This is a genomic window from Desulfatiglans parachlorophenolica, from assembly GCF_055394735.1.
The window spans coordinates 5,549,011-5,664,353 of the sequence record NZ_AP042460.1 but is presented as its reverse complement, the minus strand read 5'-3'; the positions used below and the strand labels follow the sequence as shown (position 1 = coordinate 5,664,353).

Sequence of the window (115,343 nt, the reverse complement as noted above, 5' to 3'; positions counted from 1 at the left end):
CATTGAATCATATCGGCTGAACGGCCAGAACTGCAACGCCAGGAAACAGAAGAGAAAAGCCAGACTACACAAGATAAAAGCAAGGAGAGACTCCCACGCTACAGGGCCCATGGGTGCCATATCGGCAAAGCCCTCCAACGGCCCCGCCGCAGCATAAAACGGCACCGTGAAAACCGGTGATTCGATCACTCCCCTGGCATGCGTCAAATACCCGAAATTCCCCGCCATGCTCACCAGCCAACCCAGGATATAAGCTGCGATCAGCGTCAGAAACCCTTTGCCGGGTAGAGACAGTCCGTTGAACGGCCACGTACCGAACGCCAGAATGAGATAGAACGTTACACAAACCGTTATAATCGCCTGCACGTGTATGAACGGTGTGGCGGCGCCTCCCGCCATGAAGCCGACCAACCCGGCACCGACCAGAACACCGAAAAGCACCACAAAAGCGGTCAGGAGGAAACCCTTCCAGGGCTGGGGCAACCCTTCGGTCGAGGGATAACGGCCTTGCCATCCGGCCCCGATCATCGCCAAGACAGGCACATTGGACATGATGATCGTCGTAAACAGCCCCAAATACCCCTTTACATCGAAAAGAGAGGTGATGATCATCATAGATCCCAGTGTAACCACCAGCCCAAACAATCCTCGCCAGGGCTGCATCGTGGTCCAGCGGGCCGAAGGTATCATTTCATCCATGGTACACCTCCATGCAAACGTCCATCGGATCCCGAAAATCCCGACGGCGGAATTTTTGAACCCGAAGGGTCGATTTCGGTTTTCCGCCCCCCTCCGGCCGCATCCGCACCGCCAAAGCGCCGTCGGCGTCCTGCGGGGATGTGCGGCGGGCTTCGCTCCAATCATTCTTTGATCGAGTCGCGCACCCGAATACCCATCACGCCCGCTTGACGATGGTCACCTTGCCGGTGCTCCCATCCACGCGGATGATATCCCCGGTCTTGATCACAGAAGTCGCGACCCCGGTCCCGGTCACGGATGGCAGACCGTATTCCCGTGACACGATGGCGGCATGGGACGTCAGCCCGCCGATATCGGTCACGGCGGCCTTGATCTTGGTGAACACAGGGGCCCACGACGGGTTGGTCGTCGGGGCGACCATGATCTCGCCGGGCTCCAGCTTGGCGACATCCGAAAGCAGTTTGAGAACCCGGGCCGGCCCTTCCGCCACGCCGGCCGAGGCGGGGAATCCCGACATCTCGTCCAGGTGCTCCACTTCGACACCCGTTCCCTTGAGCCACTCCTGCACGGTGTCCGTCGTCACACCCCAGAGCATCAGGGTAAAAGGTTCGGCGATCTCCTCCGGCGGTATCCCTATGGCCGGAGGCGGGTTCCATTTCAGTGCCGCCTCGAGGATCCTTTTTCGCTTCCCGGCCTTTTCGATCCAGAAAGGCCCCCGGGTCGGGACGCCATGTCCGAGGGCCCACGCGGTGGCAAGGTCTTCGAGGAGCATCGGGACTTCGAAGCGGTTGAAGAGATAGATGTCGTCGGGATTGCTCAAGACGCCGTGCCTGGTGAGGATTCTGCCGAACTGGGCGATCTTTTCGAACCAGATGGTGTGCAGCCAGTGTTCGACCCAGAAGAGATGGTCCTCGGTGTATCGGTAAATGGATTTGACGACCCTATAGGCATCATCGAAGGTTTTCCGGTCGGCCTCGGAGCGGATGAGCGATTGATACTCCGATACGATCCGGTTGCTCTCCTCGGTGATGCCCTCGAGTTTACGCTCGATCCGCTCGCCCTGCCCGAGCCGTTCGACATAGCTCTGTATATAGCTGAAAGGGAGATCCATCGTATTGATCCAACTCCCCTCGTAATGAAACCACCCGCTTCCGTTCGAGACGTAGAACCAGGGGTTCTTGATCTTGTCCATCTCCTCGAGCCAGGCCCGCCCCTGCGGTGTGCCGCTGAGGCTGCTCATCTTCTCTTCGGCCGAGCCTTTCCTTTTCAGGACCTCTGCGACAGCGCCATGGTTCATGGCGAGCCGACTCAACCGACAGAGTTCCTCATCGGGACGAAACATAGACACATCCGCGCCCGCAACCATCTTTCCCATCGTGCCGTCCTTGATCCCGGGAAAGAGCTTCTTCGCCGTGTCCACGAACATCAGATAGGCCAGGTAGGCCAGGTTGAGATACTGGAAGTGATACTGCCAGCCCCTGAAGATGAGGTTGATGATATCGTTGAAGTTTTCCATCAGCAGGTTGGCTTCGGTATACCCCTTGGGCGTCGGAATGACGTCCTCCTCGGGCACGAAGGTGTACAGCTCCTCCGGGATTTGAATGGACTCCATGTCATGGCCCAGTTTCTGGAATTTCCTGAGCCACTCGTCCCATTGACTCGAATAATGCTCGAAGGTGTAAGGGACCCTCTGCCCGAAGAGTTCGCCCTTTTTCTCGATGACGTTTGCAGGAGGCGGCTCGACGGCACCGATGTACATGTAGCAGCCCAAGATCCGTTGGGCGACTCCCTGCGCCGGAGGGATGCAAAAAACCCGTGTGGTGTACTGCGAAAGCGCGATCTGCCAGGCCTCCTGGAAGATGTCGTCCAGCGGGTAGAGCGGATCGGCGGCGTGGATCTTGTCGTGATACCAGAAGTGCCGCTTCTCCCAATCCTCCCGGTCCTTGCTGAAGAGGCGCTGGGGTGCATACATCTTTTCCCATCCCTTCATTTCGGCCGGCAATTGAATCTCTTCTGCAAACGGAAATTGGGCTGCCATGAGGTCCTCCCCTTTTCTGGATGAATGGTGCTGTTTCCTTCTCGATCCGCCGCCATGGCTCAAAGGCGCGGATCCGCCCCTGGTTTTTCCCCCGGCCTCTTCAAGGCCGGAAAAACCTCCCCGGCATGAGCGGTGGCTAATCTGCGCACCGCCCTACGGTTTCCCGGACCTTTGCCGAACCGCGGCCCTCCGCCGACGGATGCGTCCGGTCGGACCCATCCGCAGAAGACAACCTCCTCGTACGCGGGTCGAGAAACCTGCTCCCGCCGAAACATTCCTTCCAGACAAAAACCGGATACACTTCTCAGGCGTTACCGAATCCCGAACCCGGGAACGCTCCCGGCCTTCGGCCGCCGCAATGTTCCTCTTGGTCATAGACAACACTGCAAGCCCTGCGTGCAACGAGCGCCCGCACGTAAGGGTAAATCAAAGCTGCATTGGAATAGGGTGTGCCGGGGCCAGGAAGCTCCCGGCTTTGCGCGGAAAAAACCGTCAGGTCGCCCAAAGGGCGGCCCCGCGGCCTGGCGCGGAGATGGGCTGGAAATTCCGCTTCGGGACAATCATCCGCCGGGTGGCAGGGTTTGATTCCCTTATCGGCTAAATTTGAGAGAAAAATAGTCAGGCAGGGTTCAGCGCTCTTTCCGGCGGTATGCCGTGGGAGATCTGCGCTGCAGACGACACCGGTAGCACTCGAAACGGCTACGGCGATGTCATTCTTCATGGCAACCCCTCCAATCCCTCCTGTGCAAAGAGGGTCCTGGTTCTGGTTGCTGAACAGGCATCCCGATTTTGAAGCCGTAATGGCGATCCAGCCTCAAGCGCGGGGTTTTTCTTCAAAGAACACGTTGAATCTACAACTCAATCGCTTATATTCTCCAAGCGAAACGCCTCTTTCCTCCATGATAAAGCTGACCGTTTTTGCTCATGGCGCATTTACGCTGCCTATCGCTGCATCTTATCCCGTTTGAAACAACCTTAAGAAAAAGGATTTGACAAGGCAAACTAAAAATAGTTAGCTGATGTGAACCTATTGTTCATACCATCAACACATCCGGCCCATCTCCAATTGCACGCCGCCTTTCTGGTCCGATTCGGGGTCACCACCATGATTTTGAACATGAACCAGCTGAGGGCCTTTTATACAGCAGCCAAGCAGAACAGCATCACCAAGGCTGCCGAAGTCCTGATGGTCACGCCTCCCGCCATCTCCAAGCAGGTCCGACAACTCGAAGAGACCATCGGGATGAAACTCCTCTATCGCAGCGGCAACACCATCGAGTTGACCGACATCGGCCGGGATGTCTTCCGCGAGAGCGAGGCGGTTTTCGAGAAGATTACGGACATGGAGAACTATCTCGAAGACATCTCGATCGGCAAGCTCGGAGAACTGCGGATCGGGTGCCCCCAGACGCCCGCCAAGTACATCATGCCCCGGCTGATCGCCCGGTTCAAGGAGACCCACCCGGGCATCCGGATCATCGTGGACCAAGGCACGAACATGGAGATGGTCCGGAACCTCCTCACCAGTCGGAACGAACTCGCCCTCATTCGTAACCGGCCTGACGACCGGCGGCTGAAGATGAAGGTGCTGAGGAACGAAGAGATCCTCCTCCTGGCCGCTCCGCACAGCCGCCACCTGCCCGGACGCGAGATCTCCGTCACGCTCCTCGACCGGCTCCCCCTCATCCTGCCGAAGGAGGGTTCCGCCGTAAGGGACGTGACCCTCGAATACCTCCAGCGCTACAAGATCTCGCCGAACGTCGTCATGGAGTCGGGCAGCATCGGCCTCGTGAAGGAGCTCATCCGCCAGGACACGGGGCTGTGCTTCCTCGAGCGCTATGCGGTAGCGGAGGATCTCGCCCGGGAGCGGTTGACCGCCGTCACCATCCTCGAGGGCTCCCCCAAGGTGGAGTTCGGCATCGGGTACTTCCACAAAAAGCACCTGTCCCCCGCCGCATGGGCCTTTCTGCGGCTCCTCGACAAACTCGACGACATCGTACCCACTGTTTCCTTTTGAGTATCACGCGAACCTTGCTTCGTTTCCGGATGGAAACATCCTCATTTCCGGATGGGAACCTGGTTTATACCGGGAAGTCATTTCCGGATGGATACTGTTGGCCGCCACCCCCTCTTTGTCCCTCAGGCCTGGTGTGAGGATCTGCCGCTGCCGTCAGAAAAGAGCGACAGGCTTCACCGGCCGGCAATAAACCGCAAAACCGTCCGTGCCCCATGCCCCCCATACCAATCTTGCATCGGCCCTCCTCCAGACCTCCACTGAGGCCACCTTATATCACTTCCGACTTATATCAAATATGATATAACATATTGAATTGCTTAGAAAACTTTTCGTTTTTCGCTTGACAGCCCACCTCTAATCGTCTACCATAGCATACAAGTGTTCGCTATATAGAACGATTCTCAGGAGCATCAAAATATGACAAAGAGCTTCAAGAAGGTGCCGGCCCTCGAAAAGGCCTTCAAGATCCTGCACCTCCTCTCCAAATCCGAGGGGCCAATGGGCATCAGCGAGATATCGAGAGCGCTCGGATACAACAAGAGCACGGTTTCGAGCATCGCCTACACGCTCTGCGCCCTCCAGATCCTTGAAAACACGCCGGACGGAAAATTCCGGTTCGGCACGGAACTCTACCTGCTCGGCCGCGCGGCGGGCAAGAGTTCGGAGCTGATTCAGACCGTGCACCCCTTTCTGCAGGAGATCCAACAGAAAACCGACCTATCGCTCTTCCTGGGGATCCGTTCCGGCGACCGCGCCGTCATCGTCGACAAGGTGGATAGCACCTCCGACCTGCGCGTCGCCTCAGAAGTCGGCATGCGGCTGCCGCTTTCCGCCGGGGCCGGAGGAAAGGCGCTTCTCTCCCAGCTCGACGATGACGACATCGACGCCTTCCTGGCAGAACACGATCTGAAGCGGTTCACTCCGAGCACCTGTATGGACAAGGAGGCATTCAAACAAACCGTGCTGAAGGTTCGTGAAACCGGTGCCGCATACGACATGGAAGAATACATCGAAGGGATCGTGGCCATAGCCGTTCCCATCGAGACCTTCCGGCGGTCGGTACAAGCGGCCATCTGGGCCATCGGTCTGAAGCGGCAGATCCCTGACAATCGCCTGGAGGCTTATGCGAGCCTGCTCAAGGAGGCGGCAAACCGGATCAGTCTGCGGCTTTCCATGGAATAACTTTCCATGGAATAAAGGGGTTATCTCATCCTGGGGATTCCGACGCAGTCCGACCATCGGGGTGAAGCCCATACCGGGGTCGATCCCCCGAACCCCGGGAGTCCGGCAACGTCTGCCAGGGACAAGGCAGTCAAGGCGAGGCCCTGCAGCGTGAAGGATCGCTGCACCATGCAGCAAGCGGCGTCTGAAATGACACGCGAAAACCCTGGCCCCGAACCGCTGCCTTTGGGGAAGGGCATCCCGTTCGTTAGTTTCCATCCGGAAATGGTCTTTTTGGCCAATCTCGGCATCGATCTGCACGTTTGCTTGTGCGGCGACCTGCAGGTCGCCTCCGCGTAAACGCTTGATTTCCTTGATATTGGCCAAACCGGAACCCGCCGCGAAGCGGTGGGACTGAGCACCCGAAGGGTGTGAAGAAAAATCCTCATTTCCGGATTGGAAACTGGGTTCTACCGGGAAATCATTTCCGGATGGATACTCGTTTAGAGGAACGGGCGGCGCATCCCGGGTTTCACCCAGGCCCTGCGGTTCGGGAGCCCGGATATCGGCGAAGGAGACAACCAACTTTAGCATCGAGGAGGTTTACCATGGGAGAGGTCACAAAGATCCGCACGGCTTGCCGGCAGTGCCATGGGGGCTGCGGGGTCATCGCCCACGTCAAGGACGGCAAGGTCATCAAGGTGGAGGGGGACCCCGATTCCCCCATCAGCCACGGCACCATGTGCAGCAAGGGGTTGGCGGTGACGCAGCTCGCCTATCACCCGGATAGGATCCTTCATCCGATGAAGAAGACCGCGAACGGTTGGCAGCGCATCTCCTGGGACGAGGCCCTGGACACCATCAAGGACAAGTTCCAGGCGGTGATCGACCAGTTCGGGCCGGAGCATATCGTCGTCGGCCAGGGGACCGGGCGCGATTACGAGAGCCACCTCTACCGCTTCGCCAACCAGCTGGGGACGCCGAATGTCCTCACCGCCGGGCACATGTGCTATGTCTCCCGGGTCGCCTCCACCCTGATCACGGTGGGAAACCTCCCCATCTGCGACTACGCCGGGGGGCCCAAGTGCATCGTGATGTGGGCCTGCAACCCGCAGTGGACGAACCCCGACGAGTACAAGGGAACGACCTTCTGGAAGGCCCTCAGAAACGGCGCCAAACTGATCTGCATCGACCCGCGCAAGGGGTTCGTCGCCAACAAGGCCGACTTGTGGCTCCAGCTTCGGCCGGGGACGGATGCGGCGCTCGGCATGGGGTTCCACAGCGTCATCATCGAGGAGGAGCTCTACGACAAGGATTTCGTCGAGCACTACATCCACGGCTGGGATGCCTTCAAGGACCGGGTCAAGGACTATCCCCTCGACAAGGTGCAGGACATCACCTGGGTGGACAAGGAACTCATCCGCAAGGCGGCCCGGATGTATGCCAAAACCAAGCCGGCCTGTATCCACTGGGGGGTTCCCACCGAGCAGACCAACAACTGCGCCGACTGCACCCGCATCCTGACGGGCCTGATGGCGGCGACCGGCAACCTGGACGCCCCGGGAGGGAACGTCCTCTTCGTCAATCCGCCGACCCGCACCGTCGCCGAATTCTCGCGCCACAAGGACCTCTCCCCCGAGCAGCGCGCCAAACGCCTCGGGGGCGACCAGTACAAGCTCGGCGCCCGCGTGGCCTTCATCACCCCGAAGGTGGCCTGGGAATCCATCCTCACGGGAAAACCCTATCAGCTCAAGGCTGGGCTTCTGTGCGGGACCAATCCGGTCATTACGCGGGCCAACGCAAGGGAGGCCTACGAAGCGCTCAAGCAACTGGAGTTCCTCGCCGTGATCGACTTCTTCATGACGCCGACCGCCGATCTGGCCGACATCTTCCTGCCCGCTGCAACCTGGATCGAGCAGAACCACGTCGCCGACAACTGGAAACGGCACGGCTTCGTACTCGCGCGCCAGAAATGCGTGGAGATCGGCGAGGCCTGGCAGGACCACAAGATCTTCATGGAACTTGGCAAACGCATGGGACAGGAGTGGTGGGACACCGTCGAAAACGCCCTGGACTACCTCCTCGAACCCTCGGGTCTAAACTGGGAGCAGTTCAAGGAAAAGGGCTACCTGCAAGGGGAGATGGTCTACTACAAATACAAAGAGCGCGGCTTTTCCACCAAGACCGGGAAGGTGGAACTCTACTCCGACACCCTGGATAAATGGGGATTCGATCCCATTCCCAAATACACCGAACTCCCCGAGAGCCCGGTCTCCACGCCCGAACTGCTGGACAAATTCCCCTTCATCCTGAATGCGGGGCTCCGCACCCCCACCTTCTTCCACTCCGCCAACCGCCAGATGCCCTGGCTGCGGGAGGTCCGCCCGGATCCGATCGTGGAGATCCACCCGGAGACAGCCAAGAAGATCGGCGTCGAAGCCGGCGACTGGGTCTGGATCGAATCCCCCAGGGGCCGGGTCATGGAGCGGACCAAGATCAACGACGGGATCCACCCGCAGGTGATCGTGGCCGAGCACGGCTGGTGGTTTCCCGAGATCAAAGAGGTTGGGCACGGCTGGGAGATCTCGAACATCAACCTCCTCACGGACAACTCCCACGCGAGCATGGACCCCGCAATCGGGTCCACGAACCTCAGAAACTGTCTGTGCAACGTCTATCCGGTCAAGGAGGGGGAAGCACGCATCCCCCAGTGGAATGGATGACGGCAGGTCGAGGGCCCGAATGGAACCGGAACACCTTCACACCAAAACCGAAGAGGGCGCGCCCGTGTGGCGGGATCCGCTGACGGGCCTCGAATGGCAGTGCCGCTCGCCCGGCGAGATGGACTGGGCCTCAGCGCAGCGCTACGCTGAAACGCTTATCCTCGATGGAAAGAACGACTGGCGCCTGCCTACGGCCAGGGAGTTCGAGACGCTGCTCGACCGGACGCGGTATCGGCCGGTCATGCGGGAGGAAGTCCCCTTTCGGGACGATCGGTCCTACTGGTCCGCGACCACCTTCGGGGCAGACACAAAGAACGCCTGGATCGTGATGTTCGACGGCGCCTACGTGCTGAGCTACTCAAAGGAGAACGCCTACCATATCCGGTGCGTCCGGCGGCAGGCGGCGGCCGGGCCCAATGATGACGCAGAAAACCCTTTCCAAAGGGCAACGAAATAGGAGGCAAAGATGAACAAGGTCTCGTTGATGTTTGTGAAAAAGGACTGCATAGGCTGCCATGCCTGTGAAATCGCCTGCAAACAGGAGCACGGCCTCGGTGTAGGGCCGCGGCTCGTGCGGGTGGTCGAAAACGCCCCCGTTTTCACTCCGATCTATTGTCATCACTGCACCAAGGCCCCGTGCGTCGAGGCCTGCCCTGTGGAGGCCATCTCCCGCAACGCCCAGGGCATCGTACAGATCGACAAAGAGGCCTGCATCGGCTGCCGGGAGTGTCTGCAGGCCTGCCCATTCGGCGCCATGCAGTTCGACGTCGAACATGAAACAGCCGTCAAGTGCGACCTGTGCATCGAGAAACTTTCACGCAACGAGGCGCCCGCCTGCAGTTCGGTTTGCCCCACGGGCTGCATCATCTGGGGAAACACGGCCAAACGCCTCTCGGAGCGCGCCGCAGTGATGCCTTAACCGCCCGGGCGGCCCCTGTAAAAGAGGAAATCGCCATGGCATCGAGCGAAAGGTGGTTCCGCCCTCGCGTCCCATCGCTTTTGCCGGACGTCGAACGAACATCGAACGGCAGGCTGCCCGATGCTCCAAGCCGGCAGGATCTTTCCAGGGGCCCTTTACCGCATCGACCATGAGGCCCGGGAGATTCAGGGGCTTTCCGCTGAATGCCCTCTCAAACATTAGCTGCGGACCCCACAATCTCCATAAGGATCCCCAAGGCCTTCGGATGCCAGAAAAATATCTGAAGGTAAACATACGAGGAATCTCCTCGCATCTTTATGGTGGATATTTTACCATCGTGTGGTAAAATATCCACCATGTTTACGCGAAACATCACCACAAAAATCCTGGAAGCCCTCTCCGATACGCCTGTCGTTTTCCTGCGCGGAGCGCGTCAAGCTGGAAAGAGCACCCTCGTCAAACGCCTTGCCGAAGGCCCCCGCCCTGCGCGCTACGTAACGCTCGACAACGCCGGGGTCTTCTCCGCCGCAAGCAGCGATCCGGTCGGATTCATCGCCGGTCTGGACAAACCCGTCGTCATCGACGAGGCCCAAAGAGTTCCTGATCTCTTTCGGGCCATAAAGGAAGACGTGGACCGCGAACGCGTTCCCGGCCGCTATCTGCTGACCGGTTCCGCCGACGTCTTGACCCTGCCGCAGGCGGCCGACTCACTGGTCGGCAGGATGGAGGTCCTGACCCTTTGGCCGCTGTCCACAGGAGAACTGAAGAGTCGTGGTCCATCCAGCAGCATAACGGCCTCTTTTCAGGGAGACCTTTTTACCTCTCTCATCCCGGATCCCCATTTCGATCTGGCGGCTATTCTGGTTCGCGGCGGTTTCCCCGAGCCTGTGCAGAGGGCCGCTCCCCATCGTCGAAGGGCCTGGTTCGAATCCTACATCACCACGATCCTGGATCGAGACATCCGGGATCTGTCCCAGATTCAGGACCTCGCGGTCGTCCCGAAGCTCATCCGGTTCCTTGCCGGACGAACGGCCTCCTTGCACAATCAGTCCGAGGTATCACGAAGCTGCGGAATTCCGAACGCCACCCTATCCCGCTACCTGGCTTTGCTCGAGATGACCTTTTTAGTTCACTTCCTCCCTGCGTGGTCCCCCAACCTCGGAAAACGTCTCGTCAAGACCCCCAAGATTTTCATGGTAGACAGCGGTCTTTTGTGCCATTTACTCGGTATGGACGAAGACGGGCTCCGGCGGGGAAGCGAGGCAGTTGGCAGGATCTTCGAAAACTTTGTTGTCCTGGAACTGCTCAAACAGACATCCTGGGCCGGGGAGGCCCTGCGGCTCTACCATTTCCGCTCCCACGCCGGGCAAGAAGTGGATGTCGTCATCGAAAACGGCAGGGGAGAGGTTGTAGGTGTAGAGATCAAACTTTCTGCAACCCCCTCGCCAAAGGATTTTTCGGGGCTCAAGATGCTGCGCGAACTCCTCGGACCCAAATTTATCCGCGGCCTCCTGATCTACACAGGGAAGGAGATTGTGCCGTTCGGGAAAGACTTGCACGCCATCCCCGTCTCGGTCCTGTGATGTCCAATTATCCGGGCACTCTGTCTAGAGGGTATGGTGATGATCATTTTTATTCAGTGCCCGCTGATTAAATTTATTCAATGAGAATCTGTAGAAAAGTCAAATGGTTGAAAAAATAAGACAGGACGTGCACACCCGCCCTCTGAACATCACGCGGATTGTCCTTTTCCACGGCAGTGGATGCCTCGAGCCGCCCATTTCGGCCGTTTTTCCACCGGCTATATTTGTCCATCTTTTGACCGGCGTTCATAGAACCCGGTTTTCAATCCGGAAATGAGAATATTTCTTCACACCCTTCGGGTGCTCAGTCCCACCGCTTCGCGGCGGGTCCCGGTTTCTTCACACCCTTCGGGTGCTCAGTCCCACCGCTTCGCGGCGGGTCCCGGTTTGACCAATATCAAGGGAATCAAGCGCTTGCGCTCAGGCGACCTGCAGGTCGCAGCACAAGCAAACGTGCAGATTGACGCCGATATTGGCCAAAAAGACCCTTTCCGGATGGGAACCAAATAATTGATTGACCCCCCGCCCCCGCTGAGATACATTCTAATTTGCCAGAAAATGGACTTTGGTTTCACATTGCGAAACATGGCGTCCATAACCGGACGCTCCCCGATCCCACCCAGACATAAGAGGAATCCCCCATGGCATCGCTCGAAAGACTGTTCCGCCCGCGCTCCATCGCCGTTGTCGGGGCGTCGAACGACCCCTACAAGGCCGGCTACCAGATGGTTTACGCCCTCAGGAACTTCCCCGGGGCGCTCTACCCCATCAATCCCAAGATCGAGGAAACCCAGGGGTTTCGCGTCTATCCCGATTTCAAGTCGATCGGGGAGCCGGTCGACCTGGTGATCCTGACCATCCCCGCCAAGGGGAGCGCCGCGGCCCTGCGGGAGGCCGGGGAGGCGGGTGCAGGCGCGGCGATGATCATCAGCGGCGGGTTCGCGGAATCGGGCGCACCCGGCAAGGCGGCGCAGGAAGAGCTTCTTTCAGTCTGCCGGACCTACGGCATCCGGCTGCTCGGCCCCAACGTAGCCGGTTTCGCCAACCCGCGCGCTGGCGTCCCGGCCAATTTCACCCCGTGGATCAGCGGGATGAGGCCCGGGGACGTAGGGGTCGTCTCCCAGAGCGGGGCCATGAACCTCATCCTGTGCTCCGTCGTCCACGCCCAGGGGCTCGGCATCAGCGTTGCGACCGGGATCGGTAATGGCCCCGACGTCTCGGCCGCCGATGTGGTCGACTACCTCGCCGACGACCCCGACACCCACGTCATCGCCATGGCGCTCGAAGGGGTGAGCAACGGCCGGCGGCTCTTCGAGGCCGTCTCCCGCGCCACCGCGAAAAAACCCGTCGTGGCCTTTGCCGTCGGCCGTGCGGACATCGGTGAGTTCGCCGCCTCCCACACGGGCAACCTGATCGGCTCCTACGCCCTCAAGTGCACGGCGCTCCGTCAGGCCGGCGCCGTGCTGACGGATTCGAGCAACGACCTGATCGACGCCGCCAACCTGCTTTCCAATGTGCGGCTGGCCCCCAAGGCCGACCCCGGCGTGGGACTCCTGAGCGGGCAGGCCGGGCCGGCCATGATCATCGCCGACGAACTCCGGAGCCATTCCGTGAACCTCCCCCGGCTGGCGCCCGAGACCGTGCAAAAGATCGCGGGCCTGATCCCCCCAATGACCTTCATCCAGAACCCGGTCGACACCGGGCGGCCAAGCCCCACCTTCAAGGGCGTGCTGAAGGCCATGTCGGACGACCCCTCCGTCGACGTCCTCGTCGTCTTCGCGATCCACGAGCCCGCCGTCATCGACCCGGTGGCCCTCTTCAAGGCGACGAAGGACGCCCTCCCCCAGCCGGTGATCTTCGGCACGGCGGGCTTCCCGGAGGACCTGGCCCCGGCGCTCCATGACCTGAAGGCCCTCGCCATACCCGCCTTCGTCTCCCCGGACCGCACCGCGCGGGCCGTCCGGGCGCTCGTCGAGGATGCCAGGCGCGCCCATCGCAGGCGAACCCTCAGTGCCGCCCCGGCCATTCCATCGGTGACCCCCTTCGGCGACGCCCCGGACGAGGCCGAGATCAAGGCCGCGCTGGACCGGATCGGCATACCGACCCCGCACCGCGCGGTCTGCAAGACCCGAGACGAGGCCCGGATCGCCTTTGCCCGCCTCCAGAAACCCTGCGTCGTCAAGGTCCTCTCCCCATCCATCCTCCACAAGACCGAGGTGGGGGGCGTGCATCTCGACATCCGCACCGACGACCAGCTCCGCGCAGCCCTCGACCGGATCGACCGCATCGAGGCCGCGGGTGAAAAGCGGTACCTGATCGAGGAAATGGCCCCGGAGGGCCTCGAACTCATCATCGGCGGCACCCGCGACGCGAGCTTCGGCCCCACGGTCCTCCTGGGCCTCGGCGGGACGGCGGCGGAGGCCCTGGGCGATGCCGCCATGCGCCTGGCCCCCATCGCAGCGGCGGAGGCCCTCGACATGCTCGGCGACCTAAAGGGCCGCGCCCTCCTCGACCGCTGGCGCGGCGGCCCCCGGTACGACCAGCAGGCCGTGGCCGATGCCGCAGCCAAGATCTCGCAGTTCCTCGTTCAGCACCCCGAGATCAAGGAACTCGACCTCAATCCGGTCCGGGTCATGGAGCACGGGCTGCTGGTCCTGGACGCCGCGTTGGTCGTGGAAAGGTGATCCCCAGACCGGTGATCGAAGGAAAAGGGAGGCTTTTTCAAGAAAATAAGTCCATGTTCACCGATGCGAGGAAAATGAAGGGAACCCGCTATTACGCGCTTCCATCTTGCCCATATAATTGTTAAAGTACATTTGAACGCTTTTTCCCACGAATCACAGAAAGGGAAGAAATATGGACTGGCACTGCCATATACATTCCGATCCAAATGTAATGGTTGGCAAACCAATCGTTCGCGGCACCAGACTTTCGGTCGATTTTATCCTGAATCTTTTTGCTCAAGGATGGACAGAGCAGCAGATCCTGGATAACTACCCTACCCTCAATCACGAATCTTTGCGCGCTGTTTTTTCGTTTGCAGCAGAATGCACGCGTGATGAAAAATTATTTTCAATTCCCTTTAATTCCTGATAATGCGCTTTCTCACTGACGAAAATTTCCCCTTGGGAAGCATTAAATTTCTACGCAAGTCAGGGCATGACGTAGCCGCCGTCATCGAAGATTCTCCCGGCGCGAAAGATCATGAAGTTCTAACACGCGCTTCGCGCGAGCAGCGCGTTATTCTGACTTTCGATAGAGATTATGGTGAACTTATCTACCGTCGAAACCATTCAATAACTGCCGGTATTATCTATCTGCGCTTTATTCCCGAGACACCGCTGGAGCCAGCCGACTTCATCATTAAACTGATGCAAATACCAGATTTATACCTTGAGGGGCGCTTTACGATTGTCGAACGAACCCGAATCCGTCAGCGACCTCTATTACTCTCGATCCCGCCAAAAAACTAGTTTCACAGCATTCTGATCTACACAAGGAAAAAGCTTGGCCTTTCGCGAAAGACGTTCAGTCCATCTCCGTCTCGGTGCTTTGACAACACCTCAAAGCCCATTTGCCGGGCTGGTTCGCTGCAGCAATGCAAGTGCGGAAGGAGGGCTTTCCAAAATCTTGTCTTTGCCTGCCGGTTCAGCTATGATTCAACGATGCGGACACTTCAAGCCATAGGATTCGACCTGTTCAACACGCTGATCACAGTGGAGCCGAACGCCCTCCAGGTCGCTGTCGGGCGTCTGGCCGGGAGCCTCACCGAGAACGGGTTCCCGATAGACGAAGCGAGATTCAACGAGGCCCACCGCGAAGCGGCCATCCGCTTCATCGCCGAAACCCGTGTGACCGGGCGCGAAACGCACAACCGCTTCTGGATCAGCGCCGCCCTCCAGGCCGTGGGGTTCGAGGTCGATCCAGACGACTCCCGCATCGCGCAGGCCATCAACGCCTATTTCTCTGCCTTTCACGAATCGGCCCGACTGATCCCCGGCACAGCCGAGATGCTCTCCGAACTCCGCCGCCGCTACCGCCTGGGGCTTCTTTCCAACTTCACCCACGGGCCAGCCGCCTGGAAGATCATCGATTCCCTCGGCCTTACCGAGCACTTCGACACCATCCTCATATCCGGAGAACTGGGCTACCGCAAACCGCATCCGCTCGTCTTCGAACGTCTGATGGAGGAGCTCGAGGTGGAGGCCCAGGACCTGATCTACATCGGCGACGACCCCGAGCCCGATATCGAAGGCGCCTGCCAGGTCGGCATCCAGCCGGTCTGGACCACCTACGTCTGGGACCGCAACATCCCCTTCGCCCCGGGAATAGCCACCATCAAAAACTACCAGCCCAAGCGCGAGGTGCCCCGCATCTCCGAGTGGAAAGACCTCCTCGTTCTCCTCCAAACCGACGGCACCCCCGACTCCTGCCCGCAGCCAGATCGGGAATGATGCCATCGATCGTCTGCGAACCAAAAGGATGAAAAGCGGGTTGGCCCCTCACCAGCCCATGATCCCCGAACCTGCTGGCATCATGGCGTTTCGGCAGCCGGCCGGGGCCGAATCACGTCCTCCGTCTTCCGAGGAGGAATTGCACGCCTACGAGCAGCATCAAAAACCCCAAGGTTGAGACACCCCACCAGGACAACGCCGGAACCTTCAGGGACTCTTCGAAAGGCGCCGGAACAAGGATCCAGCCGTCCCCTCCTGAATCCCATCCGTCGCCCCAACCCGACGGGTCCGGTGAGCCCAGCGCATCGCCCCCGGGAACGTGTTCGCCTATCCCCCAACCCGCACCCGGCTCACCGTAATCGCTCATGAATGGAGGGCCACCACCGCCTTCCGGAAGCCAGAGGATCCAGCCGCCGCGGCTGATCGCCATCCGACCGAGGGCCCCATGGTATTCGAGCCGGATGAGATATTCGGTGCCAGGCACCAGCCACGTGCTCTGGTCCGCGGGGTCGTCCGCCTCGAGGAAAAGCGATCCCTTTTCCGGATCGATCCGCCATCCCCAACCGGAGAGGGCAGCCGGCAGTTGGACCGAGTAGTGCCGGGGATCGAGATCCCTGAAACCGGTCAATTCGATCTGGGAGCATCCATAGGTGGCGGCCGGGTAGGTTGGATCCAGGGCGATGCAACGCCCGTTGGGGATGAGGAGATATTCGATGCCCCAGCCGTCCGGGAGGAGTCTGCTCGCCATGACGGCGCTGCTCCGGCCGTGCGCGATGACGAAAACCACGACCGAATTGCCGGCGTCCATATCGTCCGCGGCTTCTCTGAGGGCGCTCAGCAGATTGCTCTTGGTTCCCGCCCCTGTCAGCCAGGGAGCCGTCTCCCCCGGAGGGGCATTCCCATCCGAGAAGAGGGTCGTAACGGCCTCCCCTGGCCAGCCGTAACCCTGCATGAGCAGGCTGCGGCCGGCGGCGATGGTATAATACCAACTGCTGCGGTAATAAGGATTGTCGGTTGGCATTCCGCTGAAAAGGATCGCCCGGTCCCCCGCCTTGTAGCGCAGGTCGCCGCCGCCGGCTCCACCCGTGGAGGCGAACTGCGGGAACTCGACGCCTCCCCAGGACCATGCCTGCCCCTCGGTCACCCGGACCGTATCCTTTGCCAGAGCAAATGCCTTTTCAAAGGTGGGCGGCGATCCTGTCCCGTCCCAGTCGAAGGCATCGAGGTAGTCATCATGAAAGGCCCCCTCGTCCGAAACACCTGTCAGAAAATCGCACATCGAAAGACCGAACCCATGCCAGAGATTGGCCGTTACCACAACGGCGCGGTCCAGTTGCACCAGGTCGTCGATGAATCCTCCCGAAAAACAGCTGCCGGTCGAAAACATCAACACGCCCTTCAACCCCGCCACCGCGGCATGGACCTCGCTGTCCCAGATCATGACCTGCTGGTAATCGCGGAAAGCGCTGGGCTGATTCACACTGTAATCGTTGTACATAGCCGACGCGTCTGTCCCTAATGCCGAAAATAGACCCGCCACCGCCAATGACCACACCACCCGCCCTCTCCTCATGCGCTCCCTCCCATTATCGGCCCTTTCCAATTCAGGGCCGTCCCTTCCCGGACCGGCCTCCAAAGAAAGAGCGCCATCATCGCACCTGTAAATACTTCAATTCATTTCCATCCGGAAATAATTTCCCGGTAGAACCCAGTTTCCAATCCGGGAATGAGGATTTTTCTTCACACGCTGCGCGTGCTCAGTCCCACGCCTGCGGGGCGGGTCCCAGTTTGGCCAATATTTAGGAAATCAAGCGTTTGCGTGGAGGCGACCTGGTGGTCGCCGCACAAGCAAACGTGCAGATTGACACCGAGATTGGCCAAAAAGACCATTTCCGGGTGGAAACCAATAAAAATCTGATCCTGTAGCCATTCGTCAAACGGATTGGGGTCATCGTCCAGATACGTTCTCGAATGCGGAAACCTGATCTACATCTTCAGCGTACTCATAGTAAAAAGAGGGAAGAAAAGGAAGCACGAAAGATTCTGTAGGGGTATTAAGCGACGCGCTGAGTAGCCTTCAGCAATATCACGGGGCAGGGTTGCCTGCGCGAACCGGTGTCGATCGATGGTTGTGAAACGGGAGTTACGGATGTCATCTAGAATGGGAAGCTTTTACCGGACCTGACCGATGAGTGCTCGGATGGGGCTGCCGGGCGGTCGACTCGAGTCTCTACGGCCCGTAATAAAACAGGAATCGACCGCCCTGTAGATTCATGAACGGGGAAAGGTAAAAGGCGTCTCCAACTCCTCGCCGGAGCGCCCGCGGGCAATCCTGCTGATGGTGGAAGGATGGACGCATGCATGCTTCGCGATTTCTTTCAGGCTGTAGCCGAATTCCCAGCGAGCCCGGGCAATGGCCTTGTTCCGGCGCTCTTTGTCTACCGGACCCTGCGGGGTAAAGAGTGCCTCAAGACTCGGCCGCCTGCCCGAACCGCTGAACTTAACGGCCCGTTTCAGCCCGACTCCACTCCTCAACATCCGTCTCACAGCGCTGACGAAATGCTCGCAGCCCAGGATGCAGCGGTCTTTCAGGTCTTCGGAGGGAAAGCGGGCCCCGATGCCGCTCTGAACGTAAAGCGCATAGCGGCACATTGCCTCCCGATCGTCGCCCCCGAAATGGAGCAGGACCCAGTCCATATCACAAAACTTTGGCGCAGGACCATCCCCGCCTTCCACCATGAAACTGCTCCAGGGGTATTCCCCGGGCCTTTCCACGAACCCTCTCCTTACCGGACTCAACACAACATACCGGCAGAGTTCGAGAAGATACCTCTTCTTCTCGATCAGAATCGATTGGTAGCGACGATGAAACAAAGGGCCTTTTCGCCCGTGTCGGCGGTTGAATTGCTGGGTATACACGCCGTTCAGCTGGCGCATGCCCCGTGAGAGGTTCCCTTTGGGCGTTTCGGCAACTATCTGGTATTGATCGTCCATCAAAGACCAAGCATAGCACTTCCACCGGTACATCAACACGACGTCTTTGAGGATCAGGAGGAAGGTTTCGAAATCGCCATCTTCCTTAAAAATACTCTGCCGTCCTCCTGCTCTCGAGCAGATATAGTAGCAAGCACCAGGATACTCTATTCTCGAGGCCCGTCCCATCACCCCTCGAAACCGACCGCGGGCAAGACTCAGGACTCCCGGTAAAATTTACGCGCGAGACTGTTCACAATCTGCTGCGACATGGCGCTGATACCCGAAAGGCTGTAGCTGCCGGTCCTCGATTCGGCGCTGATGATCACGCCGCTCTCCACTTCTATAATCCGCGCGTCCAGACTGATTTCGTTGTTCATCAGGGCCGCGCTTCCCACAATGATGGCATCCGCATTGTAAATCTTTCCGATCTCGATGGCCTTCGAGGTATCGATGATCCCCGTCTGGCCGAGTTCGAGTTCGCTCACCACTTTGGTCAATTGCTCGCGCTCGATGGTCTTGAAGGCATCGGAATTCACCAGAGCGGTGGTGATCTTTTCACAAATCATTTTCCCGAGGTTGACTTCAGCAGCCTCGGGCGTCGTGTTGGAAAAATCCAGCACCGCAATCGAGATCTTCTCCCCTTTCACCTCCGGCAGGTCCACAGTAACCGCTGCCGGCACAGTAACCGTCGTTTCCTGCCCCTCCACCTGGACAAGCGGACCATACATCCAGCCCTTGGATCCATCGGGCAGTTCGAGGTAGTACCATCGATCCTTCTTTCCGAGCAGCCTCAGTCTGTCGCCGGGCGAGGCCTGCGAGAGCTTCGCGCAGCTGGTACTTGCGCCGCTCCGCACATTTACAACCTTTTTCACCCGCCCGAACCCCTTGATCTCTTCGTCGGGAATATCCGAGCAGAAACGCTCCGAAGAGCCCGTTTTTCCTGCGGCGGCAGCCTGTGGAGGAGGGATGTAGACAGCAGCCGGTTTATTCTGTTCGACCTGCAAGGTGCAGAGTTTATTGACCTCGTTATCGACGAGGTAGGTGACCTTCACGTAATCCCCTGTACGGGGCAGTTCATCGCCGAGAAATTTCGTGAGGGGGTCCGATTCGAACCGCTTCGTCCCGCTTCCGTCTGCGGAGCGGATCTCTACATACCCGGTGTTGAACAGTTTTTCGATCTGATAGGATGTAACCCGTCCTTCAAAGGAATGGGCCCCCTGCCGGGCAATCAGCTTGTTCGCAACGCAGCCGCAAGCAACCGATAGAAGTGCCGTGAACACCACGATGAAAAGCGATGCCGCCACAGGCCGGCCTTTGCGCGCCTGCCACTCCCGGCAGCCTCCGGCCTCTCCGCTTTGAAACGCCATAATTTCCTCTTTCCCTTCCGCAAATGCTTTACAAATCCATCAACGCCTTCCCGGCATCCGGGTTGGCCTGCACCACCTTTTCCTTCAATTCCTCACTCTTGACGACCTCACGCAAACGCTCGGGCGGAGCATCCGCCACGAGCTGCAGGGGAGCCCCTTCTTCAAGAACCTCCTCGAACGGTTGCCGCAGACTCGAGGAATCGAACGCTATCCGAAGGATATCTCCATGTTCCTCGGTGATATGAAAGGCCCCCTTGCCGAACTTCCGGTTCAAGGGCCCAAGAACCGCATCCTCCACAATGTTTGAAAAATGCTCCCTGCTGCCCGCAAATTCCACATCGAAGACGGTTTCGCCTCCCGCCAGAAACTCCTTGAAATTCACGTTCAGCACGGCCCGCACCCCGATCAGCTCCTTTTTCAGCATCTTCGCAAGGCTTCGGTCTTCAAAGCCGCTCACGATCATGAGGATCTCATGCGAAGGCCGCATGATGTGGCTCTTGAAAAGGTCCTTTGAAAAGATCTCCCCTATCTGCTTTCCCACCTTCAGGACAGCCTCGTCCTCGTTGTTGTACATGACCCCCCGCGGGGGCTGAAAATTTTGGGCGAAGATAATCTGCGAGGTGTGGTTGTCGACCGCCTCGAGGGACCAGGCGGTCAAGAGCGTAGTCTGCACATCGATTCCAGCGATGTTGATTTTGGGAGATTTTCTGAGGTTCACCATACCCGTAACGGAGATATCGCTCGCCTTGCGGATGAATGTCGAGGCCAGCTGGCCGGGATATCCCTGAGAGACCATCATCTTGATGCGAGCGTCCTTTTCTTCGAGCGCCTTCTTCTCCGAGATCACCCGGTATCCGAAGCGCATCAGCGCACCGGTGATCTCGGTGTTGCACGTATGGCATTCCTGCCGTTCGCCGCTCTCCGGAGACTCCACCAGGATGCCGACGCTGACCACCGGGTTGCCCCTCTCCTTGATCAGAAAGGAGCGCTCCTCCCCGGACAACTGATTCACACTTTCGCTCAACGGCTTCGCAAATATCTCCGCCTTGATCCAGACATGGTAAAATCCGTCCGCCTGAACGCCCCCGTTCACCACTTTGAGAACGGATTTGATCAAGCCGTCGCTCTTGGAGATCAGACGATCCGAGACCAATGCATAGTTTTCGACAACCGTACGGCTGCTGACAAAACACCCGACAGCCTTTTCCACGGCCTGCCCCTTGGCGTCACGAAGCGCCTCATCGTAGGCAATGCTCTGATCGCGATAGAAGTTTGGATCCGCAAGGCCTTCGGCGGAAACCACGATCGTGGGGACGGGGTCCGCACCAGCTTGGGCAGGGCAGGCTAAAAGAAGGGTAACCGCACTCAATACGCTAAAGATCTTCCAGACTCGATGCATCCCGGACCTTTTCTCCTCCGCCCGGCACGAGGGTCGAGGGCGGCGTGTCAACCCCTTCGCCGCGCAGGCCGACCGTAGGCGAGGGGCCTCCCAGACCCTTCAGAATGCGGCCGCAGAAATCCTTTCTCACTTTTCCGGCAATCTCCTCCGATCGTTTTTCCAGGTACAGGATCACCGTTGATCCCTCATCCAACCCGGCCGTCCGGTCCGTCAGTCTGAAGACTGAAAGAACGGCCCCGGAATCCCTCGCAACCATCCGGCACGACACCCCGACAGAGACACTCCGGAGATTGGTCTTGAGATGACTGACCGCCCTGGAATTCACCCCGACCTTCACCATCATCAGCAGGTCCGCATCCAACGCATCGGCAGCCTGCAGCGCAGCCACCTTGTCACCGGAAAAAAGTAGCTGCCGTTGCGCGTCGCTGATGGCGCTCTGCACAACGTTTCTGTCAATGATCCCAAAGCCGATTTCATAAAGGATATCTTCGATCAACCCCTGAACCTGGCTCTCCAAATCGCTACCGGAATCGGCCTCGACCAAGACGGCTACCTTGGACGCCTGTGCGGCGGTCGAGCACGCCTCGGTCCAGGGGATCTCCTCCGACGCACCGCCGACGCGGAGTGAAACGACCAAGAGGCAAATCATGCAGCCGCACAATCGGGAAAGAAGAAGCAGCCGTGATCTCAGCATACCTTGTTGCACCCTTACCAATCTGAACACCATGCTCCGCCGGGACTTCTCGGATCCAGCAGGCGCATCCCGCCGCAAACGCCTGCCGGTAAGGGTTTATCTGCTCGCTCCCCCTTCGAGTTTTTCAGGGGGGGGAGGCGGCGCCACGGGTTCACCGACCTTCTGGCCGCCGACCGGAACAGGCAGCGCCTGGAGTGTGGTCCGTGGGGTAGCCGGCGCGGCAACCATCTCTCCGCTTTCGCCCTGCTCAGGTCGAGCCAACTCGTCTGTCTGGGCTCCCCTGCCTTCGACCTCCATGATGTTCGGCCCCTCGTATACGATCCGCTGCCCAAGGATGTCCTTGACCTTGCGCAGATCCAGCTGAAGCTTCACAAAGGCATTCCCGCCTTCGTCCCACCCCCAGCCCCTGTCCTTGTCATCGATACCGGGATTCGGGATGCTTGCCCCATAGACGGCTGCACAGACCTCGGAGTGGTTGATATCCTTGGTAAGGATAAAATTCTCCATCTCGCTGTAACTGGAGATCTTTTCCCCAACCAGAGTCTCCGCCATCTCGTCATAGGCATTCAGAAGCGCAGCGCGCAGCGCCATGAGGGGGGGCCGCGATTCAGGGGTCATCGTCCCGAAGCCCATGCCTTGAACCACAACATTGTCATAACGTTTCATGTCGCCCACAATCGTTTTGACATCCCCGAGCTTGACCGATCCGAATGCGAAAGCGACATCCTTCTGAGGATCGTAGATCACCTTCTCGACCACAATCCCTTTCACCAAGGCATCCGCCCTTTCCTTCACCTGGTATTTCGCTTCCTCGGTAAGCCCCATCTGGCTCTTGCTCATGACCTTATACCCTACCACGGACTCCATCAGATTCCGCTTCAGGTCTTCTTTGGCCATCTTCTCGCTCATGAGCTGCCTGTTTCCAGCCGAGGCGGACGTCCACAAGAAAACAGAAAACATCGTCACGCAAGCAAAAACGAAGATCCCTCTAGCCCCATTCCTTGTCATAATTCTCCTCCAAGAATGCTTCAGTCGTTGCCGTTATCAGCCCCCTGTCGTTCCACGCCCCAGAGCGACCGCAAACCGCTCCTAAAACTTGCTCGGATCGATCGCGGCTCCACCGCCCTGAAACGTCTTTTCCTTTTTCGGAAGAGGCACCTGGGGCTTCCTGTATTTTCTGTTGCAGTCATCCGTGGCAAGTTTGAGACCGTCCTTCGCAGCCACATAGGCTGAATCCAGTTGCAGCGCACGCTGGTATTCCGCCATCGCTCCCTTGCAATCCCCGTCCGTTCTCAAGATCTCACCCAAGCAGAAATACACCTTGGGCAGGATACTCCCCAGGCTCTTCGCGGCCTCCAACTGCTCCCGCGCCTGTGAATATTTCTGGAGGTCGTAATACAGCACGCCCAAAGCTTCCCGCGCCTTCAGATATTGGCTGTCGAGCTTGATGCATTCCTTGTAGGCGGATATCGCATCGTCCCAAGCCTGTTTTTTCTCGTAGCACTGCCCCAGATAGAAGTAGGCGTCTATATAAGAGGGATTCTCGGCGGTCGCCATTCCGAATTCCCTTATGGCGTAATCATAGTTTGCAGCCTTGAAATACCGCATCCCCTGGTTGAAATAATCCTCGGCCGTAGGCGCAGGCGCCGGCGGGGGCGCGCTCTGACACGCACACAATAACAACAAGGCCACAACCACAACCAAAGACAGACCCACCTTCTTTTTGTCATTTGCCCTCATCTGACGACCTCCTTGCTCGTATGATCCCTTTCGTTCATAAACAACGGCCGCAAACTATAAGCCAACGAAAAACCACAAAAAACTACCCACCAAGGTCCGTTCGAACCGCTTGCAGACGGACCCTTTCAAGATGGAAACACCTAATTCGTTTCCATCCGGAAATGGTCTTTTTTGCCAATCTCGGCGTCAATCTGCACGTTTGCTTGTGCGGCGACCACCAGGTCGCCTCCGCGCAAACGCTTGATTTCCTTGATATTGGCCAAAAATCTTCATTTCCGGAATGGAAACCGGGTTCTATAGGGAAATCATTTCCGGATGGACACTAGTTGACATACTTTCTATATGCGCGTGAAGATCATATAGATCAGCGAATATGTGTTTGAATCGTTCAGGTTTTGGACGATAGGATCAAGAAAGATCTATGTCAAGCAAAAAAAATCCACTTACCAGACCATGCAGTGCCATGTTTTGCATTGTGATACCTACAAACCATGTTATTGACTTGAAAATATCTCATTGATCCATTCCAGGAGATAGAAAATACCTACCTCTTTAATGGAGCAGTTATCGTCCGAAGAGATCTATGAGTGCCGGGTCTTGCATCATGCTATCCTTCTTTCTTCGCCTCTCACAGCCTTCATGTGCCTATTAGCCCGGCTTCGACTGCCCCCCTTTTTCAAGTCGAGTATCCGCCTCAAGGCGATCGGCCAGGTGGTACGCATCAAGACCATCGAGCTCGCGTGGCGGCTGCCGTATCCAAAATCGCATAGAAATCTGTTCAGCACCGCAAGATCAGAGAACCGGACCTCGCGCCCTCCGGCTCATCGGGTGCCACTAATGGCTCTGGATGATGTGATGGTGGGAAACAGAGAATACAGGGTTGCCCATCCGAATGATTAAATAGATGAGTCTTTTGAGTGTGGGAAATTTCTCTTGCACTCCTCGCGCAGGGAAAGGGGGCGGTGCCTCTTGGGAAAAAGCTTTTAAATCCTCGGCTCAGCCGATATCGTCTCCAAGCTTCGTCGCCGCTACGTCCTTCGAAGCCTATCGAGTTTCACCATTCTCCTCCAAACCGACAGCACCTCCGACTCCTGCCCCCCCTTGGAAGGCGAATAGCCCGCTGAACCAAATCGGAATGGCCTCCCGCAGGCCGATGCCCCAATGGCAGCAGTCGAAGAGGACATTCCACAGCACGCCCGCATCCGACACCGTGTACGAACGCCCCCACTCTGTCAAAGCGGCCAAACCCAAAGGAGCATCGGCACGCCGATGCAGACCACCAGGATATCCGTCGGCAGCCCCATCCGCCAGTAATCCCCGAAGCCAAAACCCCCCGGGCCCAGAATCAACGTGTTGTTCTGATGTCCGACGGGCGTCAGGAACGCGCAGGACGCCCCGATGGCGACTGCCATCAGGAAGCTGTCGGCGTTCACCCCGAGCTGGACCGCCGTGCCGATCGCTATCGGGCACATGACGGCCGCCGTTGCGGCATTGTTCATGAAATCCGTCAGAATCATGGTCCCCATCAGGATAACGGCCAAACCAGCTACCGCATCCCCTTGCACGACATACTCGAGAAGGAAGCGCGCGATCATATCAGCCGCCCCCGTTGACTTCATGGCATCCGCCACCGGCAGCATCGCCCCGAGAAGGACGACCACGGGCCAATCCACCGCATCATAAATGGAGCGGACCGGAATCACCCCGATCACGACGAAGGCCAACGCCCCGGCCGCGAAGGACACCGCCGCAGGGAGCACCCCGAGAGCGGCAACCCCGATCGCAGCCGCCATAACGAGGGTGGCTGTCAGGGCCTGCCCCTTCTTGGGCACTCGGATGTCCCGCACAGCGAGCGGCAAACACCCGAATTCGGCGGCAAATCCCGACAAAGCCGGCGGCGTCCCCTGCATGAGAAGCACATCCCCGGCCTGGACCGCAGTGGACCGCAGGCGTTTGACCGAGCGCCTGCCATGGCGCGAGACAGCCAGCAGATTGATCCCATATCGGCTCCGGAGATCGATGTCGGTCGCCGAGCGTCCGACCAGGACCCCTTGTGGCATGGCAACCAGTTCCCGGATGACGATCTCGCCGGATTCCGACTTCCGCCCCTTGCTCTCCTCCGCAGATCCTTCTTCCCCCTCCTTCCCGTTCTCCTCCCGGTCCGCCCCTTCCCCCAGCGCCTTGTCCTTCCGGTCCACCGGCACCTCTTCTTCGAGCTTGAGACCCAGGCTCGAAAGGGCCGAAGCGAGCGATTCGGGCTCAGCCTCGATGATGAGGATATCATCCGCCCGCAGGATGCGCCCGGGATTCGGTGCGGACAGATGGAGGTCATGCCGCACCATCCCGACGATCTGAGCATCGGCCTCGTCAAGGTCATGTTCCACCTCACGCAGGGTCTTCCCGACGGCCTTGCTGTCTTCGAGGATGCGGACCTCGCTCAGATATGTGCCGGTTTCGAACCCTTCGGCATCCGACTGTTTTCTCATGGGAACCAGCCGCCACCCGATCAGCCCCACGAAAAGAACCCCTACGACGGTAATCACCAATCCCACCGGGGTGAAATCGAACATGGCGAACCCCCCCGCCCCCGACTCCGCCCGGAACCCCGAGACGATCAAATTGGGCGGCGTGCCGATCAGGGTCGTCGTCCCCCCCAGAATCGATCCGAAGGCAAGCGGCATCAGGAACTTTCCCGGCGGCATGCCCTGCCTCCCCGACATCTGAATCGCCACCGGCATCAGGAGCGCCAACGCCCCGACGTTGTTCATAAAACCGGACAATACAGCCGCAAGGCCCGTCAGCGCCACGATGCTCAACGTCGGACCGCCCGCTTCGGGAGGATCCTTTGCGCCAGCGCATCGACCGCTCCCGTGGCCTGGAGCCCGTAGCTTAAAATCAACACACAGGCCACCGTGATCACAGCCGGATGCCCGAACCCGCAAAAGACCGCCTGAGGCTCCACCAGCCCCAAGACCACGCAGGCGATCAAGGCGCCCAGGGCAACCATATCGTGCCGCCACCGCCCCCACAGAAACATCGCCATCGTCGCACCTATGAGCCCAACGATCACAACCTGATCCTGTGTCATCATCCCTCCCGCAGACGGGGTGAACCGATCGAATCTCTTTATCTATTCGTCGGGAATATCCGAAAAGAGCCCCTCCGAAGAACCCGTTTTCGCGGCGGCGGCAGTGTGATGAGTCTTTTGGCTTGACGTTCATTTATCCGGCCGATCCGGCCCCATTCCATTCCCGCGCCTTGAACCGTTCCGCCCCTGTGATGCGCTCCGCACAAAAATGGGCGCAGATTCGACTCTGCGCCCGTTTTTCACCAAATGGCCCCAATGTCTCTTTCGCTTCAGTCGAGCAGCCGCTTCTTGCGCCGCGCCGCCTGGCACTCCAACTGCGGGACTTGGCTGTACCCTTCAAACTTCAACGAGGCCCGCAGCCGTTTCATCAGCTCGGACCTTGCAAGATTGCCCTGCGTATCGCGCACGTGCTTGCAGAAATAATACGTAAACGCCCCGTTATAGGACCCCCCTATGTAGGCGTCGGCCGATGTCTGATTGTCCCGGCATCCAGCAAACAGGGCATGGTTTACAGGGTTCGTCGCCTTCAACAATCGCTTGACCTTGAGGTCTTCTTCCTCATCCATCTGACGGCACAGGATGTCGATCGGCGGCGGCAGGAACCGTGGCCGGAACACCCGCTCCTCGGGAAGCGCCGCCATCGCAAAGGCCTCCCGCGTGCCCGTCCCGGAATGGCAGCAATCCAGCAAGACATCCAACCGCACCCCCGTCGGCACCTTCCCGAAAAAGGTCTTGAGTTCGTCGTCGATGATGTAGGTGCCGTCCCAGTCCATGTCATGGGGGCAAAGAATCTCGTCCAGCCGGTCCTTCAGCTCGTCTCCGCTTCGATCCCGGATCTGCGACCCGTGCCCCGAGAAGTGAAAAAGCAGCCGGTCCCCCTCTTTGGCCCCCTTGACCAGCCATTCAAGCCGTTTGAAGATCGCCGCCTTGGTCGCCCGTGCGTCCACCAGCACGCGGATCTGCTTCACCGTGAAGCCGAAGTACTTGAGCAGGACATCCCGCACATTCGTCACATCGTTGACGCACCCCTGAAGATCCGCACCGGGAAGCCTGTACTGATTCACACCAACGAGAAGCGCTTTATTGGCCATTGGTCACCCCCTTCAAGAAGCTACCGGAAAAAAACTTCACCATCCGCCGCCCTACCGCACTGGAAAGTCAAAATATAGATCCGGATACGGTTCGTTGTCGAGCGTATAGTGACACCATTCTTCCTCCAAATTCTTGAAGCCGCGCTTTTCCATCAACGATTTCAAAAAAAGCCGGCTCCGCTGCTGCTCCTCTGAGATCTCACCGTTGATCGTGTGCGACAAGGTTCCAAAAAAATCGTAGGGAGACCCCATATCCCATTCCGCCCCGCCGGCTCCGAGATCGATGATCGTCACATCGACGGTGCTCCCCCTCGTATGGCTGGACTTCGCCGCAATGTATCCATCCCTGAAAAGGGTCTCCTTCTCCACCCCCGGATAATGCGTCGCCTTCATCTTCTGATCCGCCGGATCCGCGGCCCACCTCACAAAATGATCCACCGCCCGCTGCGGCCGATAGCAGTCCCAGGCCTTCAGAGAAAGGCCCCTTTCGAGCAGTTCTTCCTGCACCTCCTTCAAGGCATCCGCCGCCGCCCGGGTCAGGAAGCACTTCGGCGCTTCATAGCCGTCGATTCTTTCCCCGACGAAGTTATTCTCCGTGTAGTACCGGATATCCAAAGCCATCGAAGGAATGTAGGCCCCGACATCCACAAAATCCTCCGGCATCGATCCGGAATCCCCAACCGCCGGCATCACCCACGCGAAAAACAAAACCGCAACGACAAAGGCCAGGACTCCTTTCGAACCTACCTCTCTTAACCCCCTCATGCACCCTCCTTTCATTCCGCATTTCAATTTTCTTCCCCCTCTCACCCTGCTGCAAAAACTCCACCGCGCCTCTAACCCACCCCGGAAACCTTTTAAACTTGACATTTCCGCCCTGTCCATGGCAGTAAATTCTCGTCATGAACAAATACCTCCCGGGCGCCTATGAGCAAGAAATTCACCTGCGGCTGCTTCGGATCATCGCCGAGGCCGACCGCAGTTTGACCCAACGGGAGATGGCGCGGCTGGCTGGCATTAGTATAGGCAAGACGAACTACTGCGTCAGGGCGTTGATTCAAAAGGGCATGGTAAAAGCCCAGCGTTTCAAAAACGCCAAGGCCAAAGCAGCCTATATCTATAAACTGACCTCGGCCGGCCTCGAAGAAAAGCTGCGCCTCGCCGCAACCTTTTTGAAACGCAAGCTGCGCGAGTACGAAGCCCTTAGAAGGGAGATCGAGTCCTTGCAAAAGGAAGTCCACCCTTCCAAAGAGCAACAAGACAGCTGACCCAATCGGCTGTAAATATAATTTTATCGGTAAGTTATATCACATTAACGGATGTAACTTACCCGGCGGAGCTGTAATCACCGCCCTTTGCTAGCTGCCAATCCGTCCCTTTTTTGGCTAGATTCCGACCAAGACCTGCACATCAATCTACAATAGATAACGGATAAGCGCACGACTAACAAGAAACCGAACCTATCTTCCAGGGATCCGGCAAAGTCAAAGCTGCACCCCTAGGAAGCGCAAGACCCCGAGGCCTATGCGGCTACAGTATCGCAACGCCGGGGCGATATAGCGGGCGCCGGCCATACGCAACAAGGATATTGACAGATTACGGAGCGAGGCCATAACCTGCGCGCCATTGCCTTTTCGAATACGGCAACGGTCTTCATCATAGGTGACGTCGCGCACCCAGTGCAAACGGTTTTCGATGGACCAATGGCCACGAACCAGAGACAGAATTTGCTTTGGACTGGCCTTGGCATGGCTAAGTGAGGTGAGCCCGTAGACGGTTTCATTGCGGGTTTTACCGGTGGAGATCTCCTCGGTGTTACGCTCTATGCAGAAGACTTGCCCGACATGGGGGAAGTCAAGATAGTCGTTTAGTTCGGCGCTGACCCGTATCCGGCGGGTTTCCAGGCGGCCATGCGCCTTGTCGATTTGGCAATGCTGAGGGGGGAAAAGCGTTGAGGTTGAGGTCAACGATGTCCTGGCGGAGGGTTGGCTGGTTGTCTTTGGCAATGAAGAGATACTCCGCCCCCTTTTCTTCTACCAGGAAACGCGCGGTGTCCTTTTGGGTATGGAGGGCATCGGCGGTAACGACGGCGCCATCGAGGGGCAGTGGCTGGAGCAGTTCTTTAAGTTTTGGGATTTCGTTGGTTTTTTCCTCTACAGCGAGCTGTCCGACAACAACCGCTTCCTGGTGGAGAATAGCGCTGAGCAGGTGCGGAGGGCGTTGGCCGACATCATGGGCGCGACGCAGTGTTTTTCCGTCCACGGCGAGCGCTTTTCCTGCCAGAGGGAACTTGTCGACAATCCAGTCGCCGATTTGAGCATCGAAGGTTGCGGAGTCGATTTGTTGAAGCACACGGCGAATGGTTGATTCCGAGGGTGGTTTGGGTCGCTTGGAACCCATTCGGCGAAGAGCGTCAATGCTCAGCGATTGCGCCCATTCGTCAATGGCGGTGAAGCTGCGGGCTCCGGAGAGTGCGGCGCAGACGGCTATGGCAACAACCGTAGCGACCGAATGGCGGACCCCTCGCGGTTTGCGCGGATCGGTTATGTTATTAAGGAGTTGCATGAGTCCTCCTTGCTCTTCCAGGGGCAAGCGGTTGACATCGATCATAGGCTCAGCCTCCTTCGGGTTAAGCGCCACCGGCGGGAGAAATGGGGCGCAGAGGTGAGATACGGCGTTGGCAACCAAGGGACGGACAAAGATGAGCTTTGGAGAGCCGTTGTGCCAGTACCCGCGGTTTCGCTTGGAATAGCCGAGGGTCTGGCCGAGTTCTTTCCATCCAGCAGCCCGGTAGCAGGTGCCACGGAAACGAGTGGAGTCAACAAAGGTTTCAGCAAGCAGGATGGGGTGGCCATGAAATCGGAGCCAGTCGCGGCTAAGCTGCTTGAGGTTCATGGCGAGCAGGCGTGAGGCCAGATTCGGCTGGTGGCAATCGGGAAGAATGAGAAATCGGACATTGTTGGCGACAAGGTGCAGACGCCGGTAGTGAAGATGAGGGTCCCAACCGATGTAATGATCTCGGGGAGCACATTTCAAGGCGGCGGAGCCCCAACCGAGGAGTGCGACCCATTGGTCGCCAATGGTGGCGACATAGTGGAGGGCGCTGCCGACAATACGCTCGAACCCGAGATAGTGATGCCGGCGCATCAAGTCGCGCCATTTCGGCAACTCATCGCGCCGAGCAAGGCGCACCCGCAAGGGGTTGTCTGAGAAAAAGTTTTGGATTGCTACGCTGGCCATAACCTCAGCATAGCAAATGAAAAAACAAAAAGCCAGCGCTATTTCTTTAGGGCCGGCTCACTTGACGTTGGCTGACTTTGACGGAGCCCTGACCTATCTTCAAGTTCTAGCCGCCCCCAAAACCATTGCAATGCACAAAAATCCTCTCTGCGATATCCCCCATTACCTGCGCGTCTACCAGACGTATCTAGGTGCACGTATCTACCTGGTGTTCGGGCTGACCTTGGTCGGGGCGCTGGCCGAGGGTGTGGGCATTCTCATGCTGCTGCCCCTCTTGCAAGGGTTCGACGGCAAGAGCGGGGGGGCCGTCGCAGAGCCCATTACGGGAATCAACAAACTGCTCCACGACTTGCTCACCAGCTTCGGTTGGGCTCAATCCACTGCAGCCTTGGTCATACTTATCACCCTTGCTTTCATCGCAAAAGGCGCCCTGGTCTTCGGCGCTCAAGCCTTTAACGCCACACTCCGCGCTCGATTGCTGCGCGAACTCAAAGCACGGCTGTTCGATGACTACAGACGCATGAGTTACCTTTACTATGCCGAGCGAGACACTGGCCACTTCATCAACGTCATCAACGAACAGATCACGCAGATGTTGAATTCTTTTCATTTCCTGATGCTATTCGGCTCCCAATTGATTTCCGCTGCGGTCTACATCGGCCTCGCCTTCGCCGTGACCTGGCGCTTCGGGCTCATGGCCCTGCTCATTGGCATCCTTCTTATGCTGCTTTTCCGCTGGCTCAACATTTATGTGCGGAAGCTTTCGCGAAAAAGCGCAACCGAAAACGGCCACCTATCCAAACTGTTGATCCAATTTCTCCACGCCTTTAAATACCTCACCGCTACCGGCCAATCCGGCCCCATACGCACCAATATCATGGCATCCATACGTCGCCTCACCGGCCAGGAGATGCGCCGCGGCATCGCTCAGGCTTTTACCACCGCAGTTCGGGAGCCTGTCACCGTTGTCTTCATCATGCTCATCGTGTTGGTGCAAATTGTCCTCCTGCAACAGCCCCTGACACCGATCCTGGTATCCATCGTCCTATTTTACCGAGGCCTGAATGCCATCCTGAGCACACAGATTTCATGGCTTAATACACTCAATCAGATCGGAAGTTTGGAGTTGGTCCGGGATGAATTCGACGCTCAGCACCAACACCGTGAACCTGACGCAGCTCAGCCCGTGCCCCCCCTTGCCCAAGGGATCAGCCTTCGCAACGTCTATTTCAGTTACTCAGCTGAAATCGGAGACGTGTTGAAGGACGTCAGCCTCGACATCCCCTTGTGCACATCCATCGCGCTAATCGGGGAATCCGGCGCTGGCAAATCTACAATCGGCGACATTCTCACTCTTATGCTCAAACCTCAGAAAGGACAGCTGTTCATCGACGGTATACCGGCTGACAAAATCCACATCGCAGATTGGCGCAAGCAGATCGGCTATGTTTCACAAGAGACGGTTGTCTTTGACGATACCATCGCGAACAACATCTGCATGTGGGAAGGCGACATTACTAAAGATCATCTTCTAGAGGAACGCGTCCGCGAAGCTGCCCAGCAAGCGCACATCGCGCAGTTCATTGAAACGCTACCGAATAGATACCAAACCCTGGTCGGTGACCGTGGCATCCGCCTTTCAGGTGGACAGAGACAGCGTTTATTCATTGCACGCGAATTATTCCGTAAACCGAGCTTGTTGATCCTCGATGAAGCTACCAGTTCCCTAGACACTGAATCTGAAACCTTCATCCAACAGAGTATCGATGCACTGAAAGGGCGCATAACTGTTGTCATCATTGCGCACCGCCTATCCACCATTCGAAACGTTGATCACGTGTATATTTTCGACAACGGGCGCTTGGTAGAGCACGGACCCTATCAACAACTTCGTGATGCAGGTGACTCACGATTCGGTAAATTGGTAGCTATGCAAACCCTGTAACGGTAATATAACCCGCTTAACTCGAGGAAAACCAGCAGCGGAATGAACAGAATTTATAAATTGTGTGACAAAGATTTTACTCTTTATGAGCAGACTTTTAAAGATTTTTAGAGCGGTGAAGCAGGAACAGGTCGTATATTTTGACTTTTGGTTTGGTTTTGATCCAAATTGTTTTTTAATTCATCGATTCCTGTGTGATTTGAGAAAACAAATAAAAGTCATTGGGCCGTTTTCAAAAGGCTGGAGTTCTTTTTCGGTTAGAGTAATATCGCAACTTACGCAGTCCAAAGCAGACTTTTTCATTACTGGAGAAAACAGGGAGCCAGAGTTTAAAAGAGCTCAAAAACAAATTGGTTTCTGGCGCGGTTATCCGGGTCGCAAGGATGTCCTGCGTTTCCCCTATTGGATGTGGCATCTGGACTGGCCAGACCTAGAAAATCAGCCTGCGTACCGGCGTTATGGTAGGCGTCTGTCCATTGATCGCCTGATGAAGCCGATTTCAGAGAGTTATAGCAAGGCACAGCTAGCGTCTCGCTTGAATCGCACAGTGCTGTTCTCCAAGCATTTGAATGAACCGCGACGTCGGCTGTTTCAACTGACAAATGAGGTGCTGGGCTGCGATGGGTTCGGCGGCGCTTTCGGTTCGGACAATCGCCAGCAGCCAAAAATGCCCGTGATGGAGGGGTACCGATTTTCCTTGTGTCCAGAAAATGCCATTGGTGACGGTTACATTACCGAAAAAATCCCCGAAGCTTTTCACTCTGGCTGCGTCCCGATCTCATGGTGCCGTCCTGATGACTTGGCGGAGGATTTCAACCCGAAGGCGGTTGTAAACCTGTATGGACTGGATGATCTCCAATGTCGGGAAGTTTTCGCGGAACTTGCGGGGGCAGGGGAGTACCTTCAGGCGTTGCTGACTGTTCCTCTGCTGCGAACTCGACCAAGACTCGAGCCACTGATCGAATTTATCCAGGGAGCCTAAAATGCCCATTAATTTCAGCCTTGAACCATTCGCTCGGATATCGGATGTGTTCTGTGAGACTGGGACTTACCACGGCAACGCGGTTATCAAGGCACTGGAAGCAGGATTCAAAAAAATCGCGACTGTAGAAATCTCTAGGATCAACCTAGACATAGCTAAAAAGCGCATTGCAGAGCACCCTTTGTCAAAAGAGGCACACATTGATTACGTACTGGGAGACGCTGAGAAGAATATCGGTCGCCTTGTGGATTTTGCGAAATTGAATGAGGTGATGTACCCGATCTTCTGGTTAGACGCTCATACCCATGTTTTCAAAGATGGAACCCTAACGGATGGTAATCCATGCCCGCTCGTTTTCGAGATCGCCGCTATCAACCTGGCATTCAATGGCAAAGCTGTCCTGTTGATCGACGATATGAGGATCGTTGGCGCTAAAGGCGCCCCTCCCCATGGTGTCGTGGGGCGTGTTCAGGCCGCGCGAAACGCGCTGTTCGATCCTAATGCACTGATTTCGATGATTAAGCCTGGTTGGGGTAAGTTTGTGGATCTATTGACGATCCTAAAACTGGCGATGGAAGTCCCTGACGTGTCGTTCCGCTTGCTTGAGGGAATTGAACCGCTGGATGTGCTGTGCGTGTACCCGAATGAGCTGCATGAATCTCTGTTCGGTCAAAATGACGAGTGATCCCGAGGATCGAAATTTCCTCTAGAGGAAGCAATGTGCGCAATCCATTGATTAAAAAAATGGCGCGAAAAATCCGTGGCGATCTCTCGTCACGGCATGCTGACGAATATTCCCAAATTCCAAGCGCATTGCGGCAAAGCAACACGATTTTTGTTCACGTGCCAAAGGCAGCAGGTTCGACGATCAATTTATGTCTATTCGGATATCGTAATGGTCATCGATCCATCGAGTCGTTCTGGAAGTCCAATCCGATTTTTACGGAACAGGCATTTAAGTTTATCTTCGTCAGGCATCCCTATTTTCGATTTGTGTCTACTTATCATTACCTTCTCGCTGGTGGTATGTCGAGTCGAGATGCGGATTATCAACAACGTTTTCCGGAAGCTTTTGCTTCGCCGCGAGCCTTCGCTGAAACTTGCGAGGATCCGGGTTTCCGAAACGCCATTATTCACTTGAAACAACAGTCTGAGTTTCTGAGCCTGCCGGCCACGGGACATTACAAAATCTTTATGGATTATGTCGGCAAGACGGAGTTCCTTAACGATCACATCGAGCTACTGAAAACCCTAATGCCGGACAATCTGGGGCGGCGCCTCGAATTCGCCAAGGAGTCAAGGATGAACGCTGCGAAGCGGCAGGGCGTGGAGATCGATCGAGAGGTATTTCAGAGTATCCGCAGAACTTACCAGAATGATTTCGAGTTCTTCGGATACGACGAATGGGGAACACCAGAGAAAGCAGTGTCATTGCACGCGGGCTTGACGCCGTGATCGGGTCTGGAGAACAAGTGCAGTTGGCAGAATTGCCGACGGTTGCCGTCGTAATCCCCGCCTATAATGTGGAGAACTACGTACGGGAGGCGCTCGAATCTGTGCGCCAACAGACGGTCGCGCCCGACGAGGTCATTGTCGTTGACGACGGGAGCACGGACGGGACGTCGGAGGTGCTGGCCGACTACGCCAAACTCCCGGGGTTTCGAATCGTCAGGACCAAGAACAATGGCACCGGCCCCGCTCGCAATCTGGGGCGTGCACTCGCTCAAAGCCAGTACGTCTACTTCTTTGACTCCGATGATCTGATCAAGGAAGATTTCATCGAGCGAGTCCGGGAAATCATTTTGGAGAACACCAACCCGGATATCATCCTCTTCGCTGGCGAAACCTTTCGCGACCACGATTGTTACCACCCCTTCTCTCCGGTCTATCGGCGGAGTGTTCGAGGTCGGTTTTCTCGACATAGCGGCTTGCTGATGGAACTTGTCCGGCGCGGAGAGATATCGGCCTTGGCCGGTCTTTATGTAACCAAAACGTCACTGTGGTCCGAGCATCGGCTCGCTTTTGCGCCGATCATCCACGAGGACGAGGCGGTTTTTTTCCCCTTGCTGGCGTTGAGCGACACGACGGTGGTTGTGCCGGAGGCCTATTTCAGACGACGCATCCGAGCGGGATCGATCATGACCAGCGGCGTAGATGCGCGAAACGTTTCCGGCGTGCTCCGTACTCTTCATGAGACGCTCGAGTTCATGGCCCGTGAGCCCGGCTTGGTGGCGGCTGACTTGCCCGCTTGGCGTTTTCGGGTCAGACAATTCGGCTTGCGGTATGTCCGTATCTGTCGCGCGACGGGGCAGGACATTGCCTGGGGTTCGATTCTGTCGTCGATTGTGACAGTCCGAGAGTTCGCTTACCTGCTTCGTCTCGGACGCGCCGGGCTGCCGGAGCGGATGAAACCGTTTCTGCGACTGATCAAGCGGATCATTCATCGTTGAGGCGGCGGAATGTGTCAATGAAAATGAGACACGCCATGCGATAAATTACTGTACCCCGGAACCACTCGCCGTCGGTTTGTTGATCCATGCGCCAACGGGTAAGGGGGTAGGTTTTGGTACGATGCCCTTGAACCTATTGGGAAAGCGCTGGAAGGCCTCAAAGAGGACTTCTTGGCGTTGTTTCTGAATGGTCTGGGCATGTCTGTAGTGAAGGTTTTCCGGTGTCATCATGGCGATACCAGAATGGTGGTGGTGCTTATTGTACCAGTTAAAGAGGGAGCATTACGCGTTTCTAAAAAAACCCTTGCGTTCCGAGATGGGTCTTGCTACCTCCCTAGCAGAAAGAAGGCAAGACCATGGGTACGGATCTCGTCATTCGCGACAGACAGATCGGATCGAAAGAACTGGATCAGATCCGATCGGTTATCGCCCGACAATGGACTCAGGGCCGTGTGGCCATTTCCAGGGAGCTTTGCCGCCTGTGGGACTGGCGGCAGGAAAACGGCCACCTCAAAGGGCAGGTATGCAGGATTTTGCTGAGGAAGCTCGAAAGCAAAGACCTCATCACCTTGCCGCCGTCGAAAAGGGGCCTTGCGAACCCGCCAAACCGGCGCTATTACGTTCCGCCGCCTGAACCGCCGGAAGTCGATGATACCCCTATGGAAACGGCGATCGAAGACCTGCCCCCCATCAGACTGGCAATGGTCAGGCGGACACCCCATGAGGGATTGTGGAACTATCTGGTCTATCGCTATCATTACGAAGGCTTCCGAATCATCGTCGGATCCCATCTGAAGTACATCGCCTGGTCCGCCGACCGGCCGGTTGCGTGTCTGTCGTGGAGTTCGAGCGTATTCCGGATCGCCGCCCGGGACCGTTTCATCGGCTGGGACCCTCAGGCCCGAAACAGAAACATCCGCCATGTGGTGAACAACAACCGCTTTCTCCTGCTTCCCTGGGTCCGCTGCAAGAATCTAGCGTCACATCTGCTCGGTCTTTCGGCTCGGATCATCGGCAGGGACTGGCACGCCTTTTACGGCTATCCGGCCTTTCTGCTCGAAACCTTTGTCGACCAGGCTCGGTTTCGCGGAACCTGCTACAAGGCTGCCAACTGGACCCTGGCAGGGGAAACCGCCGGCTATGCCAAGAAGGACAACCGGTTTTATGAACACGGCCGGAAAAAAGATGTGCTCCTTTTCCCGCTTGTCCGTGATTTCCGCAAGCGGTTGCAGTATCTTGGCGAAGGAGGCGTCCGATGATGAACGCCGCCCTCGATCTGGCCTCTGTGGAGGACCGGATCCAGCAAAGACTGCTTGCGAGGTACCGTGAGATGATGCACAAAGCCATCGATGACTTTGTCGATGCCTTGGCCGAAGACCTGGTTTCGGAGAAGAAAATGACCCTGATGGACATCACCCAGGCCATCAGCAAGGCTAAACCCGAGTTGCTGGCCGCTATCCTGCAGGAATCCATCCAGACGAAACACGGGGGCATCCTTTCACAGGATCTGGCCGAGTGTCCCATATGCAAGAAGAAGATCAGGAGAAGCGTTCACGCCCCCCGCACGATCGAGACCGTGCTCGGGCCGGCGACCGTAACTCGGCCCTATTTTTACTGCGCCTCGTGCAAGCATGGCTTTTCGCCCGCCGATGAGGTGCTCGGGCTCTCTTCCCGCAAAAAACAGCACGACCTGCAGAAACTGGGCCTGGAATTTCTGGCCGATCTGCCCTTTGAGCGGGCAAGCGAGCTGTTTTTCAAATCCACCGGCCTTTCCTTCAGCGATCATCAGATGCACGATCTGTTTGCGCAATTTGCAGAAGAGACCACGGCCGAAGCCGTCATCCCCTCAGCGGCCGAGATCGAGCGGCGCATCGATACGGTAAAGGGCAAGGGAAGACGGCGTCCGGTCCTCGTAGCGGCTACCGACGGGGCGCATACGCCCACCCGCCCCCGCGGCGAGGGCCGCGATGAAAAATGGGGCCCGGGTGAATACAAAGAAGCCAAAGGTTTCAGGCTCTATCTCATCGATGATGACCGTATCGTGCATATCGCCAGTTGGCACCAGGTTGGAAGTGCCGAGGAACTGACGGAGGCCCTTTCGTTGGCGGCCTCCCGGATCCCGCAGAAAAAGGTCCGCCCCTGCCTGGTGGGCGACGGGGCGCCGTGACTCTGGAGTGCCATGCAGCAGGCCTTCCCCGGCGCCCGCGAGGTTCTGGATTTCTAGCACCTAAAGGGGATGGTAAACGCTCATTAGCCGCTAAACACGTGCAGAATTCCAGTGAAGGCGACCTTCTTCTTCTGGACGGGGATACCCCGCATACTGGCTTTTTGCCCTGATCCTGAGCCGGGGTTCTCAATTCCTTTGTAGGATGAAAAAGGATTCAGATCTTGACAGGGAATTCCTCCGGTTCACATTGAAAAACAGGGTAAAGGTCGTTCTCTTTACTTCCCTCCTACACAAGCGCCAATTTCCTTTGGCTGAGTTCAAAGAGCTGTACACCAAGCGCTGGTCTGTGGAGACCGCCTACAGCCATTTCAAATGCCGCATCGAAATCGAGAACTTCTCGGGAAAATCTTCCCTCGCTGTCCTCCAAGATTTCCACGCCAGAGTTTTGACAGCCTACCTGACTGCCATGATCGTTCATCCAGTTCAAGATCTTATTGAGCAGCAGGCCAAAAACCATCCCGAACGACTCAGGTACTAGGTCAACTTCACCTATGCGCTTTCGTCTATGAAAAACAATATGCTGCTCCTCTTTGCCCGGCGACACATCACCAAAATCCTTCGGAGCCTCCTCTCGCTCCTCGGTAAGTCTTTATCGATTATCCGACCAGGCCGGAAGAATCCAAGAAAAAGGGGGCCGAAACTGAAAATTGCCGCTATGGCCTACAAGCCCATAGCTTAAGTCAATGACATTGATACTACATAGCAAAGCAATATCATAACAACCAAGCGGTTTTACTACAGATCTATTCGATTTTTTAGATGCCAAATTTTGCCTTTTCCATACAGATCTGACTTTATAGACTAAGGGGCCTTATTGCATCGGCATTCAGAGATGAAGGGTAGACATAATAATGAATAATTTTGAGATTATACCGCCTGAAAGTAGGCCTAATCTCTTTGTAGTCGGTGTCGGCAAATCAGGTACATATTTTCTATATAATCATCTTAGTAAACATCCAGACATTTTCATGTCACCAATAAAGGAGCCCACTTATTTTGGAAATGACCTTTGTTTTCAGAATACACGTATTTCAAAAGAAAAATATTTGGGTTTATTTATAAATACTTCATCTTTCAAGTACAGAGGTGAAGCCTCGGTAAGCTATCTCTTATCAGAGACTGCCGCTTCGGAAATAAGTACTTTCTCACCAAATGCTAAAATTATAATATTAATTCGCAATCCAATTGACGTTATTTATGCAAGATACTACCAAAATAGAAAATATGCATATGAACCCTGTAAAACATTTCGGGAAGCCTTAGAAATGGAGAAATTAAGAAGGATGGATATTGCTATCCCAAAACATACACCTGTTAAAGAGTGGTTGTTTTATAGTGAATGGGTTTGCTACAGCAAACAAATACAACGCTATTTCAATTACTTTCCTAAAGAAAATGTTTTTATTGGTATTTATGATGATTTAAACCAAAATCCATCTTCATTTCTATATAATTTGGGTTTATTCCTGCAAATTGATGGTTTAGAGAAAATACCAATTAAAAAAATAAATAAAAATACAATTGCCCGGAGTACTGTTCTAACTCGGTTGAATCGAGGACACTTCACATTTCTTAATTACCTGGTTTGTTTAATTCTTCCAAGCCGACTTGTACGTAGCAAATTAAAACAATATATTGACAATTATAATTATAGAACAGCTCCAAGACCCGCACTCGAAATATCATTAGCTGAACAGCTTAAAAAGCAATTGGAAAATGAAATTAAAAATACGGAAAATTTACTTAATATAGATTTGTCACATTGGAAAAATTTATGAATGAGCTATTATACTCGAGTTTACAAATAAGAAAGTGAAAAAAGAAGCAAGCCTTTGTTGTCGCAGTAAAAAGTAGCTACTGCTTTTGTAGGACCATACCGTCCTGGATCACAAAACCGAGAGCATCCAGAACAGCTATTTGCTGAGATGTAGGGTCTTCCAACCTCCGTCCGGGTTTCTTCGCGCCGGGAAGCCAGAAGAGGGCCATCCGCAAATCACGGAGATGGCGCACCGCCTCTGCGGCGGACATCTTGAGTCCATGGGCGCGAAGCGAGCGCTCCAGAAGCGTGAGATAGACCAGAGCGACAATACAAACAAAGGCGTGGATCCGTATCTTCGAATCGGTCGAATGGTATTCGGGCATAAATGCGATTTGAAAAGGATGTTTTGTCTTCCGGAACTGATTCTGGATGAGATGCCGATCTCTGTAGGCCGAGTATATCTCCTGGGGGGTCCACGTATGGTGGTCCGTGATCAGGATGCTTTTTGCCATTCTTTTGATCGTGGCGTCCATCTGGTAACGGTTGAGTTCAAAGCCCATGGCAGGAAGAGAAGCCTCCGTGAAGAAGCTCAGGTTGAACAGTGCCGGGCTCAGGTGCAGTGATGGGTACGTTTTTTCGTACCGTTCCCTGATTGCCTCCAGGAAGCGGGAGTGGGGATGCCCCTCTCTATAAGCCCGGCGCAGCGTGAAAAGGTCTTCGCGAAGTCGGTTGAGTTTCTCCTTCAGATCATCACTCTTGTCCAAATTAGGAATTGCGGCTGTTTAGGGCGGAGGTAAGGCGCAAGCCGGAGTCGGGAAGGTGATCGAGGTTTCTGGGTATAGCCTCTTTAATGTATAAGGATTTTGGGAAAAACAAACACACCAAGAGGAGTCTGATACCCATGAACAGGTTCGGTAGTATATTTAACCAGCTGCTGCAACTTTTTCCGCGGACGGAATTTGAGGCGGCGGTGAAAGAGACTCGGGCGGAACGGCATGCCAGAGGCTTTACATGCTGGGGACAAATTGTGGCGATGCTTTTCTGCCAATTGGGGCGTGCGCATAGCCTGCGCGAAATCTGCGGCGGTCTTGCAACCTGCGAAGGAAAGCTGGTCCATCTGGGAATTCGCGCGCCGAGTCGCTCCAGCCTGGCTTATGCCAATGAGCACCGTCCTTGGGAGCTTTACCAGAGGGTGTTTTTCAACCTGTTGGAGAAGTGCCGGGTCCAAACAGCCGGATTCAAGCGAAAATTTCGGTTCAAAAATAAGCTGATGAGCCTTGATTCCACGACCATCGACCTGTGCGTAAAGGTTTTTGATTGGACCAAGTTTCGGCGGACGAAAGGAGCGGTGAAACTGCACCTGGTTTTGGATCACGACGGATATCTCCCTTCATTTGGGGTGATTATCAATGGAAACGTCTCCGATGTGAAGATGGCGCATCAAATCCGGTTTGATCCGGGGACTATCGTTGTGGACGACCGGGGCTACAAAACGACTATCGGTTGTGGGGCAAGTGGTGCCAGCAAGGAGTTTTCTTCGTTACCAGGGCCAAGAAGAACGCCCAGTTCGAGGTTTGCGAGCGCAGACCCTGTCCGAAAGATACCCGTGTCCTAGCCGATGACATCATTCATCTTCTCAGCAAGAAGGCTGAGGAAGCCTGTCCTGAATATTTCCGCAGGATCCTATGGCATGACGAGGAACGGAGCAAAACCTTCGAGTTCGTCACGAACAACATGCGGCTTTCGCCGGTCACCATCGCCGCCATTTACAAGGACAGATGGCACATAGGGATCTTTTTCAAGCTGTTGCCACAGAACCTGAAGATCAAAACATTTGTCGGAACCTCTTCCAACGCTCTGAAGACCCAGATTTGGACAGCACTGATCGCCATGCTGATTCTGAAATATCTTCAATTACGAACCACCTTCGCCTGGTCCATTTCGAACCTGGTAGCGCTGCTCAGGATGAACCTTTTTACCTATCGAGATCTTTGGAGGTGGCTGAACGAGCCGTGGGCAATACCTCCCCTCGGCCTAGACCACGAACAGCTGGCTTTCCCGTTTTCATAATCGGGACAGCATCCATGTCGAAAGTATAACCTGATTTCCAAATCCGCCAAATCCGGTTTAAAATTTCAATGTTTTCAGGGGGTGGAGTTTGACTCCCCGCCCAATTTGGACAGCAGTGAAATCAGGATTTTTAACTCAGTGAATAATCAGAGAACAGCCTCGTATACGGTTTTGCGAAAAGATGTGATCGGATTGATTTCATCTCGTCCGATTAATGTGCTTGATGTTGGCTGTAGTAATGGCATAGTTCTTGAGTATATAAGAAGTGAACTAGGAGCCGATTTCACTGTAGGGTTGGAGTTAGATGAAAATTTTTCCCGGGCAGCCGCTAAACGGGTTGATCAATTGTTTGCAGTTGATTTGGACCGATTGGATTTTGGTTTGTTTAATGGTATAAAATTTGATTTGATAATTCTCGCTGATGTACTGGAGCACACCAAGAACCCTGTCCGTCTCTTGACCGAAGTTCTAAAGGCAGCCGATGATGATGCGGAAATCATCATATCTCTGCCTAATGTTCAACACTGGACGGCGATAAAAAATTTGCTGATTGGTGTTTGGCCTCAACGGGATCGAGGCTTGTTTGACAAAACCCACCTCCATTTTTTTACTCTAAGATCAATTCGTGAGCTAGCGACGGACTCGGGACTCGTCATTGAAGATATTGTTTGCAACCTTCGGATAGTTGACAAGCCGGATGCGAGAATTAATCGTTTATCTTCGTTTTTTTGTTTTTGGCCGTTAAAGCCCTACTTTGTTTATCAATATGTCGTACGACTGAAGCTGCGTTAACTGGAATGTGTTAGAATTGACCTCATGAACATTTCTATCGCCATGGCGACCTACAATGGCGCCGAGCACCTCCAGGCCCAACTCGACAGTTTCGTCTCCCAACCCCGCCTACCCGAGGAACTGATCGTCACCGACGACTGCTCAACCGACAACACCGTTCAGATCCTCGAAAATTTCGCCAAGATTGCGCCCTTCAAGGTTATCATCCACCGCAACGACCGCAACTACGGCTATTGCGGAAACTTCAACCAAGCCCTACTAAGAACCACGGGCGATCTGGTCTTTTTAAGCGATCAGGACGATGTCTGGTTCTCCGAGAAGATCGAGCGCATGGCTGCGGTCGCGGGGGAAGATACGCAGGCTTTAATTGTGATGAACGACGCGGCGCTGACGTATGCGGATCTCGTCGACACGGGCCTGACCAAGCTCGGCCAGATCCGCTCAGCGGGCTTCAAGGAGTCCCGTTTCGTCATGGGTTGCTGCGCGGCGGTCAAGCGCGATCTGTTGGATTTGTGTCTCCCTATTCCCGAAGAATTTCCTGCGCATGATGATTGCCTCGTGCGTATCGCTTACGGCATGGGGCGCCGCCGTATCGTGCCGGAAGTGCTACAATATTACCGGCGCCATGGCAAGAACGAGTCGCAGTGGATCGTGAACCGTACCACGCGCGTGACGCGCTGGCACGTCCGGGCCGAGCATTGGAAGGGGCGAGTCAAGAGACTGATCGGCCGGGGTTCAGGCACCTCCACGCCTTGCCGCTCGGTTGGGGCTTCGCAGTTGCTGGTGCGGCGTTGCGCCGAAGCGGCGCTGGGGCGTGCGCCTGAGCCTTATGCAACTGATCTAAGGCGCTATCTGGATCGGTTGGATCAGCAGGCACGGGCGCAGGCGCAACGCGCAGATATTCGACAGCAACAGCTTCCCGCGCGTTTGGGTTCGGTGCTTAGCTTTTGGCGGGTAGGGGGCTATGCCGGATTTTCCGGAGTGAAGAGTGCGGTTCGGGATTTGGTGGGGAGATGATGTAACGAATGTCCAAGATCACCCTCTACGTCGCCTCCACCTCTTGCCACTAGTTCATCCTCGACAACGGCAGAGCCCTGCTGGTTGACTGCGGCCTGCTCCAGAGCAGCGAGCACTTGCCCAACCACGCTGACACGAATTGCCTAGCGATCGGCTTCGATATCCCGGCTATCCAGACGCTAACCGTCAAGCATGTGCACATCGATCAATTCGGCCTCCTGCTCGATCCGCTGACAGTCGGCTACCGCGGATGCATCCTCTGAGCTTAGCTTCGGCGCAGCTGTTGCCGCTGCTGCTCGAGGATGCGCTCAAGGTCAGGCTTTGCGCGACCGGCAGCTGGCTGATCGGCTATTGTCGATGCTACTACAACGGATCCGCGTGGTACTTTCCGGACAGTGGCACGCACTTGATCGCGCGCGGCGGGTGGTGTTCTTCCGCGACCTCGGTGCTCCAGAAACGCCGCTGCTTTCAGCGCCGGAGTCGAGGTGCAAACCCGGACAAAATTTCGCCCCCTAAGGCCAGCCAGACCTGGGCAGAAACCCCGATCGAACGGCCCCTCGCCAGTTCCCCGCGGATCCCGCGGCCCATGAAGGCCGAGAAAAATCCCCCAGCCCGGCACCGAGCGTGAGGAACACCAGCCAATCCATCAGCGGGGAGCGCCCCGAGGCCAGGTACTTCGAAAGTTATACGGAAGGAAAATCAATTTGAAGACAATAATTCATATCGGTCAACATAAGACTGGAACAACATCTATACAGCGCTTCTTGCAAGATAACGGTAAAGATCTTGCTTACCAAGGTTTGTATGTACCATCAAGGATTGCTGGTTATAGCAACCCATCTCACTTCATATTGAGTGTTTATGCTCTTGCAGAAGGACGCTTTTCCCCGAAGAAGGAAGAAATCATTAAAAATAAAGGCGTGGAATATTTAAGCAACCTTGGAATAGAGTTAGGTGAAGACATAGAAAGAATCTATAATGAAGCTCGCAAAAAGAATTGCGACCGAGTAATCTGGTCAAATGAGGGGCTGTATCTGTTAAAAACAGAAACAGAGTATAAACGATTAATCGACCTTTTTTCAAAGCATTCTACAAAAATAGAAGTTGTTTGCTGTTTTCGTGATGTTAAATCCTACAGAGAATCATACAAGAAACAGTTAAGAAAACAGAAAATATCGTTATCATATAATCCAGATTCATATCGTTATTTAGAACCTGATTCTTGGATTTTTGATTATAAACGGAAAAAAGAATTGCTATCGGAAGTTTTTGATCAGTGCACATATTTCTCGTATGAACCAAAAGATAATGTAACAAAATTCATGGAAACCATACACATCAATAAGCTTGCCACAGGCAACTACAGGCTAAATGTAACAGAAGACGGGCATAACAGTTTGCTGGAACGGATAAAAAGACGCTTCGTTTTTCTCCGCTGAGCAAGGCGATAGGGCTTGCCCTGCACACGCTCCGGCGCCACCGAGGAGTGCACCCCGCCCGTCTCGATGCGCTTATAAGGACGCCGGGGATGTGAGACCCGCCTCATGGTATAGAACGTGACGAGTAGGACGAGACCGAGCAGAAACCCCATCACGTAAGCCCGCCCTCAACAGTTGTAGAAAATGCAGATCAAAAAGCAAATTACGGCCGATTTCGAAGGCGGTCAGATCACCCCGACGGTAGGGCTTGGCTCATCCGGAAGGTGGATGAGAAGTAGGCCGTGACCGAGCAAGCTGCAAAAGCTTTTTCGTAAGCGTCCGAGGTACCGACCTGCCCCGGGTGTTTGATTCGATATAGGATTCGATCAGAACGGGAAATCGGGGCGTTGATGTTCTTTGAAATTTAAGGCTGTCGGCAGAGAGCCGGATGGGTGGTTATACCTCTGTGCAAGCACCCTGACTGGCATCCGTTTTGTGCAACGGATGCCACTGATTCGCGAGAAGTTCTCGGAGCCGGTTGACCGGGTGGCGCATGATGCGGCGGAGCATATCGTCGAAGTATTCTCAGGGATTAATATCACGGGCCTTGCAGGACTGGATGATGCTCAAGAACAGGGCCGTAGTATGAGCCCCGCGCTGTCGTCTTTCACAATAATCTGACGTTTTTTTTGATTATCTTGGACGATTGGTCTGTAAGCGTCAGAGTTACCTACATGGCGCAGGATTGCACATGGGTGTAAGATCGGGTGCATCGGCAGTAACGGGTTATGGAAACGTCCCATTTTGATAGCATGGCCGCGACGGCGCAGGTCTTCGACTGCAGAAATTTTTTCACAGGAACGGTAAGCAGATCATTTTGCTGGGCGTGAGAGCAGGCAGTCCCACGGAAAACCGGGCGGCAGGGATGAAGTTTTGCCGCCAGGCTCCGTGAAACGGGGGTTGCCCACATGAAGACCAGGAGTTTACGAACCGGAGGGAAAGATTAAGATTTTATCCGTAAATAATGCCCACTTTTCGGTAGGCGATGATAGCAGCAGCCATATGCAGTAAAGCCATGTAAGTATCGCTGAGCTACTCATAGCGAACCAGGATTTTACGGAAGTGATTGAACCATGAATGACTCACTTCAACCGCCCATCTTCTGGCTTTCCATGCGGGATTGCGCTTTTTTTTCCTGGCGCTCCTCCCCCCGTGTTTTCACGTGGGGAATATAACCGTGGGCAACGATGGTCTCCAATGCCGGTTTGCCATCATAAGCTTTATCCGCGCACAGATTCTGCTGGATATCGGTGGGACGGTCGATGACAATTTTTTCCAGCACCAGTTCCAATTGGGTCACATCATGCCGGTTTGCTCCGGTTATGACGAGAGATAGCGGGACACCACGGCCGTCCACCAGCAGATGGCGTTTGGTTCCAATTTTTTTCCCTGTCGGTCGGATTCCGAACAACCGGTTCCAGCGCCAGGGGAGCCTTGACCATCGCCCCGTCGATGCTTTGCCAACTCCAGGCGATGCCCTCCATTTCATCGTATTCGGCAAGCCCGGCTCTCCACAAGGAGACAAAAAAGCCTGTGCGCATCCAACGCATGAAATGGGTGCGGATCGCGCTGGAACTTCCGAAACGTTCCTTGGGAAGCGCTTTCCAGTGACAGCCGGTTCTGAGCACGGATATGATGGCTTCAAAAATCTGCCGGGGGGCATCGGCTTTCTTCCCCCGCCGATTTTGCGCTTGTAAGATTTTTGTGGATCCCGCTTGTGCGCCGGCACAAGGGGTTTAACCCTTTCCCAAAAGGCATGGGATATTTCCCACGACTGAATTTTTGTCATAGGGCCTTCATCGCAACGGTTCAAGATGGCTGCCAGGATAGCAAAAGTCGTGAGAAAAGTAAATTTTATTTACGGATAAGCACTTAGCATCAAGTAACGCTTAAAATTGCGGATATAAGCGTTTCAACGCCCGCGGTAGGGGTCATCCTTTCGGATGGCCCCCCACATATCCCAGCGTGCGGAACTGCCGCACTGGGCTCCTACCTCGGGTGCTTGGCGTCAAAGCGCACGTTTGGATGTGGATGTACCAGCATGGGTACTTGAATCTGGAAGTGGCCACACGACCCTGGGTCCATTGTCCGGGCATAACCGATCGGATCTGATGCAGTTTTTTCGATCCGATCTGGTCTGCCACGAATGACGAGATCTGTACCCATGGTCTTGCCTCCTTCCTGACAGGAAGGGTAGAAGACCAATTTTCTAACCTAGTTTCCATCCGGAAATGGTCTTTTTGGCCAATCTCGGCGTCAATCTGCGCATTTGCTTGTGCGGTGACCTACAGGTCGCCTCCGCGCAAACGCTTGATTTCCTTGATATTGGCCAAAAATCTTCATTTCGGATTGGAAACTGGGTTCTACCGGGAATTCATTTCCGGATGGAAACAACCTAAGGTGTTTTTTGGGAACTCGTAATGCTTTCTCTTGTAAAGCTCTGTCCCCGGAATAACCACGAATCTAACAAAAGGCTACAATTTGCCGCTTAAACATGCCCCGTTTGCAAAAACTGAAGTTTCCTGAAAATGCTCACGCCGCCATGCGCCGCAGGGCATCCACAAGGGAATTTAGCCTGGATTTACACGGCACCGAGAAAAGTGAACCGAGATTATCATCCGCCGCGGCTTGAGCAACCGATCTTCGCACACCGGAGAAGGCGAAATGCTTGGGGCCCTCCACAATGTGTCGCCGGGCCGGGGTCTTCTCCATTCGGCTCGCGTAGACCCAAGCCACGCAAGCGGCCATCATGCAAAAGTGCAGATGGTTGCTGACAGCATCCGGATGCCGGGTTTGCGTCTCGGCACTTCCGATATCGCGCTCGAGCTCTTTGAAAGCAGCTTCGATTTTCCACCTGGCGCCATAGTACTCGATGATCTGTTGGAGGCAAAGGCTTGTGTCGGTTGAAAACAGGGCCACGTAGTGGTTGCCCCGATAGACCCATACCACCTTGACCGCGCATTTGATCGTTTTGAGCATCCCTTGGCGCTCATAGGCGATAACGGTTCGCACCCGCCCGTACAGGTTGACCTCGTAGGGGCGGGCAAGCGCTTTGAACTTGCCGGCCAGCATCGATGCCGCGCCCAGCTTTGTGCCATACTTGGCCGGTCTGCCGCGCATCTTGTGCTGACGCTGAGCGGGCTGCGCGAAGAGATTGCTGTTGGAGCGCAGTCGCGATATCAGGCTCAAGCGCGGGCCGAGACTTTTGTGCAGCGGCCGGTAGAGGCCGTTATTGCCGAACCATGAGTCGGCAACCACCGTAACGGGAGCGTGACTGAACACTGTGGCGATTTGTCCGATCATGGATACGGCCTGGCCGAGTTTGGTCTCAAATTCGATCCTGACCCGGTTTTGCGCACGGTTGATCTTCTCGATGTTCTTTTTCATATGATAGAACCGCCAGCTCAGCGGCAGACAAGCCCAGCGCCCCTTTATGATCTTCAACAGGCCGACGGCCACAACGTTCTGTGCCCAGGGGTATTTGGTCTGGTTCTGTTTGGCGGCATGGTCAAAGGTCTTGGCGCACGCGAAAATCTTGCGCCCTGTTTTCGGGTTTATGTAGTCGTCGAGGGCCAGCAGCAACCGGCCTTCGGTTAACGGCTCGGGGATGATGTTCCAGAGTGCTCTGGCCACAGCCGCTGCCACGGGATCTTCGGTGAGGCCATGAAGGTGTAGAAGCGTTTCTTGGCAATGAGTCCGAAGCCGAAAAGGGTTGTGAGGCATCGGCGAATATGGGATGTTTTCGAGCCGGTAAACGGGATGATGATCGCCACGATGGTGTAGACGAACCAGATGCCGCGTTCGTCGGCTTTTCGGGAATCGGCGAATTGATCTTTGAGCTTTGCGAGGATGTCGTGTAGGATAAACATGCGAGGTTCCTTTCGTGGTACCGTTGTTTTTGGTCGAACAAACATACCACGATTGGACCTCGCGTTCAAGTTTAAAGCACCGTAAACATTGATAAAAACAGCTTTTCAGCAAAAACGGCACCTCGATATATTCAATAATTTCAATAGCTTACGGACCCGTCGATTTTTTCTAACTGCCTGTTTTTACACTGTTTTTTATTTACGCCGAGTTATGACTCAGGGCGTCCGGCGGCGCCGGTCAGCTGCCCGCCCGAAAAAAACTGGGAAACTTCAGTGCAAAAATATTTCACACCTGAAATCCAAATTTTCTTCAACGTGCTGTTAGCACATTATTCAAAATCTATAATCGATTTCACTTAAATCAATGCTTACAAATACAATTACTGCCATAATTCCATGCCGTAACCGTGTTAGTTTATTAGTACGCGCTCTTGAAAGTATATATGCTCAAAGCTATCACGTTCATGAAATAATAGTTATTGATGACTTTTCAAAATTTCAGATAAAAAATTATATACCAGGCAGATTGCAAGAAAGAACCGTATTCATCCGTAATAATGAACAAAAAAATGCGGCATTTTGCAGAAACCAAGGAATTAAAATTTCTAATGGTGATATCCTTGCTTTTCTGGACTCAGATGATTACTGGCATACTGAACATATAAAGCTTAGTCTAATAGAGATGGGAAAACAGCAAGTTTCTTTCCTTTTTGGAAAATTTTATAGCATTGCTTCTGACACAAAAGTAGCGACACTACCTAAAAATACTCCCAAAAATCAATTCGAGATAGCTAAGTATTTGTTCATTGAAAATGGTTTAATTCGTACATCTACGTTTGTTGGAAGCAAAACATTTATTCGCTCTATCATGTTTGATAATCATCTTGAAAAGCATCAAGACTGGGACTTTATCATTAGAGCTAGCCTCCGTTCAGCTATTGGATTTCTAGATACCCCAACGGCATATCTTGATGAATCTGGAACTGACCGTATGGGCAATACATCAAATATAAATGCCAGTCTTTATTTTATTAGCAAACATCAAAAATTTTTCGATAAAGAAATTACAGAACGGGCTTGTAAACGCATCATTAAGGATGCTCGCAATATTCCTGAATTTCGAGCAGTAATTACGTTTTACAACACCTGGAAAAAGAATCTTTCGCTTGGATACTTCATCTCTACTATACTACATACGTCTATTATCGCTATATTATCCCCTTTCCCACACATTATGAAAGTAATCAAACGGATTAAAACTCATTTTAGATCCTTCGTTCACCTAAAGCTTCCTTCTTCTTAGCTCAAATTTTCCATAACATAATAATATATTCTGGTTATGCACTCTACTGTACCGAAACAGCTGAGCGATATCCGTCAAGCTGCCTCTACCGGTGATTTGGCCATACATCATCACCACGAACTGTCCCCAACGGTCAAAATGGCAGTATCTGCGCTGCGGGCCGAAGCCTTCTTTCTCAATACGCGAAAAGTCTTGTCTGTCGATAAGGTGAAGCAGTTGATTAAGGATTGTGTTATGATATGTTAAGGTCTGAATTTCCTTTCCTTTAAGTGTTTATGGCGAAGCTTACTCATGACATACAATGGATGATTCGGGCCCATTTCGTTTGGTCCAAATGGGCAAATTCACAGTTTTCCGAATTTGAATGTTTTCGGCGACTCCATCGACATCCAAGGGTCACAAATACTTGGGAAAATCAATTTTCGATAGACCTTAACCGGACACTACTGACCTGATTTCAATATCCAGATACCTGAGAGCGCCTACAGGTGGCAACCTTAAGAAGTCTTTTTTAAATTTCTTACAACCTCTGTTCTGAATTTAGAAAATTTAAATTCGCAACCTTGGGAAAAAATCTTTGAAACCAATTTTTGATGCCGTATATACGTGGGTCAACGGAAATGATCCAAAACACGTTGAAAAACGGCTACAACATTACAGAGAGCTCAAGATACCAGGCACGTTACCTCAGGCCGCCTCTGACACGCGCTATAGCGATTGTGGAGAACTTTGGTATTCGATCAACTTGGCGCGAAAACACGCCCCATGGCTAGGCACTATCTTTCTACTCACGGATGATCAGAAACCTTCCTGGTTAGATGATCCTACACAAGGAAAACTGGGAATCACACTTATAGATCACCGTGAGATCTTTCGAGGTTATGAAGAATATTTACCAACTTTCAACAGCAACTCAATCGAGGCGATGCTTCACCGCATTCCCAATCTTTCTCCATCATTCATTTATTTCAATGATGATTGTTTCATCATTCGCCCAGTGGAGCCGCATGACTATTTCCTTAATGGAATGAACATGGCGCGGGGCTTCTGGACATGGAAAAATCGCTATTTCGCTTACCTCGAGCGCAAGATGCGAATTTATCTCTTTCACACACAAGGATTGCACGCGCTTGTCGGCAAAAGGGCTGAAAGCATTTTACTGCCCCATTATCGCTACTTCCGACTAGCCCACACGCCTCATTCCTTACAAGTGCAAAAGTTTATAAAATGTTTTCAGGACGACAATCTTCTACGAAATGCCATTCAGTACCGTTTTCGTAACGACCGGCAGATCTGGCCCATCGGATATATTCTCAATCTCGCATTAAGGTCGGGTCAAGCCATACAACATCCTCCAGATTGGGAATATCTCTCTCCGCATTTGTCGTTCGACAGATTGACTTCAGTATTTGATGCAATAAAGAAAAATTTTCATATCAAGCATCTCTGTATTCAATCTCTAGACAAATTCACACCCAATGCATACGAATTATGTATCGATTTTTTATCCTCCTTATTATAACCATTCGATTTTTCATATGCAGACAGGAGTTTCAGGGTTCGCTAGTGTCACCATGTTATTGACAGATAACTGGATGCGTAGACAACTAACTCCAAAAACGACCATGGATCGTCCGTTACGTTTCCCACCATGGCCAGGGTATCGGGGCGGAATATCCGGTCCTTACCTCAGCTAAGCGTTCCGTACGACAGACAATATCCTGGTCGAGAGTCTATGGCGCTCGCCGAAGTATGAGAATATTTACATCAGGGAATACGAGACGGTAGCGGACCTGATCGACGGTCTTAGGGACTACTTCGAGTTCTACAACAACCGCCGGCCGCACCAGGGGCTGAACGGCCGGATCCCGGCAGAGGTCTACTATCAAACACCGCTGTTCAGGATGGCAACGTGATGGGCTGGGGTACAGTAAGCCGCAGCCGGGCTTGGCCACGCCTCGCCTGAGCTCCGCAAGGCTCCGCGAGGCGAGGCCAAGCCCCAACTAACCAACAGTCGGAGTGAAATTGGGGTTCTTACACCTTAAATCTCGAAGAAAATGGTCCCGTACTTGGGGTCCACCTCACTTCTCCGTTCGAATGGTTTCGGTCGCACAGTGAAAATCACAGCCCCTTCCTGGTATTTTGTTCTGACGTAGTCATAGCCTTTGACGTTGCACACATGCTACAAAAGACTCGTGGACATGATCGGCTTCCTCCTTCTTCGCGAATTGCCGTTCACCAGAAAGGAAACTGTCTTCGTCCACTTTTTCCAACCCTCAAATACGCAAAAACCGGATGGACCAATGATCTGCCCCTCTTTCAGCAGATCACCGACAACGGCAAGTCTGCTCTATTGTGTAAGACGAAAGATGTAAGTGATTTAGTCCAAAATATCCAATACTTGATAGACCATTCTGAAAAATGAAAGCGATTGGGTGAGGCCGCCATGAAATGGGGTATAGAGAATTTCTCGATTCAAAGACATATTGAGCAATTACAAACAATATACGAATAGGTTTTGACCATAAGATGATTCTTGAGAAATCTTTCATTGATATTTAATTTGCTTTCAGGTAGCTCAATAAACACATGATGACGATGACCTTTATGAAACTGAGGATATTCATTTTGAGAGTGCTCAGAAAATTGGGCCTCCTGAGCAGATTGAATTTGGTTCTGTGTGCCGATTTCGGGAGAAGGGGGGGCAAAATTCGGCTTCCCATAATTGAGGGGTTCGGCATACAAAACCTGATCGAAAAGGAAACCTGGCTGGACACGTTGATGTCGTGCTGTTTGCCCTGCGATTCAGGCTTCTTTGTAGACGTGGGGGTAAATATCGGGCAGACCTTGATAAAATATGTCAAACTGAAGGCAGATAACGGCTATATCGGCTTCGATCCAAATCCAGATGCAATTGCATTCGCTGAACGGATTATTTGGTTGAACCGGATCCAAAATGCATACCTTGTTTCCTCTGGCTTGGCTCAAAGTTGCGGGGTTGGAAGGCTATGGATCAAAACAAATTATGGATCGGCAGCAACCATTTTGGAAGATTTCCGGAGCGAGGAATTCCATGACCGTGTAAAATGTGTCTCGCTATTGAACGGTGATAAGGTCTTTGAAGACCTGGCAATTGATTCCATTTCAATGGTCAAGATAGACGTAGAGGGCAGTGAGTTGGACGTCCTCCTGGGGTTGCGTGACACGCTAGCTAAAACGAGACCCTTCATTGTCGTCGAAATACTGCCCATCTATGACATCTCCGTAGCCCGGAATATCATCCGAAAGACAAAATCAGACCAGATCGTATCTCTTATGAAAGCAATGAACTATCGGATGTACCGCATCCTGTCGGGTCCCTCCGTCAGATTGTCAAGAGTCGACGATATTGAAATCCATTCAGATCTGAATCTGTGCAATTATTTCTGTGCGCCGGATGCGTTGGATAAAGACATGAGGCAAAGACTCGCATGCAATGGCGTTCTGATCAGAGAATAAGGAGAGTTCGGTTGAAACAGTAGGCAAAATGATCAGTAAAAAAAGCACGAACGGCCTGCTTCCCAACTTTACTAATCCTTATAATCCGCTTGATCCTATTAATCCTGTTAAAAACGGTAATATGAAACTCGAAAATTTAACACCCAAAGTGATCCACTGCGCATACGCGGTTTACAACACGTTTAGATTTGGCTTTTTTGAGAATATGTACCACAAAGCCATGAGTATTGATCTAGCTAAGGCAAATCTGAGTGCATAATCAGAGAAACATCTATACAGAGCGTCCTAAATAATTGCCTATAGACGCCAAAGCGTTTGGTTAGTTTCCATCCGGAAATGGTCTTTTTGGCCAATCTCGGCGTCAATCTGCACGTTTGCTTGTGCGGCGACCACCAGGTCGCCTCCGCGCAAACGCTTGATTTCCTTGATATTGGCCAAAAATCCTCATTTCCGGAATGGAAACCGGGTTCTATAGGAAAATCATTTCCGGATGGACACTGGTTAGGATCATACCAGTGGCAGAATTGCTGAAATACCGATTTGGCCAACTCTTCCAAGGCTGCAAAATACCGGTTATGGGTTTTCAGGCGGCGGGTCAATTTCCAGACCCTTTCAATATGGTTAAGCTACGGGCTATAGGGCACAAGATAGTCAAGGCGAGGCCGGGTGATCCCGGGCCGTTTCCGACCCGGGATTCCCACAGATCCGGACATACACGACTGACGCATCCGGCTCCGCAGGTCATGGTTTTGCTACGCGACCTCAGCACTGGTGGGTGACGGTGGATTTAGGAAGCGGAAACCGCTTCGCTAATTCGTTGAACCAATCCCATTTCCGTTTAGCCTTATGGGATCGTCGACCAAGCCACTTGTGCCAGATCTCTCGGGCCAGGAAGATAAACCTGCTGAGAGCAGGTGTATTGCCCTTGATCCCGAAGTACTGAATGTGCCCGCGCATCTTTGAGTTCAGCATTTTATGCTGCTCTGCTATAGGCCAGTGGCGCACCCTGCGCAGCCAGACAGATAAGCGTTTAAGGGACCTTGCCAACCTGTCTTTTGCTGTCTTTCGCTTGATGATCCAAAAGCCCCGCCGGGATTTTGCCCAGAAGTGTGTAAACCCAAGAAAGTTAAATGTCTCCTTTTTCCCTACGCCGTCTCCATCATGTGGCCGCCGGAAATTCAATGTTCGGGTCTTTTCCGGGTGGAGCTTCAGCCTATACTTGCCGAATCTTTTCGGAAGTACCGCCATCACGCGTTCCGCATCCTCCTGGCATTCGAATACCAGCAGGGCATCATCCGCGAACCACACCATGAAGGCTTTCCCTCTCATGCGGGGCTTCACCGTTGTCTCGAACCATTTATCCAGCACTTCGTGAAGGTAGACGTTGCTGAGACACGGGGAGATCACTCCTCCCTGTGGAACCCCACTTTCTGGATACGTGATCTGATGCTGCTCCATCACGCCGGCATTCAGCCACTTTCCGATGAGACGCACAAACACTCCATCGCGTACCCGTCGGCGAAAAATCTCCTGCAACTGACTATGATCGATGGCGTCGAAGTACTTGCGGATATCCAAATCTAATGATATACCCGCCTCCCATCTCCATCAGGCCTCCCCTGATTGTCTTTATGGCCTGGTGAGCAGACCGACCCGGTCTGAATCCATAGGAGCAGTCCAGGAAGTCCTGCTCATAGACTGGTTCGAGAGCCATCGCCACCGCCCTTTGAAGCACCTTATCTTCAAAAGTCGGGATCCCGATCGGGCGTGTTTCTTTGCCCTTTGCATCCTTCGGGATGTGTACCCGCTTGACAGCCGGCGCCCGGTACCTGCCAGACTTCGCTCAGTCCATCAGACTCCGGAGATTCTCTTCCAGACTTTCTTCATAGTCCTTTGCTGTCTGTCCATCTATTCCGAGGGCACCATCCTTGCGGGTCTTGCGGTACGCTTCCATGAACCACTCCAGATCCATATAGTGGGAAAGGTTCATTGCCATATCCGGAGCCTCTTTCGCCATTTCCTCTGTGTCAATGTGGGTGAGACACGCCCAAGACTCGCCTTGCGGCCTGCTGGCTAGGCTTTGGCCGTGTGGGGCTTTCACCCACTGGGTTTCGTTCTCAAGTTTCAAGAAGGCATCGGATTCCTCCGTTCCTCTCGATCCAGGCTTGTCTGCTGATTTCTTTGTCTATCGCCATTTTCTTCTCATGCAGATCAGTTGTATTTGATCACAGGGGGTGCATTTTTCCCTGGCGTCCGAGGCTAAATTTTGCTAGGGTGCCTTCCCAGGAGGGAACAGCACCTTGGCAGAGACCCTGTATCAAGTTCGCGGCCGTCAGATCAGAGAGGAAGACCTCTCGTTTATCCGCGATACCATCTCCCGGTATTGGGAACGCGGTCGAACCGCCATTTCCCGAGTGCTGTGTGAGCACTGGGACTGGCGGCAGCCGAACGGGCAGATCAAAGGGATGGCCTGCCGTGCGCTGCTGCTCAAGCTCCAAGAAAAAAAGCTCGTCAACCTCCCCCCGTCTTTGTCCACAACGAATCATCGGAAGCCCCGCAAGGCTGTTCGACGCAGCTATAGCTACGACACCTCGGAGATTCACGGAACGGTCTCCGAGTTTGGCTCTTTGAAAATCGAGATGGTCCGGCGCACCCCGAATGAAGGCCTGTGGGATCACCTGGTCGACAAATACCATTACCTGGGGCGCCCCCGAATCGTCGGTGCATACTTGAAGTACCTGGCCTACCTGGATGGACACCTGGTGGCTTGCCTCGGTTGGGGCTCAGCGTCCTGGAAGGTGGAGTGCCGCGACCGGTTCATCGGTTGGGAGCCTCCTACCAGGGAAGCGAACCTCTACAAGGTCGTCAATAACGTCCGGTTCCTGATTCCGGGCTGGGTTTCGGTGGAACACTTGGCCTCGAAGCTTCTGAGCGCCAACATCCGGATGCTTCCCGGGGACTGGCAGGCGTTTTACCGCCATCCCGTTGCCTTGCTCGAAACCTTCGTGGACACCACCCGGTTCCAGGGCACCTGCTACCGGGCGGCCAACTGGGTCTATGCAGGACTGACCAAGGGGCGTGGACGCTACGACCGCTATAACCGCTGCATGGAACCGGTCAAGGCGGTCTACCTCTACCCGCTTGGCAAGCGTTTCCGCGAGGCGCTCCATGGCTGAAACGCCTCTTTTTCCCGAAGGCATCGCCTTGACCGAAGAGGGGCTGCAGGATGTCCCGCGCTCCGTGCTCATCCAGATCATCCTCGCCCTTGCGGAGGAAAAAAGCGAGTTCCGAAAACGGATCGAACACCTCGAAGCGCGTCTGAACAAGGATTCCTCCAACTCGGATCGGCCGCCGTCCTCGGATCCGCCCTTCAAAAAGAAAAAATCCGGGAAGAAAAAGAAAGACACCGATCGACGGAAACTGAGCCATCCGGGGCACCGGCAGGAGATGCTCCCGCCGAAGGAAACCCGAGTCATCCTTCCGGAAATCTGCACCTGCGGCAACCGCGAGTTCCCCGAAACCGAATCGTATTATACGCACCAAGTCATCGAACTGCCCCCGATCGAGCTCGAGGTCATGCACTTCGAACTGCACCGAGGCAGGTGCCCGGTCTGCGGCAAGATGCAAAAGGCCACCGTCCCCAAAGAACATCGGACAGGCTACGGTCCCAGGCTTTCAGCCATGATCGCCGAGATGGCGGGCACCGGAGGCAGACAGCCGCTCAACGATTCAAACCTTCTGCGCTTCGGTGCTTGGGTTCCATATCAGCCTGAGCGCCATCCAGAAGATCATCGATCGGGCCTCGGCCGCGATCCAACTCCACTATGAAACGATCGGCCAAGCAGCCAGGCAGGCGCCGGTCAACCACATCGACGAGACCAGCCACCGCCTCAACGGCTTCCTGCAATGGCTGTGGGTCATGGCGGGGCCAGCAGTGGCTTTCTTCATGATCCATTCCAACCGTTCGAAGGAAGCCTTCGAAGCCCTGATCAAGGACTGGACCGGCATCCTGGTCTCGGACGGATACGGCGTGTACCGCAAATGGGTCGGACTGCGGCAGACCTGCCTTGCTCATCTGATCCGCAAGGCCAAGGAACTCTCCGAAAGGAAAGACCCGGACATAAAATGTTTCGGTCTGTGGGCAACCCATGAACTCCAACGACTATGCCATATGGCCAACGCTCCCCCCTCCGTCGGAGAGTGGCAGGCCTTTTATGCTCGTTTGATCCGCTTGATCACCCTTCATGAGAAGCGCAAGGATGATGCCGGCAGATTTGCACGCCGTCTTCGCAGGGAGATCGAAAGCCTTTGGACGTTCCTCTCGGAGCAGGGGGTGGATCCCACGAACAATCATGCCGAGCGGATGCTTCGATTCGCCGTGCTGTGGCGTAAATCCAGCCAGGGTACGTCCAGTGAAAAAGGCAACCGCTGGGTGGAGCGTATCCTCTCACTCAGGCAGACATGCCGCCTGCAGAAAAAAACAACCTTCCCCGTCCTTGTCGATGCCCTGCGCGCCTACTTCCGGGGTCAGGAACCCGACCTCGCCTGGATCGCTCAATCCACCGCCTGATCCAGATCCTGTGATCGCTTACAAAATATTGGCAAACCGTGAAAAGAGAAGGCGATCACGCTACAGAGTATAGTCTTATGAATGGTACAAATTGCCTTGCTACTATTATTTTAAGTGCGCACAACGAAGAGAAATATCTTGGTGACTCCTTAAATTCCCTCATCAAGCAATCCGAAAAACGTTGGAAATTATGGCTAATTATTGATAAGTCCACAGATAATACATTAGAAATCGCGCGAAGATTCTCTTTGCATGACTTCCGGATTAAAGTGTTTGAATCTAATCATGGAAACTTAGGTGCTGTTCTTTCCGAATATGGTGCCAAGGTCATCTCGCCATATCTGATCCGGATGGATGGAGATGACATTGCGTATACTCATCGCATTGAAAGGCAACTAGCCTTTATGAATATGCATCCTGAAATTGTCGTCAGCGGTACCCAAGTGAGATTCATCGATGAAAGCGGGCAACCATTTGCAGTCTCTAGCAATCATATTAATCATGATGATATTTACAATGAGCTGCTCACAGGTCGGGGTGGGTCTATTTTTCATCCAACAGTTATAATTCGCACAGAAGCTCTTCATTTAGTTGGCGGTTATCGGGATAAATATAAATTTGGTGAGGATTTAGATCTCTACTTAAGGTTATCTGAAGTTGGCAAATTGGGGAATATTAACGAAATTTTGTTAAATTTTCGTAAGCATAGCAAGAGTTCGACTCACGGCGAAGACATTTCTGAAGCGATGTTAAGGCGAATCGACACAATCAATGAGCATGTAGCACGGGTTGGAAATCGCGTGCAATTACCACCTGTCACACGATTAGTTAGTCAAAGTTATTCAGATCTGTTGATTTCTCGGTTTTACTCATCGATCAATTTTGGCTATTACAAAACCGCAATCATATACTTTGCTAAAATTTTGTCTGATTTTGATATTTTCAAAAAACTTACTAAAGGTTTTCCCAGCAAATTTGCTAACAGATTTACCTTCGTTTACTTTAAAAACCGAATAAAATATAAGATTTAAGGACTTTGATAATAAAAAGCACACTAAAAAGGATCCCGTTTTTTCTGAGTTTGCGTCGGCTCCTGCTGCAAGTCATTCATGAGGTACACGAGTTTCTTCTAATTACACGATTTAAGTTGCCTTATTATCCTATCGTAAATCGACCTATTGCAAGAAATGTGATCGTAAGTCTTACAAGTTTTCCTGCTCGCATTAAATATGCTTGGATCCCGATAGAAAGCATTCTTCGTCAGAGTCTAAAGGCTGATATGCTTGTACTTGTTTTAGCAGAAGAACAGTTTCCCGATCGTAAGCTACCGAAAAAAATAATAAAGCAAACTGCAAGGGGGCTTTCTATCCTGTGGATTCGTGATGATTTGCGTAGCTATAAAAAATTAATTCCAGTTCGGAGCAAATTCCCTGACTATGCGATTATAACGATCGACGATGATGTAGTTTATAAAAGAAATTTTTTGAAGCGATTGTTAATGGAGGCCAATAGCTTTCCGCAAACGGTTATCGGCACCACGGGTAGGGAAATTTTGTCAAATGGTTCTGAACTGATCCCCTATGTTAAATGGGTCAGACCGACCTCGTGTACTCCTGGAACAAAAACACTTTTAACCGGTGTGGGCGGAATATACTACCCTGCTAACTTGATACCTACTGATGATTTATGCGATGCTGAAAAGGCATTGAAGATTTGTCCCACGTGTGATGATATTTGGTTTTGGGCTGTATCACGAAATTTAGGCGTACCACACCGTTGCATCGGAGGTGCCTGGTTTTGGCCGATTCGATGTATGAATCAAACCCCGGCATTGAGTACGGTAAACTGGAGGCAGAATGGCAATGATCGACAAATAAACGCAGCAATGGAGTACTTTGATATAAAAAAAAATATCTTGGCTGAAACGCGCGAAATAACATCGGCTGGCGATTAGCATCATTTGGCGAAAATATTTATCCGATTTCCCTAGTACTAAGTAACGCTTCAAATTGCGCATATAAGCGTTTCAACGGTTTCGGTGGCGGTGGGTCTCAAGGCGATTCATCTTTATCTCGTGTAGGCTGAGTGCGCCGTGAGGTAATATTTGCGCTGACGTTTTACTCAGATTATCTGTCTGCATATTGCCGGCGAGCATCTTGGGTAATGCAACTATATATGACGATATAAATCTTTTCGCATAATGGAAACCGGGTTATGGATTCGATAGGTAAAATCTCGACAGTCAAAGCACCCATTAAACAGCTACATCTATTTGTAAATTGCCATACGAATATAGGTGTTGACCATATCATACTGTTCTTTGACGACCCTGAAGATGTTGGTTTAAACTCGTTTTCACAATACCATCAAGTTATAACAGTACGATGTTCTAAAAAATATGGGTGCGGCTCTTTTGGAACCACGCTAAAAAATAACAATCATAGCGAGTTAGGCACTGTGCAAGCCTAGGCATTGGTTGTTTGTGGATGAAATAGCATATCGGGGAGACGATATACCCTTTTTTCTAGATCTCCCAAGGGCAATAGCTCGGGACAACGATGAAAGCACTTTTTTGCGGAGATGATCATTTTTTGCTGGACTTTGCCCCATTTCTTTGTTATGGAAAAATGGTAAAGGAGGACTGGGATGATCACCGCAATAGACAATCAGCGATTCTGTGGTCGGGAGTTTACGCGCGAAGAGCTTTTTTTGATGCAAGAAGTGGTCGAGACCTGTGCAGGAATCAGCCGAACCGAACTCTCGCATACAGTGTGCGAGTTGCTGGAGTGGCGCCGAGCCAATGGCGGACTGAAAGCTTGCGAATGTTTGGACTTTTTGGAACGGCTGGAAGGCCAGGGGTTTTTGAAACTTCCGGAAGCTCGGCAGATTGGACCGAAGAAAGGCACGAGGCGGCACATTGCGCCCCAGACAGGCGAGCAACCATGGTCTGGACTGGCGGGGAGTGTGGAGTCGTTTTTGCCCTTGGATGTGGAGGCGGTGAAGAGCCAGAAACAGCGCAGTCTTTTCAAGGATCTTGTGAGCCGGCACCACTACCTGGGATATGCCATGCCGTTCGGGGCGAGGCTTCAATACCTGGTCTACGTGATGAAGCCAGGACGGCAAGTGGTCGGATGCGTACAGTTTTCCAGCCCGGCCTGGCGGATGAGGGTCAGGGATCGATGGATCGGCTGGGACGATGCGGCACGGGAGCGAAGTCTTCAACAGATTGTGAACAACAGCCGGCTGTTGGTGCTGCCAAGAATACGCAATCTGGCCAGTGCGTTGCTCTCCTGCGTGCTTCGGCGACTGCGAAAGGACTGGCGGGATCATTATGGGATCGATCCCTGGCTGGTGGAAACGCTGGTGGACCGGGAACGGTTTCACGGAGGGTGTTACCGGGCCGCCAACTTTATCGTTCTGGGGGAAACCAGTGGTCGAGGCCGGATGGACCGCGCCCATCAGCGTCATGGAGCGGAAGTGAAAACCGTGATGGTCTACCCACTTGTCAAGGATGCAGCGATAAGGCTCCGAGACGGCTTCGGAGGGTAAGGGACGATGAATGCATTGGCCATATTGTCGTCCCGGGAGCGCTTTTATGAGCAGTCGAGGCAGGGGTTTGAAGAAATGGTTGGGCGCCTGGATTCCGAGGAGGTTCGCTCGATGACCCATAGTGAGATTGAACGGGAGCTCGAGAAGATGGGTCGGGAACGGATGCGCAAACTCTTGCAGGAGCATTTGGAATCCCGGGGTCCTGGAGAAAGTGCACAACCCGTTCAGGGCTCCGATGGCGTCAAGCGGCCGCGGGCGAGGCTTCAGAAGCGAGAGTTCGAGACGATTTTCGGCACGGTCTCGATAAAACGCGCGGGCTACGGCCAGGAGGGGAACCGTAGTCTGCATCCGCTGGATGCCGAGCTCAATTTGCCCGACAAAAAGTATTCCCTTGAACTGAGCCGCCGTGTGGCAGAAGAAGCTGCAAGGAGTTCCTTCGACGAGACCTTCGAGAGCATCGGTAAAATCACTGGAGGTCATGTCCCGAAGCGTCAGATCGAGGAACTGGTCAGGCTTGCAGCCCAGGACTTCGATGCTTTTTACGAGACCCGTCAAGCACAATCGGCAGTGGTTGAAGAAAATGACTCGATTATGGTGATAAGCGTCGATGGCAAAGGGGTAGTGATGCGGACGGAGGATCTTCGAGAGCAAACCCGTAAGGCCGCCAAGGCGCGTAAGCACAAGATGGGCGCGAGGCTTTCCAAGGGGGAGAAGAAAAACGCCAAGCGCATGGCTACTGTGGCCGCCGTTTACACGATTGCGCCCTTTGTGCGTAAACCGGAGGACCTGGTTCCCGAAACCGACTCTGAACGTGTCGAGCTGCCTCGCCCCCGGCCTGAGAGAAAACGGGTTTGGGCGAGTCTGGAGAAGACCCCGGAAGAGGTGATCGAAAAAGCGTTCGAGGAGGCAGCTTGTCGCGATCCCGGGCATCGAAAGAAGTGGGTGGCACTGGTTGACGGCAATAAGACCCAGATTCGCCTCCTGCGCCGCATAGCCAAAGAGAGAGGTATCGATCTGACCATCATTCTCGATTTCGTTCATGTAACAGAGTATCTTTGGAGTGCGAGCAGGGCGTTTCACTCCGAGTCCGGTGAAAAGCTGGAAAATTGGGTTCGCGTGCGGCTTCTTGAAATCCTGCGGGGAAAGGCCGGGTATGTTGCAGGAGGCATACGCCGCAGCGCCACATTGCGAGACTTTACCCCGCCAGAACGCAAACCCGTCGATGTCTGCGCCAATTACCTGCTCACCTATGGACTCTATCTGAAATACAACGATTACCTTGCTCAAGGATTTCCCATTGCTACGGGAGTCATTGAAGGCGCTTGTCGTCATCTGGTCAAAGATCGCATGGAAGTGACTGGCGCCCGATGGAGCTTGAACGGGGCCGAGGCCGTGTTGCGTCTCCGTGCATTGCGCTCCAGCCACGATTTTGATGAGTACTGGGAATTTCATGAAGTACAGGAGTATGAAAGAAACCATCGAAGCCTTTACGCCGGTGGCATCGTCCCCCCCACAATCAAGCCAACACACGCTCCAGAACGTAGTCGTAGTCATCTGAAGATCATTAAATAAGGGAAATCTTTCTGTTCAAATGTTTGATAACATACGATGAAAAATGCTGCTCAAAGTCGTTCTAAAAGAGCCGCACCCAATTTCTTTTGAGGCTTTTCTTGATCTAAATCAGAAACTGCTCTCTTTACTTTTATCGCTCCTTTCCTGTTCGCCGTTGGATGAGATTTCGTCTGCTGGCTGTCGACGGATCTACCTTGCGTGTCCCTGCAAACGAACAGACCAGAAAGTTCTTTGGCGTTTGGCATCCCGCCAAAACCCGACCTGCCCATTCGACAGCGTTTCGTTGCTCCACGACGTCTTGAATCGCATCACCGTTCATGCACTCATTGTTCCTAAAGCGGAAGGTGAACGCTCATTAGCCGCTAAACACGTGCAGAATACCGGTGAAGGCGACCTTCTTCTTCTGGACCGGGGACACCCCGCATACTGGTTTTTTTGCCCTGATCCTCAACCCGGGTTCTCAATTCCTTTGTCGGATGAAAAAGGATTCAGATCTTGTCAGGGAATTCCTCTGCTCCGGAAAGCGCGAGGCTATCGTTACCCTTAAACCGTCTCCCGCCGCCATAAAATTCTGCCAAGAGAAGAATTTGAGTACCAGCCCCCTGAAAGTTCGCGTCCTCCGGTTCACATTGAAAAACAGGGTAAAGGACGTTCTGTTGACTTCCCTCCTCGACAGGCGCCAATTTCCTTTCGCTGAGCTCAAAGAGCTGTACACCTGTACACCAAAAGCGCTGGTCTGTGGAAACCGCCTACAGCCATTTCAAATGCCGCATCCAAATCCAGAACTTTTCGGGAAAATCTTCCCTCGCTGTCCTCCAAGATTTCCACGCCAGAGTCTTGACAGCCAACCTGACTGCCATGATCGTTCATCCAGTTCGAGATCTTATTTAGGAGCAGGCCAAAAACCATTCCGAACGGCTCAGGTAGCAGGTCAACTTCACCTATCTGCTTTCCTACTATGAAAAACAATGTCGTGCTCCTCTTTACCCGGCGACACATCACCAAAATCCTTCGAAGCCTCCTCTCCCTCCTCGGTATGTCATTATCGAGTATTCGACCAAGCCGGAAAAATCCCAAAATGAGGGGGCCGAAACTGAAAATTGCCGCTATGGCCTACAAGCCCATAGCTTAAGTCAATGACATTGCCTTGACACCCACCGATAACTTCCCAGCCACGCGTGTTAATTCCCCTCGCCCGAAGGGCACAAATGCTCATTTTAAATAGAAATTTTAAAAGAAATTTTTTCACATCGAATTTGTGTTATGTCTATGTAACAGCATTAATATACCTATTTGCTTCCTTCATCATCTACATAAGACCGATTTCAGGCGCAATTACTAAAATTTTTCTCATAAGCGTCTATTTGAATCTAACAATATCATTAATCATTTTCTCGCAAACAAAATTAAAAGTCCCTCATATCACATTTGCATTAATACTAACCTGGCTTTTTGCTTTAATTTGGTCATTTCTAGTTACTTTTTTAAAATCCCAACCCATAGAACCAATATTTTACTTCTTCTCTCTTGCAATACTTTACAATATACTAATATTAGTTTATCCTCTTCCATCTATTTTTATAAATGCTCTGTCTAGAATAACGCGCTATTCAATTATTCCAATAATAATTACAGTAATTATTTTTAGTCAAGAAATACGTTCATCAGAATTTATAAGCCCGAACAATGCAGGCGTTATTTTAGTCATAATATTTATCAGCACGCAACTGTTCTTTCAATATAAAAAATGGCAATATTTAATAATCATTTCAATGCTCTTTTTAGCACTTTATAAAATTAGTTCTCGCAGCGCATTACTACAGTTAATTTCGTATTTGACACTGTATTTACTTTACCCCAAGGCATCCAAATTCAAGTACAAATTTTATTTTTGCATTTTTTTCGGAATTTTACTTTCCCCATATATTATACCGCAAATTACATTCCGTTTATACGAATCAAACTGTGGCTTATTGATAAACAACCTCTCACTGGAACACTTCGGAGAAAATTTTTTTTCTGGACGTGAGCGTCTTTGGATGGACTTTTATACAACACATGCTGACAAATATTTTATCGGCGAGGGAATTAAAAGGGTACAGTTTTCTACTTTATCTAATTTGAGTTTACATAATGGATGGCTTACTTTATACTATCAAACAGGTATTTCAGGATTAATCATTTTTTCAGCCGCATTTATATTAGTATGGAAAATTCTTACTGAGCACAAATATAATTATCTAGCGCATATAGGGTGTGCATTTTTTGGAAGTTACTTAGTTCAGCAAAACTTTGAAACAGGATTTTTTCAAAATAATATGAGTATTTCTCTTTTAACTTGGACTATAGTATCATATACAATGACTGCTAAATCTAACTTAAAGCGAGTAGTATACCGTGATAAATTTTCGCGTAGCCTATCATCGCTTTGCAAACCTACTAAAGTCTTCCCTGAAAGCGACGGATTTTCTCCCATTCCACAAAGAAAATTTAAAAAACGTCTTTACTGTACGCGCGTTAATTTTATAAGAAATGGTCACCTCCCATGGCAAAAATAGTCTTTTATACTCATCTTAAAAGGAAGAGTCTACTTAAAAGCATCGAATTCTATCGGCAAGATATTGATGCGCTTTCCGATCTAGGTCATGAAGTAGTTATTTGTACAAAATATCGTGAAATCCCTAAAAAGTTTGATATTTTGTTTATTTGGTGGTGGACTTACGCCCTAATACCAATAATAATATCTAAAGTGCTTAACCGTCCTTCTATTATAACTGGAACTTTTAATTTTCATATTCCGAGTACTTATGCTAAGCGTGACTATTTCACTCGACCATCATGGCAAAAATTGCTTATCAAGCTTGCCTTAAAATTATGTTCAGCGAATTTATTTGTAAGTTATCATGAATTTATTGATTGTTGCAAGTATTTTAAACTTGCCAATGCATTTTATTTCCCTCACATTGTAGACAATGCTTATCTGCAGGGACCTTCAAAAGATCGAAAAATTGCTATTTGTAATATATCTTTGTCTTCAAAAGGAAACCTCATTCGAAAAGGCATTCCGGAATTGCTTGAGGCTATTAAATTGCTTAAAACGCAAAGCATCAATATCCACGCTAAATTAGCTGGTCACTCTGGTGATGGTATTGAGTATTTAACAAGCATGATCCGCAAGTTTGATATTGCTGACAACATTTGTTATTTAGGTGAAATTGAAAAGAAAGAAAAAATCGATTTGCTTAGGAGCTGCGAAGTATACGTCCAGCCTTCACACTATGAGGGTTTCGGACTTGCTATAGCTGAAGCTATGGGTTGCGGTGCATGTATTATTACATGTGATGTTGGCGAAATTAGGAATGTAGTCGGAAATGCTGGTTTATATGTTAAGCCCGGATCACCATTTGCAATTGCGGAAGCTATTAAATTAGTACTATATGATAATCATGTCAGACATAGGTTTCAAAAACTTGCCTATGATAGAGCATTAAAACATTTTTCATACTCCACTAAACTATCTAGGCTAAGTGCAATCCTATCACAATTAGTATAAATTGAGTTTAATGTCATTTAACTTATTGACCGAAGTGGACTTCTTAGATGTGATCACAGATTAAGATATCTGATGTCGTGCCGTGCCTCCGTATTCCGATTAGATGTTGGAAACACCATATGCTCAGGCTGTGACAGATACGGTGAAATTACCCGCAGGTTTTGCCTATTAGAGCAAAGTGCCATACCTTTCATTTATTTTAATTATCATGAAACAAATACTTCAAAACCTCCGTTCGCGCGAAACCAAACTGTCCGACCAGCCGTCTCCGATCTGCACAAAGAACACTATTAAAGTCCGCACCACTCATTCCCTGATCTCCGCCGGCACGGAACGGATGCTGGTGGAGTTTTCCAAGGGTGGGTTTCTTGCCAAGGCCCACCCGGACAAGGTCAAACAGGTGCTGGACAAGATCAGAACCGAAGGTTTGATGCCAACGGTTGAGACCGTGTTCAAGCGGCTGGATGAGCCGCTGCCCCTTGGGTACTGCAATGTCGGGCGGGTTGTCGAGGTGGGGTCGGCGGTGACCGGCTTCAAGGTCGGGGATGTGGTGGCGTCCAACGGGTCGCATGCGGAAGAGGTCTGTGTGCCCCGGAACCTGCGTGCTAGGGTTCCGGAGAATGTTTCCTCAGAGCAGGCGACCTTTACCGTTCTTGCTGCCATCGGCTTGCAGGGCATACGATTGGCCAACCCGACCCTGGGTGAAACATTCGTGGTTTACGGGGCCGGGCTCATCGGCCTGGTTACGGTCCAGTTGTTTCGAGCCTGTGCATGCGAGGTTTTGGCGCTGGATCTGGCCGACGAACGCCTCCAGATGGCGCAGTCTTTCGACGCCCATGTTTCCAACAGAGGAAAGGCGGACCTTATCGCCGTGGCCAGGTCGTGGACGGAAGGGGCCGGGGTGGACGGGGTGATCATAACGGCCAGCGCCAAGACGGATGAGATCGTGCATCAGTCCGCTGAGATGTGCCGCAAGCGGGGGCGCATCGTTCTTGGTGGGGGTGGTGGGACTCAATCTGCAGCGCAGTGATTTTTACGAGAAAGAGCTGACCTTTCAGGTGTCCTGTTCCTATAGGCCCGGTCGTTATGACGACGTCTACGAGCAAAAAGGTCAGGATTATCCACCGGGGTTCGTGCGCTGGACCGAACAGCGCAATTTCAAGGCCGTTCTCGATGCCATGGCCTCGGGGCGCGTCGATGTCTCCTCCCTGATCACGGACAGGATCCCCTTCGAGGAGGCGGAAAAGGCGTATGCCAAGATTTCATCGGATGCATCGACCCTGGGCGTGGTGCTTGAATATTCCGGCCAACCCGAGGCCGAGCGGACCATTGTCGTCCACCAGGCGTCTTCCAGGCCCGAATCGGCCTGCGTAGCCGCCATGATCGGGGCAGGCAACTTTGCCAAGATAACCATGGGCCCGACCCTGGCCAGGACCACGGCGCGGCTTAAATACGTGTCCGCCCGCACCAAGAGCGCCGCGGCCAGGCACATCGCGGAAAAACCCCTATGCCTGATAAGGGAAGAACTCGATGCCATCGTCGCCACCTACAACAAGTGCTCCGCCGCTTCGCCCCGTTCCCTGATGGTGGGCTTCAACCGCCGCTTTTCCCCCCATATCCGCAAAATCAGGGAACTTCTCGCCGGAAGGGGCGAACCCCTGGCCATGAATTTCACCTGCAACGCGGGCATCATTGCGCCGGATGCCTGGGTCCACGATCCGGAAGTCGGCGGCGGGCGCATCATCGGGGAAGCCTGTCATTTTATCGACCTGCTGTCCTGTATCGCACAAAGCCCGGTGGTTTCGGTGGCCGCCTTCGAGATGGAAAAAGGCGTGGCTGTGAAAGAGGACAAGATGGCCATAGCCCTGCGCTTCGAGGATGGTTCCGTGGGCACAGTGAACTATTTCGGCAACGGGTCCAAGCAATATCCCAAGGAGACCCTGGAGATCTTCTCGGATGGGCGGGTCCTGCGGATGAACAACTTTCGCAAGACCGAGGATACGGGTTCGCGAAATTCAAGAGCTTCAAGACAAGGTCCCAGGATAAGGGGCACGGAGTGCAGTTCAACGCTTTTGTGGACCGGGTGATCGCGGGGGACAAGCCGCTGATTGCCATGGATGAGTTGGTAAAGGGAGCCTGGCCACTTTCGCGGCCGTGACATCGGCGAACGAAGGCAGAATGGTGCATTTGAAAAGCTAACGGCAAGTGGCTGCGGAAGTGCAATTTTGGGGAAGTGAACCTGTGCAAATCATGAGGAGTTGAACAACGTTCTCTCGCCTGACAAAAGCCTTGCGCTATGCCGATGTAATCCACCGCATCGGTTTTCGCAACGTTGCCTATGTCGCCTGGTACCGATTGAGTCTGAAGACCGGAATCCGCCGTCGGGCTTTCCCCCAGCGCGGTTTTGAAAAAGACGGGGATTTCTTCCGCCCCTTGCCTCAACCGTCGGATTGCCCGGAAGAGTGGAAACGCACCCTGCTTGCGGATGCCGCAAAGATCGCCGGCGGCCATCTGCGGCACTACGCCAAGCACTGGTGCCTTGCGGGTAGCCCGCCGGACTGGTTTTTGAATCCCCTCAGCGGCGCCCGGCATCCGCGGCCCTGTGTCCACTGGATCTCCCTGAAAGACTTTGACCCTTCTGTCGGCGACATCAAGAACATCTGGGAGGTGTCCCGATTTGAATGGGTGCCTGCCCTGGCCCGGGCGCATGCCGTTTCCGCCGAAGGGCCGTACCTGAAGACGCTCAATCGATGGCTCCGGGACTGGGGGGAAAAAAATCCCGTAAACACAGGTCCCAACTGGAAATGCGGCCAAGAGGCATCCATCCGGGTTTTCAACCTGGTACTGGCCGCACTGGTCCTGCGCCAGTGGCGCCAGCCAAGCCCTTCCCTGGTGGAATTCATTTTCCGTCATCTTGAAAGAATTCATGGCAACATCCGCTACGCCATCGCCCAGGACAACAACCACGGCACCAGCGAGGCGGCGGCTTTGTTCATCGGCGGGAGTTGGCTTGCCCGGGTCTCGGGTGACAGTGCAGCGGTCCGCAAAAGCGCCTTTTACGCCCGCAGAGGAAGAAAGTGGCTTGAAAACCGGGTTGAAAGACTGGTGGAACCTGATGGGAGTTTTTCCCAGCACTCGGTCACTTATCACAGGGTGCTGCTGGACACGCTGATTTTGGCTGAGCACTGGCGCAAAAGGCTCGATGCTCCACCTTTCTCGGACGTGTTTTACGAGCGCGCTGCGGCCGCCCTGGACTGGATGGCCGTGCTGATCGATCCGGTCAGCGGCGGGGCGCCGAACCTGGGATCAAATGACGGAGCCATGCTGCTGCACATGCACGGCTGCGACTACCGGGATTTCCGCCCGACGGTGCAAACGGCGGGCGCATTGCTGCGCGGGCGCAAAATATTCGCTGCCGGCCCCTGGGACGAGCCCCTTTTCTGGCTCGGCATCGATGCCCTAGAGGCGGAGCGGTCAGCGCCGGAAAAAGCGAGCCGGGTGTTTCCCGGGGGTTACGTGGTCATGGCCGGACGCCATTCATGGGCCCTGCTGCGTTTTCCCATGTACCGCTTTCGGCCGACGCACAACGACGTGTTTCATTTCGACCTGTGGCATCACGGGCAAAACGTCTGTCGCGACGCAGGAACTTACTCCTATAACCCAGAAGAGGCGACAGACGGACATTATTTCAAATCTGTTCGGGCCCACAATACGGTCTCTTTCGGCAGCCAGGATCAAATGCGCCGCCTGGGCAGGTTCATGCTGGGCGAGTGGCTGCGGGCCGACCATGTAAGCCAGATAGAATCAGCCGGAAACGGGTGGCTCTGCTGGTCCGGCGCCTACAAGGACTTTCGGGGCAACCGGCACCAGCGGACGGTTCGCTGGCGGGGCGATGAATGGGTTGTCGAAGATGCGCTTTCAGGGCCTTTTCCCAGTGCCGAGATCCGGTTCCGCCTGGCTGCTGGAGAATATCGGCTCGAGGGCAACCGGGTGACCGGGCCGTGGGGGAGTGTGGATGTGTGCGCCAAGGATTGCCGCATGTACATGGAAGAAGGCATGGAGTCCCTGTATTACTGGCAGAAAAGTCCGGTAGACGTTCTGGTGGTTTGTGTGGACGGCGGGCGGAAAAAAATCGAAACCCGCTTTTCCCTCCGCACCACTGATGATCAAAGTGAATGAAACCTCCCCATAGCCTCCCAATCGTCTGAAAAACATGCATATCCTCTATTTTCACCAGTATTTCAACACGCCATCTGCAGCCGGCGGGACACGGTCCTATGAAATGGCCCGGAAGCTGGTTGAGCGCGGGCACCGGGTGACCATGGTCTGCGCCCGCAGCGGCAAAGGCGAGCTGCCGCTTTCGGGTTCGTCCGGTGACGAGGTGCGCACCGGGACGGTTGACGGGATCAGCGTCGTCCAGTTCAATTTGCAATACAGCAATTACATGAGCCTACCACAGCGTACGCGGATTTTTTTCCGCTACGCTTGGAACAGCGTTAAAGTAGCCTTGGGCAAGGATTATGACCTGGTGTTTGCCACTTCCACCCCTCTGACGGCGGGAATCCCGGGGATATTTGCCCGGTGGCTCAGGGGCAAGCCCTTTGTTTTCGAGGTCAGGGATTTGTGGCCGGAGCTGCCCCGGGCCATGGGGGTGGTGAAAAACCCCGTGGTGCTGGCCGGCATGTCCCTTCTCGAATGGGCAACCTACCATTCCGCAAGCGCGTGTATCGCCCTTGCCCCGGGGATCAAAGAGGGGATCGCCAGGCGCAGTCCCAACGGGTGGCGGATCGCCATGATACCCAACGGCTGCGACCTGGAACTTTTCCAGCCGGGCCGGCGTGGGGAGTTGGATCTTCCCGGGGTGAATCCTGGCGATTGCGTGGCGGTCTTTACCGGCGCCCACGGCATCGCCAACGGCCTGGATGCAGTGCTGGATGCAGCCCGGGTTTTACTGGAAAGAGGCAGAAGCGATATCGCGTTGGCCTTCATCGGTGACGGCAAGCTCAAGCCACACCTGATGAACCAAGCCCGCAGCGAGGGGTTGAACAACTGCCGCTTTTTCGACCCCATGCCCAAGGACCGCCTCAACCGCGTGGTGAGCTGCTGTGACGTGGGCATGATGATTCTGGACGATGTGCCCGCCTTCTACTACGGTACTTCTCCCAACAAGTTTTTCGATTATATCTCTTCCGGCCTGCCGGTCATCAACAACTATCCCGGCTGGCTGGCGGACATGATCCAGACGCACAAATGCGGTTTAGCCGTGTCGCCGCGCGATCCGGAGGCTTTTGCCGACGCCCTGTGCAGACTGGCCGACGATCCGGGGCTGCGCCGGGAGTACGGGAAAAACGCTCGCCGCCTGGCGGAGCAAGCGTTTTCCCGCGAAAAACTATCAACCAAATTTGCCAATTTTCTGGAAATGAATGGAAGATGAAAAGGATTCCGCCGACAGATTGAAAATTGTTCCCGTTGTGGGTGCCTGCCCCAATTTCATGAAAATCGCGCCGTTCATGCAGGCCATCGAAGCCCACAACCGAAACGGAGGGCAAAAATCGAGCATGTGTTAGTGCGTACCGGCCAGCATTGTGACGACAAGATGTCCACACTGTTTTTCGAGGCCTTGAGAATTTCGGACCCCGATATCAATTTGTGCATTGGATCCGGGTCCCATGCGGAGCAGGTGTGCCAAGCCATGATCGCTTTTGAAAAAATAGTCCGGCGCGAAAAACCCAACTAGGCAGTCGTGGTCGGTGATGTCAACGCCACCTGCGCCTCTTCGGTCACCGCATAGAAGAAGCATGTGCGGCTGGCTCATATCGAGGTGGAGAGCTTCGTTCCCGGGATATGACCATGCCCGAAGAGATCAACCGGTTGGTCACGGTCCGGTTGTCGGATCTCCTGCTGACCTCAGACGAGCTTTCTTCAGAGAACCTGCGCAAGGAGCGCGTGCCGGAAGAATGGATACGTTTTGTCGACAACATCATGATCGACACCCTAGAAGCCCAGCGCGAGAAAGCGCAAGTATTGAATATTGTTGATATCATTCAAAAGAATGCCATGGATTCGCAGAAACTAACCCATAACAGGGAAGTGATAACAGGTAGCGCTTTCGCCCTTATGACTTTACACCGGCCCTCCAATGTCGATGACCCCGATGCGCTGGGAGCGATTCTTGTCTTCTTGTGCGGCGAGGCCTGCGCGGAAATGCTTCTGATCTGGCCCATTCATCCCAGAACCGAGCACAAACTCAAGTGTTTCGGCATGTGGGAAGCGGCTCTGGTGACGTCCAAACTGCTTTTGCTGCGCTTTTTGGGGTACCACGAGATGCTGTGCCTGAACATGGATGGTCCGGGTCATGTTCACCGACAGCGGTAGCCTCCAGGGGGGATGCTGCGTCCTGGGCCCCCTTGCCTGACTTTTCGGTGGAACACGGATCGGCCCGTAACCCTCAAAGTGCACGGGGGGCGCGAGCACACTGGTGGGAAAACGCTATCGGGCAGATGAGGCAGGCATACACGGAAATTCTAACGGCAGGCAGAGTGCCTTCCTGGCCGGAGCTGTGCCATGGAAGGACAGGGTCCAGAATCCTTAAAGCCATGGTTGCCGAATCTTTTCGAAACAGCTTCCGAATAAAAAACACTGCAAAGGTTTTTCAGAGAAATTGAAGCATTTATATACCGGCTTTGGCAAAAGACTGCTCGATCTGGTACTGACCCTTCCGGGACTGGTCGTGCTCTCGCCTCTGCTGGCCTTCGTTGCGCTGCTGGTTTGGGCAAAACTTGACAGCCCCATTTTCTTCCGACAGGTGCGGCCCGGTTTGGACGGCAGGCCGTTCACAATATACAAGTTCCGAACCATGACGGATGCGCGGGACGCTAGAGGCAATTTGTTGCCCAATGAGAAACGGTTGCCGCGATTCGGTCGTATTTTGCGAAGCACGAGCTTGGATGAGCTGCCAGAGCTTTTCAATGTCCTCAAGGGCGATATGTCCATTGTGGGACCTAGACCGTTGCTTATGGATTATTTCCCGCTTTACACCCCTGAGCAGGCCCGACGACATGAAGTGCGCGGTGGCGTTACCGGGCTCGCCCAGGTGGAAGGCCGCAATGATCTTGAATTTACTGATCGTTTTCGCCTGGATGTCGCATATGTTGACAATATATCTCTAGTTCTTGATATTAAAATCATAATTCGAACAATCGCCAAAGTGATTAAACGTGAAAACATCGTAATGACTGAGCGCGCACTTCGACGCCGCTTTGAAGAATCTGCACGAATATCAATCCCAAAGTAAATGCACTTTTGAATCACAAATTACTCAACAATTTGCTACTTTTTATCATAAGTAAAATAACTATGCAAATGCATGATAGAAATTTAGTATAACATACAAACATCTTATATATTGATCTTATTTTATTATGATTTCTCTAGAATTTATTTTTTAAAAGATCTATTATGTATCCAACTTTATTTGATATTGTTACGCGTATAGATCCAGAAGTCATTATAGATGTTTCAGAGAAGGCTGGAGGAGCAGCGTACATCATTTCTCCAAATATGGTTAGAAAAAATGTTCTACGGCTAAAAAAAGCAATTTCCAATCAATATTCTAATTCATTGATCGCTTATTCATTTAAAACAAACTATTTTAATTCTTTAATCAGCGCTGCTGTTATAGCTGGAGCTGCGCGAGAAGTCGTTTCATTACAAGAATTCAATTATGCTCGAACTTTTCAGACAGGTAGTGATGTAGATATAATTTTCAATGGACCAGGCAAAAATGAAAAAACGCTTAAAATTGGTTTAAACAGCCAGTGTACGCTCATAGCTGATTCGATTTCAGAACTAAAAAAAATTGCACATCTTAGTAAAGAGGTTAATATTCAAGCTCGTTTGGGTATTCGCGTTTCGCCAAAGTTATCCTTTATGGATAAAGATAGCCGTTTTGGAATCGATTTGACCAGCGATGAAAACATCCAAATGATCAATCAGCTTGTTATGGTTGAGGGTTTGTCCATTTCTGGCGTTCATATGCACATAACAAAAAGTCGAAGCATTGAATCCTATATAGAAAGAATTGATTATCTTGTAGATTGCTGGAATAAAATAGGCATTGGAAAACTCACATTTCTTGATTGTGGGGGTGGTTTCGCAAGTAATATGCCTAGTCCGATAGAAGATAGTCTGCCCTATCCTGTAGCTGATCTAGAAGCATATGGCATTGCACTTGGTAAACACATGAAGCGGCTATTTCCGTCTCAGGATGTTACATTCATCTGTGAACCAGGAACTGGCTTACTTGCCGATTCAGGCCTATTCATAACGCCTGTTCTAGAAGTGAAAAAAATGAGAACTAAAAATATTGCGGTCGTTGATGGTACTATTTTTAGCGTTAACCCTTTGCGCAGCGCTGCGAAACCACTTGTCCATGTTGCATCTCGACATGAGGTCCAATGTGATGAACAGGCTCAACATTACGATATATACGGTAACAGTTGTATGGAAATAGACCTCCTTGTCAGTGATTTGAAAGGCCCTATTAATGAAGGTGACCTCCTGATATTTGCGCAGAAAGGTGGCTATGCGGCTTGTATGTCGTCTCCCTTTATTCAAGGACTTCCCGCTGCAATTGAGATCGACGATTGGGGGCGCCTGCAAATTGTTCGTTATCGTTCTGAATATACTAGTTTCTATATATAGAAGGATACAATGAGTAGACCTATTAAATGGTTAGCGTCCACGATTGGGAAGCGTGGTTATATTGCTAGATACCTTAAAGAATCTTCCCCTGTTGGGTCAGAAGTTATTGGTACGGGTAACGAACTGTATACCCCAGGTTTCATGAGTTGTGATAGGGCCTTTATTGTTCCATCAATTAAAGATGAAACGTATCTTGAACATATTCTTGCTTTGTGTCGTCAAGAAAAATTTGATGCTGCTCTTTGTCTCTCCGATCTTGATATTTCCGAAATATCAAAGATAAAAGATGAGTTAGAAAAAATGGGGGTTGCCTGTTTTTTCCCTGATTATGATACAGCGATTCGCTTCCTTGATAAATGGCGCGCTGCTCTGTTTATGATAGAAAATGGTTTTTTATGTCCTAGGACTTTTATCGAATTTGATCAGGCAATAGAAATTCTCACTCCACCTTTTGTTATTAAACCTAGAAAAGGTTCGGCAAGTTTTGGGTACAAACTATGCAGTAACAAGGATGAAGCCTTCGAGCACTGGCTAGGCGTTGAAGAGCCGATGGCCCAAGAGTTTATTAAGGGCCGTCTTGTTAACGTGGAAATTTGTAGTGATCCAGGAGGTAAACCTATCAGAGTATCTGCGTGGGAGCGCAAAAAATCAGTTGCCGGTGAAACCTTGCTTACCAAATCTATTGAGCATGATAAAGCTATAAGTCTGGTACTCCGGCTGTTGGAATGTTCGCCTATTCCTGGACCGATTGACGTCGACCTTATAGAAACAGACAGACAGATTTACTTCATCGAAATTAATACACGGTTTGGTGGGGGATATCCTGGGTCTCACTTAGCTAATGCTGATTTTACCGGTGCAATGGTTGCTGCTGTCAATAAGGAAGACACCGGACCTATGAAAAAGTACCAATCTGGTGTCGTAATGGTAAAAGAGCTGACGCCGGTAGTTTTTGATTACGGGAAGGTGATTGGGAATTATAAATAATGAAAAGAGTAAACGGGTTCAAAGCTCACTCAGCCGCTGCCGATTTTGTAAATCATCTAAACTATGTAGTTGCAAATGGTGAAGCAAACATTGATTTAACTTATGATCCACTATCGCCGCTTTTCTTAGTGGTTGGGGTGCCAAGAAGTGGAACCACCGTATTAATGCAATGGCTGGAGCAGTCAGGCATATCTGTACCGAACAACTTAAGTGCTCGGTTTGCTGGAAATCCGTATTTCGCTGGACTTTTGCAGCGCCTGTTGACAGACAATAGACTTAATTTTAGGGGAGAATTAACAATACCTAAGCAGCCTGATTTTTTTGCTTCTGATTATGGTAAAACAAGAGGCTTGCTGTCTCCTCACGAGTTTTCTTTTTATTTTCGCCGTTTTTTTCCTGTGACGGTGGGTGAGAAATTAACTGAAGAACAACTGGTCAGATGCAACCCCGATGGTTTTGTCAAGGGGCTTGCTTTATTTTCTTCGGCATTAGAGCGACCTATTGCTGTCAAAGCTCTTCTTATACAGTACCATCTAGATCTTTTTTTGCCTTTCCCGAACGTTCATATACTGCATGTGCATAGAGACCTTGTTGAAAATATTTGTTCATTATATCGCCACAGGAAAATTGTTGCGGGTGATGTAAATGAATGGATAAGTGTAAAGCCTCCACAATACGACTTTTTGAAAGAGATGGCCCCGCTCGAACAGGTTGCTGGTCAAGTGTACTATACCAATAAAGAGATTATTGACCACCTAGAGAAATTTCCAGAAAATCGAGTTATTACCTGTTCTCATGAAGAATTTTGCAATAACCCAAATTCTCTTTATGAAAACATTGCTTCATGCTGCGTATTTAGTAAGAAATATACACTTCCGTTATATAGCGGGCCTCAAAGATTTGAAATTCATTCATATGACAAAAAGTCGTCACTATACACTGATGCTAAATCAGCCTTGGAAAAGGTAATGTTTAATCTTGTTTTTCAAAAAAGGGGCGACTAATTTCCATTTTAAAAAAAGTCGCACTCGCATACTGGATGGATGTTGGCGGGTATTTCGGAAGGTTAAGAGATGTGCCGGTGTCTTCAGCCAAGGTGAGTCCATTGAGGCGTTTTGTGGAAAACATGGTTCATCTGGTTTTTTATAATGCCTTTTCCCATTTGTGTGAAATGCCTACGAATTGGCTGAGTACGCAAGGACATATTCTGCCTCAACAGGTTTATTTCCCCCCACACAGAAGATTTTCCTCCTCTGGACAGCATTTACTTTCTTATGAATAGAGTACGCATCTTTCTCTCCCCTCCCCACATGAGCGGCCTGGAGCGCGCGTTGATCGAGGAGGCCTTCGAAAGCAACTATATCGCGCCGCTCGGCCCCATGGTGGACGCCTTCGAACAAGAGTTCAGCGAGTACACCGGGATCAGCCACTGCTTGGCAGTCTCGAGCGGTACGGCGGCCATGCATCTGGCTCTGCACCACCTCGGCGTGGGGCCCGGGGATGAAGTCTTCGCTTCTTCCCTCACCTTCATAGGGAGCGTCTCCCCTATCCTCTTCGAGGGTGCCGCCCCTGTCTTCATCGATTGCGACTACCGGTCCTGGAACATGGACCCTGCTCTTCTGGCCACTGAACTCGAGCGATGCGTCGGCGTAGGGAAGCCCCCCAAGGCGGTTGTCCCCACGGATCTTTACGGGCAATGCTGCAACTATGGTGAAATCTACGCAGTGTGCCGCAGATTCGGCGTCCCGGTCATCGTCGATGCGGCCGAGGCACTTGGAGCGCGCTTCACTTCCGCCGACGTCGTAGGGGATCTCGGAGAAGGACAAACCCACGCCGGCAGGGGGGCGCACGCCGCGGTCTTCTCTTTCAACGGGAACAAGATCATCACAACATCGGGCGGGGGCATGCTGGCTTCCGACGACGAGGAACTCATCTCCCACGCGCGGGTTCTGTCCCAGCAGGCACGCGGTCCTCAGGCGCACTACGAACATACCGAGATCGGCTTCAACTACCGCATGAGCAACATCCTGGCCGCCATCGGCCGCGCGCAGCTCCAGGTGCTCGATCAGCGGGTCGCGCGTCGGGGGGAGATCTTCGATTATTACCAGAGTGCCCTCGGTGACCTTCCCGGTCTCGAATTCATGCCGGAGGCGAATTATGGGACGGCCAACCGGTGGCTGACCGTGATCCTCATCACGCCGGAGATCTTCGGCCCCGATCGTGAGCAGGTACGGCTTGCGCTTGAGGCGGAAAACATCGAATCCCGGCCTGTGTGGAAACCCATGCATCTGCAGCCGGTTTTCAACTGCAACGGGGTCTCCCTGCGCCAGGGGAAGAAGCAGTATACTGCCCGCGCAGTCGGCGGGCAGGTCTCGGAGGATCTCTTCGCGCGCGGATTGTGCCTCCCCTCCGGGACCGCCATGACGCAAGAAGATCTCGATCGCGTCATCGCCGTCATCCGCAATCTATCCAAATAGCTTCTTTTCGCGCACCTCACAGCCTTTTTAGGAAGACCTATCCATGGAACAAAACACGTTTGACCTTGTCGCCGGGGCACGCCCCAACTTCATGAAACTCGCGCCGCTGGTGCGCGCCTTCGCCGCCATCGAGGAGGAACTGGAGGCCAGGGGTCTGGGCTGGCGCATCGTACACACCGGTCAGCATTACGACGCAGCCATGAACGACGTGTTTTTCAGCGAATTGGGCATACCCGTGCCCGATGTCCACCTCGAGGTAGGTTCGGGAACCCACGGCGCCCAGACGGCACGCATCATCGAACGCTATGAACGGCACCTTATTGAGAATCGGCCGGTTGCGACCGTGGTCTTTGGGGATGTGAACTCCACGGTGGCTTGCACTCTTGCGGCCGTCAAGCTCCAAATCCCGGTCTTGCACGTGGAGGCGGGGCTTCGGAGTTTCGACCGCACCATGCCCGAAGAAATCAACCGCGTTCTGACGGATACCGTTTCCGATATGCTCTTCGTTTCCGAGCCGAGCGGGATGGCAAACCTCGAGCGCGAAGGGGTGAGCGGGGACCGGGCCTACCTCGTGGGCAACGTTATGATTGACACCCTGGCGCGCGAACTTCCGCGGGCAGCGGCAACCGGCATCGCCGGGCGGCTGTGCGTCGAGCCGGGCGGCTATGGGCTCATGACGCTGCACCGCCCGGCAAACGTGGACAATCCTGGGGTCCTGCGGCCGGTGCTTGAATTGCTCGTGGAGTTCAGCCGCAGTCTGCCCATGGTTTTCCCGGTGCACCCGCGCACCCAGAAGGCAGTCAGCGAGCACGGTCTGGATCACCTGCTCAAAGCAAACGGGACCCTGAAATGCATCCCTCCCCTGCCCTACCACGAAAACCTCTCCCTCATGTCGCAAGCCAGGGTGGTATTGACCGACTCGGGCGGGATGCAGGAGGAAACCACGTATCTCGGCGTACCCTGCCTCACGCTCAGGGCCAATACGGAACGCCCCGTTACTGTGACACACGGAACCAGCCGTTTGGTAGGTAACGACCCGAAGAACATAGCCAAGGCGTTCGATGATGTCATGGCAGGGCAATGGGCTAAAAGGCAGGATATCCCCCTATGGGATGGCAAGGCCAGCGAGCGCATCGTCAGGATTCTGGTGGACCGGTTCTCGGCCTGAGTGCGCCTTCCCTGACGGGGCCAACTAATAGGGCTTCCCGACATCTTTATGGATACCTATCTGAAGTACATAAAGGCAGAAAACATCAGCGCCCCTCATCGCAAACCCTTGAGAAATGGTTCAGAATTATCAAACTTTGCTTGTCCCCCCGGCAAAGCCGGGGGTTTACTCGGATTAAGGACAGAATGGTAATTGCGAAGGAGACAGGAACAGCTCGAGGAAAAGGGGGATGCGTTTCTAAAATTTATTGACGTTCGCTCGTTCGCCGAAAGGACACAATTCAGTGACTCCCAATTGAACACCGAAAACCTTCGATTCCTGAATATCACGGACACCCCATATATACGTCAGAGAGTAAGCATTGCGCATTGTCAGTACATTTTCGGAACTGTCGCTCACATAGCTATCCGGAAGCGTGATGCATTTAATCCCGCCCCAACTGTTGTTTACCGTCCGTGGTGCATACCCTACCGATTGACCATTGATCAGAATCTCGATCTCATCCCCGTAATCGGCATCATAAAACTCGCACTCGATTACCACGTCGCCTGTTCTTGAGCCAAACCAAAAATCCACCGATGATTGGTTCGTCAAAACTCCAGGGGCTTTATAACCATAAGCGCCTGCTGCCGGTAATTCAATAGCTCCTGGTGGAACACCGAAAACCTCTGATTCCTGAATATCACGAACCCCCCATATATACGTCAGAGAGTAAGCATTGCGCATTGTCAGTACATTTGCAGAACTGCCGCTCACATAGCTATCCGGAAGCGTGATGTATTTAATCCCGCCCCAACTGTTGTTTGCCGTCCGCGGTGCATACCCTACCGATTGACCATTGATCAGAATCTCGATCTCATCCCCGTAATCGGCATCATAAAACTCGCATTCGATTACCACATCGCCCGTTCTTGCGCCAAACCAAAAATCCACCGATGATTGGTTCATCGAAACTCCCGGGGCTTTATAGCCATAGGCGCCTGCTGCCGGTAATTCAATGGCTCCCGGTGGAACACCGAAAACCTCTGATTCGTGAATATCACGAATCCCCCATATATACGTCAGAGAGTAAGCATTGCGCATTGTCAGTACATTTGCAGAACTGTCGCTCACATAGCTATCCGGAAGCGTGATGTATTTAATCCCGCCCCAACTGTTGTTTGCAGTCCGTGGCGCATACCCCACCGATTGACCATTGATCAGAATCTCGATCTCATCGCCGTAATCGGCATCGTAAAACTCACATTCGATTATGACATTGCCTGTTCTCCCCCCAAACCAGAAATCCACCGATGATTGGTTCGTCAAAACTCCGGGGGCCTTATAGCCGTAAGATCCAGCAGCCGGTAGTTCGATCACATCTGGGGGTACCAAAGGCGGAGGGGGAGTGGACTCGGCGACTGTAATATAATCCGTCTTGACGATTATATCCGTACTGTCGGGTCTTGAAGATTCCAGGGAGACTGAGTAGTTTCCGGAATTCGTATAGGTATGGGATGGGTTTTTGAGCGTGCTGGTCTGTCCGTCGCCAAATGTCCAATACCATGCTGTCGGATTTCCGGTGGAATGATCTGTAAACTGGACCGTCAGCGAATCGGTTCCCGTGGTGGTATCGGCGCTGAAATCGGCCTGTACGGGGGGCGGGTCATATACCACGTAAGAGGCGCCGTAGCCCACCCGGGAGGCCCCATATTCAATTTTCATGTACCCGTTTTCACCCCATCCAGTCCCCCAGGAATTCCTGAGTATCCACACCCCGTTCGCACCCTGGTTGTCATCCCAGCCGACAATAACGATGCCGTGGTTGACAGCAGCATCTACGTTTGTGTTGAAAACACCCCTTCGATAGTATTGAAAGGCACTTCCCACATAAACCGCTGCCGTGACCGGGCCGTATGTCATGATTGCGCGCTTGATATCTTCTGTCGGAGGAACAGTAAAAGGCGAACTGACATAGGCCCAATCAGTGATTTTATATGGGTGATTATAGGGGCTGCCACATGTCGTATTCCGCGCAGTATATGCAAAATCATCTTCGATGACCGCTCCTGCCTCAGTCTCCGATGCGTTGTACTTCCACTCATGGTAATCGTGTGCCCACCAGCCACCTCCACATCCCCAGTTGTTTATATTGCAGGAAACTAGGTATTGCTCGGAAAGGTCTACAGATTTACCTTCGTAGATCAGGATGTTGCTCTCTAGCGGTGCCACCGTGGCGAACGCCCAGCAGGACCCGCACGAACCTTGATCTCTGATTGGGGTGCAGAGCCCTTGTGAACACCAATTGAAAGCAGACGGCAACGCCACCGTGCCGATAGAAGATGCTCCTATTGGTTCCTGTGCCCGCGATCCGAGACGGTACTTAATTTCCGGTGTCCACCGGGTGGGGGCCATTAGGCCGCACAATTCGCGTAATGAACGATCTGTGGCCTGGTTGGCGCCGATCTCATAGGTCGCGCCACCCGCCTTCAGTTGATGCCTTAACTGCAGGAATTCAAGCGAGCCCAACTCTGCATGCACTGTCCCGCTGAAAACCAGCAGCAGGATCAACACATGCCCTAGAAAGGTGACCGACTTCAATCCGCCTCTAGACATAACCAATCCCCCCTCTAAACCAATGGCTTGTTAAATATTGGATTTATCGTGATTTTCCTGAAAAGGTTCTAACTAGGCACTTTTGACTACGATTTTTGTTCTAAATTCATGCAAGATTAGAACCACCATAACAGGGGTAAGAACTGGGTATCGGTTCGGCCACGCTGGTTTTCCGGGGGGTGCCTGCAATACCGGCCGGCAGGGGGACTATGTTTGGCTCCAAGTGTCTTCCGGCGCCTCTTCGATCAGGCTCTTTTGGCAGCAAGCACCTGGTGCCGATAGAAACAACGGCCAAAGGTTCCTGCGGATGAACCTAGCTGAGGGTGAGATCAGTTACAGGTCGAATAGACCATCTGGTGGCTTCAATTACAGAATGGTAACTATGAAGAAGGGAGGAATAGATCGTGGGAAACGGGAATGCCTTTCGATCAAAGCCTTATCTTATATATGCGGACATCGGGTGCGCGATCAAGCATAAGCTCGAAATAGCGCTCGAAATCAACCGGATCCCCAAGCAGCATTTGCACCAGATTGGATCGATACATTCTCTCTCCCATCAGAGCGGTGATTCCTTTTTGGGTGTCGATCACGGCAAAAACCCCGGAAGGGGACCCGTAATCCAGGTGCTCGATTCCAGTCTCCGTAACAAGGGTGAGACCGGAGAGCCAAACGGCCTGGTTCCGGACCGTCAAAGTACCCGCAACTTTGTTGAACTCCAGGATTTTTTCGTGCAACTCGAAAGGGGTTTTATCGCCCTTCCCCTGAGAGAAGTCCCAGGTACCCAACCGCAGAATGGCTGGGATTATCTTGACGTTATCCCAGGACAGGACCAGATACTGCTCAGGCAGGTGCTTCTTCTCAGGGCGGGGAAGATCGGCGATCCCATCGAGAAAGGATTGCACCTCTGAAGGGGCTTTTTTTCGGAATATCCCGGCAAAGGGGTTCCCGTAATTGGGCAACTCCGCGCACCTGACGCGATAGGGCCGGGCCTTTTCCGCAGCGTACGCCATCAGATGAAAACCATATGCGGGGGAGTCGGCCCCATAGATCCAGGCCAGGGGAACCGCATATTCCGCCCTCACATGCCCCCCGTCCGAAAAGGTGCCCGCCCTCGCATAATATTGGGCCGTGTAGCCATAATCCCACCAGATCCAGAACTGAGCGCCTGGGGTTATCTTGCCGCGCATGTCGTGCAGCGCTTCGATCGTCTCCGGGGCGGCGGTCGTCATGGGGGCTCTGTTTCCCAACAAGGGGACCGTCGTGATGACCAGAAACCCCGCCAGCAGCAGGGCTTGACACACAAAGCCAATGCGCCGCCACCCGAGCCAGCGCCGCAAAACCTGTGTGAGTCCGAACCCGAGCCCCAAGCCGATGACAACTCCGCCATACATCGTAAAGCGTTCGCCCAAGCGAAGGCCGGCCAAACCCAACAGGAGAAGGGGCAGAAAGACCCAGGCCGCCGGGCGGCGCCAGAGCAGCGCAGCGTATCCACAAATCCCCACGGCAAAAAGCGGCCACCCGCCGGCAATGGCATAAAAAACGGAGCGGAGATCGATGTTTTTCGCTTCGACGACGGTGTCCAGGACGGCGGGATAGAGATCGTCAGGCCCGCGGGCGGCCCATCCACCGTATCCCGCCAACTTTCTCAACGCTCCGCTCACCCAGTTCTCGACCCCCGAAAGGGTGAACACCGCCGCACCTGTAACCAGCAAAGCCAGGACCAGGAACAGCGGATGCGAGGCCAACCAGTCGTAATAACGAGGCCTCAAGAACCCGACCAGACAGAGGCCCGCACCTGAGGCAAGGCCGATCCAGCCGCCGGAGGCCGCCAGGACCACGATCGCCAGACCCAGGATCACCAACAGGCGCCCGCCCCTGGATACCGTAATCAGGCCAAGAATCCCCGCCGTGGCGAGGATGGCCAGGAGGATGGCCGAACCCTGCGGGTAGAGCAACAGATAGAGCCTGCTGATCAACCCCATACCGAGGGGCCAGAGGAGGGTCCATCCGGGCGAGAGGCGCCGATCATTCCCCCACGGTGGCCGCATCCGGCCTTCGAGCCAGCAACAGAGAAGGACACAAATCAAAACGGGGAAAAACAGCGCAAAGAGATCGGTGTCGAAATAGCCGAGCCGGGTGCGCCACAAGAACCCAGGCGCAGCACCCGCCAGCACACCGGCGGCCACCGTCCCCTCCTGGAGGCGCCAGCGGGCGCCCAGCCATGCAAGGGGCACGGCCACAAGGGGAGTCATGATCATGGGAAGCCAGAAGGCGATGTCGGCCAGGTTGAACCCCGTAGCGGCGTGCAGGAATCGCAGGAAGCCGGCGACGGGGGAGCAACTCAAATAATTGACACGGTCCGCGCCTGCCAGCCAGGCATAGGCATCATGGGTAGCCAGGACCCTGTGGCCATCCACCAGGAAGAACTTTTCGGGGGCATGGATCAGATCGACCAGGCGAAAGGCGGCGCAAATGACAACAGCCATGGCGCACGGTACTATCCAGTCCCTGTGTCTGAAGGCAGAGGGGGGTGGGCCCTCAGGCGTAGATTGGTTGTCTGGAGGCTGGTCCGATTTTCTCTTTACTGGTTTTATTGAACGCTTCATGAGGGTTGCTCAAGCTGAATGTTTATCGCCGATCTGCGCCCACTGCCGGCGCCCAACCGCACAGGGGGGGGCGGCATGGGTTCCTGCCTGATCGAACGAGGCATGACGAAGCGGCGGCTCCGATGTCCAACAACAGGGCTGCGGCGCATCGCGGACCGGCTCTTGCAGACCTGAGGCAGCGGCAAGGCTAACATATAAAGAGCCAGCGCATCGAGTCAAGTGAAAGAAGGCCGGCGAAACGACAAAAGCGCCGGAGGAACCTTCATGGATTTTCCATTGACCCATTCAGCGATCTTTATTATGCTCGCTTCGGTGCCACCCAGACTACAGCCTCATTTTCCTTCCAAGGAGCCAGCGATTGAATACCATGGATGCAAGTCAGCGGCCGCAGCAGGACGAGCGGTTCTGCGAAGACTACGACAGCATTTCCATCAAGGAGTTGATCCTCACCATCTGGGGATTCAGAAGGTGGATTGTAATCCTGGGATTTGCAGCGACCTTGATGGTCGCCGCAGTGGGAGCGGTCCTTTACTTCTTACAGGAGAAGTACCCGGTCACCAAGCTGTCCTTTCAACTGGAGTTCGACAGCGCCGAAAAGGGGCAGTACCCGAACGGAACACCGTTCAGTTCGATGGACATCCTGGTATCACCGGTACTGAAAGAGGTCTATAAAATTAACGACCTCCAAAGATACATGAGTCTGTCCAAATTCAAAGGGTCGCTATCCGTTATCCAACGCAACGACGAGATGCGGCTCCTCGAGTACCGCTATGCCGCCAAGCTGGAGGATCGAAAACTTTCCGTTGAGCAGAGGGAGCGGCTCGAAACCGAGTTCCGCGAAAAGAAGAAGAGCCTCATGACCGCCAACTACGAACTCGTGTTCGCCGGGGATGAATCCGCCGCATCATTACCGCCCACGCTGCGGGCGAAGGTCCTGAACGATCTGTTGAACACGTGGGCGGAGTACGCCCAATCGGTCAAGGGAGTCACCCAGTACGATATCGCGCTGGTCTCCAAAGACATCCTCCGTCCAGAAGACATCGAGACCGAGGATTATCCGGTAGTCATGGACATGCTCCGGTCCACACTCAAGCGGGTGCTCGACGACATCGACAAGGTCATGAAAGTCCCCGGCGCTGCAGTCTTCCGACTGCCCGAAAGCGGCCTGTCGCTGCTCGATCTGCGCTACCGCACCCTCGATATCGAAAGCTACAGGCTGAATCCCATGCTCGCCATCGTGGGGGCGGCCTGGGCAAGCGGAAATGGCCGACATACCGGGGAGTATCTCAGGCATCGGATCACCGAACTCAAGATGAAGGCCCAGGATGCCGACGCGCGCATCAGGGTGTACGAGAAGGCGCTAAAGGCCTACGTTCAAGGGGGCGGCGTCGATGCCGTCGGCGGTGAGATCGCAGGGGTCTTGCAGGTGCCTTCTCCCGGCGGCGTGCAGCCGTTCGGATCTAACGTCATGCCCCAGATCGGTGAATCCTTCCTCGACAATCTCATCAGCATGGTCAAAGCGAACCTGGACATCGAGTTTCGACGCAGCCTCACGCAAAAGATCATCGAGGTCGGCCTTGAAAAGGCCATGGCCGACTCGGACCTAAACTATTATGGCCAGATACTGAAAAATATCGAGGATGCGGAAAAAATCGGCCCGGGGAAGACCTCCGCCGACGGCGCACGGCAGGAGATCAGAAGAAGCATCGAGGTGATTTACGACAACCTTATGCAAACCATCACCCAGAGCAGGGCCATCTACGAGGGGTTGAGCCAGGCCAACCTCAATGCGGCCAGCACGCTCTACAGCCTGACCAAGCCGGTCTATTTCTCGATCGAGAAGGCGTTGACGACCCAAAGGCTGATCCCCTACCTGGTGGTCGCCTGGGTGTTGCTCCAAGGCTGCATCCTGCTGGGCGTCTTGATCGCCAGTGCTTTTATGAAACCCGGGGGGAAAAATCCGGCAGGGGCATAGAGGAACGAACGTGGCACACCTTCTTTTGCGGTATCAACTCAAGAGAGAGCGCAGGATGCGGCGGAGGGCGAGGCTGCGGGTGAGGCCGTGGGTGGTCTTGGCGACGGCATTTTCGTGGTATCTTCGAGGGTCGTCGACGATGAGGAAGATCACGCGGACATAGTTCTCGTCGAGGAGGCGGGCCTTGGGGTAAGCCGGCTTGAGGGCGTCGACGCGTGCGTGGCCCAAGCGGAGGATCTCATCACGGTCGCCGAAGCGGATCGCGCCCGTGGGGCAGGCGCCGGCGCAGGCAGGGAGCAGGCCTTTGGAGATGCGGTCGATGCAAAAGGTGCACTTGACGATGCGGCCGTCGGCGGCTCGCCGGGGGATGTCGTACGGGCAGACGTCCCGGACATCCTGGAATACCGCTTGACGGACCTTTTCCGTGTAGACCACGGCACCGGTCTCCGGATCCTGAATCACGCCTCCCGAGACATACCCCTCGATCGCATCCTTGCAGTCCGGTGAGAGACAGTGGCGGCACTGGTCTGCGAAAAAATACCAGACGGGCTTTGTGCCGGGGGGTTCGGCGGGCTTCTCTTTGAAGCGCACCAGTTTGAAGGTTTGACCGTCCAGGTCGCCCGGGTTTTGATGGCTGCCGCGGTTGGATGAACTGTCAACGCCGTTCTGGTTCCAGCTCTTGCAGGCGATCTGGCAGGCTCGGCAGCCGGTGCAGCGGGTCGTATCGATCAGCATCCCTTTTCCTTCCATCGGATCAACCGTCCTTTCGCTGTAGGCTCACCATGAAGGCCTTGGTTTCGGGGATGCGGGTGTTCGGGTCCCCGGCAGAGGGAGTGAGGAGATTGGCGCTGTCCCCGCCGGCATGAGGCCAGAGCCAACCATAATGCCAAGGCAGTCCTACCACATGGACTTCGGCGCCGTTCACCTTGAAGGGCCGGAGGCGCGAGGTCACCATCGCGACGGCCTCGAGCGAGCCGCGGGCAGAGGCCACCACCACTCGGTCGCCGTTGCGGATGCCCTTCTGCCGAGCCAGCTCCCGGCTCATCTCGACGAACATTTGCGGCTCGGCCTCTAGGAGCCAGGGCATGGAACGGCTCATGGCACCGCTCTGCCAGTGCTCGGCCACGCGGCAGGTGGTGGCGACGATCGGGAAGCGCGGATCGGCGGCCGGCCGGCGCAGCCCGCCGAAATCGTAGGCGCGCAAAAGCGGGTTCACCTGTTGAGCGTTCATCAGATTGGCCGCAGCCGGTCCTTCGACCGGTTCATAGTGCTCGGGGAAGGGCCCGTCCAGCAACCCCGGGCCGAAGACACCCCCCAGACCGTCGGCGCGCATGATGAACGGGTAGCGGCTGTCGGTGCGCGCCGACCCGTCGGGGTTCTGCATGGGAAACCAGCCGCCGTCCGGCACATCCCCCTCCCATCGATTGGCGACGTAGCGGCCCCCTTCAATCGCCCCGGTAAACCGGATGACGGGCCGCTGCGGATCCCAGGGGCAGCCCTGCAAATCCACCGCGGCGCGGTTGTAGAGGATCCGCCGGTTCATGGGCCAGGACCAGGCCCACTGTGGATAGAGGCCAATGCCGGTTGGGTCTTCCCTGCCGCGGCGAGCCATCTGGTTGCCGTCGGCGTTGTAGCTCTGGCAGTAGAGCCAGTTGCCGCTTGCCGTCGAGCCGTCCTCCTGGAGGAGTGCGAAGGAGGGCACCGGGTCGCCCTTTTGAAAGGCCTTGCCCTGGATCGTCGCATCGCGGGTGAAGCGGCCGTTGATGCCACGCGCCGCCTTGTGCGCATCGAAACGGCCCTCGGTCCTGTAATCCCAGGCGAGATGGGTGATGGGCTCGGGGAAGGCGCCGCCCTCGCTTTGGTAGAGCACACGGACGGCGGCGAAGAGCGTGGTCAGGATATCCCCGTCGCTGCGGGCCTCTCCGGGCGGCTCCTGGGCCTTCCACCGCCACTGGGCCCAGCGGCCGCTGTTGGTGATGGACCCCTCCTTCTCCATCGAGGCCGCGCAGGGGAGCAGGAACACCTCGGTTCGAATGGTGCGCGGGTCCATCCCCGGACCTTTCCAGAAGGCGGCGGTCTCGGTCTCGAAGAGATTCGCCGACACCATCCAATCGAGCCTGGCCATGGCCGCGCGGGTGCGGCCGGCATCAGCCCCGCTGCAGGCCGGGTTCTGGCCCCAGGCAAAGAATCCGCGGAGTTCTCCCCGGCCCATGGCCTCGAAGATGTCGAGCCATGTGTAGGTCCGGTTGTCGGCGAGCTTCGGAAGCCAGGTATAGCAGAAGCCGTTTTCGGGGGTGGCCGCCTCGCCGAAGAGGGCCTTCAGGAAGCTGACCACGTATTTCGGGCGGTTTTGCCACCAGTTGGCGCTGAGGGGGTCGGAGGAGGACGGCGTGTTCTCCTTCAGGTAGTCGGAGAGGGTCGCCATGGTGGCCTTGGGGACCGGAAGGTATCCCGGCCAGTCGCCATAGAGAAGCCCGTGGTCCGTGGAGCCCTGGACGTTCGACTCCCCGCGCAGGGCGTTCACCCCGCCGCCTGCCATCCCCATGTTCCCGAGAAGGAGTTGAATGATCGACATGGCACGGATGTTCTGCACCCCCACCGTGTGCTGGGTCCATCCCATGGCATAGAGGATGGTCCCGGCCCGGTCGGGCTTTCCGGTGTCGGAAAAGCACTCGTAGATGCGAAGGAGGTCCTTTTGCGGCGTGCCCGTGACGGCACTCACCTTCTCGGGGCTGTAGCGCGCGAAATGGGTCCTCAGGAGTTGGAAGACGGTGCGCGGATGGGTGAGGGAAGGGTCTTTGCGGGCTATGCCGCCCGCGTCCGTCTCGTAGGCCCAGAAGCTCCGGTCGTAGGCGCGGGCGCGGGGATCGAAGCCGCTGAAAAGCCCGTCGTGGAACGCGAACTTTTCGCCGACGAGGCAGGCGGCATTCGTGTAATGGGCCACGTAATCCCTGAAGAAGCGGTTTTCCGAAAAAATATGACGGATCATGCCGCCGAGGAAGGCGATGTCGGTCCCCGGGCGCAGCGGGGCATAGATGTCCGCCTTGCTGGAGGTCCTGGTGAAGCGCGGGTCCACGTGGATCACCGTGGCGCCCCGTTCGCGCGCGGCCTCGACCCATTTGAAGGCGACGGGATGGTTCTCGGCCGGATTGCTCCCCATGATGAGGATGCAATCGCTGTTGCGGATGTCGATCCAGTGGTTCGTCATGGCGCCGCGTCCGAACGACTCTGCCAGAGCCGTCACCGTGGCGCTGTGTCAGATACGGGCCTGGTGCTCGATGTAGACCAGGCCGAGGGCGCGGAGCATGGCCTGGTAGATCCAGCACTCCTCGTTGTCGAGCGCGGCGCTGCCGACCGAGGCCACCGTGGTGCAGCGGTTGACGGTCCAGCCGTTCGGGTCGACACATTCGAAGTCGTCGTCGCGGGTCTTTTTGATGCGCCCGGCGATCGTCGACAGCGCCCAGTCCCAGCTCTTTGTCTCCCAGTGGTCGCTGTAGGGCGCCCGATAAAGGACCCGGGTCAAACGGCGCTCGTTTGCGGCAAGCTGGTCGAGGGCGGCGCCCTTTGCGCAGAGAGCGCCAGCGTTGATCGGGTGGTCGGGGTCCCCTTCGGTGTAGACCACCCGGCCCGTCTGCGGATCCGTGTGGCAGATCACCCCGCAGCCGACGGCGCAAAAGGGGCAGATGCTATGGGTCGGCACGGTCCCATCGGTTCGGTCAGGCCAGGCGGCGGAGGCGGATTCGGGCTGCTGCGAGCCCAAGGCCTTGCGGCCGCCTACCGCCACTCCAGCCGCCACGGTCCCGCTCAGCTGCAAAAATTTACGCCGCGTCACACGCATAATGTACTCCCTGTAAAGTTCGATGCGAAAAAGGAGGCGGAATTATCCTTTATCTACAAAAAAAACGTCCCCTTTTCGTCGTCACAGTATCTCACGAATCTTCTCCGCAATGACCTTGATGGAAAACGGTTTCTCGATGAAATGCACGTCTTTGTCGAGAACACCGTGGTGGGCGATGACATTGGCCGTGTAGCCGGACATGAAGAGGCATTTGAGATCCGGTTCGATCTCGAGAAGCTTCCCCGCCAATTGGCGCCCGTTCATATCAGGCATCACCACGTCCGTAATCAGAAGCTCGATCCCGCCGGGATGCTCTCTCACGAGACGTATAGCATCATCCGAAGACTCCGCAGCCAGCACTCGGTATCCCAGGCTCTGGAGCATCGTCTCGGCCATCTTCCGCATCCCCGGATCATCTTCCACGAGCAGCACCGTCTCCCCCCGCCCCTGCGGCACCCGCCCCTGATCGGCTCCCGGCCTTCCGCCCTGCGCATCGTCCCCGACATACCTCGGCAGGTAGATCCTGAAGGTCGAACCCTCCCCCGGTTCGCTGTAGACATGGATAAAGCCGTTGTTCTGCCGGACAATGCCGTAGACCGTCGGCAGCCCGAGGCCTGTCCCCTTTCCGACCCCTTTCGTGGTAAAAAACGGCTCGAAGATCCGGTCGAGGGTCTCACGGTCCATCCCGCTGCCGGTATCGCCCACGGTTAGAACTAAGTAATCTCCGGGCGACGCATCGACATACTCGGTACAATAGACCTCGTCCAGGGTCACATTCTCCGTCTCGATGGTGATGGAACCCACCCCGGCAATTGCATCCCGCGCATTGATGCAAAGGTTCGCCAGGACCTGGTCGAGCTGAACCGGATCCATCTTCACCGGCCAGATCTTCGATCCACCAAGCCAGACAAGCGTGATATCCTCGCCAATCAGGCGCCGGAGCATCCTGAGCATCCCTTCCACGGTCTCATTCAGGTTGAGAATCTCGGGCTTGACCGTCTGTTTGCGGGCAAAGGCCAGGAGCTGGCGGGTGATCTCGGCCGAGCGGTTCGCCGCCTTTCGAATCTCCTGCAGATCGGCGTAAAGAGGATCATCGGGGCGCACCCTACCAGTGGCCATTTCGGCGTACCCGAGGATAACGCTCAGCATGTTGTTGTAGTCATGGGCGACGCCGCCGGCAAGACGTCCTATGGACTCCATCTTCTGCGCCTGGAGCATCTGGGACTGCATGGAATCGTGCGCGCGTTCGATCCGCTCCCGGGCCTCCTCGACTTCGAACATGCGCAGGGCATAGGCCAGATCGCCTGCCATCTCGGCGAAAAGCGACTGCTCCTCCTCGTCCACACCGATGCGCTCATCCAGGGTGGCCAGGAGGTATCCGAACCTTTTGCCGTCATGGGCCAACGCCACGCACATCGACTGGATCCCGGCGCACTCCGCACCGATTGGACAGCCGCCGCACAGGTCCTCCCGATCGTCGGTCACCAGGACCCTCGGCTCCGGCCAGACACGCTGCGTACACGGCGGCAACCGCCCCTCTTCGAGCATGGCAACAAGCTTCCGCGAACCCTCTTCCATCCCCGATTCGGCCCAGAAGACCGGCCGGTCGTCCTCATCGGTCAGAATGATCAGGGCCCAAGCGTAGCCTCGGCTGTCCGCCAGCAGGCGGCAGCCTTCGTGAATCAGCGTGTCCCGGTCCCGCTCCCGGACGATCAACTGGTTGACTTCACGGATAGCCCGCAGGACACGGTTCAGGTGTTCGATCCGTTCCTGGGCGAGCTTGAGATCGGTAATATCGACCATAGCACCGGCGATGCCTTCGACCACCCCATCCGGAGCCCGGAAAAGGGCCTTGTGGAAAATCACCCGGCGCGGCGAACCTTTCCCGTCGAGCACCTCGCTTTCATAAATCTGGGTCTTCTCCTCCCGAAGCAGGGCCTGATCGGCCTCGAAATACCGCTGCGCCAGCTCCTTCGAGGTCAGGTCGAAGGCGGTCGCGCCGATGATCGACTCCTTCGGCAGGCCGATGAACTTCGAAAAGGCCTGGTTGCAGCCAAGGTAGACCCCCTTCGTATCCTTATAAAAGACCGGCGCCGCGATGGATTCGATGATCGCCGTCAGAAGCATCTCGCTTTTCTTGAGTTCGCTGGTTCGACGCGCCACCTGTTTGCGCAAAGACCACGACCAGAGGAAAAACGCCAGTAGGAGGAGAAGCAGCGGTCCAGCGACGAGGGCGAGGTAGCGCAAAACCACCAGAAGACGAAGAGGACCCTGCTCATAGACGCCCAGCCACTTCTCGTGAATCCGCCGGTACTCTCCGCTCTGCCGGATCATCTCCAGCCCCTCGCCAAGTTGGGTCAGGAGGGCCTTGCGGTTTTCGGGAGCGGCGTAGCAGTACTCTGCAGTCAAAAATGCGTGCCGCCCGAGCGTCAGGTCTTTCCAGCCGTGTTTCTGCATAAAATGGAGCGCACTGATGCGCACCACCAGCCCGCAGTCCCCCTTTCCTGCAGCTACTCCGCGCAGCACTTCCTCCTGGGTCTCTGCCAGGATCAACTGCTCTCCAAGCCCGTGACTTTCGAGGAAATCTTGGATGACATCCCGATCCTGAACAATGATGCGCCTGTCTGCAAGATCCGCCAGCGAAGCCGGTGGGGGCCCGGTTCCTCTGCGCACGACGCTGACATACTGATTCATCGTGTGCGCCTGGGAGAAGTTCAAGGTGCGGTCGCGCTCAGGAGAATAAAACATCCCCTGCATGGCGTCGACCTGACCGCTTTCCAGGGCCTTCAAGATCTCCGCCCAGGGCCCGAGACGAATCTCGACGTCCAAACCCATCGCCCGCGCGATGGCCCGCGTGAGTTCGACATTGTAACCGTCCGGCCGCCCCTTTTCGTTCAGGAACTCATACGGCGGGTAGTTGTGGTCTCCCCCGATCACGATGCGCCGTTGCGGCAGTTCCATAGCGGCAAACCACTTGGCGTGCAGGTGGCGGTAGGTCCCGTCGGCCATGACCAGGGCCAACCCTTCGTTCAGCAGGGCCAAAGTGTCCCGGTCCCCCTCCTTGACGGCGAAGCAGAAATCCTGGCGGAATCCGTCGATCGGCTGGTTGACGACATGCAGGTTGGTGAATCCATGCTCCTGAATGAGGCGGAGGGCGACCAACCGCTGAATAACCACCGCGTCATAAAGCCCCTCCGACAGTTGACGCAGGGCCTCCTCGGAGGTCGCGGTGGTGGTTATCTCCATCCCGCGATCTTCCCGCCGCAGAAACTCCTCCGCATTGTCGGCCTTCATCACGGCCACCTTTCGTCCGCGTAGATCCTCCAGATTGAAGATATCGGCCGTCCCCTCACGGACGACGATCGCCCCGTGCAGCAACATGTAAGGGAAAGTGAAGTCGAAAAAGGATTCCCGTTCCGACGTCCGTCCGACCAGCGGCAGCGCCTGCACCTCCCCTTGCTCGAGCCATCCCTTGACATCGGACCAGGTGCCTTTGCGAAACGTGACATCCCGTCCCATGGCATTGACCGCCGCCCGCATGAGCTCAATCGAAAAACCGGTCGCTCGCCCTTCCGCATCGATAAAACAGAAAGGCGGGTAATCTACCTCGGCCGCGGAGGAAATCGGCGTCCTCAGGGGCGGCCGGTTCTCTTGCGCGGAGGAGATCTGAAAGAAGGATAGCAGGACAAAGGCCAATACCAGGAGGGGGAAGCAAAAAGGGGACAGATTTGCTTTCCGCTTAGCGAAGAACAAATCCGTCCCCTTTTTTTGTTTTTCTGGTTCCCGCATAGGTTCGATCGATCTATCTACGAATCGAGCTTACTATGAACATACAACGCTTACCGACTGTCACACCCTCATTCAATGATTTTCAGTTCAATCAGACATCGAGCATCAACACCGGCAGATATAAAACCGCGCGCGAAGGCAGATCTACCAAGGCAGGCAGAGACGAACAAGGGATCATCCGGGCATTGAGAACCAGGATCATAGGGTCCACGCGGATCTGCAACACCTTACAGCGTCGAGAACGATTTGACAAGCTCTTCGCCAAAGCCGGTTGGAATAAGTGGATACCACAAGAACATGGTCAGAACAATGCAATATTTATGAAGCCTATTTGCAGGGATGTCTTTGCACTTCCAAAAACAAAAAAAGGGTTCGAGCACATAGCCCAAACCCTTGAGTCTACTGGTGCCGGAGGTCGGAATCGAACCGACACGGACGGAAAGTCCACTGGATTTTGAGTCCAGCGCGTCTACCAGTTTCACCACTCCGGCGTTTCTGAGGAATGACCGAGATTATAGGGAAAATGCCCCCATGCTGTCAATATGATATTGACAGGCCTTTGCGGCTTTTGCTATAGTGTTTAAATTCCTTGGGGCTGTAGCTCAGTTGGGAGAGCGCATGACTGGCAGTCATGAGGTCGTCGGTTCGATCCCGATCAGCTCCACCATGAAATGTCTGCAATCAGAGGGAGTTATCCGCAAGCGATAACTCCCTTTTTTGTTTCGGTCAGGTGGACAGGCGCTCACATGGGGATTTTCCCTGCTTCCGCTCCAGGGGGAATCGCTACGTGCGGCCTTGACAATGAACAGGCTTGTCATCCATCTTCCTGAAGCCCGACGGGACGGTGTCCTGGTCATCGGCCGCCGCAAAAGCGGCTGACAAGCCCGGACCATGCTCATCAGCAACTGCATCGAACATACTCCTGATCAGGATGACGAAGTCGGACCTGTGCCAACCAGTGGAGACAGCGGCATACCGGAAGTAGACCAACTATTGCCCGAGTTTGCAGAAAATCAGTTCTTTAGAAGGGCAAGGCCGTTCTTGCATTTTTGTATTCTATAGGATACTTTTGACTCATGATCGAAGTCCGCCAAACCGATGAGTATGCTGAATGGTTCAAAAGCCTGCGCGATCGGCAGGCGCGGGCTCGGATCAATACGGGCATTCGTCGATTGACATTGGCCAACCCCGGTGGCGTGAAACCAGTGGGAGAGGGCGTCTCGGAACTGCGTATCGACTGCGCTCCCGGGCTATCGAATCTATTATACCCGGCACGGAGAGACGGCTGTGATCCTGCTCGCCGGCGGCGATAAGCGCAGCCAGAATCGAGACATCAAGACAGCGTTAGAACTGGCACGAGGACTTTAGGAGGCTGGTATGCCCAAGAAGACCAAAACGCGACCCTGGGATGCTGCAGAACATTTAGAAAGCAAAGAGGACATGGCCGCCTATCTGGAAGCTGCCCTGGAAGACGGTGACCCTGCCCTTGTTGCGGCTGCTTTGGGGGACATCGCGCGCGCCAAAGGAATGGCGGATATCGCACGTGAGACGGGACTCGGCCGCGAAAGTCTATATAAGGCATTGTCGCCCGAAGGGAACCCCGAATTCGCCACGGTCATGAAGGTCGTCAGGGCGCTTGGCCTGAAATTGCGCGCCACGACCAGTGAACCCTGAGTCCGGCTGGACAGACCTTACACACCCGACCTCCCTTTCTCTAAAAGTCGAAGACGCGCCCTACGGCGGCGATGGTGAAGCGGTCGCCGAGGAGTTGGGCCAGTTGGAGCGTAGGGCCAAGCCCGGTGCAGTGCGAGACGGCCAGAAGGGAAACGGAGAAGCGGCGGATCTTTTCGGCAAAGGCCGGGACCATCTCGGGCCCGTAGAACATGAGGTGGGTCCCCCCGAGGACGGCGTGAAGCTGATGGATTCCCATGTCGTGTTCCAGGTACTCGAGGATGTTGAGCACCCCGGCATGGGCACAGCCGAGCAGCAGAATCGGGCCCTTGTCCGTCTGGATCAGGAGGCTCGCATCGTCCGGCATGAGATCAGGGCCGATCCGGCCCTCCTTTTCGAGGAGCAGCCGGTCGTCCTTCGGCCGACGGTCGAGCGGCGGGTTCAGTCCGGCAAGGAACCAGATGCCGGGGGCCGCTTCTTCGGTGTGGTCCAGAAAGCGGAACCGGGCGCCTTTCGCCTCCAGGCTCTCGCGCGTGAACGGGCAGCCGATGTAGCGCGGTGCGGTGTCGCTGCGCGCAGGGTCCTCCACCATGTGGCGGGCGAAGACATCGGGGTGCGCAACGATCTCGACAGGTCCGGCCTGTTCGACGGCGTATTCGAGCCCCCCCGTGTGGTCGTAGTGTCCATGGCTGATGAAGATCCTGGAGAGGTCTCTCAGGTCGGTCTTGAAGCGCTTCAGGTTGAGGGGCAGCGAAAGGCCCGGCCCCGTGTCGAAGAGGGAGCGTTCCCCGTCGCGTTCGATCAGGACGCTGAACCCATGCTCCCCAATGAAGCCCGAGCCCAGGATGCAGTTGTCACAGAGGATGGAGAGTCTCGTTTTCATGGCTTGTCCCTTTCTTTTTCAGCCGTGTCCATCAGGATATCTTTATCGAGCATGGGCAGATGTCCAATCGGAAAATAATGATTCGTCTTCACGGGCTTGCCCTGCTCAGTCCCATCCTTACGGGATAGGTCCCGGTTCTTTCACACGCGGCAAATCCCTCTTTGGACGATATTCGGGAAATCTCACGTTTGCGAGGAGCCAACCTCTGGTTCGCGCCGCACAAGCAAACGTGCAAATCTATGTCGAGATCGGCCGGAAAGCCCCTTACCGGATGGAAATCGGCAACGATCAATGTAACCCGGGTGATTTATAGAACGAAGCCGTCGGTTCTGTCCAGGCAAGAAATCTCCAAAGGGGATAATCGAACAGGCAAGATCGATGGGAAAAGCGCGGCGGACCTGTCTCCTCTGCCGGCGCGAGCCTTTGCCGGCGGGCTCGGATTCGATGAATGTGTCAGGCGCTTGGCCCGGAGCGCGCATCCGGATGGACATCGGGCTCGAGTCGTCCTTCCGGAGCACGGCGCGCCGCGCTGAAAAGGCGGACCACATCATCGATGACCATGTAGAGGCAAGGCACCAGGATGAGGGTGATGAACGTCGCGAAGACGATGCCAAACCCGAGGGAGATGGCCATCGGTATCATGAAGCGGGCCTGCCGGGACGTCTCGAAGATCATGGGGGCCAGCCCCCCGAAGGTGGTCAGGGTCGTCAGGAGAATCGGCCGGAAGCGCTGGATGCCGGCCGCCTGAACGGCGTCATGGGCCGATGCCCCCGCCCGCCGCAGCCGGTTGGTGTATTCGATCAGGACGAGGGAGTCGTTCACGACCACCCCGGAGAGAGCCACCACCCCGAACATGCTCATGACGCTCAGGCTGTAGCCCATGAGCATGTGGCCCAGCACCGCCCCCACGATGCCGAACGGGATGCTCATCATGACGATCGCCGGCTGGATGTAGCTCTTGAACGGAATGGCAAGGAGGGCGTAAATCGCCAGCATCGCGAGCAGCAAACCGCTCACCAGACTCTGCATGCTCTCGGCCATATCCGCCTGTTTGCCCTCGAAGCTGTATCGCAGCCCCGGGTAGCGGTCCATCAGCATCGGCAGGGCATCGGCCTTTATGGCATCCAGGACCCACCCCGCCTGGCTCTGCGGTTCAACGTCCGCCGTCACGTAGATCACCCGCCGTCCGGCGCGCCGGTCGATCTCCGTATAGGCCCGGCCGCGTTCGACATCCACCGCCTGACGGATGGGCACCTCGGCGCCGTTCGGAGCCAGCAGCATCAGTTCCTCGATGTTGTACTCCGAAACGCGCTCTTCGAGCGGTAGGCGCACCATCACTTTGACCTCGTTCCGGCCCCGCTGCTGGCGCAGGACCTCAGCCCCGTAAAAGGCATTGCGCACCTGCCAGGCGACCTCCTGGGCCGTCAGCCCGAGAGCCCTCCCTTCCGGCCGGACCGTGAAATCCAACTGCTGCTTCCCGGGGGAAAATCCATCGTCGATATCTTTGACACTCGCAAACCCACTAAGGGTGTCGGCCAGATCCTCCCCGGCCTTTTCGAGGACCTCGAGGTCCTGGTGCGTCAATTCCACGGTGAGCGCCGCCCCCGAACCGGGCCCTCCCCGGTCGGATTGGAGGGACAGGCTGTCGAGCCCGGCGATCTCACCCACCTTCTTCCGCCAGGCCTCGATGAACCGGACCGTCGAGATCGGGCGTACGTCGGGGTCCGTCAGATACACGCGAACCTGGAGGGAATGTCCGCCGCCCACGCCCTCGTCGCTGCTGCCGATCTCGGCGTAGATTCCCTTGACAAGCCTGACCCCGCCGTTTTCCTCCCCCACCTCGCGCGCCGTCTGAATCAGGTGGTCGCGCACGGCTTCGGTCCGCGACACCGCGGATCCATAAGGGAGCGCCGCTTCCACGAAGGCATAGTCCGCCTCGATCTTCGGGAAAAGGGTCATCCCCAGCCGTCCGCTCATGACGTAGCTGACTGTCAGCAGCAGCACCACCGCCCCGATGGCCAGGGTCAGATAGCGGTTTCGCAGGGCCGCATCGATAAATGGACCATAGCGCTCCCGGACATTGCGCGAAAACCAGGCGCTGAACCCCTGCTGGCGCCGGTGAATCCACCCGAAAAGGCCTTTCGGCGCGCGGTCCCGCTGGTGCGCGAGATGGGCCGGCAGGATCAGCAGGCTCTCGATAAGGGAAATCATGAACACCGTGATAACCACGAGCGGAATGGTCTTGAAGATCTTTCCGATGACACCCGGAACGAAAGCAAGGGGCACAAAGGCCGCAATGTTGGTCAGGATACTGAAGGTGACAGGCATGGATACATCGCGCGCGCCCGCGACCACTGCGGCCATCATGGACATCCCCTCCTGACGGTTATGGTAGACGTTTTCCCCGACGACGATCGCGTCATCCACCACAATCCCCAGGGCCACGATGAAGGCGAACATAGACATCATGTTGATGCTGACGTCCATCGCCGGCAGAAAGAGAAGCGCCCCCATGAAAGAGATCGGAATACCCAGTGCGACCCAAAAGGCCAGGCGTGCCTCCAGGAACAGACCCAAGAGCAGAAAAACCAGGACCAACCCGACCAGGCCGTTGACCATGAGGAGTTCCAGACGCTGGCGGTAGATGTCCGAACGGTCATTGAGGACGGCGATCGAAAGGCCGGGCAGCAGGTCTGGACGATACCGTTCCACGAACGTCTTGACCGCCGCGGACACGGCGATCGGGGTCTGATCGCCCACGCGATAGACGGCGACCATGATCGCCGGCTTTCCGTCATAGGTCGCATACTGATCGGTGTCTTCGAAGCCGTCGATGATCGCCGCAATGTCTTCGAGCCGCACCTGCGTCCCGTCGTTGGCGGTAATAACCGGAATGCGGGCGAACTCCCGTCCCCAGTCGCGCCGCTCCTTCATCCGGACGAGGACCTCGCCCCCCTCGGTCTTGACCCCGCCGCCGGCGACCTCCACCGCGGTCGCCCGCACCCGACGGGCCACCTCTTCCAGGGTAAGATTGTAGTTGCGGAGGTTGTGCTGCGGGACCTCGATCCCGATCTCGAGATTGCGCGCGCCCGAAAGCTCGACCTGGGTAATCCCCGGCTCCTGAAGGAGCCCGTCCCGGATATTTTCGGCCGTATCCCGCAGGACACGCTCATCCCGCTCCCCGTAGATGATGAGGGTGACCACCTCGCGGCGCCGCGTGGCGATCTCGACCCGCGGCTCCTCCGACTCCTCCGGGAAGGACGTAATGCGATCGACCTCGTTCTGCACGTCCTGTGCAAGCTTCTGGATGTCGGCGCCCACCAGAGCCTCGATGGTCACCGTACCGACGCCCTCCCGCGCCGTCGCCGTCACCTTGTCGACCCCGTCGAGGCCGAGAACCGCCTCCTCGACCGCAAGCACGATCCCCTGCTCGACCTCCTCAGGGCTCGCTCCGGGGTAGGGCACGCTCACGTTCACGATGTCCAGGTCGAAATCCGGGAAGACCTCCTGCTTGATCCGGCTCCCCCAGATCAAGCCGCCGACCAGGAACACCACCATCAACAGGTTGGCGGCGACATGGTTGCGCGCCATGTAGGCGATCGGACCACGCGTCGTCGAAGGATCCAGGCCTTCCGCCATCTTCGAGCTCACCCCTGCATCATCCTCTGTTTCCGGGTTTTTCGGGGGACGCTCCTTCCTCCGGCGCCTCCACCCTGACAGCCATCCCCGGCACCGCTGAAGCGAGATCCGAAACGATCAGCCGGCCACCACCCCCAAGGCCACCGTCTATCAGAACGAAGTCGGCATCGCGCCAGACCGTTTCAACCCGCCTGAACTCCAGGAGCCCGTCATCCCCCACGAGCCACACCTGGTCCCCATCACGCAGGGCCGATCGAGGGATGCGCACGACATCGGCCAGATCCTTCCCGATGATCTCGGCCCGTACGTACTCCCCGATCAGCAGGGGAGGCTGGTGCGGCCCGTTCCCCTCGAGATCGAGCGGATCATGGACGACCAGAAGGACACGCGCCAGCCTCCCCTCGGTGTCGAGGTCGCTCAGGAGCCGGAGGATCCAAGCCTCCCGCTCGTAGCCGCCCGAATAGCTCACCCGGGCCGGAGATCCTCGTTCTTTGTCCTTCCGCGGAAAGTCGATCCACTTCAGCCGATCCACCGGGACCGAGACCTGCACCCAGTAGACGTCGGTCCCGACTAGCCGGGCCAACTCTTCCTGCGCCGACACCTGCGATCCGATGGCGACGTTTCTCGTACGGACCACCGCATTGAACGGGGCACGCACGACAGTCCGATCGAGGTCGAGCCTCGCCTGGGCGAGGTCCGCCTCCACGGCCGCAAGGTCCGCCTTCGCCTTCTCCAGGTGCGGCTTTCTGAGCGCCAAGTCCTCGTCCAGCGGATCGGCCGGGCGGCCCTGATTGAGGATCTCCCACTCGCGCCTCGCCACGGCCTGCCGCCCCTCTTCTACCCGCAGCTGATAGCGGGCGTCTACGACGGCGCTTTCTTTCCGGGCTACGGCCAACTTGTAGTCAGCCGCATCCAGCCGCAGGATGACATCCCCCTCCCGGAAATGCCCCCCCTCGACGAAGTTCGGCGCCGCAAAAACCACCTCGCCCGCGACACGGGCCTCCAGGGAGATCTCCCGCGCGGGGATCACGGTCCCCATAACCGGCAGGATGACAGGCTCACGCGACGGCTTCACATCGATCACCCGCACCAGGGGCGCATGCTTTTCGGGCGGCTTGCGTGGTGCCTTCGGTGCCGTGTTCTTGATATAGGTCGCCCCGGCAATCCCGCCGGCCAGGATCAAAAGCGGCAGGATCACCCGGATCACCAGGCGCCACCGCGCCCTCGCAGGGCCATTGGATGCATCCGGGGCCGAAACGCCCCGATTCGTCCCGGTTGCCGGTTCAGCTGTCATGCTTGCCAACCCCTTCGGAATTTTCCGGCCGCAACCCCTTTTCCGGGCTGAGGTCCGCCGTCCACCCCCCTCCGAGGGCGCGGTAGAGATTCACCCTCGCCACCAGAAGCTCGTTGCGGCGCTGGATCAGATTCAGCTGCAGCTCCTGGGTGCTCAGGATCTGTGTCAAAACCGGGAGATAATCGTTCAACCCTTTGCGGTAGCGCTCCTGCGCCTCGCTCAGGGCGCGTTTCGCCGTCGCGAGCTGCCTTTCCACCGCGGCGATATGCTCCCGCAGGGCCGTCTCCGTCACGAGGGCATCTTCCACTTCGCGAACGGCCGTCAACACGACCTCCCTGTGGCGGGCAAGCGTCTCCTCCGCGACCGCGCGCGTACGCGCCACCTCGGCTGCACGGCGGCGCCCATCGAAGACGGGGGCCGCAAGATCCGCCGCCAGGCTGAAAAGCCACTGATCGAAGAGTCGGCTCAGTTCATCGGAGCCCAGGGTGAAATCGGCCTTCAGCGTCAGGTTCGGCAGCCTGTCGGCCCGCGCCGCAGCCACCTGCCAGTCTGCCGCATCGAGCCGCAGCACGGAGGCACGAACATCCGGACGCGCCGTCAGAAGCCCCGCCGGGAGCCCGGTGGCCGGAACCGAAGACGGGGCCGGCAAAGCCGTCCGGCCGATGGGAAGTTCGGCGCCCGGAGGCTTTCCGAGGAGCACCGCCAACTGATGCAAACCGAGTCTCTCCTGCTCTTCCACCAGAGGGATCTCGGCCTTCACGCGCTCCAGGATCTGCTGCTGCTGATACACATCGAGGGCTGAACCAAGCGCCATCCGGAAACGCAGATTGACCAGCTCGAGGTAGATGGTGTTTATCCGCAGCTGTTCATCGAGAAGTGCGCGCTGCATCCGCTGCGCAATCACAGCCGCCCAGAGCCGGGTCACCTCGGCGGCGAGCGTCATGGCCGCGGCGTTGACGTCTTCCCGCGTCGCATCCACCTGGAGGAGGGCCGCCTCACGCTCGGAGCGGATCTTTCCCCACAGGTCGACTTCATAGCGGCTCATGGCCCCCAGGGAATAATCGTCGCCGCCCGCGGTCCGCAAGGCGCCGCTGCTGCCCTCGCCATGGAGATGGGAATACCCGACACCCGCGTTCACCGTAAGGTCCGGGTAGAGGGCCGAGCCGGCCTGCACCGCCAACGCCCGGGCCTGCTGCAGTCTTGCCCAGACCTGCTGCAGCGTCGGGTTCGCAGCCAGGGCCTCATCGACCAGGGCATTGAGTTCAGAATCTTCGAAGGTCTCCCACCAGCGCTCGGGCGGCGCCTTCACCGCATCGCCCAGCGTGTAGCGCTCCGGCAGAAGCCCGCTTTCCAGCGCCCTCGGCTCCGGACGGAACGGATGGCAACCGAGGCCGCCGACCCCGCAGCAAAGCCATGCCAAGGCCGCTGCCACCCGCACGATCCGGCCCTTCGAGCACCCCGCTAATCTATCAGAAACCTTCGGCATCTCCCCTGCCTTATCCGCATTCCGACGCCGTTCGCCCATCAGCGGAAATGCTGATCCGGCACGACTCTGTTTCCCATCCGGAAATGAGGCGTTACCCTCACCGCTTCCCCGCTCAGTCTTACCGGTCCGCGGCGGGGCCATACTTCGATAATATAAAAGAAATCAAGTTCTTACACGCAGACGTCCTGGTGGCCGCCGCACAAGCAAACGTGCAAATCGACGCCGAGATCGGTCAAAAAGACCATTTCCGGACTGAAACCAGTCTAATCCTTCCAAACGCTCAATTCAACCGGCTTTCGCCTGGGCCAAGCCACTCCGGGCGGCCCGCACCGTTGTCCCATCCCGGCCGCGGCCATCGGACATGGCTTGAATCGAATCCGGCAGTGTTGTATCTTCAAGTTCGATGCCGTTTTCCTCAACGGCCCCGGGCTCAGGCCCGCCGGCAACCCGGAAACGCGCAGAGCGCAACGAAAGGCGAACACGGCAATGAAAACCGATTGGGCGACCAATCCCTGACGATCAGGAGGTTTGAACATGGCCATCAAAGTGACCTGGTACGGGCACGCCTGCTTCATGATAGAAACCGGCGACGCGCGCCTGCTCATCGACCCGTTCCTCACCGGCAATCCGACCGCCCCTGTCGAGGCGAACCAGCTGAATCCCGACTTTATCCTCGTCTCGCACGGCCACGGCGACCATGTGGGCGATGCCGTGGCGATCGCCAAACGCTGCCAAGCGACCACGATCTCGAATTTCGAGATCCAGAACTGGCTCTCTGCACAAGGCGTCGAAAAGGCCCATCCCATGCACATCGGAGGCGGATTCGATTTCCCCTGGGGGCGCGTCAAGCTGACCATCGCCCACCACGGCTCCGCGCTGCCGGACGGCACCTACGGCGGCAACCCCTGCGGCTTCCTCCTGACCATTCAGGGTAAAAAGATCTATCACGCATGCGACACGGGTCTTTTCTACGACATGAAGCTAATCGGTGAGGAGGGCATCGATCTGGCCATCCTGCCGATCGGCGACAACTTCACCATGGGCCCCGACGACGCCCTCCGGGCGGTCAAGCTGATCCAACCGAAGCGGGTCATCCCCATCCATTACAACACGTTCGATGTCATCCGTCAGGACCCGCAGCAGTGGGCCGACCGGGTCAAAAAAGAAACGGCGGCCGAAGCGATCGTGCTCGAGCCCGGCCAGTCCATCGAGCTGTAAGGCTTTTCAAAAGGTTGGGTCGTACCGCCACCCGGGCTTTTCAACCGGCAGACTCCCCCGCGCCGAGATCCAACCCCGAAAAGCGGTTGGGAGATCGGTCCTGGAAGCCCGGGAACGGGAGAAGGAGAGGACGCTACTTGCCGAAAAGCGGCAGAAATGCGCCGTACCCCTCTTTTTCGAGATCCTTGACCGGGATGAAGCGGAGGGCCGCCGAGTTGATGCAGTAGCGGAGCCCTGTCGGCGGAGGTCCGTCCGTAAAGACGTGCCCGAGGTGGGAATCCGCGGCGCGGCTGCTGATTTCTGTCCGGACGGTAAACAGCTTCCGATCTTCTTTCTGCACGATGTTTTCAGGAGCCACGGGCTGCGTGAAACTCGGCCACCCCGTGCCCGAATCGAATTTGTCGCGCGAACTGAAGAGGGGCTCCCCTGACAGGACATCGACATAGAGGCCCTCACGGTGATTGTCCCAATAGGCGTTGTCGAAAGGGGGTTCTGTACGCTCCTCCCGGATGACCGAGTATTGCAGCGGGGTGAGCCTCTTCCGGAGTTCGGCGTCTGTGAAACGTCCGGAGCCTTTTCCCCAGACCTTCTCTAGAAATGCATCCCGCCCCGAGCCCTGACGGTAAAATCTATAGCGGATGGGATTTTTCCGGTAATAGTCCTGATGGTAATCCTCGGCAGGGTAGAATTTTCCGGCGGGCAGGATCGGCGTCACAATGGGCCCGTTGAAGACGCCGCGCCTTTCCAGTTCGGCCTTGGATGACTCCGCCGATCGCCTCTGGTCCTCGTCATGGTAGAAGACGGCGGTCGCGTAGTGCGGCCCTCGATCGACGAACTGCCCGTTCGGGTCCGTCGGGTCCACCTGACGCCAGAAGACGTCCAGGAGTTTCTCGTAGGAAACCACCTCCGGGTCGTAGAGCACCTCGATCACCTCCAGGTGGCCGCCCTCCGAGTAGGTCTCGTAGGTCGGGTCCCCCGTCGTGCCCCCGGCATACCCCGACCTGACCGACACGACCCCGGGCAGTTCTTCGAACGGTTTTTCCATACACCAGAAGCAACCGCCCGCAAAGGTCGCCTTCTTCAGGCGCTCTTCCCCGCCTTCCGCCAGCCCCGACCCGTTCATCATGAACACCATCCAGAGCCCTGCAAACAGGCTCATGATCAGATACCATTCCATACCTTTCATGGGATTGCCCTCCTGAAGGGACGTGACCGCCGGCGGCCGTCACGCGTCCTCGTAAATCAGCGCGCTCGGGTCTTTCCGATCCGGAAACGAGCGATTTTTCCCACAGGTTCCACCTGCGTGCAGGAGCCCCGAGAGCGCCCGGAAATGATTTCCCTATAGAACCCAGTTTCCAATCTGGAAATGAGGATTTTTCTTCACACCCTTCGGGTGCTCAGTCCCACCGCTACGCGGCGGGTCCCGGTTTGGCCAATATCAAGAAAATCAAGCGTTTGTGCGGCGGCGACCTGCAGGTCGCCGCACAAGCAAAGGTGCAGATCGACGCCAAGATTGGTCAAAAAGACCATTTCCAGATGGGAACAACTTAAGCACGAGGGGCAATGAAAGCAACGTCAGGGAGGGCTCGCCGGCCGCTATTCCAGCAGACCTCTGGCATGATTGAACCGCTTCGAAAAAACGGCCCCCTTTCCACTGAACATGCTGCACTGCGTGAGGATGTAATCGGAGGTTTCAGCACGTTTGGCATCGTCGAGACTGTTGAACGCCAGGATGAAATCCTCCTCGCCCGGTATCTTCGAGAGTGCGGCCCAGGTCTTTTCCGGTGAATCCTCAGGGTTCAGCCCGGCGGCGCCGCTTTTGGCCGCGCCGGAAAGGAACCGCCTCCCCTCTTCGAGAAGGCCGGCCAGAGCGTCCTGAAGCGCCTCGATCCCGGCGGCGAAGGACCGCTCGTCGAAGCAGGTCTCGGTGCAGGGGCAGGGCACTGCCTTCCCGCCCACGGTGATGTCGATATCGACACGGAGACCGGGTTTGCGCTCCCCGCCTGTCTGATCCATTCTAATCAGCTTGAACATATCTACTCCTTTCTTCCGGCCGAATGGCCGGGCCTTTCGGCCTTGCAGTCCATGGCGCGGCGAAGGAGCCGCTCGGGGTCCGGATGCGCTTTCGCCCCGGCCCGGAAGTCATCTCTCTTCAGGCCCGCGGCACCCTACAGCAGCCGTCTTCCCGTCCGCCTTGAGCACCATGGGCAGACCGGCCACCGTCATCACCACCCGGTCGGCCGCAGCCGCGACACGCTGGTTCAGCCAACCTGCCATGTCGCGGAAGGTCCGCCCCAACGGGTGCGCGGGGACGACGCTCATCCCCACCTCGTTCGCGACGACCGCCATCAGGCAGGACCGCCCCTCCAGGGCCTCCATCAGCCGGGCCTGGAAAGCCGGGACCGCATCCTCGCCCTTTTTGAGCAGGACGTTGCTGAGCCAGACGGTAAGGCAGTCGATCAGGATGCCGTCCACCTCCGGCGGCGCGGATCGGAGCGCCCTTTCGAGCTCCAGAGGCTCCTCGATCAGACGCCAGCGGGGACCCCGCGCCGCCTGATGCATGCGGATGCGCTCGGCCATCTCATCATCCGTCACCTCTGCGGTCGCGATGTAAAGCGGCGCCGTGGAAGAGTGTTCAATATGCTCCTGAGCCCAGCGGCTCTTGCCGCTCCTCGCCCCGCCGATGACAAAAATCAGTTCCCGCGACCCAGCCTCATCCAAGCCCACTGCACCTCCCCGCGCCTCTTCGGTCCGGCCCATCCGGAAATCTTTATCGATCGCGGACAAATTTCCAACCCGGAATGATGATTTTCCTTCACGGACATCACCGAGGCCCAACCCGCACCTGCGCGCCCTCCCGCGCGGCGTCGATCTCCGTCGCAGCACCCCGACCCTGAAGCAGACGGCGGCAATCCTCCACGATCATCGACAGGGCCTGATCCGCGCGGGCAGGGTCGTGATGAAAAAGCAGCAGACGCTTCGCCCCGGCCTTTACCGCAAGGTCGACCGCCGCAACCTGGTCCGAATGCCCCCAGCCACGCCTTTCGGCATGCTCGCCCGGTGTGTACTGGGCGTCGTGAACCAGCAGGTCCGCCTCCCGACAGAACCGCACGTAATCGGAAGGCTTCCTCCCCACCCAGGCGTCCTCGCGCAGTTCGTTATCCGTCAGAAAGACGAAACACCGGCCATCCTCCCTGAACCGGAAGCCCACGCCCCCCTGCGGGTGCTGAAGCGGCATGGCATCGATCGACACGTCGTCCCACACAAGAGGCCCCTTTCCGATCCGGTCGATGAAACGGATGTCGGCTTTGAGTTCCTCGAAACCGATCGGGAAGAACCCGTCGCCCATCCGATTGTCGAAAATGGCCCGCAGCCCCTTCATGCAGGAGTGGAAACCGTCCACACGGATGGTCCAATCGCTGAAGTACGCCGGTTTGAAGAACGGAAACCCCTGAACGTGGTCCCAGTGGTTGTGCGTCATCAGGAGGAGGATCTCACGCTCACCTTCCAGGGCGGCGAGCCTCTCCCCCAGTTCGCGGATGCCCGAGCCCGCGTCGATGACGATAGTCCGCCCGCCGGCCGTGGTCACCTCCACACAGCAGGTGTTGCCACCAAAGACGACCGTATCCCGGCCGGGAGCCGCAATGGACCCTCTCGTGCCCCAGAATGTGACTTGCATGGCTCTCCTTGCGGATCGACGGACAGAAAGGGGCCGTCATACGCCGGCAAACCTTCGAGCCCTCAGGCAGCCCACCTCTCCCGCATCCCTTGCAAAACGGGACCGGGCGGCTGCCAACCACACCTGCCAAACGCCTGCAACGGCCTAATAGGCCGTTCCGATCATCGAGGAAGACCCCTTCCGGCAGAAGAAAAAACGCCCGCCAGGGAGGTCGGACGGCCGCGGAGCCGCTCCGGCGAAAATGCCGGCGTCCCCTGGAACGCTGGATCCCCGAGGGCCGCCACGGAGACAATCTACGGAATCCGCCTGGATGTGTCAATCCTGAAATATAAGTAAATCGGAGATGATAGCAGGGGGTCTTTGCCGTCCCCGCCCTGTGAGGCCGTGGCTTTCCGCCCCGGAGGCGCGCAGAGGCCTCGGGCTGCAGCGAAGGCCACCCGCAGGCCGCCGCTCGATCGAAGACCGGCTGAACATCCAAAAGCAAGGCGCCCCGAGCGGGTGCACCCGCTTTGCTACAGCTTCAGTTCACACCCTTCGATAATCCTGCGCGCCTCCGCCTCGAGACGGCGTGCGAAAGGGTCTCCCTTGTTCAGGGCCTTCTCCATCGCATCGAGCATATCGTAATAATCATCCCAGGCGCGCCGCTCCGCGCCAAACCGTTCGCCGAGTACGTTCCGCCCGCCTCCCGTCAGGCCCTCGATCAACGGACCGAGGCGCGCCGCTCCCCCCTCCAGGAGTTCGCCGGCGGTTTTCGAATCGCTTCCCGTAAACATCCGCGCAGCCTTCAGGGCCAAGCGCAGAACGGCCGTCGTCACCGGTATCCGCGATATGAAACAGCCTGTAAAGGGATCCACCACGCCTTTGATCTCCTCCACGGGCCATGGAAGCGCCCTCGCGTATTCCGTGAAAAGCAGCATACGGATATAGTCGCCCACCTGCTTGCCGGCGGTGGCGGCGCGGACGGCCTCCGCCGCGAAAATCCCTTTGTCGTGGCGCATGATGAGACCCGGTTTGTGGACGTAGCGCAGGGACTCCCCGTCCGATCCGAAAAGGCACGACAGGAGATAGGCCTGGTCTTCCGCCCGCCCGATGAAGGTCGGCGTAAAGGGACGGTGGCGCCTCAGATGCTCTATCCATATGCCGCAGGTCCCGCCGGTTACATGGATGCGCTGGATGCAGCTTCTGCGCCCGTCCAGCACGCCGCGATCGTAGCGTGTCATCATCTCGGCCCGGGTAGACACGGCCTGCGGCAGCGGACTGCAAAAGACCCAATCGTCCCCTTCCAGGGCTGCCGGGTCCGGCAATGGCACATCGGGCACGAAAAGCGATCGATGAGAATCCTCCGCATTGACCAAGGCCCCGGCGATGAGGCCCAGGTTGACCTTTTCCCCCCGGGCGTCGATGCCCGTCGCACCCCATAAGGGGGTTTTGAGGTGGGAAAGGGCCGAACAGCCGGTTTCGCCGACCAACTGCTCCTGAGGAAAGACCTGATCGAGATCGATCTTGAAGGTCGCCCGTACGCGCGGGTCGATCATCACCTGCCAGAAGGCCGCCAGGGCGCGCAGAAACGTGTAATGGCGGCCGTATTCACCGTTGACCCCCCAAACCGCAAGCAGGGTCTCGAGATCGGCGGCACCCAGATACCGCTCGGCGGCGGGCCTCAGGACCTCTGCGTGGAGCCTTTCGGCATCCGCCTCCGTCAGGGCATAGACCCGCAGGTGCGGGAGCCCTTCGAGGCCTTCCCGTAACGACTCTTCGAGGTAATCCCTTGCGAGAGAAGCGAGTCCCGCGTGGGTCACGGACACCGAAAGGACGCAGCTCAGACGCTCGTCAGGCGACACGACGCCGTTGCGCTTCTCGAAGGCGACGGCCCGATCGAGCCCCCGGAGGCCGTAGAGCACCTCGTTGCGTGCAGGATCGACCCCGATTGGGATGGGATGATCGTACCAGAAAAGCTGCGGCTCATCCTGGAGTTCCGCGAGTCGGTCCCGCATTCGAGCACTGCAGCGCGTCCCGCCTCCTGCACCCCCTTCGGCAGGCCGCGTCAGGAGCACATTCGAGGCAAAGAGGACTTCGGCGGCAGGCCGTTCGATGGGCCTCTCATTGAGGCCGGTCAGGGCGATGAGACGCGTTTCGCGAAGGGCGTCGACCGCGCGCCCCGCATCCCGCAAGAGCCCCACCCCCTCGGGGAAGAAGACGCGCCAGCATGCCTCCAGCGCATCGAGTCCAGCGAACGCCTCCCCGGCGTTCGCTGCGAGACCGTTGAGGCGTGCGATCTCCTGAGCGTACCTTCCCCCGTCCCGGCGGACCGCTTCATCGAGTTCGAGAGGAAGCCGGTTCAGGGCCTTTTCGTAGAAGTTCGCAACGGGCGCCCAGCGCGGATCCCGGGCAAGATGCGCAAAACAGGCACGGGCGCGGCTGCGCTGCGGATCTCCCTTTCCGCAAAGCCGGATCAGAAAGGCAGCGTTCAGGTTCCTGCCCGCCGCCTCCGCTCCGTCCTCCTCCGGCCTGAACTGCCCATCCGCGTCGATGCCGCTCAACGGCTGCAAAGCGCCTGCCCGGCGGTAGAGCCGGGCAAGAATGAAGCCAAGCCTCTCTCTCACAACCAGAACTCCCACTTTTCGAAACGGATCCAAGGACACTCACCGGCGCTCCGGGACCCGGGACGTAATATAGTGATGCATGGCAGAAAAGATCTTGACCCTCGATAATTTGTAATTAGTTTAACATATGAATTTTTTACATCAAATGGTGTTCAGTCGCAAATGAATACCGCACATCGACGTCCGGAAGCCACCTTATGGAGCAGGATTTCCGGGGCACGTTCGAAAACGTCCGTCTGCGCGGCCGGGGCCTCGATCCCGGCGCCGGCGCTGCAGGCGGGATACAACGGGTTTTCATATGGAAAGGGCTTTTTTGCCAATCTCAGCGTCAATCCGAGCGTTTGTTTACGGCGATCACCAGGCTGCCTCCATTCAAACGGCTGATTCCCTTGATATAGGCAAGAAATCCTCAGATCCGGATTGGAGGCTTCGTTGTGACGGGTAATCATTTCCGGATGGACGCCAACTGAGGACGACTCATGCGCATTCTGGTGGTTGAAGATGATGAGAAGATCGCCGGCTTCGTCTCCAAAGGCTTCAAGGAGGCCGGCTTTGCGGTGGACACCGCACCGGACGGTCTGAGCGGGCTCGATCTGGCCCTTACCGAAGACTACGATGCGGCGGTCATCGATATCATGCTGCCGCACCTCGACGGGCTGTCCCTGATCGAAAAAATCCGCGCAGAGGGGCTCAGCACCCCCGTCATCATCCTGAGCGCCAAGCGCTCGGTGGATGACCGCGTGCGGGGGCTGCAGACCGGCGGCGACGACTACCTCACGAAACCTTTTGCCTTCACGGAACTCCTCGCCCGAATCCAGGCCCTCCTCCGTCGTGCCGGCGGGCACTCGGAGGCCGCTTCCCTCTCCATGGGCGGGGTCAGCGTGGACCTCCTCAAGCGGGAGGTTTACCGCGACAACCAGCGGATCGACCTTCAGCCGAGGGAATTCAGCCTTCTCGAATACCTCATGCGCAACGCGGACAAGGTCGTATCCAAGACCATGATCCTGCAACACGTGTGGGATTACAGCTTCGACCCCCAGACCAATGTGGTCGATGTGCTGGTCTGCAGGCTGCGAAACAAGATCGACAAGGATTTTCAGAAAAAATCCATCCAGACGATTCGGGGCGTGGGGTATGTTTTTAGACCGGATGCGTAGAATCACCCGGACGATCGGCTTCAGGTTGACGGCCTGGTATTCGACGGTCTTCATCCTGAGTTCCCTCTGCCTGTTCGTGCTGACCTACTTTTTCCTCAATGCCACGTACCGCACGCAGAATCAGGCCTCCATCAACGCCCAGATGCTCAAACTGATCTCTCTGTATCAGGCTGGAGGCACCGCCCTCGTCGAACAGGAGAACCGCGTCGAAAAGAAATTCGCGCAGGAGGACCGGTTTTTCATCCGCATCGCCGATCGGCTGAACGCGACGCTCTTCCTGGATATCCCCTATCAGTGGGCCGACTTCGATATCAAACGGCTCGAGAACACCGATCCGTCTTCGACCGAGGAATGGTTCCGTCTGCCCGCGTCCGGCGGCGGACCCAACTACCTCGAGATCGCCCGTGTGCGGCTCCCGGACGGAAACTGGCTCCAGATCGGGAAGAGTGCGGAAGAGCAGGTGAAGCTGCTCCAGCGCTTCCGAAAGACCTTCATGACCATCGCCATTCCGTTCGTCCTTTTCGGCCTCATCGGCGGCGCCGCCTTTTCGTTCCGTGCCCTGAGACCGATCCGCCACCTCATCCACACCGTCCAGTCCATCGATCTCGACACCATGACCACCCGGGTGCCCAGCCCGCATTCGAACGATGAACTCGATGAACTCGTGCGCCTATTCAACGAGATGCTCTCGAGGATCGAGGCGCTCATCCTGGCGATGCGCGGATCTCTGGACCACGTGGCGCACGATCTGCGTACTCCGATGACACGGCTGCGGGGCATCGCTGAGATGGCCCTCCGCCGCGAGACCTGCGACCCCGACATCCTGCGCGAGGCCCTTTCGGACTGTGTCGAAGAGTCCGAAAAGGTCCTGACGCTGCTGAACACCCTCATGGATATCTCAGAGGCGGAAACCGGCGCCATGGTACTGAGGAAACGCACCTTCAGCCTCAACGAACTTCTGGAGAGGATCATGGAACTCTATGAAGTCATCGCCGAGGAGAAAGGGATCGAGGTAAGCGTCGCAGCCCCCGGCGGGCTCATGCTGACCGCCGACCAGACCCGCCTGGGGCAGGCCCTGGCAAATCTTCTGGACAACGCCCTCAAATACACCCTGGAGGGGGGGGAAATCCACATAGAGGCCGGGATCGAGGACGAAGAGATGGTTATCGGCATTACCGATACCGGCATCGGCATCCCCGAGGAGAACCTCACAAAGATCTGGGACCGGCTCTACAGGGGGGATGAAAGCCGCTCCCAGAAAGGGCTCGGTCTGGGCCTGAGCCTCGTGAAAGCCATCGTGGAGGCGCACAAGGGGCGTATCCAGGTCGAAAGTCAGCCAGGCAAAGGGTCCTGCTTCAGGATCTTCCTTCCGGTCCAATCCTGACCGGCGGCCGCTGAAGGATCTTCCGAAACGGCACTGAATATTGATTTATTACACATTTGTAATTTTTCGGCAATGCCGCTGAAATATTCCACCCCTTATACTGCACCGCAAAAGACAGGCTTTCACCTCGAGAGAAGGAGGAGTATCATGTCTGCAGTCCGCAAATCCGTTTTGGAACAAGGTCCCTATCAGCTGGAAGTGATCCAGTGCACCCGGCAGCCGGGGAGTCTGCGCATCACGAAGCGGGCCTGCGCCCTGCGCTATCGCATGGCGCAGAGAGATGACTTGAAAATCCCCAACGACGAATACGGCATGGCACGCCGGAGCGGTCTCGATATATGCCGGAAGTGCCCGATCGGCAGGCGTTT

At 55.4% G+C, this 115,343-nt stretch carries 102 protein-coding genes, 2 tRNA genes and 5 pseudogenes (2 of these 109 only partly in view); 69 read left to right on the top strand and 40 right to left on the bottom strand.

The genetic code is table 11. The annotated features are described in order from the left end of the window. The 3 genes from ACZ500_RS26325 to ACZ500_RS26315 all read right to left on the bottom strand — a co-directional run. Nucleotides 1–699 carry the 5' portion of a hypothetical protein gene (locus ACZ500_RS26325; protein ID WP_464230403.1) on the bottom strand. It extends 441 nt beyond the left edge of the window, so the window shows 699 of its 1,140 coding nt (coding positions 1–699); the start codon lies at nt 697–699; its stop codon lies beyond the left edge, outside the window. Nucleotides 700–895: 196 nt separating this feature from the next. Further along, entirely contained in the window at nt 896–2,737 is a 1,842-nt protein-coding gene (locus ACZ500_RS26320) for a PEP-utilizing enzyme (RefSeq protein WP_464230402.1), read from the bottom strand. 304 nt (nt 2,738–3,041) lie between these two features. After that, nucleotides 3,042–3,458: a hypothetical protein gene (locus ACZ500_RS26315; RefSeq protein WP_464230401.1), complete on the bottom strand. Its 417-nt coding sequence runs from the start codon at nt 3,456–3,458 to the stop codon at nt 3,042–3,044. A gap of 46 nt (nt 3,459–3,504) precedes the next feature. Here ACZ500_RS26315 and ACZ500_RS26310 point away from each other — a divergent pair, with 46 nt between their 5' ends. From ACZ500_RS26310 to ACZ500_RS26250, 13 genes are all read left to right on the top strand, one after another. Beyond that, on the top strand, nt 3,505–3,705 hold the full coding sequence (locus ACZ500_RS26310; protein WP_464230400.1) for a hypothetical protein: 201 nt from the start codon (nt 3,505–3,507) through the stop codon (nt 3,703–3,705). 98 nt (nt 3,706–3,803) lie between these two features. Beyond that, nucleotides 3,804–4,754 carry a LysR family transcriptional regulator gene (locus ACZ500_RS26305; protein WP_464230399.1) on the top strand — a complete coding sequence of 317 codons (951 nt, stop codon included), beginning with the start codon at nt 3,804–3,806 and terminating at the stop codon, nt 4,752–4,754. Nucleotides 4,755–5,171: 417 nt separating this feature from the next. Further along, a complete protein-coding gene (locus ACZ500_RS26300) occupies nt 5,172–5,936 on the top strand; it encodes an IclR family transcriptional regulator (RefSeq protein ID WP_464230398.1) in 765 nt (254 codons plus the stop codon). A gap of 189 nt (nt 5,937–6,125) precedes the next feature. Further along, nucleotides 6,126–6,275 (top strand): hypothetical protein, encoded by a 150-nt coding sequence (locus ACZ500_RS26295; RefSeq protein ID WP_464230397.1) that lies wholly within the window; start codon nt 6,126–6,128, stop codon nt 6,273–6,275. 248 nt (nt 6,276–6,523) lie between these two features. Further along, nucleotides 6,524–8,638 carry a molybdopterin-containing oxidoreductase family protein gene (locus tag ACZ500_RS26290; protein ID WP_464230396.1) on the top strand — a complete coding sequence of 705 codons (2,115 nt, stop codon included), beginning with the start codon at nt 6,524–6,526 and terminating at the stop codon, nt 8,636–8,638. A 19-nt stretch (nt 8,639–8,657) separates the two neighbouring features. Continuing rightward, complete coding sequence (locus ACZ500_RS26285; protein ID WP_464230395.1) at nt 8,658–9,095, top strand: Lcl C-terminal domain-containing protein; 438 nt, start codon at nt 8,658–8,660, stop codon at nt 9,093–9,095. A gap of 9 nt (nt 9,096–9,104) precedes the next feature. Next, nucleotides 9,105–9,557, top strand: a complete 453-nt coding sequence (locus ACZ500_RS26280) for a 4Fe-4S dicluster domain-containing protein (protein ID WP_464230394.1) — start codon at nt 9,105–9,107, stop codon at nt 9,555–9,557. A 356-nt stretch (nt 9,558–9,913) separates the two neighbouring features. Then, on the top strand, nt 9,914–11,140 hold the full coding sequence (locus tag ACZ500_RS26275) for an ATP-binding protein (protein ID WP_464230393.1): 1,227 nt from the start codon (nt 9,914–9,916) through the stop codon (nt 11,138–11,140). Nucleotides 11,141–11,413: 273 nt separating this feature from the next. Then, complete coding sequence (locus ACZ500_RS26270) at nt 11,414–11,650, top strand: hypothetical protein (RefSeq protein ID WP_464230392.1); 237 nt, start codon at nt 11,414–11,416, stop codon at nt 11,648–11,650. Between the two features lie 131 nt (nt 11,651–11,781). Further along, on the top strand, nt 11,782–13,824 hold the full coding sequence (locus tag ACZ500_RS26265) for an acetate--CoA ligase family protein (protein ID WP_464230391.1): 2,043 nt from the start codon (nt 11,782–11,784) through the stop codon (nt 13,822–13,824). Nucleotides 13,825–14,035: 211 nt separating this feature from the next. Continuing rightward, nucleotides 14,036–14,233 (top strand): DUF433 domain-containing protein, encoded by a 198-nt coding sequence (locus tag ACZ500_RS26260; RefSeq protein WP_464230390.1) that lies wholly within the window; start codon nt 14,036–14,038, stop codon nt 14,231–14,233. A gap of 2 nt (nt 14,234–14,235) precedes the next feature. Beyond that, nucleotides 14,236–14,613: a DUF5615 family PIN-like protein gene (locus tag ACZ500_RS26255; protein WP_464230389.1), complete on the top strand. Its 378-nt coding sequence runs from the start codon at nt 14,236–14,238 to the stop codon at nt 14,611–14,613. A 192-nt stretch (nt 14,614–14,805) separates the two neighbouring features. After that, complete coding sequence (locus tag ACZ500_RS26250) at nt 14,806–15,594, top strand: HAD family hydrolase (protein ID WP_464230388.1); 789 nt, start codon at nt 14,806–14,808, stop codon at nt 15,592–15,594. Nucleotides 15,595–15,706: 112 nt separating this feature from the next. Here the strand turns inward: ACZ500_RS26250 and ACZ500_RS26245 are convergent, their stop codons facing one another. The 8 genes from ACZ500_RS26245 to ACZ500_RS26210 all read right to left on the bottom strand — a co-directional run bounded on the left by ACZ500_RS26245 (nt 15,707) and on the right by ACZ500_RS26210 (nt 23,770). Continuing rightward, nucleotides 15,707–17,167: a hypothetical protein gene (locus ACZ500_RS26245; RefSeq protein ID WP_464230387.1), complete on the bottom strand. Its 1,461-nt coding sequence runs from the start codon at nt 17,165–17,167 to the stop codon at nt 15,707–15,709. 167 nt (nt 17,168–17,334) lie between these two features. Beyond that, entirely contained in the window at nt 17,335–17,484 is a 150-nt protein-coding gene (locus ACZ500_RS26240; protein WP_464230386.1) for a hypothetical protein, read from the bottom strand. A 381-nt stretch (nt 17,485–17,865) separates the two neighbouring features. Then, nucleotides 17,866–18,756 carry a transposase gene (locus ACZ500_RS26235; RefSeq protein WP_464230385.1) on the bottom strand — a complete coding sequence of 297 codons (891 nt, stop codon included), beginning with the start codon at nt 18,754–18,756 and terminating at the stop codon, nt 17,866–17,868. A gap of 29 nt (nt 18,757–18,785) precedes the next feature. Further along, nucleotides 18,786–19,937, bottom strand: coding sequence for a FlgO family outer membrane protein (locus tag ACZ500_RS26230; RefSeq protein WP_464230384.1), 1,152 nt, complete (start codon nt 19,935–19,937; stop codon nt 18,786–18,788). Nucleotides 19,938–19,965: 28 nt separating this feature from the next. Further along, nucleotides 19,966–21,336 carry a hypothetical protein gene (locus ACZ500_RS26225; protein ID WP_464230383.1) on the bottom strand — a complete coding sequence of 457 codons (1,371 nt, stop codon included), beginning with the start codon at nt 21,334–21,336 and terminating at the stop codon, nt 19,966–19,968. Then, the gene (locus ACZ500_RS26220; RefSeq protein WP_464230382.1) at nt 21,311–22,030 is read right to left on the bottom strand and encodes a hypothetical protein; all 720 of its coding nucleotides are present in this window, start codon (nt 22,028–22,030) and stop codon (nt 21,311–21,313) included. Before ACZ500_RS26220 ends, ACZ500_RS26225 begins: the two co-directional genes overlap by 26 nt. Before the next feature lie 96 nt (nt 22,031–22,126). Next, nucleotides 22,127–22,939, bottom strand: a complete 813-nt coding sequence (locus tag ACZ500_RS26215) for a hypothetical protein (protein WP_464230381.1) — start codon at nt 22,937–22,939, stop codon at nt 22,127–22,129. Nucleotides 22,940–23,119: 180 nt separating this feature from the next. Beyond that, nucleotides 23,120–23,770 carry a tetratricopeptide repeat protein gene (locus tag ACZ500_RS26210; protein ID WP_464230380.1) on the bottom strand — a complete coding sequence of 217 codons (651 nt, stop codon included), beginning with the start codon at nt 23,768–23,770 and terminating at the stop codon, nt 23,120–23,122. Between the two features lie 161 nt (nt 23,771–23,931). On the opposite strand from ACZ500_RS26210, the gene ACZ500_RS26205 reads away from it, so the two are divergent. Beyond that, on the top strand, nt 23,932–24,096 hold the full coding sequence (locus tag ACZ500_RS26205; RefSeq protein ID WP_464230379.1) for a hypothetical protein: 165 nt from the start codon (nt 23,932–23,934) through the stop codon (nt 24,094–24,096). 906 nt (nt 24,097–25,002) lie between these two features. On the opposite strand, the pseudogene ACZ500_RS26200 reads toward ACZ500_RS26205, so the two are convergent. From ACZ500_RS26200 to ACZ500_RS26190, 3 genes and pseudogenes are all read right to left on the bottom strand, one after another. Beyond that, nucleotides 25,003–26,858: pseudogene (locus tag ACZ500_RS26200) on the bottom strand (SLC13 family permease). A gap of 269 nt (nt 26,859–27,127) precedes the next feature. Beyond that, on the bottom strand, nt 27,128–27,949 hold the full coding sequence (locus ACZ500_RS26195) for a caspase family protein (RefSeq protein ID WP_464230378.1): 822 nt from the start codon (nt 27,947–27,949) through the stop codon (nt 27,128–27,130). A gap of 51 nt (nt 27,950–28,000) precedes the next feature. Further along, a complete protein-coding gene (locus tag ACZ500_RS26190; protein ID WP_464230377.1) occupies nt 28,001–28,714 on the bottom strand; it encodes a M15 family metallopeptidase in 714 nt (237 codons plus the stop codon). A gap of 137 nt (nt 28,715–28,851) precedes the next feature. On the opposite strand from ACZ500_RS26190, the gene ACZ500_RS26185 reads away from it, so the two are divergent. Then, a complete protein-coding gene (locus tag ACZ500_RS26185; protein ID WP_464230376.1) occupies nt 28,852–29,217 on the top strand; it encodes a MarR family EPS-associated transcriptional regulator in 366 nt (121 codons plus the stop codon). A gap of 216 nt (nt 29,218–29,433) precedes the next feature. Here ACZ500_RS26185 and ACZ500_RS26180 read toward each other — a convergent pair whose 3' ends face one another. Both ACZ500_RS26180 and ACZ500_RS26175 read right to left on the bottom strand, forming a co-directional pair. Continuing rightward, nucleotides 29,434–29,916, bottom strand: coding sequence for an ISAs1 family transposase (locus ACZ500_RS26180; protein WP_464230375.1), 483 nt, complete (start codon nt 29,914–29,916; stop codon nt 29,434–29,436). Next, nucleotides 29,804–31,189, bottom strand: a complete 1,386-nt coding sequence (locus ACZ500_RS26175; RefSeq protein WP_464230374.1) for an ISAs1 family transposase — start codon at nt 31,187–31,189, stop codon at nt 29,804–29,806. Before ACZ500_RS26175 ends, ACZ500_RS26180 begins: the two co-directional genes overlap by 113 nt. A 16-nt stretch (nt 31,190–31,205) precedes the next feature. Between ACZ500_RS26175 and ACZ500_RS26170 the strand changes: the two genes are divergently transcribed. The 9 genes from ACZ500_RS26170 to ACZ500_RS26130 all read left to right on the top strand — a co-directional run bounded on the left by ACZ500_RS26170 (nt 31,206) and on the right by ACZ500_RS26130 (nt 40,571). Next, complete coding sequence (locus ACZ500_RS26170) at nt 31,206–33,134, top strand: ABC transporter ATP-binding protein (RefSeq protein ID WP_464230373.1); 1,929 nt, start codon at nt 31,206–31,208, stop codon at nt 33,132–33,134. Nucleotides 33,135–33,219: 85 nt separating this feature from the next. Further along, a complete protein-coding gene (locus ACZ500_RS26165; RefSeq protein ID WP_464230372.1) occupies nt 33,220–34,116 on the top strand; it encodes a glycosyltransferase family 10 domain-containing protein in 897 nt (298 codons plus the stop codon). 1 nt (nt 34,117) lies between these two features. Continuing rightward, entirely contained in the window at nt 34,118–34,801 is a 684-nt protein-coding gene (locus ACZ500_RS26160; protein ID WP_464230371.1) for a hypothetical protein, read from the top strand. Between the two features lie 35 nt (nt 34,802–34,836). Next, complete coding sequence (locus ACZ500_RS26155) at nt 34,837–35,571, top strand: sulfotransferase family 2 domain-containing protein (protein ID WP_464230370.1); 735 nt, start codon at nt 34,837–34,839, stop codon at nt 35,569–35,571. Continuing rightward, nucleotides 35,520–36,566, top strand: coding sequence for a glycosyltransferase family A protein (locus tag ACZ500_RS26150; protein ID WP_464230368.1), 1,047 nt, complete (start codon nt 35,520–35,522; stop codon nt 36,564–36,566). Before ACZ500_RS26155 ends, ACZ500_RS26150 begins: the two co-directional genes overlap by 52 nt. A 356-nt stretch (nt 36,567–36,922) precedes the next feature. Next, complete coding sequence (locus ACZ500_RS26145; protein ID WP_464230367.1) at nt 36,923–37,825, top strand: Druantia anti-phage system protein DruA; 903 nt, start codon at nt 36,923–36,925, stop codon at nt 37,823–37,825. After that, entirely contained in the window at nt 37,822–38,733 is a 912-nt protein-coding gene (locus ACZ500_RS26140; protein ID WP_464230366.1) for a hypothetical protein, read from the top strand. The genes ACZ500_RS26145 and ACZ500_RS26140 overlap by 4 nt, the downstream gene beginning before the upstream one ends. A gap of 166 nt (nt 38,734–38,899) precedes the next feature. Further along, nucleotides 38,900–39,271: a transposase gene (locus ACZ500_RS26135; RefSeq protein WP_464233126.1), complete on the top strand. Its 372-nt coding sequence runs from the start codon at nt 38,900–38,902 to the stop codon at nt 39,269–39,271. Between the two features lie 373 nt (nt 39,272–39,644). Then, nucleotides 39,645–40,571, top strand: coding sequence for a sulfotransferase domain-containing protein (locus tag ACZ500_RS26130; RefSeq protein ID WP_464230365.1), 927 nt, complete (start codon nt 39,645–39,647; stop codon nt 40,569–40,571). Between the two features lie 76 nt (nt 40,572–40,647). On the opposite strand, the gene ACZ500_RS26125 is transcribed toward ACZ500_RS26130, so the two are convergent. Further along, entirely contained in the window at nt 40,648–41,316 is a 669-nt protein-coding gene (locus tag ACZ500_RS26125) for a transposase (protein ID WP_464230364.1), read from the bottom strand. A gap of 137 nt (nt 41,317–41,453) precedes the next feature. On the opposite strand from ACZ500_RS26125, the gene ACZ500_RS26120 reads away from it, so the two are divergent. From ACZ500_RS26120 to ACZ500_RS26085, 8 genes are all read left to right on the top strand, one after another. Next, a complete protein-coding gene (locus ACZ500_RS26120; protein WP_464230363.1) occupies nt 41,454–42,167 on the top strand; it encodes a DUF4372 domain-containing protein in 714 nt (237 codons plus the stop codon). Then, nucleotides 42,056–42,622, top strand: coding sequence for a transposase (locus ACZ500_RS26115; RefSeq protein ID WP_464230362.1), 567 nt, complete (start codon nt 42,056–42,058; stop codon nt 42,620–42,622). The genes ACZ500_RS26120 and ACZ500_RS26115 overlap by 112 nt, the downstream gene beginning before the upstream one ends. Nucleotides 42,623–42,793: 171 nt before the next feature. Beyond that, nucleotides 42,794–43,414 (top strand): methionine biosynthesis protein MetW, encoded by a 621-nt coding sequence (locus ACZ500_RS26110; RefSeq protein WP_464230361.1) that lies wholly within the window; start codon nt 42,794–42,796, stop codon nt 43,412–43,414. A 24-nt stretch (nt 43,415–43,438) separates the two neighbouring features. Continuing rightward, nucleotides 43,439–44,431: a glycosyltransferase gene (locus ACZ500_RS26105; RefSeq protein ID WP_464230360.1), complete on the top strand. Its 993-nt coding sequence runs from the start codon at nt 43,439–43,441 to the stop codon at nt 44,429–44,431. Nucleotides 44,432–44,547: 116 nt separating this feature from the next. Continuing rightward, nucleotides 44,548–44,694: a hypothetical protein gene (locus ACZ500_RS26100; RefSeq protein WP_464230359.1), complete on the top strand. Its 147-nt coding sequence runs from the start codon at nt 44,548–44,550 to the stop codon at nt 44,692–44,694. Beyond that, nucleotides 44,682–45,059: a hypothetical protein gene (locus tag ACZ500_RS26095; protein ID WP_464230358.1), complete on the top strand. Its 378-nt coding sequence runs from the start codon at nt 44,682–44,684 to the stop codon at nt 45,057–45,059. Before ACZ500_RS26100 ends, ACZ500_RS26095 begins: the two co-directional genes overlap by 13 nt. Nucleotides 45,060–45,135: 76 nt before the next feature. Then, nucleotides 45,136–45,870 carry a hypothetical protein gene (locus tag ACZ500_RS26090; RefSeq protein ID WP_464230357.1) on the top strand — a complete coding sequence of 245 codons (735 nt, stop codon included), beginning with the start codon at nt 45,136–45,138 and terminating at the stop codon, nt 45,868–45,870. A gap of 483 nt (nt 45,871–46,353) precedes the next feature. Continuing rightward, complete coding sequence (locus ACZ500_RS26085) at nt 46,354–46,530, top strand: hypothetical protein (protein ID WP_464230356.1); 177 nt, start codon at nt 46,354–46,356, stop codon at nt 46,528–46,530. Nucleotides 46,531–46,860: 330 nt separating this feature from the next. On the opposite strand, the pseudogene ACZ500_RS26080 reads toward ACZ500_RS26085, so the two are convergent. After that, nucleotides 46,861–47,698 (bottom strand): annotated as a pseudogene (locus tag ACZ500_RS26080) (IS5 family transposase). A gap of 442 nt (nt 47,699–48,140) precedes the next feature. On the opposite strand from ACZ500_RS26080, the gene ACZ500_RS26075 reads away from it, so the two are divergent. After that, the gene (locus ACZ500_RS26075; protein WP_464230355.1) at nt 48,141–48,308 is read left to right on the top strand and encodes a hypothetical protein; all 168 of its coding nucleotides are present in this window, start codon (nt 48,141–48,143) and stop codon (nt 48,306–48,308) included. A gap of 133 nt (nt 48,309–48,441) precedes the next feature. Here the strand turns inward: ACZ500_RS26075 and ACZ500_RS26070 are convergent. Beyond that, nucleotides 48,442–49,778: pseudogene (locus tag ACZ500_RS26070) on the bottom strand (IS701 family transposase). A gap of 364 nt (nt 49,779–50,142) precedes the next feature. Here ACZ500_RS26070 and ACZ500_RS26065 point away from each other — a divergent pair. Continuing rightward, the gene (locus ACZ500_RS26065) at nt 50,143–51,081 is read left to right on the top strand and encodes a glycosyltransferase (protein ID WP_464230354.1); all 939 of its coding nucleotides are present in this window, start codon (nt 50,143–50,145) and stop codon (nt 51,079–51,081) included. On the opposite strand, the gene ACZ500_RS26060 is transcribed toward ACZ500_RS26065, so the two are convergent. After that, nucleotides 51,061–51,261, bottom strand: a complete 201-nt coding sequence (locus tag ACZ500_RS26060; RefSeq protein ID WP_464233125.1) for a DUF4372 domain-containing protein — start codon at nt 51,259–51,261, stop codon at nt 51,061–51,063. The genes ACZ500_RS26065 and ACZ500_RS26060 overlap by 21 nt on opposite strands. A 397-nt stretch (nt 51,262–51,658) precedes the next feature. Between ACZ500_RS26060 and ACZ500_RS26055 the strand changes: the two genes are divergently transcribed. The 5 genes and pseudogenes from ACZ500_RS26055 to ACZ500_RS26035 all read left to right on the top strand — a co-directional run bounded on the left by ACZ500_RS26055 (nt 51,659) and on the right by ACZ500_RS26035 (nt 55,110). Beyond that, nucleotides 51,659–52,603, top strand: coding sequence for a stealth family protein (locus ACZ500_RS26055; protein ID WP_464230353.1), 945 nt, complete (start codon nt 51,659–51,661; stop codon nt 52,601–52,603). Between the two features lie 181 nt (nt 52,604–52,784). Further along, nucleotides 52,785–52,997, top strand: a pseudogene (locus ACZ500_RS26050) (integrase core domain-containing protein); the annotation flags it as partial. Between the two features lie 691 nt (nt 52,998–53,688). After that, nucleotides 53,689–54,579: an FkbM family methyltransferase gene (locus ACZ500_RS26045; protein WP_464230352.1), complete on the top strand. Its 891-nt coding sequence runs from the start codon at nt 53,689–53,691 to the stop codon at nt 54,577–54,579. Between the two features lie 28 nt (nt 54,580–54,607). Further along, complete coding sequence (locus ACZ500_RS26040) at nt 54,608–54,838, top strand: GxxExxY protein (protein WP_464230351.1); 231 nt, start codon at nt 54,608–54,610, stop codon at nt 54,836–54,838. Nucleotides 54,839–54,915: 77 nt separating this feature from the next. After that, the gene (locus ACZ500_RS26035; RefSeq protein WP_464230350.1) at nt 54,916–55,110 is read left to right on the top strand and encodes a hypothetical protein; all 195 of its coding nucleotides are present in this window, start codon (nt 54,916–54,918) and stop codon (nt 55,108–55,110) included. Nucleotides 55,111–55,341: 231 nt separating this feature from the next. Here ACZ500_RS26035 and ACZ500_RS26030 read toward each other — a convergent pair whose 3' ends face one another. From ACZ500_RS26030 to ACZ500_RS26020, 3 genes are all read right to left on the bottom strand, one after another. Next, nucleotides 55,342–56,157, bottom strand: a complete 816-nt coding sequence (locus tag ACZ500_RS26030) for a reverse transcriptase domain-containing protein (RefSeq protein WP_464230349.1) — start codon at nt 56,155–56,157, stop codon at nt 55,342–55,344. Next, nucleotides 56,120–56,314 carry a hypothetical protein gene (locus ACZ500_RS26025; protein ID WP_464230348.1) on the bottom strand — a complete coding sequence of 65 codons (195 nt, stop codon included), beginning with the start codon at nt 56,312–56,314 and terminating at the stop codon, nt 56,120–56,122. Before ACZ500_RS26025 ends, ACZ500_RS26030 begins: the two co-directional genes overlap by 38 nt. A gap of 108 nt (nt 56,315–56,422) precedes the next feature. Next, on the bottom strand, nt 56,423–56,575 hold the full coding sequence (locus ACZ500_RS26020; RefSeq protein WP_464230347.1) for a hypothetical protein: 153 nt from the start codon (nt 56,573–56,575) through the stop codon (nt 56,423–56,425). 304 nt (nt 56,576–56,879) lie between these two features. Between ACZ500_RS26020 and ACZ500_RS26015 the strand changes: the two genes are divergently transcribed. From ACZ500_RS26015 to ACZ500_RS25980, 8 genes are all read left to right on the top strand, one after another. Continuing rightward, nucleotides 56,880–57,755: a Druantia anti-phage system protein DruA gene (locus ACZ500_RS26015; protein WP_464230345.1), complete on the top strand. Its 876-nt coding sequence runs from the start codon at nt 56,880–56,882 to the stop codon at nt 57,753–57,755. Then, nucleotides 57,748–58,407: a DUF6444 domain-containing protein gene (locus ACZ500_RS26010; protein WP_464230344.1), complete on the top strand. Its 660-nt coding sequence runs from the start codon at nt 57,748–57,750 to the stop codon at nt 58,405–58,407. Before ACZ500_RS26015 ends, ACZ500_RS26010 begins: the two co-directional genes overlap by 8 nt. After that, a complete protein-coding gene (gene tnpC, locus ACZ500_RS26005; protein WP_464230343.1) occupies nt 58,328–59,149 on the top strand; it encodes an IS66 family transposase in 822 nt (273 codons plus the stop codon). The genes ACZ500_RS26010 and tnpC overlap by 80 nt, the downstream gene beginning before the upstream one ends. Nucleotides 59,150–59,226: 77 nt before the next feature. Further along, nucleotides 59,227–60,180, top strand: coding sequence for a glycosyltransferase (locus ACZ500_RS26000; RefSeq protein WP_464230342.1), 954 nt, complete (start codon nt 59,227–59,229; stop codon nt 60,178–60,180). A 50-nt stretch (nt 60,181–60,230) separates the two neighbouring features. Next, complete coding sequence (locus tag ACZ500_RS25995; RefSeq protein ID WP_464230341.1) at nt 60,231–61,103, top strand: hypothetical protein; 873 nt, start codon at nt 60,231–60,233, stop codon at nt 61,101–61,103. Between the two features lie 692 nt (nt 61,104–61,795). Next, a complete protein-coding gene (locus ACZ500_RS25990; protein WP_464230340.1) occupies nt 61,796–62,698 on the top strand; it encodes a DUF4338 domain-containing protein in 903 nt (300 codons plus the stop codon). A gap of 6 nt (nt 62,699–62,704) precedes the next feature. Continuing rightward, nucleotides 62,705–64,270, top strand: coding sequence for an ISKra4 family transposase (locus ACZ500_RS25985; RefSeq protein ID WP_464230339.1), 1,566 nt, complete (start codon nt 62,705–62,707; stop codon nt 64,268–64,270). A 43-nt stretch (nt 64,271–64,313) separates the two neighbouring features. Further along, nucleotides 64,314–64,817: a hypothetical protein gene (locus ACZ500_RS25980; RefSeq protein WP_464230338.1), complete on the top strand. Its 504-nt coding sequence runs from the start codon at nt 64,314–64,316 to the stop codon at nt 64,815–64,817. A 152-nt stretch (nt 64,818–64,969) separates the two neighbouring features. Here ACZ500_RS25980 and ACZ500_RS25975 read toward each other — a convergent pair whose 3' ends face one another. After that, nucleotides 64,970–65,347 carry a hypothetical protein gene (locus ACZ500_RS25975; protein ID WP_464230337.1) on the bottom strand — a complete coding sequence of 126 codons (378 nt, stop codon included), beginning with the start codon at nt 65,345–65,347 and terminating at the stop codon, nt 64,970–64,972. 962 nt (nt 65,348–66,309) lie between these two features. Between ACZ500_RS25975 and ACZ500_RS25970 the strand changes: the two genes are divergently transcribed. From ACZ500_RS25970 to wecB, 14 genes are all read left to right on the top strand, one after another. Beyond that, nucleotides 66,310–66,828, top strand: a complete 519-nt coding sequence (locus ACZ500_RS25970) for a hypothetical protein (protein ID WP_464230336.1) — start codon at nt 66,310–66,312, stop codon at nt 66,826–66,828. Further along, nucleotides 66,816–67,823 carry a glycosyltransferase family 4 protein gene (locus tag ACZ500_RS25965; protein WP_464230334.1) on the top strand — a complete coding sequence of 336 codons (1,008 nt, stop codon included), beginning with the start codon at nt 66,816–66,818 and terminating at the stop codon, nt 67,821–67,823. Before ACZ500_RS25970 ends, ACZ500_RS25965 begins: the two co-directional genes overlap by 13 nt. Before the next feature lie 208 nt (nt 67,824–68,031). Next, nucleotides 68,032–68,853 carry a zinc-dependent alcohol dehydrogenase gene (locus ACZ500_RS25960; RefSeq protein ID WP_464230333.1) on the top strand — a complete coding sequence of 274 codons (822 nt, stop codon included), beginning with the start codon at nt 68,032–68,034 and terminating at the stop codon, nt 68,851–68,853. Further along, a complete protein-coding gene (locus ACZ500_RS25955) occupies nt 68,819–69,910 on the top strand; it encodes a Gfo/Idh/MocA family protein (RefSeq protein WP_464233124.1) in 1,092 nt (363 codons plus the stop codon). Before ACZ500_RS25960 ends, ACZ500_RS25955 begins: the two co-directional genes overlap by 35 nt. Nucleotides 69,911–70,256: 346 nt before the next feature. Further along, nucleotides 70,257–72,002 carry a heparinase II/III family protein gene (locus ACZ500_RS25950; RefSeq protein ID WP_464230332.1) on the top strand — a complete coding sequence of 582 codons (1,746 nt, stop codon included), beginning with the start codon at nt 70,257–70,259 and terminating at the stop codon, nt 72,000–72,002. 34 nt (nt 72,003–72,036) lie between these two features. Continuing rightward, complete coding sequence (locus ACZ500_RS25945) at nt 72,037–73,257, top strand: glycosyltransferase family 4 protein (RefSeq protein WP_464230331.1); 1,221 nt, start codon at nt 72,037–72,039, stop codon at nt 73,255–73,257. 162 nt (nt 73,258–73,419) lie between these two features. Further along, the gene (locus ACZ500_RS25940) at nt 73,420–73,560 is read left to right on the top strand and encodes a hypothetical protein (RefSeq protein ID WP_464233123.1); all 141 of its coding nucleotides are present in this window, start codon (nt 73,420–73,422) and stop codon (nt 73,558–73,560) included. Between the two features lie 113 nt (nt 73,561–73,673). Next, nucleotides 73,674–74,198 (top strand): UDP-N-acetylglucosamine 2-epimerase, encoded by a 525-nt coding sequence (locus tag ACZ500_RS25935; RefSeq protein WP_464230330.1) that lies wholly within the window; start codon nt 73,674–73,676, stop codon nt 74,196–74,198. Nucleotides 74,199–74,484: 286 nt separating this feature from the next. Beyond that, nucleotides 74,485–75,117, top strand: coding sequence for a sugar transferase (locus ACZ500_RS25930; protein WP_464230329.1), 633 nt, complete (start codon nt 74,485–74,487; stop codon nt 75,115–75,117). Nucleotides 75,118–75,281: 164 nt separating this feature from the next. Continuing rightward, nucleotides 75,282–76,526 (top strand): type III PLP-dependent enzyme domain-containing protein, encoded by a 1,245-nt coding sequence (locus ACZ500_RS25925; protein WP_464230328.1) that lies wholly within the window; start codon nt 75,282–75,284, stop codon nt 76,524–76,526. A 9-nt stretch (nt 76,527–76,535) separates the two neighbouring features. Continuing rightward, nucleotides 76,536–77,513 (top strand): ATP-grasp domain-containing protein, encoded by a 978-nt coding sequence (locus ACZ500_RS25920; protein WP_464230327.1) that lies wholly within the window; start codon nt 76,536–76,538, stop codon nt 77,511–77,513. Then, nucleotides 77,513–78,517 (top strand): sulfotransferase, encoded by a 1,005-nt coding sequence (locus tag ACZ500_RS25915; protein ID WP_464230326.1) that lies wholly within the window; start codon nt 77,513–77,515, stop codon nt 78,515–78,517. Before ACZ500_RS25920 ends, ACZ500_RS25915 begins: the two co-directional genes overlap by 1 nt. Before the next feature lie 306 nt (nt 78,518–78,823). Further along, nucleotides 78,824–79,990 (top strand): DegT/DnrJ/EryC1/StrS family aminotransferase, encoded by a 1,167-nt coding sequence (locus ACZ500_RS25910; RefSeq protein WP_464230325.1) that lies wholly within the window; start codon nt 78,824–78,826, stop codon nt 79,988–79,990. Between the two features lie 43 nt (nt 79,991–80,033). Continuing rightward, a complete protein-coding gene (wecB, locus tag ACZ500_RS25905; RefSeq protein ID WP_464230324.1) occupies nt 80,034–81,158 on the top strand; it encodes a non-hydrolyzing UDP-N-acetylglucosamine 2-epimerase in 1,125 nt (374 codons plus the stop codon). Nucleotides 81,159–81,395: 237 nt separating this feature from the next. On the opposite strand, the gene ACZ500_RS25900 is transcribed toward wecB, so the two are convergent. Together ACZ500_RS25900 and ACZ500_RS25895 are read right to left on the bottom strand one after the other, a co-directional pair. Beyond that, nucleotides 81,396–83,753: a C1 family peptidase gene (locus ACZ500_RS25900; RefSeq protein ID WP_464230323.1), complete on the bottom strand. Its 2,358-nt coding sequence runs from the start codon at nt 83,751–83,753 to the stop codon at nt 81,396–81,398. Between the two features lie 428 nt (nt 83,754–84,181). Next, entirely contained in the window at nt 84,182–86,239 is a 2,058-nt protein-coding gene (locus ACZ500_RS25895) for an STT3 domain-containing protein (RefSeq protein WP_464230322.1), read from the bottom strand. A 478-nt stretch (nt 86,240–86,717) separates the two neighbouring features. Between ACZ500_RS25895 and ACZ500_RS25890 the strand changes: the two genes are divergently transcribed. After that, complete coding sequence (locus ACZ500_RS25890) at nt 86,718–88,334, top strand: hypothetical protein (protein WP_464230321.1); 1,617 nt, start codon at nt 86,718–86,720, stop codon at nt 88,332–88,334. Nucleotides 88,335–88,367: 33 nt separating this feature from the next. Here ACZ500_RS25890 and ACZ500_RS25885 read toward each other — a convergent pair whose 3' ends face one another. The 4 genes from ACZ500_RS25885 to ACZ500_RS25870 all read right to left on the bottom strand — a co-directional run bounded on the left by ACZ500_RS25885 (nt 88,368) and on the right by ACZ500_RS25870 (nt 96,452). Next, entirely contained in the window at nt 88,368–89,084 is a 717-nt protein-coding gene (locus ACZ500_RS25885) for a 4Fe-4S dicluster domain-containing protein (RefSeq protein ID WP_464230319.1), read from the bottom strand. A 4-nt stretch (nt 89,085–89,088) separates the two neighbouring features. Continuing rightward, the gene (gene fdnG, locus ACZ500_RS25880; protein WP_464230318.1) at nt 89,089–92,172 is read right to left on the bottom strand and encodes a formate dehydrogenase-N subunit alpha; all 3,084 of its coding nucleotides are present in this window, start codon (nt 92,170–92,172) and stop codon (nt 89,089–89,091) included. An 81-nt stretch (nt 92,173–92,253) separates the two neighbouring features. Further along, nucleotides 92,254–95,925: a transporter substrate-binding domain-containing protein gene (locus ACZ500_RS25875; RefSeq protein ID WP_464230317.1), complete on the bottom strand. Its 3,672-nt coding sequence runs from the start codon at nt 95,923–95,925 to the stop codon at nt 92,254–92,256. Nucleotides 95,926–96,364: 439 nt separating this feature from the next. Further along, nucleotides 96,365–96,452: transfer RNA gene (locus ACZ500_RS25870), tRNA-Leu, on the bottom strand. Nucleotides 96,453–96,552: 100 nt separating this feature from the next. On the opposite strand from ACZ500_RS25870, the gene ACZ500_RS25865 reads away from it, so the two are divergent. The 3 genes and pseudogenes from ACZ500_RS25865 to ACZ500_RS25855 all read left to right on the top strand — a co-directional run bounded on the left by ACZ500_RS25865 (nt 96,553) and on the right by ACZ500_RS25855 (nt 97,635). Further along, a tRNA-Ala gene (locus ACZ500_RS25865) sits at nt 96,553–96,628 on the top strand. Nucleotides 96,629–97,037: 409 nt separating this feature from the next. Beyond that, nucleotides 97,038–97,329 (top strand): annotated as a pseudogene (locus ACZ500_RS25860) (type II toxin-antitoxin system RelE/ParE family toxin). A gap of 9 nt (nt 97,330–97,338) precedes the next feature. Beyond that, complete coding sequence (locus tag ACZ500_RS25855; protein WP_464230316.1) at nt 97,339–97,635, top strand: addiction module antidote protein; 297 nt, start codon at nt 97,339–97,341, stop codon at nt 97,633–97,635. A gap of 40 nt (nt 97,636–97,675) precedes the next feature. Here ACZ500_RS25855 and ACZ500_RS25850 read toward each other — a convergent pair whose 3' ends face one another. From ACZ500_RS25850 to ACZ500_RS25835, 4 genes are all read right to left on the bottom strand, one after another. Further along, nucleotides 97,676–98,515, bottom strand: a complete 840-nt coding sequence (locus ACZ500_RS25850) for an MBL fold metallo-hydrolase (RefSeq protein WP_464230315.1) — start codon at nt 98,513–98,515, stop codon at nt 97,676–97,678. A 453-nt stretch (nt 98,516–98,968) separates the two neighbouring features. Beyond that, nucleotides 98,969–102,166, bottom strand: coding sequence for an efflux RND transporter permease subunit (locus ACZ500_RS25845; RefSeq protein ID WP_464230314.1), 3,198 nt, complete (start codon nt 102,164–102,166; stop codon nt 98,969–98,971). 7 nt (nt 102,167–102,173) lie between these two features. Beyond that, the gene (locus ACZ500_RS25840) at nt 102,174–103,448 is read right to left on the bottom strand and encodes an efflux RND transporter periplasmic adaptor subunit (RefSeq protein ID WP_464230313.1); all 1,275 of its coding nucleotides are present in this window, start codon (nt 103,446–103,448) and stop codon (nt 102,174–102,176) included. Further along, nucleotides 103,438–104,973, bottom strand: a complete 1,536-nt coding sequence (locus tag ACZ500_RS25835) for an efflux transporter outer membrane subunit (RefSeq protein ID WP_464230311.1) — start codon at nt 104,971–104,973, stop codon at nt 103,438–103,440. Before ACZ500_RS25835 ends, ACZ500_RS25840 begins: the two co-directional genes overlap by 11 nt. A 495-nt stretch (nt 104,974–105,468) precedes the next feature. Between ACZ500_RS25835 and ACZ500_RS25830 the strand changes: the two genes are divergently transcribed. Then, nucleotides 105,469–106,152, top strand: coding sequence for a metal-dependent hydrolase (locus ACZ500_RS25830; protein ID WP_464230310.1), 684 nt, complete (start codon nt 105,469–105,471; stop codon nt 106,150–106,152). A 133-nt stretch (nt 106,153–106,285) separates the two neighbouring features. On the opposite strand, the gene msrB is transcribed toward ACZ500_RS25830, so the two are convergent. The 6 genes from msrB to ACZ500_RS25800 form a co-directional block, all read right to left on the bottom strand. Further along, nucleotides 106,286–107,275 carry a peptide-methionine (R)-S-oxide reductase MsrB gene (gene msrB, locus ACZ500_RS25825; protein WP_464233122.1) on the bottom strand — a complete coding sequence of 330 codons (990 nt, stop codon included), beginning with the start codon at nt 107,273–107,275 and terminating at the stop codon, nt 106,286–106,288. Nucleotides 107,276–107,532: 257 nt separating this feature from the next. Continuing rightward, entirely contained in the window at nt 107,533–107,682 is a 150-nt protein-coding gene (locus ACZ500_RS25820; protein WP_464230309.1) for a hypothetical protein, read from the bottom strand. A gap of 66 nt (nt 107,683–107,748) precedes the next feature. Next, the gene (locus tag ACZ500_RS25815) at nt 107,749–108,186 is read right to left on the bottom strand and encodes a hypothetical protein (protein WP_464230308.1); all 438 of its coding nucleotides are present in this window, start codon (nt 108,184–108,186) and stop codon (nt 107,749–107,751) included. 108 nt (nt 108,187–108,294) lie between these two features. After that, nucleotides 108,295–108,939 carry a bifunctional adenosylcobinamide kinase/adenosylcobinamide-phosphate guanylyltransferase gene (cobU, locus tag ACZ500_RS25810; RefSeq protein ID WP_464230306.1) on the bottom strand — a complete coding sequence of 215 codons (645 nt, stop codon included), beginning with the start codon at nt 108,937–108,939 and terminating at the stop codon, nt 108,295–108,297. 37 nt (nt 108,940–108,976) lie between these two features. Further along, complete coding sequence (locus ACZ500_RS25805) at nt 108,977–109,831, bottom strand: MBL fold metallo-hydrolase (protein WP_464230305.1); 855 nt, start codon at nt 109,829–109,831, stop codon at nt 108,977–108,979. A 512-nt stretch (nt 109,832–110,343) separates the two neighbouring features. Continuing rightward, complete coding sequence (locus tag ACZ500_RS25800) at nt 110,344–112,434, bottom strand: hypothetical protein (RefSeq protein ID WP_464230304.1); 2,091 nt, start codon at nt 112,432–112,434, stop codon at nt 110,344–110,346. A 479-nt stretch (nt 112,435–112,913) separates the two neighbouring features. Here ACZ500_RS25800 and ACZ500_RS25795 point away from each other — a divergent pair, with 479 nt between their 5' ends. The 3 genes from ACZ500_RS25795 to ACZ500_RS25785 all read left to right on the top strand — a co-directional run. After that, nucleotides 112,914–113,591, top strand: a complete 678-nt coding sequence (locus ACZ500_RS25795) for a response regulator transcription factor (protein WP_464230303.1) — start codon at nt 112,914–112,916, stop codon at nt 113,589–113,591. Then, a complete protein-coding gene (locus ACZ500_RS25790; protein WP_464230302.1) occupies nt 113,584–114,975 on the top strand; it encodes a sensor histidine kinase in 1,392 nt (463 codons plus the stop codon). Before ACZ500_RS25795 ends, ACZ500_RS25790 begins: the two co-directional genes overlap by 8 nt. Before the next feature lie 147 nt (nt 114,976–115,122). After that, on the top strand, nt 115,123–115,343 hold the 5' portion of the coding sequence (locus ACZ500_RS25785) for a hypothetical protein (protein ID WP_464230301.1). 106 nt of this gene lie beyond the right edge of the window; the window shows 221 of its 327 coding nt (coding positions 1–221); the start codon lies at nt 115,123–115,125; the stop codon falls past the right edge of the window.

What these genes read in the sequence shown, in the direction of transcription:
- ACZ500_RS26320 (WP_464230402.1), bottom strand. Translation starts at nt 2,737, where the DNA reads ATGGCAGCCCAATTTCCGTTTGCAGAAGAGATTCAATTGCCGGCCGAA.
- ACZ500_RS26315 (WP_464230401.1), bottom strand. Translation starts at nt 3,458, where the DNA reads ATGAAGAATGACATCGCCGTAGCCGTTTCGAGTGCTACCGGTGTCGTC.
- ACZ500_RS26300 (WP_464230398.1), top strand. Translation starts at nt 5,172, where the DNA reads ATGACAAAGAGCTTCAAGAAGGTGCCGGCCCTCGAAAAGGCCTTCAAG.
- ACZ500_RS26295 (WP_464230397.1), top strand. Translation starts at nt 6,126, where the DNA reads ATGACACGCGAAAACCCTGGCCCCGAACCGCTGCCTTTGGGGAAGGGC.
- ACZ500_RS26290 (WP_464230396.1), top strand. Translation starts at nt 6,524, where the DNA reads ATGGGAGAGGTCACAAAGATCCGCACGGCTTGCCGGCAGTGCCATGGG.
- ACZ500_RS26285 (WP_464230395.1), top strand. Translation starts at nt 8,658, where the DNA reads ATGGAACCGGAACACCTTCACACCAAAACCGAAGAGGGCGCGCCCGTG.
- ACZ500_RS26280 (WP_464230394.1), top strand. Translation starts at nt 9,105, where the DNA reads ATGAACAAGGTCTCGTTGATGTTTGTGAAAAAGGACTGCATAGGCTGC.
- ACZ500_RS26275 (WP_464230393.1), top strand. Translation starts at nt 9,914, where the DNA reads ATGTTTACGCGAAACATCACCACAAAAATCCTGGAAGCCCTCTCCGAT.
- ACZ500_RS26270 (WP_464230392.1), top strand. Translation starts at nt 11,414, where the DNA reads ATGAGAATATTTCTTCACACCCTTCGGGTGCTCAGTCCCACCGCTTCG.
- ACZ500_RS26265 (WP_464230391.1), top strand. Translation starts at nt 11,782, where the DNA reads ATGGCATCGCTCGAAAGACTGTTCCGCCCGCGCTCCATCGCCGTTGTC.
- ACZ500_RS26260 (WP_464230390.1), top strand. Translation starts at nt 14,036, where the DNA reads ATGGTTGGCAAACCAATCGTTCGCGGCACCAGACTTTCGGTCGATTTT.
- ACZ500_RS26255 (WP_464230389.1), top strand. Translation starts at nt 14,236, where the DNA reads ATGCGCTTTCTCACTGACGAAAATTTCCCCTTGGGAAGCATTAAATTT.
- ACZ500_RS26250 (WP_464230388.1), top strand. Translation starts at nt 14,806, where the DNA reads ATGCGGACACTTCAAGCCATAGGATTCGACCTGTTCAACACGCTGATC.
- ACZ500_RS26245 (WP_464230387.1), bottom strand. Translation starts at nt 17,167, where the DNA reads ATGAGGAGAGGGCGGGTGGTGTGGTCATTGGCGGTGGCGGGTCTATTT.
- ACZ500_RS26240 (WP_464230386.1), bottom strand. Translation starts at nt 17,484, where the DNA reads ATGGTCTTTTTGGCCAATCTCGGTGTCAATCTGCACGTTTGCTTGTGC.
- ACZ500_RS26235 (WP_464230385.1), bottom strand. Translation starts at nt 18,756, where the DNA reads ATGGGACGGGCCTCGAGAATAGAGTATCCTGGTGCTTGCTACTATATC.
- ACZ500_RS26230 (WP_464230384.1), bottom strand. Translation starts at nt 19,937, where the DNA reads ATGGCGTTTCAAAGCGGAGAGGCCGGAGGCTGCCGGGAGTGGCAGGCG.
- ACZ500_RS26225 (WP_464230383.1), bottom strand. Translation starts at nt 21,336, where the DNA reads ATGCATCGAGTCTGGAAGATCTTTAGCGTATTGAGTGCGGTTACCCTT.
- ACZ500_RS26220 (WP_464230382.1), bottom strand. Translation starts at nt 22,030, where the DNA reads ATGCTGAGATCACGGCTGCTTCTTCTTTCCCGATTGTGCGGCTGCATG.
- ACZ500_RS26215 (WP_464230381.1), bottom strand. Translation starts at nt 22,939, where the DNA reads ATGAGCGAGAAGATGGCCAAAGAAGACCTGAAGCGGAATCTGATGGAG.
- ACZ500_RS26210 (WP_464230380.1), bottom strand. Translation starts at nt 23,770, where the DNA reads ATGAGGGCAAATGACAAAAAGAAGGTGGGTCTGTCTTTGGTTGTGGTT.
- ACZ500_RS26205 (WP_464230379.1), top strand. Translation starts at nt 23,932, where the DNA reads ATGGTCTTTTTTGCCAATCTCGGCGTCAATCTGCACGTTTGCTTGTGC.
- ACZ500_RS26195 (WP_464230378.1), bottom strand. Translation starts at nt 27,949, where the DNA reads ATGGCCAATAAAGCGCTTCTCGTTGGTGTGAATCAGTACAGGCTTCCC.
- ACZ500_RS26190 (WP_464230377.1), bottom strand. Translation starts at nt 28,714, where the DNA reads ATGAGGGGGTTAAGAGAGGTAGGTTCGAAAGGAGTCCTGGCCTTTGTC.
- ACZ500_RS26185 (WP_464230376.1), top strand. Translation starts at nt 28,852, where the DNA reads ATGAACAAATACCTCCCGGGCGCCTATGAGCAAGAAATTCACCTGCGG.
- ACZ500_RS26175 (WP_464230374.1), bottom strand. Translation starts at nt 31,189, where the DNA reads ATGGCCAGCGTAGCAATCCAAAACTTTTTCTCAGACAACCCCTTGCGG.
- ACZ500_RS26170 (WP_464230373.1), top strand. Translation starts at nt 31,206, where the DNA reads ATGAAAAAACAAAAAGCCAGCGCTATTTCTTTAGGGCCGGCTCACTTG.
- ACZ500_RS26165 (WP_464230372.1), top strand. Translation starts at nt 33,220, where the DNA reads ATGAGCAGACTTTTAAAGATTTTTAGAGCGGTGAAGCAGGAACAGGTC.
- ACZ500_RS26160 (WP_464230371.1), top strand. Translation starts at nt 34,118, where the DNA reads ATGCCCATTAATTTCAGCCTTGAACCATTCGCTCGGATATCGGATGTG.
- ACZ500_RS26150 (WP_464230368.1), top strand. Translation starts at nt 35,520, where the DNA reads ATGGGGAACACCAGAGAAAGCAGTGTCATTGCACGCGGGCTTGACGCC.
- ACZ500_RS26145 (WP_464230367.1), top strand. Translation starts at nt 36,923, where the DNA reads ATGGGTACGGATCTCGTCATTCGCGACAGACAGATCGGATCGAAAGAA.
- ACZ500_RS26140 (WP_464230366.1), top strand. Translation starts at nt 37,822, where the DNA reads ATGATGAACGCCGCCCTCGATCTGGCCTCTGTGGAGGACCGGATCCAG.
- ACZ500_RS26130 (WP_464230365.1), top strand. Translation starts at nt 39,645, where the DNA reads ATGAATAATTTTGAGATTATACCGCCTGAAAGTAGGCCTAATCTCTTT.
- ACZ500_RS26120 (WP_464230363.1), top strand. Translation starts at nt 41,454, where the DNA reads ATGAACAGGTTCGGTAGTATATTTAACCAGCTGCTGCAACTTTTTCCG.
- ACZ500_RS26105 (WP_464230360.1), top strand. Translation starts at nt 43,439, where the DNA reads ATGAACATTTCTATCGCCATGGCGACCTACAATGGCGCCGAGCACCTC.
- ACZ500_RS26095 (WP_464230358.1), top strand. Translation starts at nt 44,682, where the DNA reads ATGCATCCTCTGAGCTTAGCTTCGGCGCAGCTGTTGCCGCTGCTGCTC.
- ACZ500_RS26085 (WP_464230356.1), top strand. Translation starts at nt 46,354, where the DNA reads ATGCCACTGATTCGCGAGAAGTTCTCGGAGCCGGTTGACCGGGTGGCG.
- ACZ500_RS26075 (WP_464230355.1), top strand. Translation starts at nt 48,141, where the DNA reads ATGGTCTTTTTGGCCAATCTCGGCGTCAATCTGCGCATTTGCTTGTGC.
- ACZ500_RS26065 (WP_464230354.1), top strand. Translation starts at nt 50,143, where the DNA reads ATGCTTACAAATACAATTACTGCCATAATTCCATGCCGTAACCGTGTT.
- ACZ500_RS26045 (WP_464230352.1), top strand. Translation starts at nt 53,689, where the DNA reads ATGAAACTGAGGATATTCATTTTGAGAGTGCTCAGAAAATTGGGCCTC.
- ACZ500_RS26040 (WP_464230351.1), top strand. Translation starts at nt 54,608, where the DNA reads ATGATCAGTAAAAAAAGCACGAACGGCCTGCTTCCCAACTTTACTAAT.
- ACZ500_RS26035 (WP_464230350.1), top strand. Translation starts at nt 54,916, where the DNA reads ATGGTCTTTTTGGCCAATCTCGGCGTCAATCTGCACGTTTGCTTGTGC.
- ACZ500_RS26020 (WP_464230347.1), bottom strand. Translation starts at nt 56,575, where the DNA reads ATGGCAATGAACCTTTCCCACTATATGGATCTGGAGTGGTTCATGGAA.
- ACZ500_RS26010 (WP_464230344.1), top strand. Translation starts at nt 57,748, where the DNA reads ATGGCTGAAACGCCTCTTTTTCCCGAAGGCATCGCCTTGACCGAAGAG.
- ACZ500_RS26000 (WP_464230342.1), top strand. Translation starts at nt 59,227, where the DNA reads ATGAATGGTACAAATTGCCTTGCTACTATTATTTTAAGTGCGCACAAC.
- ACZ500_RS25990 (WP_464230340.1), top strand. Translation starts at nt 61,796, where the DNA reads ATGATCACCGCAATAGACAATCAGCGATTCTGTGGTCGGGAGTTTACG.
- ACZ500_RS25985 (WP_464230339.1), top strand. Translation starts at nt 62,705, where the DNA reads ATGAATGCATTGGCCATATTGTCGTCCCGGGAGCGCTTTTATGAGCAG.
- ACZ500_RS25980 (WP_464230338.1), top strand. Translation starts at nt 64,314, where the DNA reads ATGCTGCTCAAAGTCGTTCTAAAAGAGCCGCACCCAATTTCTTTTGAG.
- ACZ500_RS25970 (WP_464230336.1), top strand. Translation starts at nt 66,310, where the DNA reads ATGGACTTTTATACAACACATGCTGACAAATATTTTATCGGCGAGGGA.
- ACZ500_RS25965 (WP_464230334.1), top strand. Translation starts at nt 66,816, where the DNA reads ATGGCAAAAATAGTCTTTTATACTCATCTTAAAAGGAAGAGTCTACTT.
- ACZ500_RS25960 (WP_464230333.1), top strand. Translation starts at nt 68,032, where the DNA reads ATGAAACAAATACTTCAAAACCTCCGTTCGCGCGAAACCAAACTGTCC.
- ACZ500_RS25945 (WP_464230331.1), top strand. Translation starts at nt 72,037, where the DNA reads ATGCATATCCTCTATTTTCACCAGTATTTCAACACGCCATCTGCAGCC.
- ACZ500_RS25940 (WP_464233123.1), top strand. Translation starts at nt 73,420, where the DNA reads ATGTCCACACTGTTTTTCGAGGCCTTGAGAATTTCGGACCCCGATATC.
- ACZ500_RS25935 (WP_464230330.1), top strand. Translation starts at nt 73,674, where the DNA reads ATGCCCGAAGAGATCAACCGGTTGGTCACGGTCCGGTTGTCGGATCTC.
- ACZ500_RS25925 (WP_464230328.1), top strand. Translation starts at nt 75,282, where the DNA reads ATGTATCCAACTTTATTTGATATTGTTACGCGTATAGATCCAGAAGTC.
- ACZ500_RS25920 (WP_464230327.1), top strand. Translation starts at nt 76,536, where the DNA reads ATGAGTAGACCTATTAAATGGTTAGCGTCCACGATTGGGAAGCGTGGT.
- ACZ500_RS25915 (WP_464230326.1), top strand. Translation starts at nt 77,513, where the DNA reads ATGAAAAGAGTAAACGGGTTCAAAGCTCACTCAGCCGCTGCCGATTTT.
- ACZ500_RS25910 (WP_464230325.1), top strand. Translation starts at nt 78,824, where the DNA reads ATGAGCGGCCTGGAGCGCGCGTTGATCGAGGAGGCCTTCGAAAGCAAC.
- wecB (WP_464230324.1), top strand. Translation starts at nt 80,034, where the DNA reads ATGGAACAAAACACGTTTGACCTTGTCGCCGGGGCACGCCCCAACTTC.
- ACZ500_RS25900 (WP_464230323.1), bottom strand. Translation starts at nt 83,753, where the DNA reads ATGTCTAGAGGCGGATTGAAGTCGGTCACCTTTCTAGGGCATGTGTTG.
- ACZ500_RS25895 (WP_464230322.1), bottom strand. Translation starts at nt 86,239, where the DNA reads ATGGCTGTTGTCATTTGCGCCGCCTTTCGCCTGGTCGATCTGATCCAT.
- ACZ500_RS25885 (WP_464230319.1), bottom strand. Translation starts at nt 89,084, where the DNA reads ATGGAAGGAAAAGGGATGCTGATCGATACGACCCGCTGCACCGGCTGC.
- ACZ500_RS25855 (WP_464230316.1), top strand. Translation starts at nt 97,339, where the DNA reads ATGCCCAAGAAGACCAAAACGCGACCCTGGGATGCTGCAGAACATTTA.
- ACZ500_RS25850 (WP_464230315.1), bottom strand. Translation starts at nt 98,515, where the DNA reads ATGAAAACGAGACTCTCCATCCTCTGTGACAACTGCATCCTGGGCTCG.
- ACZ500_RS25840 (WP_464230313.1), bottom strand. Translation starts at nt 103,448, where the DNA reads ATGACAGCTGAACCGGCAACCGGGACGAATCGGGGCGTTTCGGCCCCG.
- ACZ500_RS25835 (WP_464230311.1), bottom strand. Translation starts at nt 104,973, where the DNA reads ATGGGCGAACGGCGTCGGAATGCGGATAAGGCAGGGGAGATGCCGAAG.
- ACZ500_RS25830 (WP_464230310.1), top strand. Translation starts at nt 105,469, where the DNA reads ATGGCCATCAAAGTGACCTGGTACGGGCACGCCTGCTTCATGATAGAA.
- msrB (WP_464233122.1), bottom strand. Translation starts at nt 107,275, where the DNA reads ATGAACGGGTCGGGGCTGGCGGAAGGCGGGGAAGAGCGCCTGAAGAAG.
- ACZ500_RS25820 (WP_464230309.1), bottom strand. Translation starts at nt 107,682, where the DNA reads ATGGTCTTTTTGACCAATCTTGGCGTCGATCTGCACCTTTGCTTGTGC.
- ACZ500_RS25815 (WP_464230308.1), bottom strand. Translation starts at nt 108,186, where the DNA reads ATGTTCAAGCTGATTAGAATGGATCAGACAGGCGGGGAGCGCAAACCC.
- ACZ500_RS25805 (WP_464230305.1), bottom strand. Translation starts at nt 109,831, where the DNA reads ATGCAAGTCACATTCTGGGGCACGAGAGGGTCCATTGCGGCTCCCGGC.
- ACZ500_RS25795 (WP_464230303.1), top strand. Translation starts at nt 112,914, where the DNA reads ATGCGCATTCTGGTGGTTGAAGATGATGAGAAGATCGCCGGCTTCGTC.
- ACZ500_RS25790 (WP_464230302.1), top strand. Translation starts at nt 113,584, where the DNA reads ATGCGTAGAATCACCCGGACGATCGGCTTCAGGTTGACGGCCTGGTAT.